Origin of the sequence: Erwinia sp. MYb416 (genome assembly GCF_037479575.1) — a bacterium.
Classification (GTDB): Bacteria; Pseudomonadota; Gammaproteobacteria; order Enterobacterales; family Enterobacteriaceae; genus Erwinia; species Erwinia rhapontici.
Genome location: NZ_JBBGYT010000349.1, coordinates 113847 through 203209, shown reverse-complemented (window position 1 = coordinate 203209; position 89363 = coordinate 113847). Strand labels below are relative to the sequence as shown.

Sequence of the window (89363 nt, the reverse complement as noted above, 5' to 3'; positions counted from 1 at the left end):
CCCCCCCCCCCCCCCCCCCCCCCCCCCCCCCCCCCCCCCCCCCCCCCCCCCCCCCCCCCCCCCCCCCCCCCCCCCCCCCCCCCCCCCCCCCCCCCCCCCCCCCCCCCCCCCCCCCCCCCCCCCCCCCCCCCCCCCCCCCCCCCCCCCCCCAACTCAGAATTCAGTAAACGGGAGGCAGGAAAGGTGTTGTCCGGAGAGCGTATTGTTCTCAATGGCAATCCCTGCCTCCTGGTTACTGCCCGGCACGCCAGGCAGAACCCGTGGCGACAGTGCCACCACGGAGGGTATTACATGATGTTCGCAACGGACTTCGCCAGCTGCGCTTCCAGCACCGGCTGCGCCTCTTCAAACTTGAGGTTAACCTTGTTGGCGTTGGACACGACGCGGGTCTGGTACTTCAGACGGTTGCCTTCTTCGCTGCTGGTCTGCAGCTTGATACCGGAGGTGCCCTGACGCAGCGCCGCCACGTTATCGGTGGTCACGGTTGCCTTGCTGCGCTCGCTGATTTGCAGATCGGTCACCATTGCATAGTTCACGTCCTCAACCATTGCATCGGCAGCCATTCCGGCCAGCCCGGCTGCCAGTCCCACGCCCAGGATTGCTCCACCGGACGTGCTGTTATAGGCAGTAATGCCCGCACCGAGTGCCGCACCGGTGGCTGCACCTTCAAAGCCCGTACCCAGCAGGCCCTGAGCAGTGCGCAGGTCCATTTTTTCAGCCTTCAGTACGTTAGCCTGGATCCAGTAATAGGCTGCATCCGGTGATGATGTCACCGTGTAGCCTTTATTACGCAGTTCCTGAGCAAGCAGAGGAGACAGGCCGCTCATGTCTTTATCTGAGGTATTTCGGACCTGAATATAAACAGTTTTTTCAGAGGACGGTTCAAGCCATACGGTCTGACTCATCTGCGTTTTGACGTCAAGATTACGCTTCTTAATGGCAGTTCCCATCGCGCTGCAGCCGGACAGGACGAGACATGAAGCGGCGACGGCCGCCACAAAAGTATTGCGGAATTGCATGTGTTTTTTTCCTTGTCGGTAGATAACGGGCAGGCGTACCCGGGGCTCAGAAGGCCCTTAGTTCGATCGGTGTGGGGTGAAAAGACCCCCTCCGACGGAGTGACGGAGGGGTTATCGGCAGAGGGTACAGAAACTTAAATTTTTGAAATCAATTTATTGATTTTCTCGACAGCTATACCAGCACCAAGTCGATTGATTTCAGCTACAACGACTAGGTTAATAATGAACAACAAGGCGAATAAGAGTCCAGAAACTGCAAATGCAAACCATGTTGAATAACCTGATAATAAAGTAGAAATCATCATTAAGAGCACAAAAAATCCAGCAATGCGCTTTGCGACCTTCTTAAGGTGCTGTACGACTAGGGAACGTTTTCGAAAACTTTGTGGTATTGCTAAGTACAAAAGAAGATTGCTATAAGCCATAAACGTAAACAATAATCCAACAACTAACGTTGGCGCGATAAAAATCCAACCATCAGTCAGAAAATAATCTACGAATGCGTTTAAAGTTAACACCGGATTGTAGCCAGTGAAATAAACTACTGATGCACTTATAAAACTCATAAACAAAGCGGTCAAAGGGATTACCGCACTTAATTTAAATGAATCTGAAGCTGATGGAACAATCCTGTTCTGCATGCTGAAACCTTCCATTAGCATGGTTAAATCAGCGCTTACCTCTGAGGCCAACAAACCTTTCATGTCCCATCCTCCATCAAACCATAATTAAGAAGCTTTGCTATGATCCTCTCTCAACTTTTCGAGTTTCTCTTTGTAAGAATCATATTTCCCGCTTTCAGTACCAAATCTAGACTGTTTTAAGTCTTCTTCAGTACGACCAATATCATGACTTCTAACTGCTCCATGATGTTCTCCTTTTAATATATCACTGGATGCCTGAACAGTGGTTTTATTTTCTCCAGTTTTTGCACCATTTTCTCTTATGTTATCGGCATTTTCAGATCTTTGTGCTGCCACTCGTTGACCGACGTCATTTCTGATGCCGGTTCCTTCTGACTGCTGTGCAACCCGTGCCTTTCCATCGGCAAAATCTGACGTCACGTCCTGTCCCAGCACGCGGCCACCTCCGGCACGCACGTGGAACGGCTCTCCTGCCCCTGGAGGTGTTCCATATCCTCCATTGTTACGTTCCGGAGTACCTTCACGCACATGGAATGGATCTCCTGCACTACCAGACCCTCCATAGCCCCCATTGTTTTGTACCGGCCCACCTTCACGCTGTGGACGATTGTTACCGGACTCGTACGCCGGGACTGGCGCGCGAACCCCGGCCCCCGTTACCGCCCCTCCTGCTGACGTCATATTCGCAAGTTCAGACGGTAAGGTCTCAGATGGCCGCAGCGGCGCAGAAGCGGTCAGCGCCTGTGCATTACCGTAGTTACTCATAATTTCCGGCTTCAGTCGCTCCTCAACGAACTCGGTGGCGGCGGTTCGCGCGGAGTTGACGTTGGTCAGGATACCCTCCGCATCGTGACCATATTTGGCCGTCGTCCAGTCCACAAACTCCTGGTTGTAGTTGGCATCGAGGCTGGCGCTCTGGTTCTGCGACAGCGTGGCCATACGGCTGAACTCCTGGCTGCGGGTGCTGCTGTCGGTATACTGATGATACTGGCTTTTCGCATCGTTCAGCGTCGCCGCAAACTGCTCAACCTTCGAGGTTGACTGGTTGTCAGTATGGTTTCCTGAGTCACTGACGCGCGTGCTGCCCACCATATCCATGCCCTGCCGGAAGTCTTTTACCGCCTGGCTGTTTTCATCATGACGGAAGTCCCTTGACTGCGAGCTACTGTCCTGAGTGCCATGTGAACTGCCGGACGAATGTTTCCAGTCTGAGTTCAGATGCCCTTCTCCGTTCACGCTGACGCCGGTTGCCCATGCCCCAACTTTTCCTGCGATCTGGTCGCCGGAATCCCATTTCACCTGAGTGGAACCGCCCGCGCCCGCAGACCCCTGATTGCTGATATCCATCAGCCTGTTGTAAGCCTCCTGTGTCGAGATATTGTGCGCCTTACCGTAACTTTCAGCGGACGACATCATCATGCTGGCCCCGCGCGTGGCGTTACTCGCCAGGCTGCTGTCGCTGCCCTGCGTCATACTGTCACTGTTACCCGACTGTCTCGACAGCTGAGAAAGCTGCTGGAACCCGCTGGTTACGCTATGGTTATAGCCATCCAGTGAGGTCTGCGCCTGCTGCTGCGCCTGACGTGCCTGCTCGCTGAATCCGCTACTGGCCAGCGAACTGAGCTTCATGCTGACCGGGAGGTTCGAGATGGCCCCGCTGGTGTCATAAACGTTGTGCCCGTCTGACGTCTGGGTGCGCATGCTCCCCCCTTCCAGCTGATGGCTCTGCTGGCCCATCCGCTGACTCAGGTTGGTGTCAAACTTGTTCGCATTGACGTTATCCATCGACATGTTGTTAAACGACCAGTTACCGTCAGCCGTGGTGGACGCCTGTCCACCGGTGGCGAACGCCGCCGAACTCATGATACCGCCCACCGCCTGTGAGGCCACTGACGCCGCCCCCTTGGTCAGGAAGAACGACAGTACCGGTATCGACATACTCAGGTAGCCCGCGATGTTGGCCACGTCTGAGTGCTGAAGTGCCACCCTGTCCGCGTTGGCCAGCACAAGGTCCGTGCTCCCCGTTTTCGTCTGCAGGTAAAAGTTCGCCAGTGAATTCAGGATGGCGAACATCACCGGCCACATCTGGAAGTACAGGAAACCGCCCACATATATCTTCAGCGTGTTCAGTCCGAAGATGGTGTGATTGACCAGCGCCAGCGCAATCACCAGCGGGAACAGGCCAATCAGGATAAGCATCATCAGGGACTGGAACATCGGCAGGGTGCGGGTCGCAATTGTGCCACCGGCAGCCCAGCTCAGACGCTGTTTGGTCATGCTCGATTCAGTGGCCAGATTGAGCAGGTTCGCCGTGTCCGACGACCGCGCCGCAAACCCCTTCCATCCGTCCCGAACAGCCGCGTTGGTCACGTTATTACGCATGATCTGCGCCGCACTCTGGCCGCCCTTGTAAAAGAAACCATAACTTTCATCCATTGCACTCCCCAGCAATGCATCGGCATTAACCCTGCTGCCAAAAACACGCGTGGCCATGTCGTGCCAGCTGATGCCGCCGATACGAATGTCCTGTCCCATCAGCGTTTTGATGGTGGTTGCCGCCTGCAGACAGGTCACGAACTCGCGCCCGGCGGCGGAGGTCTGGTAGATACCGCGCAGCGGGCTCGGGTTATTGGTGATAAGCGTCAGCGGGTCGGTGCTGTTGAGCAGTTCGTTAATACTGTATTTCTGGTTCAGCAGGATGTCCCCGATCACACAGTTTTCCACGTAGTCGGTCAGCATCTGCGACAGCTGCGGGTTCTGCGTACGGAAATCGGAGGTCTGCGCCACGATTTGCGAACCGAACAGCATCCCGCTTTTGGTGTACGTCAGCGAGTCAGGGCGCGCAAGTGTGTACTCGTACAGCTGCGCCACCCCGTATCCGGCACCGGTGGCAAGACCGGCAATCATCGCCAGCCCCAGCGGGACGTTATCGACCTCATACACGGCGGCCTGGTCGGTGATGTCAATGATCTGCACGCTGCGCTTGGGAACCAGCAGCGCGGAGGTAATTATCATGAACACCGCCAGCCAGTGCAGGAACACCATCGGATTACGGGATTTGATAAACGACACCACCACGCCCAGCACGCCGAAGGTGCTGACAATGCGCAGCAGCGTGTCAAAGGTTGAAGATCCGATGATGGTGACCACGCCGTTTAGGACCTGACGCCACATGTCACCACCAAAGATTGTGTAGACCTCAGTCATTGCTGAACCCCCAGCGGTAGTTACCCTGATATGAGGTGGAGATAATGGTGGAGACCTGCTGCTGCAGGTACTGCATGTTGCGGTCAATGCCGTCCAGCGCGTTCTGGTCTGCCGCCGACTGCAGCTTCATATCGGCGAGCAGCCCCTGCGCGTGCTGAATGTTTTCACGCAGATCGCGCGCAGCCTGCTCCGGGAAGTTCTTGCCCGCCAGCGACTGGCTGGCCTGCTTCACCAGCTCCTGAAGGTACTGGATCATCAGGTCCTGCGCGATGTAATCGGCAACCTGAACGAGATAGGTTGGCGCCATGCCCATGCTCTGCGAGTTGGTCAGGTACTTGAGCACCGGTACGGAGGTGGTGTTGAGGAACCCCTTCTCCTTTTCGGTCAGTCCGGTGTCGTCGGTGAGCTTGGCGTTCATCGACATCATGATGTTGCGCACCTGAATGACCAGGGCATTATCGGCGCTGATGGTCACGTTACTGACTGTCGGACCGAGACACAGATCCGCATCATCACAGCCGTAGATTTTGGCGGTGCCCCCGCGCATCAGGATGGTAATGATGTCGCGGTTGTCGATCATCGGGGTGAGGATGGTGACCTGCCCGTCCTTGTTGAAGATGATGGAGCCGACGATGCTCATCACCAGTTGCTTGAGTTCGCGATTGCCGTCGAACAGGCGGTTGCGGCCGAGCGCATCCCAGATAAGATTTTTGTTCTTGAGAACCTGATCCTTGTCCTTGTCCGATGCCCGATTAGTGACACTGTCACCCTGCCCACCCACCGTGCAGCCCTGACGCGAAGCCGCCCAGTCGGAGAAGATGTTGTTTTCACCCGCGATGTCCTGGCAGATTTTCTGGTTAGAGACCTGTGAGACGGGCCACAGGCCACCGACGATGCCCTGCGCCGCCTGACAGGAACTCATGTTCATGGAGTTGATGTCGGAGGCAATTTTTTGCAGATAGTCTTTCACCTGCTTGAGCTGAGGTACCATCGTCTGTAGCGCCAGGTCAAACGCGTATCCGGCGGCGTTGGACATGATCTGCTTACCGAAGCGCTGAATTTCCGCGCCGCTGATGAAGGAAAATGCGCCCAGGTAGGCGTCAATGCCACCGCATCCGGAGTTCAGTGAAGGCACCTGCATCGAGATAAGCTGCACCTGCTTGACGGGGTTGCGCAGGTAGATGGAGCCACCGGTCATGTAACCTGCCGCCTGCCCCTGCCACGCCTGCGCCTTGCTGACGTTGCCGTCATAGCCCAGGCTGCCGAAGAAGCCGTTCAGGTCGCCGTTAACATCGGCCAGTGCCGGCGCGCTGATACCCAACGCCGCAACAAGGATCACCATAATTTTTCGCATTTTCATTGGCCCTGTCCTCCACTCCCATCTGTCGCATCAGCTACCGGGAGTGTCGCCCGCAGTTCTCTCCAGTAACGCTCCCTCCGTTTTCTGCTGATGAACAGCATCAGACGACTAAAAATCATTACGCACACATCGGCCAGCAGGCTGAGGGCGCATATACCTGCACCCACGGCAAAAAGGCAGAGACTCATCAGCCTGCCTATACCATCAGGAACGTGAAGTAGAAGAGACAACATCATGCGAATGGCATATTCGTGATTTTCAGGCGACGCCATCAACTCATCAAACATCGCTCCGGCAAAGTGCTGCCAGCCCATCGCGAACAGCAGAAAGGCTAACGCCGTCATCATGAAGACGATGCCGGTGTTAAAGAAGCAGTCCGTCTTTTTAAACATATTGAGAAACTCCGTTGGAATACAACGCGCGAAGCGAATGACAGCCGGCTGTTACTTCACCTGATGAAAGGTAACCGGATAGCGGGCCAGGGTGCCGTAACGAAACTCCACTATCGTTTCAAATACGTCAGGGACAAATTCATGTTTCTGGTACTGCGACGGATAGTCTCCAGAAGGCGGTTCCTGTGAGAAGATAAACAGGTTCACCCCTTTTCTGTTGAGCTCCGCAATCAATGTCTGAAATTTCACATCCACGCCCAGTGGGAAAAATCCATCAATGATGACGACCTTTTTGTCGCTGTTTAACACCCGCACGGCAATCTCATCAAAGCCAGATTTCCACTGACTCAGCGTCAGCAGTTCATAGTTGAAGTAGTCGGCCTTGAGGCGTGATGCCAGTCGGCGGGAAACAATCGATTTACCCGTTCCGGTCCAGCCGTAGATATAGCTATGGCCCTTACGGGCGCGGTACAACCTGGCGAGTTTTGCTGTGTTTATCTCAGCACTCAGCTGCAACACCTGTTCAGGAAGGGGATCGTAATAAGTAATATCGGTCATGATTTTCTCTCTGATTTACCGGAAAACAGTTGAAACTAGTCGCACTGATAAGGGCTCCTGTCTGCCATGAAGTTCTGACGACGCAGCACAATGCTGACCAGTGCGCCGCAGGCAAAGCCGCCTGCCAGCGACAGAAGAAAAATCAGCGGATAGTCCCGCAGGCCGCTCAACAGACGCCCCTCCGGGGAGTCAAAACGCAACCGCCCGGAATCAACGACCGGCCGGATGAGTTCAGCGGCAATAAAGGCGTAAAGCGCCGCACTGGCCAGCCATGAAGCGCAGACGAGCAGCAGCACCTGTTCAGTGCGCGTGAGCGCGAACGGTCTGGAATACATACGTGTTTTTCCAAAGGGTGCGGCGGTGCCGCCATGAAGGTTACTGCGGGGTCATGCCCTGACTGGACGGTACGGGACCAAACTGGTCGGCAGAGACGTGGTCAAGGTCGGCCTCAATCATCTGCGCAACCCGGCTGCTCAGCGTCGACATATCCGTATCCCCCTGAATCAGCGGATAGGCAGCGTTGGTGTTCACGTTAACCATAAAGGTTGTCGGCGTGGCAATCGGCAGTCCGTTTCCGAAGAAGGTCATGATCTCCCCGGCCAGCGGTTCGTTGGGCCCGGCCTTGCGCGGCACCAGCGGGTGCGGAAACGAGGCATCACCGTTGCCGTCCAGCGTGTAGGGATAGACCTTCATTCCGTTCTCCCCCGCCCAGCTTTTCAACTTCGGGTCGAACTTTGCGCTGTACTCGCAGTGCTGCTGCATAAACACCACCAGGGCGTAGTTGTTGAGATCAACCTGACGCCCGTCCTGCAGCATCATGGGGCGCGGCACCCGCGCCAGCGGTCCGGTCGGAAAACCCGGCAGCAGCTGCGGGGGGTTCTGTGCCTTAGCGGCCTCCAGCGCCGCAATCTCATCGGCCACGCTGGCCTGTGACAGGACGGGAAGGGCCAGCAAAATCAGTGCAAGGATCGCTTTCATCGCCCGCTCTCCCGTTTATGAGGCGCAGGGTGGCGGTCACGCCATTCGGTCACCAGGCAGGTGATCACGGCAGCAGCCAGGAAGATACCCGCCAGCAGCCCGAGGATGTTCTGGGTGCTGCTCACCGACCAGTCGAGCAGCTGGCGCAGGCAGTTGAGCACGATACCCGACAGGAACAGGATGATGACGGCGTTGATGTTTCTCATACGTTCTCCGCAAGAGGTGAATTCATGTTGTGAGGGGCTCAGAAGTTAGGTTTGAAGCCGGTGGCCACGTTCAGAAAACGCTTCGCCAGGTCATCCTGGGTCATGAAGCCGTATGCCAGCGGTCGGTAGTTACGCGACTTCGGCTCCACCAGGAACAGCGCAGGGAAGTGGTCGATGCCCATCGCCCGGCTTTGCCCGTTGTCCGGGCGACTGTCCGGTACCTGCGGTGACACCGTGCCGTCCACGCTGACCGGAATAAGCGCGATGTTGCGCGTGCGCGCAAAGTCTGCCACCACGCCCGCCATCTGTGCGTCAATCGGGTCCTGTCCACGGTAGAAGTAGAACAGTCCGTAGGCGCCTGACAGTTTCGCAATCGCCTGCACCTGCTGCTCCTGTTCTTTCGCCTGCTGAATCGGCACCGTGCTGTTGTAGTGCGGGTGCTCAAGGTTGTAGTCCAGGTCAGGATGATTCAGCTGCGCGACGGCAAATGACTGGCTGAACATCGAGGCCCGGTCGGTCCAGAACTTCTGCCAGCGCAGGAACGTCGCGGTGTTTTCACTGGTCGGATACAGGATGGCACGGTCAAGCGCCTCCTGCGTGAACCGCTTCAGAACCTTCGCCTGTTCTCCCGGGGACAGCTGGCTGAAGTCCGGTACCTTTTCAACGGATTTCGGCGGTGCGGACTTCACCGGTGGGGCTTTTTTCGGTTCGTTATACCAGTGCCAGCCGGTAAACGGTTCAGCCGGGGTGACCACCTCATGCGCCCCCGGGTCGGGGGCTTCCTCTGCCCGTGCCGGCAGCACGCAAAGCACCGCCAGCAGCATCAGTATCCGTTTCATTTACTGCTCCCCGTCGTCTGCTGGTTAACCTGTGCGGCGATACGTTCTTTTGCGATCTTCGTCATCGCTTCCGTATCAGGGATTTTCTGGTTATCCATGAGGTCACTGTAGAAGTCACTAAAGTTGATTTTGTCGAAGTTGATCGCCTGAAGTTCAGGGACCGTTATCCCTCTGCAGTCAGGGTCATCACCTTCACCAAAGCTGATGTGCAGCTGATCCCGACGGCCCTGTTCCTGAATGATGCGGGCGAGCTTGCCACCGAACACACAGTAGACCTGTTTTTTCTGGATGCAGATGCCGGCAACTTTATGATTGCAGGCTTCACCGACTAAAACCGTCACCTTCTTCGCCTTCGCCTTGCCGATGGCCATCTCCTCGCTGCTGCAGTTGGCCACCCCGGCACTGTTGCCCCAGCCGGAGTCCACGCAGCAGTTTGAGAAGCCCGCCATCGCCTTGCGGCACGCCATGCTCTGCCCGGTAAACGCTTTAATGTCGATCTGGTCTCCGTTCTTCACGTCATCGCCGGCGGAGGCCAGCCCGGCCAGTTTCGCCACGGCGAGATCAAACCCGCTGTCCCCGGCACCGTCTGTGCCGCCGCAGTCGCCGGTCTTGCAGAAGTAGTCATCCCCGCACAGCAGGCCTCCGGAAGTGTACGTCTTCTGACACTGCCAGGTTTCAGACTGGTGGGTACACACGCCGCCGTCCGTCTGCGTACAGGCTGTGCCAGAACGGGTACAGTTTTTGTCATTCATCAGCGTGCTGCATGTGCCGGTTGAAGTGGTGGGGGTAATGTACGTGTCTGAATATTCCCAGCAGTCGCTTGTCTCGGTGTAGGTTTTACCATCCTGCGTGATTGACCGCGTTCCCCCGGGGTCCACGCAGGTGGTTTCTTTCTGCGCTATTGCGGTGCTCTTATCAAACCCGCAGCTTTCACTCCAGCCAACGGACGACTTGGTCGTGTCGCGTTCGACCAGGAAGGGGACGGTGACTTTAATAACAAATCTTCCGGAATTCACGCTGCTGATAATCGTGTCCCGGTAGCTGTCTTCATGCCCGTCGGTATTGGAGCGAACGCGCACGCTGACAATGTCACCTTTTGCGACCTTAAATGTCGTAAAATTCATGCTCCCGGAGCGGTTGTAATTCAGGTTGCGTGACCCGTTTCTGAAGCTCACCGTATAGTCCAGACGGCCGCCGTGGTAATCGGAATCACTGGGATAGCCAAAGCTGGCCGTTCCCGAAGAAATCGTTCCACCTTCCTTCATGACGAAATCGTACCGGACCACCCAGTTAGCTTCCCGTACTACAGAACCCTCACGCGCATTGAGAACCAGCGTGGTTTTTTGTGTTTCCTTACTGCCCGTCAGAACGATGCCTGCCGTTCTGCCACAGGTCTGAACCACTGCCACATCACGATCGCAGCTGTAGTCCTGGAACGTCGTTTTGCTGACGACTTTTTCCGTGCATTGCGCACTGGTGCCATCAACCATCGTCCCGGCATTGGCCTCCGCGTTCTTACCCGTCTGGATATAGTCAGCATTCGGGTCAAGGGTGACGGGCGGATTTTTCGTGGCCGAATCGGTCACCGCCTTTCCGGCATCACCGTTGGTGAATTCCGCAAGCCCTTTATCGCTGATACCGCCATCTCCCCCCTGTACGCCACCGTAATACCCTGTTTGTGGCGGACTGGACGTATAACCCGGAATGAAGGAAGACGGGTCACCGCCCGACAGCGTGCCGGTGCCCTGCCCGCTATTGCTTTTTCCCGTGCTGGCCCCGTCCTTATACGCATCGCTCACCGGATCCGCGTGAACCAGCGGGCATAACAGCAACAGCAGTGAAATGACGGTTTTTTTCATTTTGCGCTCTCCAGCAGCTGACGTGCCGTGGCCCCGCATTCACCGCGTTCGGCCACGTTCTTCAGCGCTTCTGCCAGCGGCAGGCTGCCCCGGATAATGTCGAAGTGGCCGGGGCAGGTGACGACAAGAGCAGGCACGGCGCTGACGTTGTATTTCTGATAAAGGGTCGGTTCGATCTGCACGCCCAGCGTGTTGTCTTCTTTCGCGATATCAAACATGGCCGATGCGGTTTTGCGAAAGTCGTTATCAATCAACCCCCGGATGGTGGCCGGAATGCCGAACCGCCGGGCATCGGCAAGCATCGGCTTCAGCCCCTCCGGCGGGATGGAGAAGCTGACGAAGTACACGGCTGGCGGCGTGACGTCGGGTCTGTCATCACCGGACTGGCTGGCGGCGATCTGCGCCTGCAGGTCGTTAACCCTGTCCTGCTGGGCAGGCGGCAGCGTCACCGTCTGCCCCATCAGCGTGTTCTGAAACTCCTTCAGCTCTTTCTGCTGCTGCTTCATCCAGGCGACGTCGCCCGGGTTCACTGAGGGCTGCTCTGCCGCGAAGGTGGAAAACGCGCAGGCCAGCAGCGCGCTGCAGCACAGCGCGCGGGTAAGTTTTGCATTCATGACATAGCCTCAGGTGTAGACGCAGTTGCGTTTGCGCCAGATGAGATAACCGAACGATTTTTTAGTGGTCGGGGGGTTATGAACCGAGCCCCATATCTGGGTGCTGGCCCCGAAGGCGTGGCAGGAGAGTACATCAGGCACCATGTTCACCATCTGATACCGCCATCGCTCTTTCGGAATAATGGGGGACGGATAGGAGTAGCAGACCGCAAAGTCAGCGCCGACCGTGTTCTGTACCAGCCCCTCCCGGTGCAGCTTGAACGCCATGCGCTCCGTCACCTGAACCGATGCCTCCAGCGGGGAATACTCGCTGCTGACTGTACCGGTCAGCGGGTACATGGAACCCTGCGCGCCGGCGCACCAGAACAGGGGGGAGAGCGGATAACCGGCTGAACTGGAAATCGCGTCTGCCGCACAGGCGCCCTGTGCCAGCAGGTTGCCAAACAGGGCCGCCTCCGGATTGATAATCATCGAGAGCGTGTCATCGCCCCACATCGGATCGACCTCGGACAGGTAACCGATGTCCATATCACCGGTCTGCATACAGCCTTCGCTGGTGATGATGTTCAGCCAGTAAATGAGCGGGTACTTGTACCAGTGAACGTGGTAGAACCCGCCGGCAACGGGCCGGTCGCTCTGCCCGGCTGTGCCGGTACCCACCTTACCCAGGTCGATCTTGAAGCCGCCCATGTTGACCATCACGCCCGGCTCCCGGGTGACGTCGGTCATGGCCATCGGCTCCCAGTAACCGATGGCCAGCCCGATGCGATAGAAAATCCCGTAAGGGCAGATCTGGATTGGGGAAGCCGGGTTCGTGGTATCGGGCTGTGGCCCCGCCGCCAGCGGGATGCTGCCGAGCGACATCGGGAACAGACAGGTCCAGCAGACGTCGCTGATGGGGTTAACCCAGCGCCCTTCTCCGGCATTGGTGACGGCCGCACTTGCAGTATGGGACAGCAGCCCGGCGCACAGGACCGTCAGCGCCAGCAGAAATCGTTTCATGAAGCAGTATCCTCATCCGTCAGGGCACGAAGCCAGAGGCAGACGGGTCCGGCCTGCGTGTCATGAATGGATCCGACAAACCAGGCTTTACCCGGTGGCACCGGCGTCCACGCGCTGAAGTCGGTAAAGCCGTTGTCGTAGGCCGCCATCATCTCGTCGGAGACCTCGTTTTCCATCCAGCTGGCGGCTCTGCGAAGACGGTGGCTTTTCAGCCAGGCGGCAAACTCTGCTTCCAGCGCCGGTCCGCTTTCATTCTCAGGAATAAAAAAGTCCGGGTGCGTCCAGCAGCCGGAGTCATCACGCAGCACGGGCTGGGCGATAATCGCTTTTGTGATTGTCATGATCGGGTATCCGTAAGGTGCCGGGACAGGTCTGCCCGGCGGGAAAGGGGTATCTGTTACAGCGCAGCGCCGGTAGCGGTACGTTTTTTTTCTAAAGCAGCCCTGCGACGCAGCCAGATGCACACGGCGCCCTGCTGCGTATCGTGAAGGGAACCGATAAACCAGCCACTTCCCTGGGGGATTGCAGGTTGCCAGCGACTGATGTCTCCGTCGCTCAGCTGGTACGTACGCATCAGCTCAGGCGGCACTTCTTCACGCATCCACCGGATGCTGCATTCCAGCTGCTGCGCTGCCAGCCAGGCGTTGAACTCGCCCGGCCCTTCCGCGTCGCCATCAGGAATAAAATAGTGCGGATGGGTCCAGCAGCCGTCCCGGCTGCGCTGCGGCTGAACGGCTTCGATGCGTGAAACATTCACGATTGACGCCTCCTGGTCAGGTTAAAAAAGGCACCGCGTCAGGTTCGCGGCTGAGGCGGAGCGCAACGCAGTGAGCACCGAACAGCCGGGAAGATGAGGCGGAATTGACTCACCGGTTCAGTTAATTTCATTTCAATGCCACTTCATCCACTTTGAGAACACGCCCGTCCCGGCTGATACGCACCGGCGTATGGGTAAAGCCGAACTTCGTGGTCAGCACGCCCGCCTGGTCAAAATAAACCGGTTCATCCAGCGTATCGCTGGTTTCCTTGATGTTGCCGTTCACCAGGATCACCTTGAAGTTCATCTGACCGGCCACCTGTTTTTTCACCCAGGCCACTTGGTCGCGGTTATCTCCGTCGAGGAAGTACAGCACCTCGCTGAACGGCACGCGGTCAAGCGGGTTCACCTGGTCACCCTGACTGGCGATCACCCGGCCCTGCATGTCCTTAATCTTTTCCCGGACGGTGAAGGTCGGGTCAAAAGCAAAGCTGCGTGACGTGATGGCCGGAGACAGTCCGGCCACCGGTGTGGGCCGCACGGCGTGCGCTTTCACTCTCGCCTCGGTTTCCCGCTGCATTTTCGCCATTTCCCCGCTGTCCTCCATCGCCTGCAGTCGCTGTTTGATAAACGCCAGCAGGTCAGGCTCTGCGATGGTAAACAGGTGACCGGTGGTGCCGAGGTCGCGGGCGGATGCCCCGGCACTCACCAGACTGAGCAGGAGCAGAAATACCGTCCTTTTTTTCATGGCACCTCCTGCATCCGCCGGGCAATGTCGGCCTGTATCTCCGGTGTAATATCCAGCGTGGGCTGCACGACCGCGCCCGCCACCAGGATAAGGTCATTGTGCGCGGCCATGTACGCGCTCAGGCTGTCGTTCAGCGCCCGGCTGAACCGTTCCGTCATCACCCGGGCGGTGTTTTCGTCCAGGGCTTTCTGTGCGGCCTGCTGTTTGAACGCGTCAATGGTGTTTTTCATATCAAACACCACCGTCTCGCGCTGCATGTGCTGCACAACCAGCGCACTGACCCCGGCGCAGCACGCCAGCAGCAGCAGGGATGCGCCGGCGAAGGCGGCCAGCGTGCGCTGACTGAACCCCGCGCGTGGCTGACGGACCGATACGTCCGGGGCAGGTGCGTTCCCCCGCCTGTTGTGAAACCGCGACCGGCGGGGAGGCACCGTCACGCCCCTGCGGACGTCATCGCCCTCCCGCCGGGCGTTCGTTTTGTCACTCACAGTTCCACCTCCTCAGTGTCATTTTTTATCAGCCCTGCCCACAGCTGCAGCTCGTGCATTTCCTGCTGATACCTGTCCGGCTCGCAGGCCAGCAGCCAGGCGGCCTCCTCACTGGTGGCACCGTACTCTTTCTGCACGTTATCCATAAACTGGAAGTCTTCACCGCGCGTGCTGAACATGGCGCGCGTGACCGGATCAACAAACACCCGGTGAAACGAACTCGTCTCCCCGGTCGAGATCATCACCGAACTGAAGCCGGTATCCTTCGCAGGCAGGAACCCGCGTATGACCTGCGTCTCCATTTCGGAGAACTGGTCAGGGTTGGCATTCAGGTAGGTTTTAAACGCTTTGGCATCCTGAAGCAGGGTCACTTTGGTGCCGCTGCAGTCCCATGCCGCCGCCGCTGCCGGCGGTGCCGCCTGGTCTTTGGTGCCGGTGAAGTCCTTGATACCCTGAGTGATGGTAATGAAGGCACCCCTATGCCGGCGCACCGTGCGGTAGCCGGTTTCAATGAAGCGGGCGGCGTGCGGGTTTTTGCCGCTGAACAGACGCCAGGCTTCATCGATGATGGCCACCTTTTTGAGGTCACGCGGCGAGTGGTACATTTTTTCCTGAATAGCCAGGATGAGCGAGTACAGGATGGCCGACAGCAGCTGCGGCCGGCTTTCCAGGCTCAGAAGCTCCAGCACCGAGAAGCGGGTGTCGCCGTCGAGCGTCGGGCTGTCGGAGTTAAAGTATTCGCCGTTCGCCCCCGACGTACACCACGGGTCAAGCAGCAGGACCAGCTCGTTGATGCGGTTCATGATCGTCGGCTGTTCGCTGTACTGGCCCTTCACCTCTGCGGACGTCAGGTAACCCACCACATCGTCGATGCGCGCCTTGTTTGCTTTCGCCGCCCAGGCCGCCATCACGCCCTTGAGCAGGACGGCTTCGCTCACTTCATCCAGCGTGCCCTCGGGGCTTGCCAGCACGGTGAGCAGGCCGGTGATGCCTTCCGCCGACTCGTTGATGCTGGTCACGTTGGCGAACGGGTTGAAGCGCAGCGTGGCGCCGTCGAGATACACTCCGCCAGCCTGCCGGCAGAAGTTTTTGTAACTGCCTCCCATGTCGATAACCCAGCCGAAGCCGCCCGAGTTCAGTACCTGGCGCAGGATCTCCTGAATGACGAAGCTTTTACCCGCCCCGGTGGTGCCGGTCACCGCAATATTGGCGTTGGTGCTGCCGTTGCTCTCGCTGAACATGTCAAAGAAGGACAGCTGGTTGCGGTAGGTTGGCAGGGCGCTGCCGGACGGCGACATCTGGCGTTCGGCTACGACGGGCATCAGGTTCACGGCGTTAAAGCTCTTGCAGCGCAGCGTGGCCCCCATGTGCACCATGTCTTCCCACAGCCCCTCCTGCATCATAAACGGCAGGGTACTGAGCCAGTTGCGCAGCTGCTGGAAGCGCGGGGCGGAGATTTCCAGGTCGTTCTTGCGGAATACGTTGATGGCGGACAGCTCACACGCCTGCTGCTCGCTGTCGGTATCGGGCGTGAACAGCGTCAGGTTCAGGGTGACGTCGCACATGGCAATCTCATTGCTCGCCAGCCCCTGGCGCAGGTCGCGCCACTCTTCGTAAGCACGCTGCGTCCCCGGAAACAGCTTGCCGTAGGACGTTGCGGCCTTCTTGCCCAGGTCCTGCTCTTTCCTGAACGCATCGTTCTGACTTTTCACCTGGTCTTCGACGCAGACCGTCCAGCTGAGGATGTAGGGACACGGAATGCCCAGATCCGGAAAACGCATGTTCTGCAGGTTGTCAGCGCCCTGCCACAGCGCGAACTGCGCCGGGGCTTTGGTCAGCTGCATGCTTACGATGCGCGTACTGGCCACCGCCGCATCCCGCCCGTCACCGATGATGCGGTCTTCCGGCTGCCGGGCGGTGGTCATGCGAAGGTGGCCGGGATGCACCTCCAGTTCAGTACTGTGGTCGACGCACTGACGGTGCAGCTCCTGCTCCGGGTTCCAGTGGCCTGAGCTGCGGGTGACCTGCCCGGGGCGATAGTTCAGCTGCTCGCGCATCACGGAGAGGAACTCAGGCACGTCGACGCGCCGGGTGTCCATGTGCGCCGCCAGCAGCGACACGCGCAGCGTTTCCCGCAGCTGCGCAACCTTGTCCATCGAGCGGATGCCCGTTTTTCCCGGCAGCGCATACACCAGGAAAACCCGGTAGTTACGCAGGTACAGCGGGAACTCGCGTTCGTTTTTGAGCCCCATCAGCGCGGCGCGCTCCCAGTAGGCGCGGGTGATGGCGTTCAGCTTGAGGGCATGCTCGCCCTTCCACATGTCTTTGCTGAGGCCCTGCTCCAGCATCTCACCGACGCACTTACTGGCAACCAGCACGACGGAAACGGGCGTCTTGCGCGGCATTTTTTTGCGGATAAGGTCGTCCAGCGCCTGTACCACCTGCTGGTTGGCCCCGGCCAGCGGTGCCACCTCCATGATAAATCCCACGGAGCGGCTGTTAATGAAGAGGTCGCTTTTTTCATCGTACATGCGATAGGGCAGCAGGCTGGTGAGGGAGGGATAGCTGAAGTTCTGGCGCAGCATGCTGGCCGCCGCCTTCGCGCCGCCTTCATCCTTACTGCCGGCGAAGATGCCCGCCAGCTGGTTAATCAGGGAATTGCTCATAGTTACTCTCCGTCGCTGATGACGCGGAAGTCTTCATCCCAGCGTGATTTTTTCTTCACGAACTCAACCACGGCGGGCTGATGGAAACTGTCCTGTTCGTCAACCCAGGGGGCTATCCACAGGCGCTGGGTGGCGTCAGGAATGCGCAGTGCGTTAACGCGTCCGGCGCTGGCGTAATCAGTGGGTGTGATCGGTGCAGCCGCAGCTTTAACCGGGACTGACGATGTGCGGAGGGCATTACCCGGTGTTACCGCTGGCGCACTCATGACTGGACGTGGTGCCAGGGTCGCCACGCTCACCTTACGGTCTGATGATACGGCCGGGCGGCTGTTCGGGAGCGTGGCCAGCGCCTCACCGGCAGGCTTTGGGCTGGCGTCTTTCTCCACGGAAAGGTCATCGAGGCTTCTGCCCTTTGCCGCCAGCTTGCTGGCGTCAGCCATCGACAGGCACTGGTCGGTGGTGGTTTTGTTGCAGTCGAAATCCGAGTTCATACCGGCGCAGCCAGTGAGTGCGGCGCACAGCAGTGCGCCACCGAGTAGTTTGTACATGGTGTTATCTCCGGGTGCGGCCGGGCCGCGTTCAGGTGTGTAAACAGGTAAGGACAGGTTCAGGAACGGGTGTGTTTATCATCACTGATAATGTGCGAAGTGAAGGTGTACTGAAGTTTCGTCTACCGGTGGCTATTCACCAGCAGATACTATCTCTCCCATAAGGTCACAAAAGACGAACGCATCAGGATATAGGGAAAATCGGACACGAAGTATTAAGCGCCTGGCCAGGAGGCCATAAACCGGGTCACCAATTCATCAGCATGGTAAATATCATTGATGTTGCAACCCAGATAACAGTATTCACACTAAAAGCCTTTAATGCATATTTCAGGTAGCTTCCCTCTCCGGAGGGAATGCCAAACCTGACGCCAACCGTAAAGGGTGTAAGAAAGGCAAGAAATTGCCACACGCCCCAGTATTTTTCCCCGATGCCGAGATGCCTCATCAGGGTAATGATCGCAAGATTTATCATCACTGATCCAACTGCGACGCAGCCAGCAAAAATATGATGTCGCCACCGTCTGATTTCTTTCATCCCTCTGCTCCCACGTAATGGCTTCTCTCAGCGTGATGGTCTTTCATAGAATAACGTTCTCCGGGTACGTCACTTAAGTAAACGGATAATAACATGGCACAGTACTGCAAGAGCCGACGCTGTTAGCGAAATCAAGACCACGTAGACCAAAACGGCAAAGCCGAGCGCGACACCGTAATTAATGCGCCGCTCCATCCTGGATGCCTTTTTCAAACCCTTACCTCCCTCATCCGGTGCCCGGCGTCCGCAGACTGGAACATCAGCAGGTAATATTTCAAAACATCCATGAAGCTTACCGGTTTGATACCTTCTTCCCAGTTTCTTCACATAGCCTGAATATGTCAGGGTCTGTACGCCGCTGTTGCGCGTTCGTTTTATCTGCAGGCATGTTGTTGCTCAGCATAGAGAGCCTTCTAATTTTTCCAGAATCACTCGTACACTTATTACGTTCGCTATTGCAATGAAACAGATAAGGGCCCCTCCATCGGGGGTAGAGGTTAACCAGTTATAATGACTCGCGATAATACACAACCACACCACTGACAGGGGCGCGATATTTACCTTCAGACAGGACCTGACTGCAAACTCAAAAGCGCCTTTCTTCTTTGGAGGAGTGATCATGGTGAAAAGCAAAAAGAAGGATGAAACAAGAATAAGGGTTGCCAGTAACGTGTGCCTGTATTCCTTCACCGCACCAATATGCATCAGCCATGCGAGGATGAGCACACTCAGCAGAAGGGGCGCTGAGCATACAGCTCCAAAAACAAGCTTTCGGCTCAACCTTATGGTCTCTTTTACATCGTTCAAGGAATGCGCCCTCCGGGCGTTGATAAAACTTTTAATAAATAACTGACAAGAACAAGCCTAATAGAGGAAAAACGTAATGGATAATCGCATAGCCCATTGCTGCCAGGGCTGACCCCATTAGCAAAATCCCGACGACGTTGATCAAAACGTGAGTGGCGTACCCGACGCCGTAATAAATGCGCTTCTCCATCCTGGATGCCTTTTTCAAACTCTTACCTCCCTTCCCAGCACGCGAAAGCGCAGCGCATCCGGTGCCCGGCGTCCGCAGACCGGGACCCGGACTTCACGGTTCATGATGGTCAACAGCAGCATCGCGCGCTTCATGCCGTCGTTTTCCTGCCAGACCGCTTCCAGCCCTTCATAAGCGCCGGTTAGAATTTCCACGCGGTCACCGCTGACCGGGCCGTCTGGCTTCGGTGACAGGCAGTCGTGTGAGCGCAGCTTCATCACGACGTCATCCGGCAGCGGCGAGGGCAGGCCACCGAAACTGACCAGTGTCGAGATACCCCGCGTGCCCTTGATGGTGGTGGTATGAATGACCTCCGGGTCAAAGCGCACGAAAAGGTAGCCCGGAAACAGCGCCTGCGCCGTCACCGGTTTCACCGCGCCGTTCTTCAACACCTGTGCGGTGTAAAGCGGCAGGAAGCAGTCCACGCCCTGATTCTGCAGGTGCTGCTGCGCCCGTTTTTCCTGTGCAAACTGCGTCTGCGCCACGTACCACTGTTCCATGTCCCGCTCCTTAGTTTATGGTGTCACCCAGACGCAGCTGGCTCGCCTGGCGCAGCACTTCGTCCGGATTAAGGTTGCTCATTGATGCATTCACCGCGCTGACCGCCGCTTTTGCCGGTGCTTCTGCCGGGGCTGCGTTCTGCGGGTTGGCCGTGTTCGCTGCCAGCTCTTTTTCGTGGTCCGTGTCTTCAATGGTTTCCAGGCGGAAACCCTGCTGGAACACGATGGTCACCAGGTTACCGGCACCGATATCAATCACCGGGTGGTACTGCTCGGCGCGTTTTATCCAGTACTGGCTCAGCGTGTCGGCAGCCTTACTGGCGCCGCCGCCGATGCCCTGCTTCAGGACATCGCCCGCTCCGACCGATGCCGTGGCGCCGAGTCCGACGCTTGGCGTCGCCGCCGACTGGATGCCCTCACCGAAGCCTGACAGCAGGCCCGCAGCCCCGGCGTTGGCGATAATCACGCCGTTACGCATCACCGGCTTGCCGCGAATCCCCTGCTTGCCCGCGTAGGCGGCGTGCCCTTCAAACGGCATGTCGATGTGTTTGCCGTTTTTCAGGATGCAGCTGATGTTCTTGGTGCGCACTTCCCCGCGCTCGCTGGAGATGTCCCCCCAGATTTCCCCGGTCACGCGGCACTGGTCCATGCTGTAGGTTTTGCCGTTGGGCATGGAGACATCGCCCACCAGGGTGAACACCACGGCGTTGGTATTCTGATTACCGGTCACGCTGGCGTTGGCATCAGCCCCCTCAATCATCACCGCCTCGGAGAAGGAACCTGAGGGTATCCACGGCAGCTTCGTTTTCTTCGCCTGCAGCGAGGTATAGGTGAAGGTGGTGCTGGTCATGCCGCCAGTCCGGGTCCGTGCAGTGCCGCCACCGTTGCCCGGATAATAGCCGGCAACCTGTCCTGTCCCCTGACCGGGGTAAAACTGGCTACCCTGTCCGGGTGAAGGCCCACGGGCAGGGTCGTTAATGTTCCACTGCGCAGGTCCGGCAGGACCGGTGGCAACCGGGCCAGTCGGCGGGGTCACCGCAGCGGGGGGAGTTACGGGCGGTTTATCCGCCTGCACCTGCAGCTTGTTCAGCAGGTCATCGAGCTTGCCCAGCTTCTGCTTCATTTCATCATTCTGGCGCTGCATATCGGACTTCAACTGCGTGACGGTGTTTTCCAGCCCGGCCGTTTTGTTCTGCTGCTGGGTGAGCACCGAGCTGGCCAGTGAATCGGTAAACGTCGAGGTGACCAGGCCGGTCATGTCGGCTTTCTTTGCCGGAGGCGGTGCGTTCAGCGCGGCCTGGTGCTGTGAGTACCACCAGATGCCGCCACCCAGCGCCGCCGCGACTGCGGCGGTCACGCCGGCAATCACCCACTGCCTGCGGCGGGCGGCCGTATTAATGTTGCTCATGCTCCGCCCTCCGCGTCGGTGGAGAAGATAACCCAGACATAGCCTTCACCGCTGGCAAACAGGGACCGCGTTGAAAGCATCACGGCACGAACGCCCTTCTGCCAGAACTGCTTTTCGCTCAGCGACTGAGTGATGTAACCGTTATTCTTCATCCGGTAGCGCACCACCCGGAGGTGTGAGCCCGCGAGCTGGCGTTCTGCGGTCAGGGTGAGTGCGACGGAGGGGGTGTAAGCGGGGGCGCGACTGGCCGGCAGTTCGGTATAGCTTTCCGGCACGCCGCCGCTGACGACGGTGCGGGCCACGCTGACCAGCGTTTTCTCCCAGGGCTGACTTTCCTCCCATGCTTTCGCGTCGGGGTTCGGCTTCACCGGGCCGGAGGCGGGAATGAGGCGCAGGGTGCGGCCGTCCCCGGCTTTTGGCGTCACATCAATTGAAGCGCCGATGCCGCTGGCCGTTTCCAGAAACAGCGTGAAGCGTTCGCTGGTCACTGGCGTGACGAGCAACGCCCCGCCCTCGGTATTTTCCTGCGTGAAGGCGTTTTCCGGCCCGGTCACGCGGGTGATGAGTTCACCGTCGATAACAATTTTATTGGGACTGGTATTACTCAGCTGCGCTTTCAGGTGCGCATCGTTTTCAAACGGCGTACCCGCCGGGCCGCTGACGGCGGCGAACGCGGCAGGCGTCATCAGTGCAGACATCACAAACAGGGCGGAAAGGGTTTTCTTCATGGTGCTATCCCCGGGAGGTTTTACTGGATGCCGGCGTCCACGGAACTTCCGGGAAGGCGGTCAGGCGGATAAGGCCGTCCACATAGCCCACGCTCAGGCGGTAGGCTTTGCTGACGTCCGGCAGCGCCAGCGTCAGCGAGCCGTTGGACGTGCTGGCGGAGAGCGTGCCCCGGACGGTGATGTCGCCGGTACGGGTGTCGGTGGTCTCGTCGTCGATGCGGAACACCGTGGAGACGCCGTTCTTTTTGATGTATTCCGCTTCGGCGGCCAGCGCCTTTTTCATTTCAGGACGGTCTTCTGGCGGCACCCAGCGCAGCAGCGCGGCGTGCTGGCCGTCGACCGTTTCCGGCGTGACGCTGAGGCGCAGGTTAATGAGGGAGCGCACCATCATGCTGTTGAGCGCCGCGTCGCCTTCAGCGGAAGTGGAGGTGAAGGCGCGGTCGAACATCATGGGCGTGGTGACCGTTTTCTGCGTGCGGTAGAAGTGCCACGCCAGCGAGCCGGTGATGCAGTTTGCGGCGATGCTCAGTACAAGCAACGACGTGAGCGACATCAGCGTCACCACCATCATCCGGTTTCGCGTTTCTTTGACCTGATATTTAATATGTCCTTCCGTCAGATAAATAAAGGCGCCCCCCCGGAGGGGGCGCAGCCGCTACTGCATCCAGTGCCGGTTCGCGGAGTCAGGCACGCGCCTGAACTGCACGCGGAACAGCACCGTCGGCAGGTACCAGTAGAGAAGGTTCAGCAGCCACCATGACCCCTGCCCCTTCTTCAGGTGCCGGAGCATCAGCCAGACCACTCCGCCAGCACAGAGCATGACAATCAGCATGTCGATATAAAAACCGATGATGCCGAAGGCGAGAAGCACGAAGGCTTCTTCCGGAGGGAGGCCGATGAACCGTTTCTGCTGGTTGAGCGTTTCCGGGAACCGGTACTTTGCCGCGTCACTGTCCATGACGGTCAGCCGCCCGCCAGCGCGAACAGGGCGCGGGTGGCGAGAAGCACCATAATCATGCCGGTGAACACCATCGGGTTGCGGGACTTAATAAAGCCCACCACGGAGATGACGATTTCAGCGACGTAAAGCATGTACTCAACCGTTGAACCGTGACCGAACGTATCGGTCGTGTCGGCCTTCTGGGTTTTCAGTAAATCCTCTGCGCCGGCGAAATGCGGAAATACCACCACGGTCAGCATCAGGGCGAAATAAATAAGATTTCGCTGTGCGCCGGGTGAATTTTTCAGGGAGTGTTTAAAGCGGGGGAGTGAAAATAATTTAAAGCGGGAAAAGAGGTTGCCGATATTATTTGCCTGAATTTTATTTTCTTCAGGCAAAGCTACCGCGGCCCCCTCCTCCGTAATGGAGTCAGACAGGACTGCTTTCATTGTAAAAATCCCTCTAATTGGGTTAGGAAAATGTCAGTTGAAGTAAACGGACGTAACGCAAGCACATTTTACAATGAGTCAAAAAAAAAAAAACTGTGACACATGTCACACTTTTAAGGGTTGATTAGGATTTGTCTTAAGTGCAGACGGGGGTACGCTCTTTCCTCACATTGCGAGAAAACCCTCTGGAGTTAACCCTAATATCATGAAAGTAAAAGAGAAGCTGGGTGAGAATCGCGGCAGGCCACGTAAATACACGCCCGGGGAGGTTCGTTACCGGGTGTTGTGGGCACCTGATAATCTGCTGCTTGAGCTGCGTATTGCGGCCCGTGTGCGCGGCGTGAGCATGAATGATGAGGTGGTCGGGCGTCTGGTTAAGTCGCTGAATTTCACCCCGAAGAAGCCGCTGATACGCACCGAAGAGGGGGAAAGGCTTCTGGCACTGGCGCGCTTATTTGACGAGTTTATTCAGGCGCGGCTGGACGTTATTCGCGAGGAATATGCACGTGATAATCCTGTCACTGAGGGCGAGCGTGAGTTTATTCCCGGAAAAATGAGGAGGTTCAGCAGCAGTTTTCCGGTGAATCTCAAGAAGGATATGGAAATTAGCGCCAGATTTAACCGTCGGAGTATGAATCAGGAAATCGTGCAGAGGTTGCTTGGGACACTTAATTATTTCACAGAGCAGCAACTTCCTGAGAACGAGGAGGTTCAGCGGCTGCGCTCGCTGGCCATCCTGTTTGATGAGTTTATTGGTTCGCGTGTGGCCGTGGCGGAAAACCCGCTTGCCCGGGAGGGTGAGGCTGGTAAATAAAAAAGGTCATCCGTGATCTTATGGCCGGGCGACTTCGCCCGGTTTTTTAATTATTCCTCGCTCAGGAAATGCCGGCTTTCTGCGTTATCTTCTGCCGTACTCATGGCGGTCAGATTACCGTCAAGCATGTCTTCAAGCTGTCCGGGTTCAATACCACCCCGGGAGTTGAGATACATTTCTGTCAGCATCGCTATAACGATCGACATTCCCTCCCGCGTCCCGGAAACTTTCCGCATCAGGTCCTTGTTGAAGGCCTCTTCATCAAAAATCGATTTCTCAGCCTGGCGTTTTTTTAGCATCAGCCCGAAGCCGACAAGTTCGTTAACGGCAGATGAAAAGCTGACATCATTTTCTGAGGCCCCTTTCTGCTGCTCAAGCATGACGTATTCCCTGATTTCATTCTCAATTTTATCTTTAAAGTAGATGTTATGACGTGACATATTTATACCTTGCCAGAATTTTTTCACCACCCTTTCACTTTAGATTAATCATTAACTTAATCATCGTCAGGGCAGTGTTATTAGTTCGGTGTGTACTTCGTTGGGGGTGTTAATATTATTCACCTGAAATTACGGGTGTGTCAATCCGGCACCGTCAGGTCTGAATTTAAGGTGTGGGGATGCGGCACCTGTGGGTGAAATCAGGTGTGCTGATTCGGCACCATGCGATATTTAATTTTATAAATTGCGATACTTTAAGATTAAAAAGGTGTGTGAAAGCGGCACTAACTAAGGTGTGTGCTTGCGGCACATAACGCCTTAACCCTCTGTTATTTAACAACTACACACAAACCCCACACATCAACAGTGCTGTCAGGGGTACCGCCACCCCACACAATCCGGCACCGTCAGGTGTGTGCGTAGGGCCACTTATTGACGGATACTTGTCAAATTACACTCAAATCCAACATTAAACATATGAATTAAAAGACAAAAACAGCAAGATAAAATCTTGCGTGGGGTGTGGTTAAGTAATCATTCAAAAAGCGGCTTGTGTAAATACCCCGTCCTTTGTCATTTTCATTATTTCATCAGCGTGTTAACGCGTACCCTGAGCGCACCAGAGCGCGTCTGTATCGTTTTTTCTTGCCATACCCTTGCCGCCCGGCGTATTTTATCGCGAACGCTCCCCTGCGCTGCTGGCGCATTCTGTGAAGGTAATTAAAATGAAATGGTTCGCGCTTCTTGCGCTGGCGGCGACTTTCTCCATCCAGGCAACGCCGCAGATGTGTTTTACAACTGCCGGGAAAGACTTTGGTATTGATCCACTGCTGCTGACAGCAATATCAATACAGGAGTCAAGGCTAAATGCAAAAGCCATCAACGGGGCCAATCGTGACAAATCAGAGGATGTCTGCGGAATGCAGGTGAACAGTTCTCATTATAAAGAACTGAAGAAATTCAATATTGATCGCGAAAGGTTGTTAAACGATCCCTGTATTTGCACCTATGCTGGCGCGTGGGTACTTGCCAGGAACTTCAACTCCTACGGTCGAAACTGGGACAGCGTTGGAATATATAACGCCGGACCAAAAGAAACGAAGATGAAAGCAAGAAAATCTTATGCAGCTAAAATTAACAGCATTTACCGCGTCCTGCTGGCGCGTGAAATTATTGCTGGTAAGTATGCTATTTCACAAAATAAACTGTCGAATACAGAACCCTTTTCAACCACGCCAACATCCTCTCAAGCAGACACTAAAAAGCCGGTCAACTGACCGGCTTTAAAATATCCACTACCACGTTTCAAACGGCCACCCTTCAAGGGGTTCACCGTCGCAATCAAAGCAAAAGCTGTCCACGCCGTAAATTTCGCGACCCTCCGTCAGAAGCCGGATCGTATTTTCTGACACTCCGGCATTTCTGAGTGTCATCGCCGGAACGCTCAGAATATCATGGCGGACAATAAACCCGTAGAAAATATCCACCACCCAACGCCCGGCTACGTTATTCGAAAGCAGCCTGCATTGTTTCCTGAATACCTCCGCATCCTCACGGGTAATATTACCTGTTGAGCACATCAGCATTTTTCTAATTTCCGTTTTCTCCGTCGCGCTCTCCTTTCGGGCCGAATTCATTCCGGCCCGCATGATATTATCAGCCCTTCAGTTCTTTCATTTTCTCTGCCAGCGACCACAGGAAACGATTCGTTTTCAGGTCGCCATCGATGCTGTTTATTGCCCGTGTGCGCGCCCTTCCCCCCTTCGCATTTCGCCCTGGCTGGCCACCCCGGATCACGTTTTCCTGGGTCCGCTGGTACACCGCCCACAGGTCGTTTTTTTTATATTAACGGCGGTTGCTGCGCAGCAGCATGTCGGGACTGACCGGAACATGCTGCCCCTCATAGCGATAGTCGAGAACGGTTTCGGCAAACGCGCGGCGTTCTGCCTCATTCAACGGAATGCACTTCATTTCCTCGCGTGACTCCTCAACGGCTTCAAATCGCTTCACCACCTCGTAAGCACCCTCGATGACCTGCCCGACCACGTCACCCTTGTGTGGAACACGAATTTCGCCAAACGTCTCGCCGCAGACCATGCCGTTCGCACAGACGAAACGGAACTGACCCGGGATCATCTGGTAGCTGCTGCTCCCGTCATGGCTGTTAAGCAGAATGATTTCTGACACTTCATCACGGGAAATTTCATTGTGACGGCGCAGGCGCAGCATGTGCTTGGCATGACCCGTGCGGCCCTCATCACGCACGCGCTGCTGACAGGCAAAGAACGGCTCGAAACCTTCACCGCGCAGGCGGTCTAACAGGTTGATAGTGGGGATCCAGGTATAGCGATCGCTGCGTGATTCGTGCTTATCTTCGGAGAAGATGCTCGGCACATGAAGGCGCAGCTCATCATCAGTCAGTGGACGATTTTTGCGGATGACGTTCGCAGCGCGGAACGCGGAGGCCAGACGGGTCATGTGAATTCCTCTTTACTGGCGGAGCCTGACGGCCCCGCGAAAATTTATCAGGATTGTTATCAGAAAACGACTCAGTGCCTGTCAGCTCTGCACGCGCTCAAAACGCCACGGTCCAAACGGGTTGCCCCTGCATCCCGGCACCATCTGCTCCCGGCCGTAACGTTCCAGCCCGCTCATTTCCCCGTTAAAAATCGCCTTAGCGTCAGGCGTGACGATCCCCTGTGCTTTCCAGACGTTGGTTGTTTCGTATTCAGCGACGCGTGCATCAACAGACGCGTCGTCAAGGCGGTTCGCCGCGTGAACGATCCGGACAAAAAACGTCTCAGGTTCGCTTGCCACCTCCGGGTGTATGACTTCAATGCTGATTAACAGACGTTCCTCCGGTTTCGTCAGCTCAAGTGCCAGCTCACTGACGCGGGCCTGCCGGTAGCTCTGATATTCAGCGTGAATAACGTTTAGGGCGGTCAGCGTCTCAATGTGGAAACCCAGTTGTGTACGCAGGGCGACCGTGTTGATCTCCGGCAAGCCGGGCACAAATAGCGGGCGGCGCAGCGCCCGGTGTACTTTGTCGCCGTTAAACCGTGTTTCGGTAGATTCGGCAGCGGCGGTGTTGACGTTCTGTGTGTTCATGCTGGTTCTCCTTTCTGAGGTCATTACCCTGTTTCGGTGAGTTCGTTGCGGCGAAGGGCAAAGGAGCGACGCCGAAGAGAGTGCATAAAGGGGCGACGACGAAAAGTTTTTGCGGCCCCAGGCAAAAAGTTTTTGGTCGGCGTGCATTTCACCCCTTTCTGCGCGAACCGGCGGTGCTACGACCAGCCCTCCGCAAAGAACCGGCGGAACAGGCTGTACCGGTAGAGAGATGAGCAGGAACGCACCCGGCACGGCGGGTCGCCGCCAGGCGAAACGTCGGGGCGTCCTTAGCGGCCGCAGCGCGGCCAGTGAGAGCGGCGGCGTGAGCCGGCTGCGGGGGTTGACCTGGCCGTTGCCATCAGACCCTAGCCGTCAGGCACGAAACGCCGCTTCTGGCGGTTCGGCGGAGCTTACCGGCTTGCCGGTTAGCGGAGTAGGGCTTGACGACCCGGCCGGAACGGACGGGGAGCCGAAGGGGGCCAGACTGTTTTGCATTCACGCCATGCAGCTGCACAGCAGGAAAATTCCGGGGATGAAAAGCAGCAAAACGGAGAGGAACAGAGACACTGGCAGCAGCAGGAGAAACAGGAACTGGCAGTACACCGGGTAAATCAGAAACCCCAGAAGACAGAGGCTGAATTCTATGAGGACGAGCGGTGCGTCAGCACCGCCCTTTCCTCAGCCTTCTCCGCCGTTCAGCTCCGCCTCAAAGTGCATCGATGCCGTATTGATAAGCCTGGAAAACTCAGCGTCATCAATACCCACGTGGCGGGCCAGGTGCATCAGGTCAGCCAGCAGATCAGAAATTGCGGTGGTGGTTTCCTCACCCGACTCCGTCAGCCCCTTCTGTAGCGAGAAATAGAGCAGGGTATCGATAACCGTGATCAGACGCTCTGAATGCGTCTGCGTCATTTCATCACCACTGTTCATTACCTCATGCACCACGTCCATCAGGCCGTCGACCAGGCGGCCGGGATGGGCGCTTTCAGGCTCCGTGCTGCCGCACACATTTTTATCGTTCATCCTGTATTCCTTACTGACAGTCTCATGGTTCGGGCAGGGTATCCCCTGCCCGTCCTTTCAGCCCCGGTTGAGCGTCACGTTATAAACCACGGACCAGTCGGCACCGTGTGGGTGTTCGCTCACTGGCTCAATCCGGGCTACGTTTCTGGCCTGGTGGTTCATCACCATCACCCGCTCAACGGCTGCGTGCAGGCTTTCACCCTCATTACGCGGAAACCACAGGTCGCTGTTGCTGCCACTCAGCACCGGATGACCGCAGAAGTGAAAGCCCCTGCCACTTCCCAGCGCGCATTCCAGTACAGTCACCCTCGCCCGGGCGTCGAGCGTGCCTGCCGCACTGTTCAGGCGTCCGGTGATGTCACTCCAGCACCATTCCCCGGCGGGAACCGGGAGTTCCAGGCGTTTCAGCGGCAGCCCCATCGCGCTGGCCGTCAGTCGCGCCACGTCAAACAGCGCAGGCGTCTCAGCCTGTTCGCTGATGTAATCACCGTTGATAAACAGCGCCTGCTCATCGTTATCCAGCACAAGCAGACAGACGCCGGACAGCGCGGCACAGACGGGGGTTTGGCGGGATGTTAAGTTTTGCATGTTCATTCTCCTGACCGCCCCCCCGGGGGGGGCGGCGTTCCGTGGTTCAGGCCAGCGCCCGGGTTAATTCGAGGGTGCGCAGAAACTGCCCCCATTCTCTGCCGCGCATCGCGGGGACGCGTACTGACCGGCGTTTCTGCGAACAGCGGGCAACGTGGCGGCCTCTGGCGCGGATTTCCGGTTTGATATCCTTCGCGGCGATGCTGTCGTGCATCACCCGGACGTGTGGCGCGGACACGTCTGTCTTTACATATCCCGCCGTTGGTGCAATGATTGTGGCTTCAGCAATGTTCATGGTTTCATCCCAATTATGTTGTTGATAATGGCCAGCTGTTAGCGCAGCTGACCGTAATGAGGCAGGGCTTTCGCTCTGCCTTTTTTACGCCTGCTCCAGGTCAAACACCTCTTTCTGAATACGCGCCACGATGTCCTGATGTGACAGCGTGCAGCGGTCGCGAAACTCAAAAAAACGCCCCTGAACGTTGACAAAAATGTCCGTCACATCACCGTGATAATGCTCTGAGGATTTGAACGACTGCCCCTGCCCCTTGCCCGGATACTGCCAGTCCTCCGGAGGCAGCACCTCCAGCTGGTCGGTAAAACGATCTTCGTTGATTTCTTTCACGGGCGTGCAGTGACGCGCGTCAGACAGCGCCTGATATTCACTGAGTTCGACCAGCTGCATGTCCGGCCATGTGCGGCGCAGGTCATGCAGCGTTCTGCCGTCAGATTTGGTGCGCCATTTGCCGCTGACGCGCTCTGCGTGCCAGCCAATGAACAACGACGGACTGAAAAAAACCTTCTCAGGGCGGGTTTCTGCTGCGGTCTGGTTCTGTGTCATGCTGCGTTCCTTCTGTTTCTGGCCCACCGGAGACGGGCCGGGTTCGTGGGTTTACGGTTCACTAGAAGTCATAAACATAAGAGGCATAACCCATCGCCAGGCAGTCAGCGAGATTCCTGCTGGCAGCTTTCCACGCTTCCGGGCCTGATTCCCCGTACAGTGTCAGGGTTATCTCCCGTGCTCTGGCCCAGGCCTGCACGGATGACAGCGGCAAGACCGGACGCGGTATCGTCCAGTCAGTTACGGTATTGCAAATATCCTCGGAAATATTTTTCAGCGTCCCGAACAGCAGTTCCTCGCGGTCCCTTGCCAACATGCGTTCCTCACTCCAGATTTTGAGATACTTCAGATGTTCAGCCAGGGCCGGGCTGATGCCCTTGATTTCAGGCCGTTCAACCCATCTTTCGGAAGATTCAGAAGCGGCGGTTTTGATGTTCTGTGTGTTCATGCTTTTTCTCCAGTTGTCGGTGGCTTAAGCCATCTCTCGGTGAGTTCATCGCGGCAAAGGGCAAAGGAGCAACGACGAAGAGAGTGCATAAAGGGGCGACGACGAAAAGTTTTTGCGGCACCAGGCAAAAAGTTTTAGGCGGCGTGCATTTAACCCCTTTCTGCGCGAACCGGCGGTGCTACGACCAGCCCTCCGCGAAGAACCGCCGGGAGTGGGGGCACGGATGTTGAGATGAGCACGAACACACCCGACACGGCGGAACGGCGTGGCGCCCTCAGCGGCCGCAGCGCGGCCAGTGAAATGCGCCGGCGCCAGCCGGCTGCGGGTGTTGACCTGGCCGTTGCCATCAGACCCTAGCCGTCAGGCACGAAACGCCGCTTCTGGCGGTTCGGCGGAGCTTACCGTGCGCAACGCGCCCGGTTAGCGCAGTAGGGCTCGACTACCCGGCCGAACGGACGGGAAGCCGAAGGGGGCCATGCTGTTTTGAAATCACGTCATGCAGCAACTGCACAGCCAGAAAGAGATAATGAATAAGAACCGGAGTGACAGGCAGCATGGCCACCGGATAACAGGGAAGAAGCTAACGCAACTGGGGAGGGAGGAAGCCGGTGCGTCAGCACCGGGTTACGCGGTCCGGGCCTCAGCGGCCGCAGCGCGGCCAGTGAGAGCGGTGGCATCAGCTGGCTGCGTGGGTTGCGTCATGCGATGGAGACCCGTCGGCCCGGAACGGGCCAGGGCAGTGACGCCGCGCGGCTCTGTGCGCAGCATGACAGAGTGGTGTCCCTCAGGGACAGACGCCCGGGGTATTAAGCTTTTTTTCAGGCTGTTAATAATGAGGAAGAGTGGGGGCAGGCTACCACACAGCTAAAATCCAATCTGACTGCACTGTGCCAACAGCGGACGTAACGAATAACTGTTTGTGTGGAGCAATGGGGAGCAGGTCAGTGATATGAATTTTGAGGAATAAAAAACCCGCAGAAGCGGGTTAGTAGATGCTCATGGCTCAGGGGATAAAGCCAATTCTGAGGCAGGTTCCTCGGGATATAATCAGCACGATAAATTTTTGAACTGTAGTTTGGAGCTGATTAGGGTCCCATTGGGAGGTGTCAAATAAGCGACCTCGGTTCCAGGGCAGGAAGCCGTTATGCCTACCAATACCTTTCTCGCCAAGCACATCTTCGAATGAACCGCCATTCTCATTATAGATTCGCACTTCACCAGCACGAATCATCGGGCCAGACCAAATGCGCGCACCAGGTATCGTCTGCATATCATCACAAACTAAATGCTCATACCAGTTCAGCATGAAAACATATGTCCTGCTCATGATGCCTTTACGATGGCTCGTAGGCTGGATATAAGCTCCAGCGACCTGGAAACAATCTATGTCCTGGCCATCTTCAACGAAGCTATAGTTACGAAGCCCAACCCGTCCAGCGGTGACGTTATTAGCCTCATCAACGACGGCAGATCGGAGAAGTTCCTGAATAATGTCCTGCTCGTTTAGCCCGTCATCTTCGTAGTCTAAAATCATGTTGCTCAGTTCAACATCGGGGATGTTCGCACCTACACGCTCAATGAGAACGTAGCGAACGACATCATCCTCTGGTTCGATGATTTCGTGTTCTGAGATTTTGAAAAGTGACTTGGAGGCAAGGAGGAAGCCGAAACGAACAGAACGAGTGTCCCCTGTGTGAGGCCACTCGCTCAGATCTTTTCTGTAGGATTCTATTAGTGTAGGAGCCATTTCTCAGCAGAACCATTAGCTTTAATATTGCTCATGATTCTACCATTAGTAACAAAGAAACGACGAATAGAATGTTCAATAACCTCAACGAGATCGGCCATTGATCGAGCCATCTCAGGGTACTGTTTCGCAGGTTTAACAATGAAACGAATGCGATCACCAAGCAGGACTACTTCTGCCAACGGCTTAACCGTAGCATCAGCATTGTCCACGTCATCTTTGAAGGTGACAATGAAGTGAAAATCTTCAGGCGCAGTCATCCCTTCATTGTCAAGTGTGCGCACCTGAAGCATATGCTGCTTAAAAGTGTGCGTGGCAATGATGCTGGTATGATCACGAATTGTCTGAATAGAACGTTTTTCGTTCATTACGTCGTGCATGTGTCCACCTTAGCTGTGGGCCGCATTGGCCTCTCCAGCGAAAACCGCGAAAGCATTACTTATGCGGTCAACTAAGCCGTGGGCCACATTGGCCTCTCCGGCGTTCTCCATCAAGGGAGAAAAGGCTACGAGTATGCGTAGGTCTACATTAACAACTGACGCATTCGTCAGTTGTTGACTAAATCTACGTCATTACTCAAAAATGATCAAGCCGCTGGTTGTCAGTTACCCAGCAAACAAAGGGGGGTTGCTGGGTTGTCATTGCTTTTTTGTAGCTAATAAGACAGCCTTCGCCTTCCCCGCCATTTTTCCACATGGCAATATCATCATCGAGTCGGCTGAGATGCTCATTAAGAGACGCTAAAAGCCGCTCAGTTTCCGTTTCCTGCGGGCTGTTTTCAGTTCAGTGATATAGTGCCCCCTGCTCATGCCAGCACCTTATTCGTCAGCTTGTTCGGCACCATCCAGCGCTCCAGCTCACGCACCGACACGGGAGCTTCTTTTGAAAGAAAACCCGCTTCGACTCCCAGCTGCCACAGCGGCAGGCCCGCCATCGCCCATCTGTCCAGCTGCTTCACCGAGGGGAAACGCTCGCTCCAGCGGTAAAACATGGCTTCCAGTTCATAATGACCCACGGATGAATCAGACCAGCGCGACACCCAGCTGCTGACCGTCTCCGGGGTGTGGAACGCCAGGTCAATTTCGGCCTGTCCCTTTGCCGCCTGGCAGGCACGCTCGCGTTGCTGCGCCCTCCTGTCCCTTTGCCGGGAATACTTTTCACTCCGCAGCTCCAGCTTTCTGCGTTGTCGTTCCGTCTCATGAAAGCGCCATTCGGGAAAGAGTTCCCGGACGGCGCTGCTGCTCAAAGGATACGGGCAGAACTCACCCGCACTGGAGATCAGCATGTCTATCGCGCGAAGCCAGTTCTGTTTATTCCCGCGAAAATCAGCGTCAGGAAGGCAGGGCTGGAAAAAACGGATCTCTTTGAGCGTTACCCGCTTACTGCCTTTTAACACCCGGAAAAATGCCCTGGCATAGGGATAATCTGCGCAGTACAGATTACGGTCGCGTTTTTTTTCCACCTGTGCGATAGCCTCCAGCGCTGCGCGCCGGGCGGATGACAGCGGAACCAGCGATCTGTTCACCGGGATCATACGCTGACCTCCTCTGCAAGATATTCCGCCATGCCGCTGGCGCTGTAGTCCAGCAGGGATGCCTGTCCCGCTGCCGCTAACAGGGCGCTGATGCGCGACGGGTCGAACGGCACGAGCCGGAGCACGTCGCGCACGCAAACGCCATCCGCCGACATGAATACAATCAGCCACTCACCGGACACGTCACCCGGACTGCATACGCAGAGGCTGAACAGCGCACCGGGCGGTTCGAAGCGTAACTGCACGGGGAAGAACCCGCCGAACTCAGTACGGTATTCGCCGTTAACCGTCCAGTTCTCAGGCGCGGTCAGCAGCCGCGCAACGGCGCTGGTCAGAACGTAGCGTTCGTGCTCCCCCTTCTCCCGCCACTCTTCAAACTCACAGGGATGCATTGCAGTCAGTTCTTTCAGGTCAGGTGCTGTAGTCTTGTTCATCAGATCCTCCATGCGGCCCCGAAGGGCCGCGCTCCGTATCAGGCCGCGTTAGCGGAATTGTGAATGTCACTGTCGCAATCGGCCGCCACGTCAGTCGGCTTTTTCTGCGGTGCCGTCATCCAGGCGGGCACCCAGCGCGTGTCACGCATCCTTTCTTCGGCCAGCTCTGCGGCATCGCCCTTTTTCATTTTCGCTGCATCAACCGCCGCGCCCGAAAAGCCTGCTTCGTTCAGGGCATCAATGATCTGCGCCTGTTTCAGGTCGGTGAAGAAGTTCGCTCTGGTAGGTTGCCACCAGTCGCGCATGTGGAATCCGATGGCCGTTTCCAGCGCATCCAGTTTGCTGTCGGTGGTGCGCTGACACTCACGGGTCTGCACTCCGTCAACAGAACAGGAAACGCAGAAAACCATGAGTGCAGAGAGCGTTTCGCTGCTCAGATCAAAGAAGGTCGTGAAGTCTTTCTTCCAGCCAGGCGGCAGCAGGGCTTCAAGTCTGGCTTTTTCCTTCAGCAGCGTGACGTACGCCAGACCTTTCTCGCCAGAGGGCGCATTTGCCGTCAGCGAGTAATGAGATGCGGAAACCCGGATACAGAACGGATCCAGGTAAGGCGAATCGAAGCCAAATACGTGAGTGCAAAGCTGCCATACCAGCAGGGATACGGCTTTCTCCGGCTGCGACAGCAGCGCGGCCTGTACCGCCAGGGTGCGCTCGGAAGACATTTTGGTCAGCTGCGGCAGTGTGATCCCTTCAGCCGCATCGGGCTTTTTCATCGTCAGGATCGCGCGATCTACTGTCGGGGAAACCGGGGGTTCCTGTCCTGATTCGCTGCTGTCTTCTGATGGCAAGTCGGCAATACGCACCACGCCACGCTGTACACAGAGCAATCCGTATTTGTCGAACCCGACCACCACGCCCGAGACTTCGCGGACTTCCGGTGTCCAGGCACGGTTTTCTGCGGCCTGTTCTATGGCGCTTATGGCATCACAGGTCGCGCTGTAGGCTTCGTCGTCGTCGTTAGCCTCAAATTCGAGAGACTTTGCATACAGTTCGTCACGCAGTGTTTCTTCATCACCGATATATACCGCTTCAGGCGCATCGGTCAGCTGATACTCATGACCATCCCTGTGTGGGTAAAGGGAACTTCTCTGACCGAGGCTCCACTTCCATCCCTCCGTAGAGCAGATCTCCTGCGCCATTGCTTCAAGCTTTTGCACGGTCAGCGTTTCCAGCAGAACCATATCAGCCGTACCCTCTCCTTCCTGCTGGCTGAACAGATCTTCGCGCACCATACCGCCAGCGGCCTCATAGGCATCGCGTCCGACGAAAAGGAAGCGTTTATCAGTGATGCTGATTTCTTTGTCTGTGATCTGCTTTTTCAGGACGTTGACGGGCAGATCGGGCCAGATTGCTTTGACCTCTTCACAGACACGCACCTGACGGGCCTGGTCGTCTTCAAGACAAAGCACCTGGCACTGTTCGAGTGTGAGCTGATCGTCTGCCAGCAGCTTCAGCAGCGAGGGTGCCAGGTTAGCCAGCTTCAGCATTCGCTGGACGTGGCGTGTGCTGTAGCCCGTTTCTGCGCCAATCTGCTCAGGGCTTTTCCCCTGCCCGGAAAGGACGCCGAAGGAGGCAATCTGTTCAGCCGGGTGCATATCGCTTCGCTGGTCGTTCTCGATGAATGAAACCAGGGCGGCAATATCTTCCGGTACGCGCTTGAACGGCACCAGATACTCACCTGTAAGGCGTTGCTGACTGAGCAGCAACTGCATGGCCGTGAGGCGTTTACCGCCAGCGGCCACGGCGATGGTTCCGTCAGACAGTTCGTGACAGACCAGATTTTGCAGGAGTCCGACCGCGACGATACTGTCGGCCATGTTGCTGACACTTTCCGCTGAATAGGGAACCGTGCGCACATTCAGCGCAGAGATCGCAAGAGCCGACAGCGGAGAATATTCCATCGGCGCGGCATCGAGTGCCGCTTTCACCGCCGCTTCCTGTGCTGCGGATGTTTTACGGGCGCTGGTTTTTTTCGGTGTTTTTGACTTAATATCTGCTACTGACATCGTTAGTACCTCGCTTAATTAATGACTGTCACGCCCTGCGGAGTTACCGCTCCGTCAGGGCACCTTTCACTTCGGGCGTTTCTTTTTCGCCTTTCCACCCTCACCCGTTGAGTTGTCGGGGCCGCGGTTTTGACGTTTTGCGGGGAACTGCTGATTGCTCCCCAGGTTGTAACCTTCACCCGCTTGAGAGCCGTTCGCCGCAAAGGGCGAAACGAGCACGGGCCGGTGAAGATGTCCGGGAGCGAACGGAAAAATTTTTGGCGCAAAAAATTTTCTGTGAGAGGCGAAGCCGTCCCTGGACAGCAAGGCGGGTTGTGCTTGTCTCAGCCCCGGCGAAAGGACTCAGGCGAGTGGAAACAACCGGCAGCAGGAACCCGCCGCAACGGCGTAAAGCGCGGGCGCGAAACGGCGTTGCTCCTTACATCCCGTCAGCTTTTAGACGGGATGCAAGAAGCGCCGGTGACGGCGAGACTGAGCGGCGCAGCCGGGGCGGCTGCTGCAAGCGGGCATTGCGTCCGTGATGGAAACCCGCTGACCCGTTCAAGAACGGGTCCGGGCAGAGACGGCCTGCCGGCTCTGTGCGAAGCATGACAGCGCGATAAGACGCCCGGAGTGAAAGAAATATTGCGGGAATTAAGAAAAACCGAAGTGCTTTAAAAACATCAACCCGAAAGAATAACAATATAAAACAGTAACCTGATACTGTAAGGCGTATGCAAAAACACACTGTCAGCCGGATTACCTGTCGCAAAATTCCTGAGATCGTTCACCAGATATTGATGATTATCAGAGCACATTCCCGGCTTTACGGCCGCACACGCGGAGGGGCCGCAGGCCCGTCCGCTGTTGTGGCCACCGCAGGTGGCAGACTTTTACGCGCGGGCTGACAGGGAGCGGGCCTCCCTGCCCGGCTGATTACTTCCCGCAAATCTTTCTCATTTCTTCAAATGCTTTGACTTCGAAAAGGTAGTTTCTTTCAGAGAACCCTTCGCCGCCCTCGATGTCTTCACGGTCGATAAAGCTACCTGCCAGCTTCATGACCTGTTCCAGCATTCTGGCGGGTACCTGGATTTCCTCCCTATCGCGAACGGCTTCCCTTATGTTATCCAGCATTGCACCCATCGTGTCCTGAGAGACACCATACACATGCACTTCATCCAGCAGGCAGATATCAGCGGTTATTGAGGCCGCTTCTTCCGGGGTAACGTCATGCTCGCTGAGGCAGTCCATAACATCTTCATCCGTCCAGACAATCAGCGATATTCTGGCATCAGCCGCATATTCCTTCAGGATTTTCACAGCAAGTTCAGAAGGTGTGCCGTACATTTTTCATCCTTAAGGGGCGGCCTGTGCCGCCCCGGTTTTGTCAGTTCAGGGCGCTGAAAATAGCATCGTACTCAGGGTGTGAAGAGGCGTAGTCCGTCAGCTGGCGAAAGCGCTGGCAGTAGAACTCGCACAGGTCAGGTTCGTCGTGGCGGTCATGGAACCAGCTGCGGTGGTTCAGCACCAGACCAGTGATAACGACCCCTGCCGCCTCAGCCGACAGACTCAGCGCCCTGCCATTATCCGGATTGCTGAAATGCCATGAGTCCCCTTCCGGCTGCATGAATCCCCCGCCGTTTTGAAGGACAACAAAACGCCACTCACAGCCGTCATAGCCCTGAAGAAAACGGCTGGCGTAGAGGAAAACGTTGTGTTCGGCGCGCACGTAGTCGTGAGCAAACAGCATCGGCAAAAAGCGCATCTTCACGAAGCGATCGACCTGGACGGCGGCGGGGGTCTGTGTGTTCATAGCATCTCCGGTGTTGGCATGTGATACGGCGCGGGCTTGCGCCGTGACCACACCAGAGACGGGCGACAAGCGGAGAGCGCAGGAGCGCCACCGGAAGCCGCAGCGCAAGGCCGTTGCGGGCTGAATGCCCGTAACGGGCGCGAACGGGTGAGGAGGCGGCGAAGCGAACTCTTGCGATCGCAGCGGCCCGGCTAAGGTTCGGGCACGGCGTAAGCCCTCACAACACGACGGTTTCATGGCGCACTGTTTCACCCCGTAGGCAGGCTCAGCCTGCGACCTTTGCGGCCCCGGCGCAGCCGGGAATTGCCGCGTGGCGTTGGGGTACGGGCGGGGGTTCGATGCCCCCGATCGTACCCGGCGAACCGCCGCCGGCGCCCGCCGTACCCCTGCAAAAAAAAACCGGAAACGACGGGTTTCGTCGCCTCCGGCATTTCATCCCCCTTTCAGGCTCAGGCGGTCAGCATCGTCAGCACGCGCGCCACATCGTCCAGGCCCTCGCGGATGGCAGGTGTGCAATCCTTACCCGCATCCCATGCAGCACCCTCGGCCGACAGGAGCGCATTCCGGGCTGTGAGGGTGATTTTTTTCAGCAGCTCCGCATCCACCATGATCGTGCGGGTTTCCGCTCTGTGCAACGACAGCCATTCACTCAGGGTGTGCCGCGAAACGCCGTCCGCCGCGTGGCCGTAGAAGGCAACCGCACCGATACGGGACATCAGGTGACCGACCTCGGCGTCGGTCAGCTCTTCATCGAAAACGTCCGTCACCGTTTCCCGGGACCAGACGAGGACCGCCAGCGGTTCGTCGTTGGTGAAGGCACGTTTCAGCTTGTCGTTAATTTCTTTTCGGGTTCCGTACATCAGTATTCTCCGTTCATCGTTTTCTGGCCGGGCGATCCCGGCCGTTTCAGTCAGTCTTTAAAGCAGGCGTCCAGGGCAAGCGCCTCGCGGTACGCCTCCATGTACAGCTCTCTGATGCGGCAGAACGCATTCCGGGCAAGCCTCTCCGCGAGCGTTTCTTCGTCCAGGCACTTTTGCAGCTCCAGGGCTTTCAGCTTTGAAAGCAGCTCGTATATGTCGTTTGCCAGCGCTGCCACGTCTTCGCGCAGGGGTTCCAGCCCGGCGTAATTCGTCATGCGGCCTCCGGCAGCCAGTCGCCGTTAGCGGCGGGCTTCATCATCGCGCGCTGCACCGCAGCCAGGCGCTGTTGTCCTGCGCGGTGGTACTGCTCCAGCAGCTCGATGCCGATATAGCGACGGCCAGACTGGAGCGCGGCGACGCAGGTCGATCCGGATCCGGCAAACGGGTCGAGAATGATGGCGCCCGGATGCGTGAAGGACTCAATCAGGGGTTGCAGGCTGGTGACGGGCTTCTCCGTCGGGTGATGCCGGTTGCCCGTGTACTTCCAGCCCTGCACGTCAGGCAGCGGGTTTTCCGGCAGGCGCGGGCGCCCTTTGGCCAGAACGTAGGCGCATTCGTGCGTGTAGCCGACGTAAGCGGATTTTGACGCGTAGGTCTTGGCGAAAACGAAATGCCCGACGATGCGAAAGCCGGCGGCAGTCCAGGCGCTGATAAAGCGGTCAGCCCGGTTCCAGCCGTAAAAGCTGACCATCAGGGAATCGTTTTTGAGTACGCGGAACATCTCATGACAGGCGGGCTGTAGCCACTCGTCCGTTTGATCCCCGGCAATGGTGCGGCCCGCGCGGTCGCGGAAGCCGACGAGGTACGGCGGATCGGTGAGGATGAAATCCACGGCCTTATCGGGAAAGCCGGACATAATCTGGATGCAGTTACCCTGAATGAAACGTGACATGCGCTGACTCCTTATCTGATGGGAGCACCCTCTGGTGCCGTGACCTCCACAAAGACGGGCGACAAGCGGAGCAGACAGGGGCGGACGCGCAAGCCGCACGCGCCGCCGGAGCGGACTGAATGTCCGCGCACGGTGGGGAACGGGTGAGCAGTTGTGTTTGATGTCAACCAGAAAGGGGGTCAAAGACGCCCAGTGACTACAGGTGATTAATGTCCGTTGTGAGCGAGGAGCAGACATCTATGCCTATAACAGATAGCACGCTTTAACATCCATTGGTCATCCATAGCATTTTGGCTAGATCATCTAATCAGTTTGGAAGATGTTACCTATACCAGTTGAGATATGAAGGAAATGCTGTTTTTTACAGTTCATCAAGCAGCACAATAACTTCAGTACTTAACCCACATGCTAGAGGCCATTTAAAGGAGAATGGTATGATCCTGCGTGATGCTTACACCACCATCAACCCGACAACGACTGATATTTTTGAATAAAAATATCTAAAGAGCGATATGGACCTGCCGATAACCAAGTAATTATAATGTCTATTGCCTGAAATTGGATATATACCTCATGAATGAGAAAAATGTTGTCGGAACAACCGCTGGTATAATTGGCAGCTCAGAAAATTACGCAGACAATGTAATCCTGCGGGCTGTCAGAGGTCATGGGTTTGCTGCTGAAAAAGCGAATCACCTTAAGGATCTGATATCTGGAAAGGATGCAAAGATTGTTGGCGGTGACAATGTCAAGAATGGTGCTGACAGACTGGTGGATGGCATTCACATACAAACAAAATACTGTAATTCAGGCTCAAAATGCATCAGTGAATGTTTTGAAGATGGAACTTTCCGCTACTTAAACGCTGATGGTACCCCTATGCAAATAGAAGTGCCATCAGATAAATATGATGCTGCGGTGCAGGCAATGGAGAATAGAATAAAAAAAGGTCAGGTGCCAGGTATAACAGACCCAGATTCAGCGAAAGATATTGTCAGGAAAGGTTCATTCACATATGAACAAGTAAGGAATATTGCTAAGTTTGGTACTGTTGAAAGCTTAACTTATGATGCAATAAACGGCATTAAGTTGGCTGGTACAGCAATGGGAATCTCTGCGGCTGTTTCATTCGCTGTCGCTCTATGGAATGGCGAAGACTGGGAGAAAGCTCTTGAATCATCCTGCTATACTGGATTAAAAGTGGGTGGTGTAGCCTGGGTTAGTAGCATCATTACTGCTCAACTTGGCAGAACAGGTATAGAACAAAGTTTGCGTGGTGCCACAGATTGGATCGTTCAGCAAATGGGGCCTAAAGCTGCCGCATGGATTGCAAATGGTTTACGATCAGGTAATGCGATATATGGTGCCGCCGCGATGAACCACGTTAGCAAACTTTTGCGCGGGAATATCGTAACAGGCGTTGTCACCACTCTGGTTATATCCTCCGTAGATTTTGTTCGAATGTTTCAAGGCCGATGCTCAGGCGCTCAATTATTCAAGAATGTTACTACTACTGCATCTGGAGTTGCTGGCGGAACAGGTGGCTGGATGGCAGGTGCTGCTGGAGGAGCTGCATTGGGTTCACTTATTCCTTTCGTTGGCACGGCTGCAGGCGGAATCATCGGAGGTTTATTAGGTGCGTTTGCCGGTGGTACGGCTGCAAATGCTGCTGTTTCAGCTATTCTCGATGAGTTTATTGAGGACGATGCTAAAGAAATGCTTAAAATAGTTGAAGAGGTATTTGGTGAACTTGCTTTTAATTATCTTTTAAGTGAGCAAGAGGCAAAGTCAGTTATTGATGATTTTAAAGGGAGGGACGTACCAGATTTTTTGCGAGATATGTATTCCTCTTCTGACCGCCAGTTGTTTGCAAAAAATGAATTTGAACCAATGATTATACATCTTGCTAAGAATAGGAATATTATTTCTCTACCTACTGATGCTCAACTATTACAGAAAACCGCAAGAATCATAGATACCCTCGTAGCAGCTTAATTATCCAGTGTGTATTAGCTCAGGCATGAGCTAATACACCATATTACATCCACATCATTCCCAAATAGAATATCAATCTGTTTCATAGTAATAAAAATTTTGTGCCTCATTAGGTGACCTGCTCCCTGTTGATTAACATAGGCTGAAACTAACAACATCTGATCTGACCCTTACCCCGAATATGATCCATTCATAATCAGGAATAACCGGATCCTGGCACACAGCAGACATCAGCCACTGACCTCGGCATCAGATACAACTACCCGTTTATAGCATCATTTTTTAATGAAGCAATGATGCTACGTAAAGATCGCCTGCCCTGAGATCTTTTTTTTCTCACCATCCCGGATTATTGCATTTATGATGGTTATCAGTTTCCGCATGCAAGCTGTCATGGCTACTTTGAAAACCTTACCTCTGGCAGTCAGATTTTCATAAAACGCTTTAATTTCGGGGTTGTAGCGTACAGCCGAAAGTACAGCCATATACAACATTGAACGGATATCAGATCGACCGCCCCATATCATTCTACGCCCGCTGAAACTCCCACTATCCCTGGAGTAGGGGCATAGCCCAATAAGTGCACTTATCTTACGTCGATCAAGTTTTCCTAATTCAGGCAACTGAGTAAGCAATGCCGCCATCACAACTGGCCCTACCCCTTTAACGTCCCTGAGCAATTCCACTTTCTCTTTCAGTACGGGGATTTTCCCAATCCTTTCAGCGAGAACTTCGTCGATGCGCTTTATTTCGGATGTCAGCCACTGGATGTGGCGACGTATGTCGGTCTTAATCTCCTGTTCTGTTTGTGCTTCGAGTCGGTTTGTTTCCATTGTGCGATTAGCGACAAGTTGACGCCGACGGCTGACCATTGCTTTAAGCTTAAACAGCTCCTTATCATGCTTCTCTCTGACCGGCGGCTCCATACGCATGCCATACTCACAGATTAGTCTGGCATCCTGCACGTCAGTTTTTGACCGAAGTCCCAATGCACGACTGAAGTTCTTTATCAAACGGGGATTGACGACAGCAATGTCGAAACCATGCATTTCCAGTGCATCTACCAGTGCTCTATGGTAATTACCTGTTGCTTCAACCACGAATAAACTGATTTCATGTTTGCTGACTAATTCCAGCAACTCCTTAAAACCTTTGGCAGAATTTTCAAAATGATATGTGACAGAACGTCCACTGACGCACACGTCAAAACTGTTCTTGGCTATATCTACACCCACAACGACTTTCATGTTCATTTCAGTTCTCCCAATCTTGCAAAATTCGGGCTGGAATTAACCGCCCAGGCAGTTGTTCGGGCTGGTGCTGAAAAAATGCTGCGCTATTCAGCTCACCCTCGGGCTTGTAAACCCAGCAGGCCGGTCGTGCAGCAGCATTGCCAGTTTAATGAGGCTTGCTCAACATACAAGCAGTCCGGCGAAGCTTCCCTTGTCTGCGCAGCGGCCCGGCTACAGTGAGGGCACGGCACTCCATGCCCGCCGGCTTACGACCAGAGGGCGTACGACAGCTCAGAAGCGGAGCGGAGCGACTTCCTTGTATAATCAGCCACACAGAACAGACTTGTTCTGTAAGTTAAAACCGGGGCAAGGCAGGCCGGCGACTTCCTTTGGCCAGTGAGCCAGTGAAAAAGATAATTGCCGCGTTGCCTCTCTTTTCAGTGTATGACCGAAGGGTATCTGTGGCCCCGCACACCGGTGAGCCTGAATTTACAAGGTAGGTCAGCTGAACTTAACGAGGAAAAGCTATGACTGTGTATCTTGGAATTGATATTGCCAGTAAGAAGTTTGATGCAGCTGAACTCTGTGACGGGGGTTACAGGTGTAAGGCATTTGAAAACACCCCTGCTGGATTTACAGCACTATATAAGTGGCTTAATGCGGACAGCATTCCGGACATTCATGTATGTCTTGAAGCAACCGGTAACTATGGTACTGCGCTTGCGACTTTTCTGTATGAAAACAACCTGAAAGTCAGTGTTGTTAATCCGTCAAGAATCAAAGGATTCGCGGCTTCTGAACTTTCCAGAACTAAGACAGATAAAGCAGACTCCAGACTGATAGCACGTTTCTGTAAAGCTGCGGAGCCAGACCTGTGGAGGCCCGTACCCACACCCGTCAAAAAACTTCAGGCTCTTGTGAGACGGATCGGTGCGCTGAATAGCATGCTCAGAATGGAATGCAACCGTCGTGAGATTGCAGATATTGACGCTCAGGAATCTGTTGAACGCATGATCAACCATTTAAAGATTGAGATTGAATCGGTGCGGCGGGCAATAAAAGACCACATCAGCAATAATCCTGAGCTAAAAAGGCAGGACGACCTCCTGCAGTCTGTTCCGGGTATCGGTGCTGTTTCAGCCAGCTTGATATTGTCCTTTATGGCAGGTAAAAAGTTCGCAAAAGCTAAGGAAGTGACCGCTTTTCTGGGACTGAATCCCCGTCATCGCCAGTCCGGAACGTCAGTCCGGGGTAAGACTCGCATGTCTAAGATGGGGGATGCCAAACTCCGGTGCGCCCTTTATATGCCAGCGCTGGTCGCACTTAAATATAATCCGGATATCCGTGCGTTTGGACAACGTCTTCTGCTTGCGGGTAAGCCAAGGATGCTGGTCGTGGGAGCAGTAATGCGTAAACTCATCCATATCATTTTCGGAGTACTTAAGTCGGGAACAGCTTTCAGTTCTCGCATAGAGTTGAAGCCTGCTGTCAGTTAGTGATTTAGAACAGCTGAGAGATATGTATCAGGCAAGGTCTGATTAACTCCAGTTGGTTAACGGGCTGCTGTGTGCCAGAAGCGGACAGTTTGAAAAATAACTGTGCTACCTAGCAACAGGTACATAGTAGTTTCTGTTTTTATAAATTTTACAGCCCTGCAATGATTCTATGGACAAAAGTAGGTTAGACACAAACCATCCAAAATGGATATGATTACTGTGTTAGCAAAAACTCATGGTTATCACGGAGGGCTATTAAGTGCTTGATTATTTATCAAAGCTTCCTTTACCGGCTGAGCAAATACCTCAGGGTTTAAAGGATCTATTATTTGTTGAAGACAATTCTAACCCCCAGCGAGAAGTTACTGTAACCCATCGGTACGAAAGAAATAAATATCAAGATGATTATGATTACACTCATATGATCATGGCCGTAGTTCCTGAGGATGATGTCGCAAATCTAAGTGTGTTACGTGAATCCTGTGAAGGTGTCGTCACATTTTCCACGCAGGACTGCACAGAGAAAGGTGGGGCTTGGGGTACAGATGTATCTATCTCCGGTTATGGGTATATTGTAGCTTCTTGGGGATCAAGTCTTCACTACTCCTTTTTTTTGGCCGAAGATGTCTGGATGAAACTGGGATTGAAACCAAGGCTCATAGGGGATGATGAACAAAAAGTAATTTTTGATGAGGTTTCTTCTCCATCATATGGAGTCGCACAAGGAGATGTCTCAAGCGAATATTATTTCAAAAGCAACAAAGATGTTAAATGGACGATGAGGAATGATTACCTCAGAAAATATTTATGGATGAAAGGTTGTATTGGAGTAAAAGTTTTCTTCTTCGAAGCCTATATCGAACGAACTAAAGAGGTACTCGAACTCTTATCAGGTTCTAATCACTTTAGAATCGAACTTCCTTGGATTGAATTTGAAATAGTTGATCATACAGATAGGATATTGCTTCAAGCATGGGGAACTGTTCAATCTGTTCAGCCAGAGCTTTGCTTTGAATTAGACGTCAACACATTAGTATGGCCCGGTCACAAGTCACCGATGACAATGTCACGAGCTACCGATTATCGTAGTGGCGAATACGTATATGTTGATGATGCTTTTCTTACTAAATATGAGAAAGATAAGACATACGAAGCCATTCCATTTTTTGATGGTAATCAATATCATGCAGACCCTAGCTATGGCGGGCAATGGGCATTTAGAGACTGTGTCAGAGTCGGTAGAAACTTAGTGAAAATACCTTTTTATGAGCTTTACCGAGGAGTTCCAGAAAAGGAAATATATCATGCGTTTGATTATGCGAAAGACCAAAGCCTTATTGATACTAATTCATTAGATGATGAGCATATTGTTTCTAAGACTTTTAGATTTGCTAGAGAATTAGCTGAGCTTAATGAAAACCTAGTATCTCTAGGTAGAGTTTTAGATGTTCCCCTGTCGAGTTCTGATATTTTTGAATATAACAGAGATGAACTTGATGATGAAGGCATTAGAAACTATCCTGTACTGCAAAAGCTTGCTCATGTAGCCTCAATCGATATGCAAGAGCAAGATTTCCTGGCTAGATGCAAGACTATAAACGAGATCATTAATAAGATTAAAACTGGTTCATTAAAGAAATTAAGTATTGCTATGGGTGTAAAGGCTAAGGATATTGAAAGATTGCAAACGCTAAAATTATTGCAAGGAATATTAAACCTTACACGGATTGTTAATGAACAAAATGAAGAGCAATCCGCGCTAAAACATGCCAATGAACTTGCAAATTATAATTCATCCAATCATACGTTAGCAGCTCTATTTATAAATAATGACTTGAGGAACGCTGAAGCTCATGAAGCAGTCAATAAATCCATTGAACATTTAGCTAGTCTTGGTTTTGATAGTGCAACTTTGGCATCAGGTTATAGCCATGCTTTAGATTTTATATTTGATCAAGTCATTGAGAGCTTGAAGAATTTTAATGCAACTTTAAATGAAGTCCTGCATTAATGTTAAAGTGCAACATAAGCTTTAGATTATATTCTAAAGATTTTTATTGAGTTAATATTTAAACAAGTAATTTTTATGTCTTCTGGAATCTTTGTGCAGATAAAAGGGTCGTTAGTAATACATTCAATAGTTGCGGGCTAATTGCCAATGTCCGCTTCTCGCTCAAAGCAGACCTTCACTTTACCTATACCTCGAAAGTGCCCTTTTTAATCCTGATCTCCGCTTGCAGGTTAAGAGGGTATCTTTTACCAGACAGGCCAGATGGTTGTTGGTTAAGCAGACTGGAGATGCGCCAGCAGGCGCAGTTTAAGAGGAGCAACGCGACGTCATTTAACAGATGCGGTGGTACCTGACCACTCTGAACATGCCTGAAAATGCGACATGTGTATTCATCCAGTGTTTTGTAATCATGATCCTGATGGTAATTTCAGGCAGTCCATCAACGCGAGGTATCCAGTGAAAATCAATGCAGAAAGAGTCCGGGAAATCTATATCGCAGCCGGCGCACCATTTACCGGGGAAGATATTAAAGATGTTGTTCAGGCCAGCAACGCCAACGCGGCTGAAGGAATGGACGGGCTTACCGCTGAAGGATGGGCCAACCGGTTCGCGGAAGAAGATGCCTATGATGCCCGGCACCCGCGTCCTGTTTTGATTTATTAACGCACCGGCTCCCCCCCCCTTATCGGTCGGGCCTGTAAAGAACCGGAGATCACTGTGTCCTGCCGGACGGGCAGGCACGGAACCTCCAGCGAAAGAATTTCACCGGAAATTCCGTACCGTGGAGGCAAGGAAGGATGCTGATATAATTACTAATTCAGTAAAAAAAATTATTACCCCAACGCTCGCCACAGCTCAGGCTGAGGCGTACCGCAGCGCAGCGAGGAACGAACAGTCGGGGCGAGGAAGCATCAGTTAACCAGAGTCACAGGGAGCACGGTCACTCTTCTTCCTCCCTCTTTCAGTCAGGCTTTTGTTTCTTCCCGTTGTACGTCAGTAAAAAACCGGCAGCAATCATCAGAGCCCACACCAGCTGCAGCACCACTTTTACGACGATGCCCGGATCACGAAGAAACAGTAGCGGCACAATCATGATGCTGCTCCCCAATAGCAGGAACTCCCCGATATTCTTTCGTCGGGCCGGGGTGAGTTTATCGGCCCCTGTAATACGAAAAAATCGTGTTTTAAGGCTCTGCAACATCTGTCAGCCTCCTTATCCCAGCAATTTGTTAAGATTTTTCCGTGCGAGGGCCATGTCCCCTGCCCCTTCACCGGGTTCCGCCGACACCAGGGGTGTGGCATGGCCTGGGGTGCCGGAAATCAGCGCCGCCACTACTTCCTTGATTTCCGCCTCATCCGGTTTCCATCCCGTTGTCTGACGGATCATTGCCACAAGTTGTCCTGCTGTCATATTCCCATCAAACAGCGTTGCTATCAGCAGGGGAAGCCGCTTGTCTACCTGCTGCAATGCGCATCCGGCGATCACCGCGTTGCGAAGGAAATCTCCCCGGGTTCGCTGCGAGACAGATTCGATAACGTCCATAGCCAGACTGTCTGCCTGCTCTTCAGGGTGCATGTAGAGCGTAAATTTCCTTCTTTCGGACACGTGTACTCCTTAATTTTTAAAATGGGCCATTTCTCTTGCCAGCGCTGTCTGCGGATCGTGAATAACCATGATGCGTTCGGGGGCAAGGTTCCATGCGTTTCTGATGGCAGGCTCAATAAGCAATGCCCCACCGCCGACCAGAAACACGCGGTTAACGTTACGCCAGCGGGCAAGGTCGCTCACGACCCGGGCGCTAAGGCTGGCGATCTCCGCTTCAATAGCTGTCACTACGCTATCGACCTTAGTGGCATCGTTGATGACCTGGTTAAGAAATACGCGGTCAGTGCGCTGCCGTACGACAGTATCCGCCACAAACGGGCTGGTTTCACTTCCTGCCGAACGCAGCGCGTTCATGGCGGCCCTGGTCACCATCGATACCCCGATACCGGGATTTCCGTGTATAGCACTCACGTCTTCAAACTGCCCGACCAACACGCCTGCATCAAGCGTGGTGCCTCCGAGGTCCACAACCAGTGAAGTTTCAAGCGGCCCGACCTTCAGCATGGCCAGCTGGCTAAAAACTGCCGGTAGCGACTCCGGCATCACGCTTACAGAAGAGACAGTAAAGGTTTTACCACGGTTGAGTACCAGCGGTCGCAGCAGGTTCTCTTTCTTACGACGGATGTTGTCTTCATTCCTCTGGCAGTCTCCATCGTAGAACTCACTGACCGGCAGCGTCACCGTCAGGCTGACCTCCTGCGGTGTGAGTCTGGAGTTAAGCAGCGCATGATGAACAGCAAGCAGGTTCATATCGCCGTACTGATACTCGACGTTCGTGGTGCTGATCGCCTCATGGCTGACGTTGTCAGCCGTGTACTTCATGCCGTTGACCTGGTAGTTGAACGCCGGAACTGCGCCCATACCTTCGACTTTCCAGCCAGCACGGAAGGAGTTTGCCGAGACCGTGGTGTTCAACATCTCATCATCAAACCAGGCAAGCTTTACATTAGTAGAACCGTCGTCGCAACAGATATGTTTCATGGCAAACCTTATAAAGACTCAAAATGAGTATATATAGTAACGCAAATATTGCAACGAGCAACTATAATTACTCAATTTGAGTATATAAAAAGACTCAAAACGACACACCAAGTTAATCTGTCGCTTTTGCCCATGCAATGACCGTCAGGATTTGAACAATATTTTTCTCTGCAATCTTCGCTAGGTAAGGCGGTTTTGAAGATTAGGCACGGAGAATGGTCTGGCTCTTTCTGGATTAATTGGAACCAGTAATATACTGTATATGAATACAGCATGATGAGTATACAACATGAAATCACTACACTTCTTTACTCCAGAATCCGGCCAATCACCTATGCCGATTCCTCTTTTTTCCGAAAAATACCCAGCCGGTTTCCCAAGCTCCGCCCAGGACTATGTTGATGATATGCTGGCCAAGCTGCGCAACGTGTATGGAGATTTGTGATATGCCTTTACAGAGAGAACTGTGGAATCCAAGGGGACTGGATGCAGCGGTTGAAAGCGCGCCTGATGACCGATACGGATTTAATAATATTGCCGACAATGTCTCACGTTCCATTCTTTCACTTCCTCAGGATTCCTCCAATGTGATTGGCATTGAGGGGGCATGGGGATCGGGTAAAACAAGTCTCCTGAACCTGATACTGAAAAGCCTTAATCAGAAAAAAGATGACCACACACATGTTCTTCATATTTCCCCCTGGCTAAGCGGCGGCGGCCCGGTCGCAGGGCTGTTTCTTCCGGTTGCAACAATCATCCAGCAGGAAACGGAAAAACAACATCCCCCGACGGGCTTCAAAAAACTCTGCCGTAAATATCTGCTGTCACCAGAAGCTCAGAAAGTGATTGAGTATGCTCAGGCTACCTCATCCCGCGTACTCCCGCTGGTTGAGTATATTGGCCAGTTTTCCCGCCTCGTTAATGGAATAGCCGGAGGGCTTAAAGCGCTTTCAGAGAGTCGTCTGTCGGTGGATCAGAAAACGAGCACAAAACTTAGGGAAGACATAGCGAGACAGCTGATTAGTCTTGATCTTAAATTTATCGTCGTAATGGATGACCTGGATCGTCTCGAACCTTCCCAAGTAGCTGAAGTTTTCAGGCTAGTTCGCGCTGTAGCCGATCTTCCACACTTCACTCATATTCTCTGCTATGACAGAAACATCATCACTCATGCAGTAGAAAATGCCCTGAAAATCGAAGATGGAAACCACTATCTTCAGAAGATTATTCAGCTCAACTTCAAGATACCTCGCCCCGAATCTTTTGATTTACGGTATGAATTCCGCCAGCGGGCTGAGGCTTTGTATCAAAAAATTAATAATCAACCGCCAGATTCAGTAATGGCAAGAGCTCTCGCTGCGGTTACTGATACCTATGGTGCTGCACTTTCGACACCAAGAGAGATCCATCAGGCCATTAACTCCCTTATTTTTCTTTATCCCGGTATGCGGGATTTTGTCTATTTTCCGGATTTGTGCCTGCTTCAGCTTATCCGGGTCACGAACCCTGGTCTCTATGACTGGACAGAGCACTACCTGACTGAACGGGCAATCGTTGAAACCGGCCAGGGGGCGCTAGCCGAAGGAGAAGAGGAAGTTTTTCGGCAGGAACTGAAAGCCCTGATGAAAATGTTCAGGGCGTCTAGTGCAAGTTCATTCACTGCACTCGCAGAGTGGATACCGGGTATCAGTGGATACGATGATGAACACATCAATCTCTTCGGGTGCGTAAGTGAAGATTTCAGTCATGTCAGGACGACCGATAAACGGCTAAGCAGTCTGACACACTGGCGATATTATTTTGCATTTTCGTCGCCTCAGAATGTGCTGCCGCCGGAGTTTTTCGATCAACTTTTTGCGCTGGCTGGCATACCAGGAAAACAGCAACAACTTTCTGAAGAACTTTTGTCAAAAATTAACAGTGTTGGTAGCGTTACAGGTACATGGTTCGAGCATGTTTTGAGCAGGCTGACACCCAGCTTAATCCAGGAAAGAAATTTTGAAGAATGTGCTGGGCTCGTAAGTTTCTTTTTCAATTATACCGATGCCGTCAGTGCACGATTTCGGGCCCGTAACACATGGTTTTCCTTGCAGGAAACGGGCATTAATCAGGTTGTCAGGCACATACTGAGGCGTATGCTGGATATTGATGAAGCCAGAGCGATTGCAACACTGGATACGCTAGTTACCAATGGCGCTTCACCCTTCTGGGTAGCTGCTTTTATCCGGGATCTTATCTGGGAACATGGTCTTGCGCAGAATGCCGCATCTCCCCTTTCAGAAAGATTGATGAGTCGTGATAACACGGAAGAGTTGCGTGACAGATTTGCAGACCGGATGAATCAACAAGAAATGCGGAGCCAACTGCTCTCGCACCAGTCACTTCTGGGGTATCTGTACGCGTGGAAAGAAATGAGTTCGATGGAAACAGTGAAAGAGTGGGTCAGGGAGGTTTCTTCCAGTGAACAGGAACTTTTTGACCTGTTAATGCGATTAAGAACCACAGTTTTCAGCTCTGACAGAGGGGCATATCGTCGGATTGACCGCGAGCAAGTAAGTCCGTTCTTTGATGACTGGCAATCAGTAGAACAAAAAATCAGGTTTAAACTTTCTGGGAGCGAGCTGACGCCTGAAATGGAGGAACTGAAAAGCGCTATGGATAATAAAGACTGATCTCATATAAAAGGCCTAAAAGCGGCCTTTCTCTTATAGATAAAGCAGAATCAGGCGCTAAATGCTTTTTCCTTGTCAAGCGGAACCCCAGCATATGCCAGTTCGTTCAGCAATTTTCGCTTCCAGCCCCCGTATTCATCAAGCTCGGTATACAGCACGCCGGCAAGATCGGAAGGTATTTCAACGTTACCCTTCTTGAGCACCAGTACTTTTCCGCGGCCGAGCTTTCCGGCGAAGTACCCCAGCTCATACAGGACGTTCTGACGCGCACGGAGCCGCATATTTTCAGATGCTACCGCACTACCTGCATCATCGGGCGTCATCAGCACAATTGCGAAACTGGCATCTCCTGACTCAGATTCAAATTTCTCAATAACTGTTCTTGACCCATCAGGACGTTCAGAAAGGATGATTTCCTCGAGGCCTATCCGGGATATAAAACGCGCAACAGACTGAAGAGCATCGTTATCATGACCATGAACAATGAAAATTTTACGCGAAACCGGGCGTAACACTAAAGGTACAGGATCGGCTTCATTTTCTACATATTGCTGATAATCACGGACGAAAGGGACTAATAATGATGAGGTAAATTTACGGACTGACTCAATAATCCTACGATCGTAGAAAAATGTGTGACAAAAATTAAAGGAAAAATTGTTATCGGCAGCCATTTTATCGATCAACAGAAGCTTCAGGCCCAAAATATCGCCTGGCTCTTCCGGCCACTGAAGTACTGCAGAACCAGCCATGCTGGATTCACTTTCACTACTTTTGGAAATAAAAGTTTCAAGATCAATTTTTTTTGTAAGACGCTTATTTACTTCTTGCAATGCATCGGATTTCAGCAGGCGGGACAGTTGTTTAAGTGGCTGCGGGTAGTTCTGAATATCAGCACGCTGTAAATCGAATACGCAATTTTTAAGTGACTGAAAGATATCAATCGTCATATTGTTCGCTCTCCTGCCTTAGCTGTTCGGCACTATCCAGAATATGCTGACGCAGATTTTCTTTCATGCTCTCAATTATTGAAGTAACCATGGGATTGTTTACGTAGCGCGAAGAACGTTCGTCCACCATGCTGTTGGCTTCCTGAATCGCGTTTTCGATGCTGGCAGGATCGTTAGCATCGAAATGGACATCATAACTACCGTTTAATGCTTCAGTAGCATCCTCAACTTCTTTTAACTGCTTCTGTAACTTGTCTATGCCTGTAATTTTAACACTCATAACTACCTCCCAAATAGCGAGATACCTGAACCGCTATTGATAGCATATTGAGGGACTAGGTACGTCGATAGCCGCCAAAAAAACACTAAATAATTAAGTTCTGCTTATGTACTTTTCCGGATGTTCAGGACGAAAGAAACAAAGGATATGTACATAATAGTGGATTACTGGGAAAAATAATGATGGGATGACTCTTGGGTTCTGCTACGCCTGAGAGGAATTTTACGAGATGGATAAAAAGGTTTGGGACAGCTGAATTTGATGCAGATTATCCTAACGGCCATAATTAGCAAAGGTCGGAGCCCACGTTTAGAAAACTAAAAATTCAATAATAAGATCATACAACCTGCCTATGGCCCCCAAAATAAACGGTGTATTATAAGTCAACTCCAGCGCGTTTTTCTTTCGAGTTGCATCCATCGACTGAGCTAGAAGTTAAAATTTTTTTAATACCACAATGATGGGCATTCTAGCTACTAATACGCAGCTAGAATGCAACATTACGTTACCGCTGCCGGAGCTAGTGCCTGAGGAATGGCTGTGATTGCTTATGAGTCATCCCTCTTAAGTTTTTCTATCTCAACTAACTCTCTTGGATGGGATCGGGAAAATTGGCACCAATCAGCATTCGAATCCGTGAAAGGCGCTTCTCTGAGCGTTTAAGGATCAGGCCCTGGAGGATAAACACATGAATGACCGCCGCATATATCAGCATTTGCAGCAGCAGATATAGCACATCACCACTCACTGCAGTAGTTATGTTATTCCGCAAGCTATTTTCAAACCACAATTCTAGCAACTGCCATTCGGTATACGCCAAGAGTGCGAGAAAAAAAACAGTGAATAAAATACATCCTAACATTGTATTCCGGCGTCGTGCTGAGCTACTGAACGCAGCAGCGTACTGCACAACCGGACGCTTATCCTCCACCGAAATGTCAAACACATTCAGTATCCTCCGTCCGGATGAAACCAGCTGGATGATTTCCAGTGAATGGCTGCACGGGAGTACCACCTGCAGAAATGCCCAGGAAATTGGGCGGATGCTGTGAAGGCGTGCCACACATGACTCCACCAGATAGGCACAAGGTTCCTCTTTTCCCAATTCACGGGACAGCGTATCCATCAGCACTAACTTATTCTTATCTCCATTTTGGCGATAAGTCAGGATAGGAATGATATTAGCAGCAATCAACGTGATAACAGAGATCGGCAACAACAGCATCACTTTTAGAATAATATCCCACACGAAAAATACTCCGCTCAATCATCGAATATTATTCATATCAGAAATTGCAGTACCTTGCAGCAGCCAGTAGCTCATGCTCAAAATGAGTAGTTGCACGATCAGTGAAGGATTAGCCAAGGAGAACCATTCAGACAGATTAAGTTGGAGTAATCGTTAAGGTGAGGGAGAACAGAATATACAACCCAAACGACTAAAATATATGATGAACAGCCCCTCTATTGTGGGATCCCTCAGATTACACACTCAGCTATGCATTTCTACTTTTGAGCAGAAAAAGGGGACAACTGACAGAATGAAAGCCGCCATATGCGACCTTCCTAAGAAAGCACCCTTTGTTAAAGGTACTCAGTGCCGGCATATTGTCATTGCAGTCGCACTGAAGCACGAAGTGATTCTCTTTCATTTCACTGATAAGGCTCAGAGCGATATCTTTCTCTTTATCAGTAAAGTGCCTGAGCCGACCAAATACGTTAAATACAGCATCGCACTCTTCGCTACTCAGCAGTCGTTCATACTGAACTTTTGATGACTTCTTTGTTATTAATTTCATTGAGCGTTCTATCGTTCACCGGCGGGGAGATTTCAATGTGAAATTCTATAATAAAACTGTTTAAAAACATGAGGATGACCATGAAACATACCTGGAGAAGAAAACCTTTCGCCATGCTAATGATCTTAGATTTTGGTCAAAAATGAGATTAAGCCCGGAGATTTCACATTGAAATCCCCGTGGAAAAAATCAGTAAATCAGTGAGTTAGGAATGAAATTTTGCTGGAGAACTTTTATTTATTCAGGTGATCTGTCAGTACTTTTCCAATAGCTTCATCCAGCGCGCTCTGAACGTCAGGCGCCAGACGGTTAAATTCATAACTGAACGTTCGCCCTTTTGTCTTCTTGCGTGCAAATCGGTTTTTATCACTAAACTGCCATAATGTCGTGGTAACCGTCTTATCCCTGGATGAAGGTGTGCCCATAACCAGTGCTTCTTTACGGATTTCCGCAATCAGTTTGTTTTTAACTTCATCATCAGCAAGTGACTCATCGGTACGGATCTCTTTCAGCACATCAGCGAGGTTTGAAAGAAGCTCTGCCTGACCGACTCCTTTACCCGCGAGGAGTTCTTCTGTAGCCAGAAGCGTTTTATAGTCGGAAAATGACAAAGCCGCCTGTACCGGAAACACGGACAGGAGATCGGTTGAAACGCTCGCCGCCTGGAGCGCACGGGTCACCGTAGCCTGGGAAAGGTTTTCAGATTCTGCAATTTCTTTCTGAGACAACCCGGAGGACTTCAGAGTTTGTAAACGAAGACCCACCTCACGAATATTATGCTCACGTGCAGTCTGAATGTCCTTCGCCAGTGCGCGTGCCTCTGCCGGAGTCAGGGTATCGTCAGTAACAAGGACATCCAGACCACACCTGATAATCAACGCAGATGCACGGCGGCGTGAGCCATCCAGAATCTCAATTCCCTGTTCATTACGAGTGCCAATGGCCGGGAAAAATTGCTGTAGTCCAAGAGTTCGTGTGATGTCCTTCAGTGATTCCGGTGTCAGAGCAGACTGGTCACGTCCGTTGTTTTCCTGCACCACGTATGTTGTCGCTTCAACGTCGGATGCGGATACTGTTGTTCGGGTAAAGAGGACTTTTCTGCCAGAGGACAGGGTGAAAATCTGCTGAAACTCTTCGGCTGATTCTTCGCTTCTCAGGACAGGTGCACTGAACGTTCGTCCAATCGTGTGGCGTGGTTTACTCATCTTAAACCTCAGTTAATCCGTAAAAATTCAAGTCGGTCAAACGCTGCTTTGGCAAAGTCTTCAGCTGCTGAACGAGCGTTTTTAAGCGCCTCACTACTGCCTACATAGGTGGAGGGGTTAGCAGAAATTACCGTATCAAAGGACTCTCCACACCGTTCAAAACCATCAAGACGCGGAAGAGCTGCATCAAGCATGTCACCGCCAAATATCTCTTTAGCCAGGCTGTGGCACATTTTGTGATCCGCCTTATTGGACAGCTTTGACATGAAGCCAATGTTAGCCCGCAGGCGACATTCACACCCTGACGACTCGATAATGCTCACAAGCTCAGGTAACCTGGTCAGGTATTTGAGAGTGGAGTGAAAGTCAACCTGGGCAGGGGGAATTGGCGTCATCAACACATCGGCTGCGGCAATCGCATTATTCAGGAACGCATCAAGATGAGGACCGCTGTCGATAAAGATCAGGTCATAGTCGGTCTTCAGTTTGTTGATGATGTTGTCGCGCAGAACAGCGTGCGGATTCTGGCCCGGGAGATGTTCGCGGCACAGCGATTCCCATCCTGATGCGATAAATGCATCGTCGATTGAGGCAGGGATAACATCAACACCGGGTACAACGGACTGCACTACAAACTCATTCAGAAGCTCTTCACGGGACACGTTCTGAAGCATTGCCTGTGCGGAGGTTGTCTCCACCATGCCCACGGCTCTGGTGTGATTAAGAAACATCGTTGCCGAAGACTGCGGGTCAAGATCCACAACCAGAATGCGCAGATCCTCAAAAAGAAGATGTGGATGAGCACGCATACCATGAGCCAGGGACACGGTTGAAACGGTCTTCGATACACCCCCTTTGAGATTCCCGACAAATACCGTTAACGCTTCAGAATGCCTGTCACGGTATTTTGAAACCCCCCGGTGATGGTATATATCAATGATGTTCTGGATATTCATGGCATATTTTGTTGAGGAGCCTGCTGAGCGTTTATCAAAGATATAGCCTTTTTCCTCCATTTCACTGACCGCGTAGTCGACGTTAGCACGTGTCAGCTTAGGGAGCTTTGACAGGGCTGCTTTTGCGTAAACCTGGAAGTAAACGTCTTCGTGCAGTTCCTGTTTCTGTACCTGGATCTGCTCTGTCAGGGCGGTCAGCATTTTACCTGCACGAACCGCTATCTTTTCAGACTGATGTGATGCAGAACTCATAAAATAAACCTTTTATGTAGAATATCGACATTAACTCAATAATCCTGCATGTGGAATTAAAAATCAACATAAATGTGGGAAATATGTTCACAGCGGCGTAACGGGTTGATCCGCTCGTATTATCCATCTCTGATGGTGAAGTGTTCTGAAGACTAACCTGAGAGAGGGGCATAAATTTTTTATGGCCCTTTCTCAGGTTGAACAAGCCGCAGGCGCGTTAGTTGTTGTGTCAACTGGGAAGTTATCCACATATACAGGTCTTATTTTTAAAGAGATCTTTTTATATTGTTTTTAAAACCTTTTTAGGGCCTCCTGAGGCCAGGGCTGACGCGGCCTGACAGCGTGCCCGAGTGACAAAATGCCCTGATACTGTGACACTCTGCCCTCAATTCGTGGGTTTACTGTGACAGTTAACCCTCAAACCTGTGACAAACTGCCCTGAAAAATCAGTAAAAACACAGAGTTATTGACAAGAGTTTTTTGCCGTGACAACCTGATTGCATGTCACAACTGCGGAGCATACGACACCCGATGACCTCAGAAATATTAGTCGCTGATAAACCCCGGAAAGTGGGACAGCGCATCGTACAGTCAAACGAATTGACTGAGGCTGCCTACAGCCTTTCAAGAGATCAGAAACGTATGCTCTATCTGTTTGTCGATCAGATCCGCAGGACAGAAACACCTGACAGCGAGGATTTTCATGACGGCAAGTGCGAAATTGCCGTTTCGCATTATGCGAAAACCTTCGGACTGACCTCGGCTGAGGCGAGTAAGGATATCCGAAACGCCCTGAAAAACTTCGTCGGGAAAGAGGTTGTGTTCTACAAACCAGAGGAAGATCTGGGTGATGAGAAGGGATATGAGTCTTTTCCCTGGTTCATCAAGCGCGCACACAGCCCGGCAAGGGGCGTATACAGCGTCCACCTTAATCCTTACCTTATCCCTTACTTCGTCGGATTACAGAATCGGTTCACTCAGTTCCGCCTGGGAGAAACCCGCGAGATAACCAGCCCTTATGCCATGCGCCTGTATGAATCTCTGTGTCAGTACAGAGGGAATCTGACGTATGGAACCGTTATTCTCGGGATAGAGTGGATGATTGAACGCTACCAGCTGCCACAAAGCTACACCCGTATGCCTGATTTCCGTCGTCGTTTTCTGGTACCAGTTGTGGACGAGATTAATCGTCGTACCCCGCTAAGCGTCAGTTATGTTGAAAAAAAATCAGGACGGCTGACAACGCACGTTGTTTTTTCGTTCACTGAAGTGTGACATCCGGCCCTCTGGTTTATCAGCGCTGTCGAAACCCCCTGACAGTCCGTGCACTTGCCACGGTAATTGAGATCTCATTCCCCTGACTGTTCCTCTCCGGTGCTTCCCGTTCCCAGGGCAGATTGTCACATCTGATGGAACGACAATTGCCATTACCACTTTTGATTGCCTGAAACGTTCACCCGCAGTCTGACACTCTTGTGTTCTGGTACTGAGGGCTGTTTGTCACACCCGATGACAGAATTGGCCAGTTAAAGGGCAGATTGTCACGCATGCCCATTGTTCACTGAGAAGAGGGCAAATTGTCACATAAATCTTTGTTGAGGAACGCTGAGCCGTTCTGAGCATCCTGTCTCAGTACGCTCAGTTAACCTATACGCGATGTGAAGCGTTATTCGCCATCAAGCCATTTCCTGCCCTCTGACCTGCACTGAGGGCAGATCGTCACACCATGAAGGGCGCCAGTATTCAGGGCAGATTGTCACACTTTTCGCTGACCCAATATCCGGGGCAGATTGTCACACCAGTGATTCAGTAAGTACGGCGAGAATTTATCATGCAGGCTCTGCGCTCTGAGGGTGATTTGTCACCCTTTAAAGGCATAATAAGGAGTGACGGTGTCACTCCTTATCGAGGGTGATTTGTCACGTTTACATTATCTGCACTGGTATTGATGCCTCTATAAAGATAATGAGGGCAGATTGTCACAGCCCTTAACTCGCCGATACCTGTGGTTGAGCACCGTTGAGGGCAGTCTGTCACAGATTAATCAAACCGGTTGTTGTCAGGATAGTCCCCGGATGAAAGAGAAGGGAAACGACACCGGTCATCACATCAAAAGGAAATACGGGCAATGGAACCGACGGTCATCATAACGCCTCTGGTTACGCTCGCAGGGGTATGGCTGGGTGCACGCTACACGCTGCGCAATGAAATCATAAAGAAGTCTATTGAACTACGGGCAGGCCGTATTGAGCAGCTGGCGGCAGAGTGCGAAGAATGCCTGACGGGGCTTATTAATCATGTAGGTATGCTCGCCAGTATGCTGGATTCAGAGTTCACCATAGTCCGCACGCTGAACAGCCCCAGAAAAGGCGTTGTCGCTGTCGGTGAGTTAAATGAACTGGCTACGAGGCTTGAGGGAAGCCCGTGGAAGCTGGACGCTGACAGGTTGAGTCAGTGCCGGCAGAAACTGGCCTTTCACCGTTCAGACGATCTTTATCTCTGGGCGGGAACGGTGGGTAAGGCGCTGAAAGATATCAATCAGTTTTTTATGGTTACCATGCCGGGAGAGCAGGTCAGAGACATGCGGAGCGTGGAGAGATCGAAAGAGGAGGCCCTGGCGTTCGCAGGGCAGCTGCGTCTGTACGTACGTGAAATCGATTCGTTAAGAAATACGCTGTCCGACAGCCTGGCACGGGAATACCATCAGCTGACGCGCCCCGCTGAACCCGCCACCTTACGCCGGTGCTTCCGCTCTGCTGTAAACCGCCTGCGGCACTTCTTCTCGTGAGCCGGAGAACTACGGCGCGGGGGGCAGGGAGCGCAGCACCGCCGCCGCATCAGGGCCATCGCCGGTGAACGTTACTGCCAGCGATCCGGCGAGCTCAAGTGCAAACACCCGGGTATAGACCTCAATCGAGCGCGCATCCTTGTGGCCAGCGAGTGACTGGATCACCTTCAGCGGCTGCCGGTGGTAAAGCATGTGCATGATGTACGAATGGCGGAACGTATGCGGCGTCACCGGGATGGAAAAATGTACTCCATCGGCCGCTGCCCGGCTGACCGCCGCCTTCAGCCAGTTGCGCATGGTTTCGTCGGTAGCCGACCACAGCGGCTCACGCCGTTTCGGTCGTTCGGTGGCCATCCAGCTCAGAACCTGATGCACATAGCTCCGATCGGTGAGCGGGACCAGGCGTACGGCATCCTTAGGCGGGCGCCCGCGCCGGCTCCGGACCTTTTCTGAGAGGATGCGCACAAACGGTCGCGGCCCGTCCAGCACGAACGACTCCGGCTGAAGGCTGCAGGCTTCCCCGATGCGTGCGCCGGTGTTCCACAGGGTGCTGAACAGAAAGTGGTGTTTCCGGTCGGGCATGTAGTGGAGCAGCGCGCTCACCTCCGGCGCCAGCAGGTAGAAGGGGGTCACCCCGTTTGACGTTGCCATCCGCCTCAGGGCGATAGCCATCGAAAAATCCACGCCCGGCGCAATGCTGAGGGCACTGATGCGTTCTGGTAAATTCTGCAGGGCAACGGGGTTCATTATCATAAAGTTTTCACGTAGCGCGATCTGTGAGTTTATGCGGTCATTTTCCCGCAGCCGGACGTCTGGTGCCAGCGCAATAAATCGCGCCGGGAGGATCCGGAATTTGGTTTTACCCACAGTATGGCGGGTAATCCAAAGGCGGTAAAGGATCCTTTTTCGTCCCAAAATGCCATGAACCCTTGCGCGGCGCGGCCTGAAGGGGCGATCGACATATTTGGTATAAAAGGGGTAAAGCCAGGCGTGTCGGATTACAGCCTAATTGGTCGGTTCATAATCAGGAACATCCGGCTGCTGACTCTAGCCAAAAATCAATACAGTCCAGAACTGGAAGTTTCTCATCTTTCCAGAGACTAAGAATTACTTCCGGCAGAGGCATATCATATCCACTGATATTCTTCCTTAAGATGTTTCAGGGACCTCAGAAATCTCTAAATTTCTGTAGCTAATATGTCGTAAATTTATATTTCCAAACATTTCAAAGTAAATATAATTTCTCTTCGTTAAAACAGGTTCTTTCAGTGCTGATGCACCTACCTGTTAGATAGAAGGAAGAATGGATACTTCAGTACAGCATTATAGTATTTTTAGATGAATGCTCAGGCAGTGCTAATGGGTCATCAACATCCTCACCATGATTCTCATGGTAAATAAACCGCATTAAATAAACCCTATATTTTTATAAACGATCTACATTATCATTTAACTTCTATGAAAACGCAGATTTGAAATGAAAAACAGACAGTAATTAGTTTATATTTTTGTGACTCGCTATTTTCAAAAGGAGATCATGACATCTATTAATTACCGAATGTGGATCTGACTTTCGGTTATGTTCGAGAAAACGAAGGCAGGTCAGTGCAATCGTATCTGCGGCTGGCGATGAACAAACGGAAGCAGGTATATCGTCTAACGGATAAATTCTGGGCGTTGACGATACTGACCCGGTTTCCCTCTTTACCGCGGCTACCCACTGGCTGGATGAAATCGGCATTACTAATCTTGATGTACGTGAGTCGCCTCGCCTTTCTCAGCCACTTAATTATTTCCCCGTGGTACAACGTGAGGTAAAAGTGACGCTTGCCGCGCTCAGGCAGCGACATGGACTTAAAGCGGCATCAGGATTAAGTGAAAATCAGAATGGCTGGCACACTGAAGGCAGGAAAAAGAAAATGGATACTGCGCAACTCGACTTATTCAGACGCCTGCCCGGGTTGTTGCTAAGACAACAACCATTCAGTTCGACACTTCATCGTGCATAAGAAGTGATTAGCTCATGATTGTACCGTTCAGGGATCAGGTCGCTCTGCTTATCGGCGACATCTCCAGCCTTGGCTATGCCTGCACGAAGGCACTGGCGGCTGAAATAGCTGGCATGGTGATGACTATCACTGCCAGGCGCTATCCGCCGAAGCGCTGGCCGCAAAGGTGAGGGCAGAGGGGCCGCTGTTAAGGACAGCGGTGACGTGTCAAAAGAGTCTGAAGTGGAGCGGATTTTTCCAGGACCGTTAACGAATTTGGCAAGCTGGATATCATTGTGATCAAATCCTGCCTGAAGGAAGATGCCCCTGCAGGTGAGATTGAGGCTCGCAGACTCAAATGGCGTGCTCAACATCAATCTCACAGGGCTGTTCCTGTACGCGCATACTGCTCTGCAACAATTTCGGCGGTGAGCCGAGCCCTCTGGAAGATTACTCACACGAACTTGTTGCATCAGCTCATTCCGTGGGCAGACACGTCACTTTGAGCCTTAAAAGGCGCGGGAGATATGCTGATGCACACGCAGGCACACGAGCTGGCCGAATAGCGAATACGTGTCAATACGGTGCCACTGGCGTAATTAACACCGCTATCATTCAGGAAAGCCCCCTTGGCGAAACCGGCAGAAAGTTGATGACACTAATTAAACTCCCCCCTCAATATGAAGCTGAATCTACATCCCTGTGGAATATTCCTTATGATTGCCGATAACACTTTAGTGAATGTACCTTCGTCGTCACTACCAGGAAAAAAAATGTTCCGTAAACTATTAAAACAAAAAGCTAACGTACCTCAGGCAACGCCTTTAGTCATGTTCCCTACTGAACATCAGGGACTATCTGAGCCGGAAAAGACCATTGATGACATGCTCCGTGCTGTTCCTGAACTAATCAGGGAAGGTTAATGGGTTATGGAAGGGCCAGAATTTTCTGCCACTACATCCCTTCATTTGTCGGCTAAGGCCCAGGACCTCCTGGGCCTTTCACAAGGAGTCAGTTCCCGTGAAACCACCATGACTACCTTCATGAGCGAAGAAGATAAACCAAACTTCCGCAATTTTATTCGTAACGTAGTCAGTCTCGACAGCAACGACGTTCATCTTTTCACGTGCAGACTCAGAACGGCGGATCGGCGCAGTGAGTGGTTCATCATCAGGGCAAAGTATTATCCTCAGGAGGTCCTGTCACGCATTACCGGAACGCTGGAAAATATCAGCGAAGGGGTTGAACAGGCAAACCGCTTTGACGTTGTTTCCACGCGTTTCGATTTGTCCAGGGAGATGCTGAATGACGGCCTCTGGGACCTTGATATTATGAACGGTGATCCCATGGAGCCGCGCAACGTGTTCTGGTGGTCACCACAGTTCAGAAATCTGTTGGGGTATGAGACGGTCGAGGAGTTTCCTGACGTGATGGACAGCTGGTCCTCCAGGCTACATCCGGATGATAAACAAAATGCGCTGGAATCCTTTGTCCGCCACCTGCTCGATAGGAGCGGTAAAACAGGTTTCGATATTGAATACCGGTTGAAACTTCGTAATGGGGAATACCGGTGGTTTCAGGCGCGCGGCCAAACCAGACGTGCAGCCGATGGAACTCCACTTCGCGCAGTTGGAGCTTTGATTGACATTCAGAATCGCAAAGATCGGCTGGCGCATGAGAAAAAGGAGGAGCGTCGCCTTGCGCAGACAGGAGAAACGGCTAACGAAATAGGAAAGCTGGTCGCTGAAAATGGCGACATTGCTGCCCAGATAAAACTGATCTCCCTTAATGCCAGTATTGAAGCCGCAAGAGCGGGCAGTCACGGGCGTGGGTTTTCAGTGATTGCTAGTGAAATCCGTTCGCTGGCGGAAAGGACTGCCGATATTACCGGCCAAATATCCCGTCTCCAGATGCGCATCAAAAACTCAGCTGACGAAGCCGGCGATCGCTGACGTGATGCAGGAACGTTGATGCGCTTAATACGTGAGCGGCAGGCGTCCACGATCTGAACAGCAAAGTGAACAACATTTCTGATCCAGCTCGAAGGAGAGCAGGACGCCCACCTCGCACTCCAGGAGGCAGCTTTGCATGGCGATGCCGAACGCGGCAGCAAGGTTGCGCATCGCCACCGCGGCGCCGTAGTCAAAATAGCTTACCGATTGTCGGCACGGTTTACCCACTGACGTCGCTGTGCGCATTCTGTTAAAGTTCACGGGGTAAGTTGCACATTTTTTCATTCTCCATAGTGCAGGAATGTGGAGCGTATTCTCCCGCATCTTTAAGGGAAAAAACGACCGGAATAAATCAGAAGCGACGGATCCCTGGAGGATCCTCTTTTCCGGCTTTTCTTCGGTATACGATAACCTAGCCGCTGCAAATTCAAAATTGGGTTTAGTCGGGCCTTTGTACGTCTGGAAAGCCATTAACCAACTGAAGATAAGCGGAAAGTAAGAAAAGATAGGAGGACGGCGGTATGCAAGGCTCTCTGGGATGGATACCTGGTCAGGCTGTCATATAAAGGCCAGAGCTGTTCTCCCGGCTATCACGTATCTGTCCGGGGACGGTGGGATCCTGAGGTACTGACAATATCCCGGGTACCACCAACGGGGGTCTCACAGTTATAGAAGGAGAAATATTTTTAATTTTACTAAGTGAGATCTTCAGTTTTATGATGTCAATCAGCCGAGGCCAAATATGATTATAAAACCGGTATTTCTTTCAATAGCTCAACTGATGTGGAGAACTTATCGATAAATACAATTTCATCAGGGAAGGATATTATTTAGAAGATATGATAATATATTTTCGATAAAAGAGGGGGTTCGCAAGGGTTACGTAACATAGTTTAAATATAAAAATATTAAAAAAATTACATGAAGATAGTTAATATAGAATATAGCAAACAAATCGGTTGAAAAACCACAGTACTCATATATGGCTTCCCATATTAAAACAAATGTGACGATGGTAATAGCGATTAGATCGATGATTATTTTGAAACACCAAATCCTTGGTGGGAAATAGTTTCAAATAAATGGAGCAGGGGGGAGTTTATTCAAAAGGATAAATATGAAACTAAATACCCATGCTTTTCTTAATTAAAACTTCGTTTAAGTTATTTATCAGATTGCATATAACCTTTAGAGCAATAATCATACTTTGTAAATTGTAGTATAGGTCAGGGTCGTTTTTTCTTATATACGCAAGAAAAGCCTCATCGGCTAATATTTTAGAAGCCTCAATATGTAGGTCGCGCAGATGATTGCAGTTATTTATATAAATATCCATCGATGAATAAATCTTGCCGGACATTTGGTTGAATAAAACGATCATATGTTCGAAATTAAGAATTAACAGTTCATGTTTAGTGAGATATTCCTGATTTACCACGAGCTTTGAAACCTCTTGTAAAAATTAAATCCAAAATAAATAACTTTTTAACTACAAATGAAGGATATTTTTAGTTACATCAAATGCTAGAAAAAATCAAAGAATAATAAGCTCATCGATATTGATTAACATAATTACTGGTGTCAGTATATTTTACAATAGGTAACCAAAGATTTATTTTTAGAAACCTGCCTGTTTTATGCTGAACAGGCAGTAATATAAGATTTATGTAATTATTTAGACATGCTGTCTTTAGACATATTGTCTTTTGACATATTGTCTTTTGACATGCTGTCTTTTGACATGCTGTCTTTTGACATGCTGTCTTCTTTAGACATGTCAGTATGCTTTTTAACAGGCTTTTTCATATGATCCTTCGACATTTCACCTTCCTTCGACATACTGCTATGTTCCATAGAATCCTTCGCCATTGATTCTGCAGCATTGGCATTACAGAAAGCCATCAGCATGGATGTAGCAAATAAAGCAGATACTAATTTTTTCATTTTTTTTCCTTTATCTTCATTTTGATTAAACATGGGTATTAACTTCCGCCGAACCAGTTATAGCCCTGATCTTCCCAGTAGCCACCAGTAAATTTATTCGTAATCTCTAACGAAACTATATGCTTTGGATTTTTATATCCAAGTTTAGTTGGTATTCTTAATTTTAATGGGTAGCCGTACTTGGCAGGTAGTGTATGCCCATCCCATGTGAAAGCGAGGATAGTCTGCGGATGCAAAGCAGACGCCATATCTATGCTTGTATAATAGTCATCAGCACAGCGAAAACTTATATATTTCGCACTTCTGTCAGCGCCAATACGAAGCAGGAAATTGCTTAATCTTACTCCGCCCCAGCGACCTATTGCGCTCCAGCCTTCTACACAAATATGACGAGTGATTTGCTCATGCTGCTGCAGCATATAAAGCTCGTGAAGACCCCAACTGCGTTTATCAGATGCTAATCCGTGGATTTCAAGTTTATAATCTTTTTCTTGAATGAGCGGTACACTTTCTTCACTATAAAATGCGTTGAAAGGGAATGGTCGCGTGATTTCAGACTCACTATACTCTGGCGCCAATCTTTGTCCACTAAAAAGCCAACCTTGCACACGGTCGTTTAAGCGGGAAATATTATTAAGAGAAGCATCAATATCAAAATCACTTTTATAGTCACAACCAGTTAACATAGACAATCCGCCCAGTGTAATTCCTCTTTTTAAAAAATCCCTGCGGTTTGACTGGTCGAGTTTTTGCGAAATTATTCGCTTTGCTTCATTGACAAAGTCACTATGATTTACAAGCAGGTTGTTTTTTTTATTTTTTTCCATGATTCCCCCATGTGCGACCGCGTATCATTAAAAGAAAAGTTTTTGGTACAAGTATAACCATAACCAAATGAATCACGACAAACATGCAAATAAAGGACATCGAGAAAAAATGAATATAGCGAGCAGTATCATATCCGAACAATATAGTTCGAATAAAAGGAAATTGCACCGATTTCCACATTACCAGCCCTGACATAACTAACATAACACCACTAAAAATCATTGAGAGATAGGCATACTTTTGAACCATATTATAGTTGTATATATCCGCATGCCCCAGACGTCCTTTCAATGCATTCAATGTATCATTATAAAAACCAGAAAAACTTAAAGGCCAGAACCGTTTTTTAAAGCGACCAGTAATAATGTTCATTAATATATAGATGATACCATTGATTCCGAATAGCCACATGGCGGCAAAATGCCATTGAAGTGCGCCACCAAGCCACCCGCCAATAGTGATCTGGTCAGGGAATCTGAAATTATATATAGGCGAAGCGTTAAAAATACGCCATCCACTCATTATCATCAGCACAATAGCAACTGCATTTACCCAGTGGCACAGGCGTAACCAGAGCGGATGGGCTACTACATTTTTTTCCCCAGCAGTACAAAGCATCAGATCAGCCTTATGCGGTAACTCGTTATCACTAAGTATGCAAAACAATGGTTAACATAGTCCTCACAGTTTGTTAAATAAAATGTGATAACTTTAGATGCAAAATGAGGGTAAGCTGAAAGTATAACTATTGGAGTCCTGCACATGGCAAAGAAAATTTTAATCGTTGAGGATGACTGCAATATAGCTGAACTGTTGAATATTCACCTACGTGACGAAGGGTTTGAGATTACTCACGCTTCTGATGGCGAGGTGGGGAATGCTTTACTAGAACGCGAGCATTGGGACGCTTTAATTTTCGATATTATGTTGCCTGGTGTAGATGGTCTTGAGCTCTGCCGGCGAGTAAGAAAAAGGGAAATCTACGTTCCTGTCATCATGATAAGTGCTCGCTCAACAGAAGTTCACAGAGTTTTGGGGCTGGAGCTTGGTGCCGACGATTACCTTTCAAAGCCGTTTTCAATGCTCGAGCTTGTTGCGCGCGTAAACGCTCTTTTTCGACGTCAAAACGCGATGACACAAACCCTACGTATGGAGGCTGGGCGATTGATTCGCGGGGAACTCATGATTGACCCTGCCTCACGAGAAGTTTGCCTTCACGGCAAAAGTATTGTTTTAACACCGAGAGAATTTGAGCTTCTCTACTACTTTGCAAGAAATCCTGGGAAGGTTTTTTCACGGCTAAACTTGTTAAATGTCGTATGGGGTTATCAACACAAAGGTTATGAGCACACTGTCAACACGCACATAAACCGCTTGCGTGTAAAAATTGAAGATACACCAGCCGAACCTCGCTGGATTATTACAGTTTGGGGACAGGGATATAAATTCAACGTTCCTGAAAAATGGAACGATAAGTCATGATAAAATTTTCTCTCACACAGAGACTTACTCTGGTTTTTGCGATCATGCTAATATTATGTAGCGCTTTAAGTGTTTATATTCAATATAAGAATCGCACGAAATTCAGCGAAGCCACGATACAAAACCTTTCACATGACCTCGCAAAATCAATAATTAATAGCGATGACCTTATGTATAAAGGTAAAACAGATAGAGACGCCTTGAGAAAACTTTTCAATCAAATGATGGATTATAACCCGAGTGTTGAAGTCTATCTTCTTGACGCGCAGGGAGTAATAATAGGTGATGCTGCGCCTCCTGGGCATCTTCGCAAGAAAAAAATTGATTTAGAACCATTATTACAGTTACTGAAGGGCGCACCACTTCCTATTTACGGTGATGATCCACGAAATGATCATCATAAAAAAGTTTTCAGTGTTGCCCCCATTACAGATGGTGGTAAAACGATGGGATATCTATACGTCATATTAGAGGGGGAAGACTACAACTTACTTCAAAAACATGCGCTTAATTCATGTTTTCTGCTTTCGATGCTTTGGGCTGTGTCTTTGATCTTTTTGTGTGGTTTGCTAGCTGGGAGTCTCGCTTTTTACTGGATAACATACCCGATAAGGAAGTTAACACAACTGGTTAGCGCCTCTGATGATCACAGTCAACAGATGATTGAACAACTCGCTTTGATGACGAAACCCTCAAAAAAAGACGAAGTATCTCTTTTACAGGGAGCATTCATTGATATGGCATGCAGAATAGCCGTGCAGTGGTAAAATCTTGAGATGAAGGATCAACTAAGAAGAGAATTTGTTGCAACTATTTCACACGACCTGCGTACACCCTTAATGTCAATTCAAGGATACCTCGAAACACTGGCTGTGAAAGCTGATAGCCTGACTGAATCAGAACGCCGTCGTTACATACAAATAGCACTTACTCAGAGCGAAAAAGTCGGCGGCCTAGCCCAACAATTATTTGAACTCGCAAGATTAGAGCATGGGGCTGTTACCCCGTTATACGAAAAATTTATCCTGCCTGATCTTGTTCAAGACGTTCTGCAAAAGTTTGAACTTTTATTGTTGCAAAGCGACCTAGACACCGATGTAAATATTCAAAAAAGCCTGCCCATTATTAATGCAGACATGTCCATGATTGAACGAGTACTCACAAATCTTGTAGATAATGCTATACGTCATACCCCTAAGGGCGGTCGTATTACTCTGTGTATTTGGTCAGATGAAATTAATGTTTATTTTGAAATCGAAGATACTGGATGCGGTATCTCCTCAGAGATTAGAAAGACTCTTTTCGAAACTCCGTCAACAATAGACTTCCGCAGGTTTGATAATGGTGGATTAGGACTTATTATAGTAAGGCGTATGCTTCAGTTACATGATGGAGACATTACTCTCATAGATTCTTCAGGCGCGTGCTTCAGATTCTATATACCTATTGACATTTATTAATAATGCATATGGGAAATAATTATAGCGATAGAAAAGGATAGCCATATGATCTTCTTATTTCATTCTGGTTAAGTTAACTTATTAATATAAACCAAGCCAGAATCCAAATTGATTATACAGGTCATACCTCTCACTTTGGCAAATTGCGAATAAAAGTTACAAGATTCAAATTTTATAATATTCTTTCCACTTAAGTTTTATATTTATCAACTAGACATCAGGAATAAAATGAATAATTTAAAGATTGGAACAAAACTCTGCGGGGCATTTGGATTTTTATCTGTTCTCGTTATACTAATGGTTTTGCTGGGGGTTAGTAAAATAAACTCGTTAGGTAAAACCACTGACGAAATATCAGGAAGCCTGTATTCTAAGGCGTCTTCATCGTATCTTCTAAGCTTTTACGCAGCAGATATGAGTCGTCTAGCGCGCAACGCTATACTTTTAACTGATAGTGAAAGATTAGTTAAAGTTATAAATGATTTCAATGATGAAAGAGCTAAGGTAAGTGAAATTACAAAAATCATAGACAGTCAAGTATCAACTGAAAAGGGAAGAGGCATTTTTTCGGCTGTTAAAATGAATGAATCTTTATTTTTACCTTTCATAGATGAAGTGGTTGCTTTGGCAAAAGAAAACCGCAAATCTGAAGCAACAGATTTACTTTTTGGGCCACGTTACAAATCACAAATCGATTATATGTCTTCGTTGAAGGATATGCAGCAGTATCAGGAAATGAAAATGCGTGAAGCAGCAAAACAAGCAAGAGAATCACGTGAAGATTCACTGTTATTACTAAAAATAGCGGGTGGTTTTGCGATTTTGCTTGCTTCTTTTTCAGCGTACTTCATCACCCGAAGCATAACACGTCCTTTAAAAAAAGCTGTTGATGCAGCAGAGCGCATTGCACAAGGCCAGCTGGGAGGAAACATATCTACAGGATACAAGGATGAAACGGGTAAATTATTATCTGCACTTCAACTTATGCAGGAATCACTCATTGAAACCGTACAAAATGTTAGGGTGAATGCTGAAAGTGTCGCAACTGCCACTACCCAAATAACGCAAGGAAATAACAATTTATCGCAACGTACTGATGAACAGGCCAGTGCTCTTGAACAGACTTCGGCGACAATGGCACAACTTGGTATTACTGTTAAAAATAATGCAGATAATGCAAGCGAGGCAGGGAGATTGTCTCTTGCAGTCCGTGAGGTTGCATTAAAAGGGTGTAAGGATACAAGTGCAATATCTGACACAATGAAAACGATTAGTGACAGTTCGAATCGTATTGCGGAGATAACATCGTTTATTGATAGTATTGCTTTTCAGACAAATATTCTGGCTCTGAATGCAGCTGTTGAAGCAGCACGGGCAGGAGAACATGGGAAAGGCTTCGCTGTAGTCGCGACTGAAGTGAGAGTACTTGCGCAAAGGAGTGGAAATGCGGCAGGTGAAATCCGTCAACTCATTAATGCTAATGCAGAAAGTGTGAGTTTAGGCAACGTACTGGTTCAACATGCCACGAAAACTATGTCTGATATCGATTCAGCAGTAGGAAAATTAGCTGGGACTGTTGAGGAAATCACTGTTGCGTCAATAGAACAAGCTCGTGGTGTAGAACAGGTTGGTATTGCTGTTTCAGAAATGGACAATGCTACACAACAAAATGCTTGCCTGGTTGAAGAGTCTGCATCTGCAGCGTTTAGCTTACAAAATCAGGCCGAAAAACTAGTGCAAGCAGTATCGGTATTTAATATAGACCACGATACAAATGCTCATCATTTTGTGGATGATATAACAAAAAACAATTTATTTCTCGAGAGGGAAATAAAATAATAAATATTTTACCAAGGTTTTTAATACCGCTTAATCAAATAAGTAAATCTATGCACACGTAATAAAATGCATTGCATAAATCAATAAATAACCGGAGAGGAGGGCTATACCTTCTTTCCTGCTCGTTATTAATTACATAAAAATACTCATCATAAATTATAACTATTGCGTGTAAAAATCCACAATATTTAAAAAAAATTAAACATTGAGGTAAATAAATAATGAATACAGGTTTTTTTTTAACTTTAACATTTATCATCGCGTCACTCACTGCTGTAGTGTATACATTGTATCATCCGAATGAATCTTTTTCTGTTCTAGTCAAGATCGATTTATTTATGCAGCGCGTTTTCGAAATCGAATGAGGATCACGCATTTTAAAAGGCGATCATCAGGTTTTTGTCCCTTCAACTTCCGTGTTTGCCTATACGCTTCTGATCTGGTCATTCAGTAGTGAATTACGGGTATGTCAGCTTGTGGGGCGCCAGTCCAGGCCACTCTGGAACATTACGCCTGCTGCTCCTTATGGCATCTCCTGCGTATCGATGGCCAGTCCACTTTCAGGGAATAATGACATTGGCCATTGCAAAGAATTTTTGACAGACAGTTCATTACTTACAATGTGCTCCCCACCCCATACATTTTTAACGGTGTGTGGGCTGTTGGCAACTTACCAATCTCAGTTCTTCCATGAGCCTGCCGGCCAGCCACTCTTCCAACCCGATCCCTTACTTCTATAACATGTTAGCAATACTTCTCGCCCCAGCAAGATGTTAGTTGATGTTATGCATGTCCAGAACTTGTCTACTTAATACTCACCGCGTGCCATCAGGCTTTAAAGGATGTATTAACCAATTTTTTCTAAGTGCGGCGATGAGCGCCTAAACGTGTGGATAAATGTGGCCACCGGATAACGCGCGCTGATTGAGCAGATCCCCGTTTAAATTACGCGCGGAAAATTTTTATTTTCATTGAGGCGTCTGTAGTGATCTGAGATAAGCACATTATCCATCTGAGGTATCCAAATTACGCGTTCCAGTACAGTTCTCTCATGACAACCCGTCAGCTTGAGTACGTATGGAAAATAGGTTTAACGTAAGCTATTTTCTTTCTTTGAAGTATGCCCTTTATTGACTGGTTTCTGGTCTGGAAAAGAGGAAATGACATATTTAGGATTCTGGCGTGTACAGACGAGGAGAAAACGAAAAAACCGCTCAGGAAGTACATATTTAATATTTTTATTCAATAAATTCAATATGATAATGGTGCTCTGTGCACTTTAACTCTCATTGAGAAAAACAAAATTTGCTACTGTCGAAATATCGCCTTTAGGTCTGTTTTGTGTCTGAAAAATATCCACTTCGGTCGTATATTGTCGATTTTATTATGGCCTGGATATTGCATTGATGATAACTGTCGATAATAGAAGGACACTCTTATGCCACTGCTTTACCAGAATCCTATCATCCATTCCGATTACGCGGATCCTGATGTTATTAACACCGGTGATGATTTCTGGATGGTTGCGTCTAGCTTCCATCAACTACCTGGTTTGCCACTTCTTCACTCTCGCGATCTCATTCATTGGCAGATTGTAAACCATATTGTGAGGCGTCTACCGTCGCCGGAATACGATACTCCTCAACCTGGCAAAGGTATCTGGGCACCCTGTATTCGCTACCATAAAAAACAATTTTGGGTTTTTTACTCTTTACCGGACGCTGGCATTTTTGTAACGCATACGCGCGATCCGCTAGGTGACTGGAGTGAACCGCATTGTCTGGCGACAGAGCCTGGCTGGATTGACCCTTGCCCATTCTGGGATGACGATGGTCGTGCGTGGTTGGTACACGCATTTGCTTTCAGCCGCAGCGGTATTAAAAATAAACTGCAACTGTTGGAAATGACTCCTGATGCCAGCCGTTTGATAGATGATGGCCGTATTATTTTCGATGGTACACCATCTCACCCGACCTTAGAGGGTCCAAAATTGTATAAGCGCGAGGGCGAATACTGGTTATTTGCTCCCGCGGGCGGAGTGAAACGCGGTTGGCAAGTAGTAATGCGAGCGCAGTCACTGCTTGGGCCCTGGCAATGCCGTGATGTTTTGCATCAAGGGCGTTCAGCGGTAAATGGACCACATCAGGGTGCTTGGGTGGAGCTTAAAAACGGTGAAAACTGGTTTTTCCACTTTCAGGATAAGGGTGTTTATGGACGAGTTATTCATCTTCAGCCATTGCGATGGATGGCGGATGGTTGGCCGCAGATTGGCGAACCTTTGGATAGCGACGGCAGGGGCCAGCCGGTATTGAGCCATAAATTACCTGCTCTGCCGCTTTCGCCCTGTAGTATTCAGACAAGCGATGATTTTGCTGATGGGCGCCCAGGGCTACAGTGGCAATGGCAGGCAAACCCCCACCCGTCTTGGCTAGCCGAAAATCGAAATGGATTATCGCTATCATGCTTGCCAACGGAGGAAAACACCTCGCTATACCATCTACCGCTGCTCCTTCTGCAACTGTTTCCTGCGGAACGTTTTTCCGCACGCACTACGCTGTCTCTAACCAAAGGGCAAAATGGGGATGAAGCTGGCTTGATTATATATGGACAACGTTTTGCCGCTTTGCGTGTGGTCAGGGAACAGCGCTGTTTAAAGCTTTATTTCAGCAATGGTTGGGTTGACGATCGAGGGGAGTTGCATCACGAAGCATTACCTATCGCAACACTGAAATGTGGAAAATCAGTAATTCTCGGTTTTGATGTGGGATATGACGGTATCGTTAATTTTGGCTATGGCGAAACAGGAGGAAAGTGGCTGAGTATTGCTCCGACGTTCTCATCCGGTGCAGGAAAGTGGATTGGTGCGCGAATGGGAATTTATGCCCGTGGACGCCATGGCGGTCAGAACGGGTGTGCGAAATTTTCCACGTTCAGTGTAACAACAAAACAATAAGGTGAGTCGAACATGTATAAACTTGTGGCTCTCGATCTGGATGGAACACTGCTCACCTCAGATAATAAAATTTCGGACAGAACGAAACAGGTTATTCGCCATCTTGCTTCACAGGGCGTAATTATTGCGCTAGCTTCCGGTAGAACGATGTCGGGTATCCGTGGCATTATTGATGAACTTTCTCTTAAGAGAGGAGTCTTGTACGTTATTGCTTGTAATGGTGCTCAGGTCTGGTGTGAAGCATCGCAACGTTTCATCGCCAATCAGATGCTATCTAGTGAAGACATCCGCTTTATCCGTCAGTGGGGAAGATTGATAGGAATGGCCTGTTACGCTCAACACGCGGGGGAGCTGGTAGTCGAGTGTAATCGGCACATTAAAATTAATGCCTGCTATTATAGCCGATTAGGTATTAAGGTTACCACTGATGATTTTTTATTAAATACATCAGTACCGAAACTTGCGTTTATAGATAATAAAACCTCGATAGATTACCTTACTCATAATATTCCTGATAAAATAATTGAGATGTATCAATGTGTCAGAAGTGAGCCTAATTATTTTGAGCTGATGTCGATAGGGGTAAATAAAGGTGAGGCATGCCGAATTCTTGCGGGATATTTGGGTATAGTATCTGATGAAATCCTAGCAATAGGAAATGAAATGAATGATTGTGAAATGCTTCGCTACGCCGGTAAAGGCATTGCCATGGATAATGCCGATGAGGTTGTCAAACGCTGTGCTGATGATATTACAGCCAGCAACGATGAAGATGGCGTAGCGAAAGCGATTATACGTTTCTGTCTTAATTAATAATCTATACCTGGGGCAGTTATACTGCCCCTCTGGTCCTGTGATTAATCAAGATAGTAACGAATACCTAAGCGGAAGCGGACCTGATCATCGTGATTTTGATCTTGGTCTAGCCAGGCCACCTCAGCATACGGCATCCAATGTTTATCCATGCGATAGCGGGCGATAATGCTTGGTTCCCAGTGAGTCTTCTGACCATTAGAAGCATTGAAATTGTTGGCGTTAACGAAGAATTCTGGGTTTAACTGTAACCACAGTTTATCAGTTGCTTGATAATTCAGGTATATATCAAATTGGTGACTGTCATTATAATTCATCTCCCCATTAAAATCGAGGTTTTTATGTGTCATATGATTATAACGATAACGTGAGCTAAAGCTGATACCCTTGCTAATTTTATAATCCAAGCCGACGTAAGGTGCTAATTTTGTGCCATTACTGTCGATATCCGTTAAGCCTCCAGGGATAAATGTCCAACGCTCGTTTAATGGGATCGGGTACCAACCCTCAAATTCCTGAAATGAACTTTTCATCTGATCAAAATTTTGTCCTAGGTCGTACATCGAGGAAGCCAGTACGCCAGCGCCGTTGTCAAAAATATGACCTAGTCCGACCTTGTATTGATTTTTCTCTGAAGCTGTAGTATGCGCATATCTATTATCAATCCAGGTAGATGAAGCCATCGCATTAAACGTCAGGCAAAAAAATGGTATTCCGATAGTCAATGCTACATTTTTTTTCATTTTTAGTTCCTGTAAGGATGTAAACTTCTCTTTGCCATGCTCTGTAAAAAGAGATAACACTCATAATATGATTGCAAACAGCATGCCATGATTCAAATACCATAAATTACATGTACTTACATGATGTGTATAACTTTTAAATTTATAAAATCGACAAGAAGATAGTATTTAAACCCTTCATATTGAATTTACCAACACTAATAGAGACGAGCGTCACACTTCGCACGAGATATGACACAGTAAATGATATCACGCTAATAAGTGTTGAATTTTACCTGTGAATACACTCACCTAGTAGCAGCAATCTGGAAATATGATTTTTAGTTTTCGACAGGAGGCGTCCACAAGGATTAACCGGCTTCATGCGGCTCACGTTTGTTCACATAAAACAAAGCCGATTGGGCTTGGCCGCTCTTTGAACACATCGAGAGGGCAGATTTTTTTAACTTTCGTCGACGGCCAGTAACCATAATCATCCCTTTGAAGAATGCGATGTGAAGGATAGTCATTAACTACTGCATTAACATCCCTGTTTTTAGGTGATTGGTTGCTGATGGTCCGGGTGCTGTCCGCGCATCTTCTAAATGAAGGTATGTGATTTTTTGCCGCGTGAGGACAGAATGATGTCGTTTAGGTTGATAGAATATAGTAGTTTTAATAATTACGGAGAAACACCACCAGAACGGTATTGCCTTCCCAGCACTTACTAGATTTATTCCGTTTGCGATGCAATGAGTCAAGAGGTAGTCTGTCATATTAGAGACCTAAATACCTGTTAAGTCAGGTAAACGGTACAGGTGTGTCTCATAGAAAATAAAAATGTCAAAATTGAAAATAGAAACTCACCCCAGGTCAGCATGCTGAGATGTTTTTTATTTTCAGGAGTTGTTTAATTCGCGTAAAGATTGCTTTACGAGGAGATTAAAGAATTATGAATAGGTTATTAAAAGCAATATTATTTTCACTGACCGTAATATTACGGGGCTGCATACATGGTTCTTTATCCCGTTTAATTGCGCCCTGTGTTATCAGGGCGCCAAAAATCAAACTACTCCAATGCCCGCTGCAGTGAACCCGAGTACTATGAGCATAATCAACACTCTGTTAGGACTTACTTTTTTATTCAGTAGTTTCAGGCAACCGAGCACGAGTAGCAATGGAATTAGCCCGACGCAGATTTTGTCTAGGATTTCCTGAAGTACAAACGGCTGGCCCGCGATTGTAGTTTTAAAGGAGGTGGTGAATTTTACCATGCTCGCGCTCATCGCGCCCACCATCATTAACCCCATAATCGAGGACGCTTTGGTTATACATGACAACAGTCCTGACTGTGTCGCCTCCGCAATGTACTTCGAACCCAGGCGGTAACCCATGACCCCGCCGTAGTAACGAAGCAGGTAGCTAGGAATATTGTAAATCAGCAAAAATAGCAGCGGCCCCAACAGATTCCCCTGCGAAGCAAGACCGATGGCGATCCCTGTGGCAATAATGCGCAACACGCCATAAAAGAACGAGTCGCCGACACCGGCAAAGGGCCCCATCAGCGCCACTTTAATGCCGTTGATGCTGGAGGTATCAAAGTTAGGATTCGCTGCGTTTTCTTTTTCCATCGACAGCGTAAGGCCCATGATGAAGGGGGCCAGATGCTGGTTGGTGTTGAAGAATTGGCTGTTGCGTTTCAGCGACTCTAGATAACGGTGCGGATCGCCAGCGTAAATTTTCTTCAGCATAGGCGCCAGCGCCCAGCCGTAGCTCAATCCTTCCATTCGGGTAAAGTTCATTGAACCCAGCAGCGGAAACTGGCGTATAAACAATTGGCGGAAGAGTTTTTTCTCAGCTTTTTCATCGCTATACGCGACAACATCTTTGTTTTGGATATCAGTCATTGAAGAACCCATCCTTATCGTCAACCGACACAGGCGCCGAGGCGGTTTGTTTGCTTGCTTTAAGCTGATTGAATTCGTTGAAGCACAGATAAACTGCAATAGAGGCAGCAATGATAGCAATGCCCATTATCGGCAGTTGTAGGTAGGCTGCTATTGCAAAGCCAATAAAGAAGAATGGAGCGATGTTTCGGTTCCACAGTGCTTTGAGCAGGATAGCAAAGCCCAGCGCAGGCAGAATGCCACCGACAGCCGTCATTCCACGCATAACTGTACTTGGAATGCTCTCTACCAGGCTGCGGATCACATCAGTACCATAAAGCACACCGAAAAAGGCAATGAGTGCAAAGGGTACCCCGTAGAAAAAGGTCATACCTAGTGTCAGGCCGAGCGCTGCGCGATCATGGCCTTGCTCCAATAACGCATCATACTTTTCGACCAGCGCGGTATAGACCAGCTTAAGCACCTGATATACAAATACAGCCAGCAGACTGATAGGTAGCGCAAGCGCTACAGCAACTGGCGGTTCCGCATGAGTGAGGATGGTAAAGGCGGTAGCCAGCACCGAACCCACCGCAAGATCGGCCGGTACCGAACCGCCTATGGTAATGGTGCCAAGGAATATCAGCTCCAGCGTGGCGCCAATAACAATCCCCTGTTTCACATCGCCTAGCACCAACCCAATCAACGCTCCGCAAATGAGCGGGCGTTCGATTAGCGGCTGACCCAGTGTATGGTCGGCGGTTTTGACTAAAAACATCACCAGCGCGACAAGCAGTGCAGACGTTAACATAGCAACCTCCCTCAGCTAGCAGCTTTATCCAGCATATCGATCAGGTTTTTTACCGGATGAGATGGCAGAACTTGGTATTCCACATTTACGCCACGCGCGGCGATAGCATGAAAATCAGCTACATCTTCCGGTGTGACGTATACAGTGTCGCTTATGCGCTTTTTCGCAGACAGATTGTCAGTAATGCGCCCGAAGTTAGCGACGTTCAGGGTTTTTATATCAGCAGCCTGTTCGACCAGTCGACGTGCGTCAGCGGCATTGTTGATGATCACCATAATTTTCATTGCATCGGACCGGGCGTCGTTGAGGATATCTCCCGCGTCATTAACCGCCATAATGGCGCATTTCGCGGTATCAGGTGCTGCCATACGCAGCGACATCTTCTGCACTTCGTTATTCACGATCTGATCGTTGGCGACCAATATCCGGTTGACACCGAGGTGCTTGGTCCATACTACGGCGACCTGGCCGTGAATCAGGCGATCGTCAATTCGTACTAAAGAAATCATGTGTAGCTCCAGTTAACAAAAATAGGGTTTCCAGACGCGGGTGAGGCGGACCAAGGCTTCGAAATAAAAATAATCGCCCCAGAGGTTAGGTTCATTAATACCCATGTTGCGGCCATAGTTATAAACGCCCTCACGCAGCAAGCCGTCCTGCGAGTGTGCAAAATAGTGTTCACGTAAATTGCGCATCATCAGTTCGATAGCATTGCTGTAAGCAGGGCGCAGCGGGTCCGTCAGCGGTAGCAACGTCAGCAACTCCGTGAGGCCGCAGACTGCAACCGCAGCGGCGGAGGTATCGCGCAGGGCGTTGTCCTGTGGGGTAAAGATCAGATCCCAATAGCAGACAAAATCTTCCGGCAGACGGTTGAGAAAGTAGTGAGTCAGCTTCCGCGCCAGCTCCGGCTGAGTGCTATTGCCGGTATGGCGGAACCCAACCGCAAAACCATAAATTCCCCAACCCTGGCCGCGTGCCCAGCAGGAATTGTCGCTAAATCCCTGATGAGTATCACCCCGCAGCGGCTTGCCACTGTGTACATCCATGTAGAACGTGTGGAAGCTGGAAGCATCCTCTCGAACCAGATAGCGTGCAGCCTGCGCCAGATGTCGAGTAGCAGCTTCCCGCCAAGCGACATTCCCCGTTTCGTCAGCGGCCCAGAAGAGCAGGGGGACGTTCAAATTGCAGTCGATGATCATTCTACCCTGACGCGCTGGGTCATTAAGATCACCCCATGCCTGAATCACACCTGACGTTGCGTTAAAGCGGTGGAACAGCAGTTCAGCGGCCCTCAGTGCCAGAGTGCGGGCCCGAAGGTTGCCGACAAGCTTCCATGCGTTGACGCAGGAGAGCAGGTAGAGGAAGCCTAAGTCGTGAGTATCTACTTTGATCTGGCTATCCAGACGTTCCTCAAAGCTATCAAGTAAGCTTTCCGCCACTGTGCGGTACTTTTCATCGCCGGTCACTTCCCAAGCCAGCCACAGCATCCCGGTCCAGAATCCCTCGGTCCAGTCGACCATCTCCACTTCCGGGTAGCACCCATTGATTGCGCTGGGGCCCGGGAAGGTGGTGGTAAAACGCGGCAGCATGGCATCAATTTTGGCGAGTGCATCGCGGAGTGCTTCATTAAGCCATCGTGAGTCTAGTCCCGCCTGCGGCACAAGATAGCGGGGGTCAAGAGTTTCCAGCGCAACGGTCATGTATTGGTCTCCATGGCAAAAAATTCGTCCATATCGTCGTCAACCGCTGGCTTTTCAGCCTGACGCGCCGCGATAATTTCCGGCTGGTCGTTCATGCAATGCATCGCGTTGGTGGCAGCGGTAACGGCGTCTTGGATACGTGATGGGATGTGCGTGTGTTCCGAGAGGCAGAACTCCATCAGCATGATCAAATTGGCCCCACTGATGACATAGACATGCGGATATTTCACCAGCATCTGCACTGCGGTGGTGTTGACGCTGCCACCAGGCATATCGGTAAACAACACCAGTTCCTCTCCTCGGATGGCGGCCTCCTGAGCGATGGCATCGAAGCGCATTGCCAGTTCAGCTGTGGAGCCAATTTCGCCGCAGTAAGCGCAAATAGGCGTTACGCCGTGATCGTCGCCAATCAGCAAATCAAGCGCTGAAATAATCCCCTCCGCGTAACGACCATGGGTTGCGATATACATCTCTCGCATTTCACTTTCCTTCATTTATTTTCGTCTATTTATAGCACTGCAACCACCATGCCATGTTTTTAATATGTTGAATTTGTTCGAAAATAATTTAGTGTCTATGCGTAATTAGAGTGTTAGAAATGGCAGTAAGGAGAGTGTCGAAGCATCTGCCAGTCTGCACTGGCAGAGCTTTTAGTTAAGCGGATCGGTGGCAATCCACGGTTCCATAATTTCATAAATCATTAGTACTTCGGTGAGCGGTAGCGTGATGTTGTATTTACGATTCAGCGCCTGAAAGAAAATGTCATGTACATCAACAAAGCCCTGCTGATCCAATGTTAGTTCCGTCTCCTCACGATGACGTACGCCATTGTTGACCATGACGCGTTCAATCATCAGTGCTATATGCATGAACAAGTTGATACGCAGATAGCTCTCAAAATGAATTTTGTAGAATGCCTCATACTGCTTAATCACGGCTTCCACCTCATCAATAATCACTACAGGGTTGAGAAAGTTCAGGCGGCTGGCGACGCCCTCTACCGTGAATAGCTTTACTACTTCTTCGACCATAGGCTCAAGGCCGCCGTCCTTAAGCAGGCCTTGGAAGTAGTCGCGCTTCAGCACCTGGTTTTTTTCTTTGATTAACCGTTCGATGCTAATCAGCGGGATATATCCCGCCTCCAGATCCGTAGTCGTTATGATAAGGCGCGTACCGTTCAGCGCCGGGTCAGCGCCTGCGATTTTCCACTTCAGATCGTCATATTCCATCGTGAAAACGTCGATGTCTTCCTGAGGAATGTAGCGTTGAACAATATCTTTAAGCTTATGCGAAATACCTTCGCCGGAAATGCAGGAGATGATGATTTTATTGCCTGACAGCATTCCGGCGTAGTAGCGCGTCTCCACTTCATACGCTCCTTTCGCGCCCTCGATAATCGTCTCCATTGGCAGTTTTTCCTGGATTTTTGCCGCGATATCCAGCGCCATGGCAGTACTGACGTTATTAATCACCAATAGCTCTCCATGCAAATGGAGTTTAATTTCCTCATAGATCTCCTTGAGTGACCCCATATCGACCAATATTACCAGACCGCCACCCTGCTTTAGGCGCGACAGATGAGCGATCAGCAGATTGATAATCTCGCGTGTGGAGGTGGCGTTGGGCATATCAAATGCTTTGAAGTAGTAACCGCCGGTTAACTGGTTGGCAATGCCGGCAATGCTTGAAGCAGTAGAGCGCCCGTGTGAAACAATAATGCCCTGGATTGGCGAATCCTCTCCTGCCAGTGAATGAAAGACGCAACTCAGCAAAGGGAGTAACTGCGGCAAATGCACGTTGACAACATGTTTTGCCAGCAGGCTTATACTCTCTTCTGCCAGCAGGTGCGCCTTAACAGAAACATACTCGGCGATGCTCTGAAGCTCATCGACCTGTTCAGCCTGCATCGGAGTGTGCAGAGCGTAAGTCAGGCACAGCCAGATAACCTTTCGGATTTCCTGCCCACAGAGCACGCCGGTAAGATTTTCCAGCTCATTAATAGCATGCTGAGTGTTCTGCCAGATGTAGCCGCTATACAATGACTCATGAGATACGACGCCGTACATTATAGTTAGCCGGTGCTCGATTTTCCGATTCAACAGCATGATATTGCCGCTGTGGCAAAACTCTCGAAAAATGACTTCGTCATACATTGCCTTAGGCAGCAGTGCGTGTATATCCGGTTCGGTCGTTTGCTTGCCGGCTGAAACGACCAGCATTTCTCCGCCAGGATGAATTCCGTGTAGCGTAATGAAGGCTGCTTCGCGATTATCGCTCCATGCGCTCGCACACATTACTTTGATCTGATTTTTCAGCTCACCAATATTGCCACGCACCGGTGAAGTCACAAGCTGGTGCATGAGTTGATTATCCAGATGAATATCCCGACGCAGGCTTACAGCCTCTTGGCGGAGGAACAGATTCACCTGAGCAATCCGCTCGGTCAACGGACGAGAAATAAAATTGGGTAGAGTCACCCGCACAGGAATACGGCGGCGGAAAGTATTAAGCAGTACTGTCTCTATATTTTCCGTAGTAGCAAAGATAAAACGCAGCGATGAAGGATGGCGGGTACGGTTATCCCCCAGACGATAGAAATACCCTTTATCCATAAACAGGAACAGCTTCTCTTGATTCTCCGCGGACAGGCGATGCACTTCATCCAAGAACAGAAAACCACCGTCGGCGTCATCGAAAGCACCACGTTTATCGCGGTCGGCGCCGGTGAACGCACCACGTGTATAGCCAAACAGAGTGGCGGAAAGTAGCTCAGGGTTATTGGCATAATCGGCACAATTAAGCTCCACAAAAGCTTTGTCGGCGGCGATGATGCGGCCTTCTAAGGCGTACTTGTAGATCACTGATGCCAGGTGGCTTTTACCTACGCCACTTTCTCCTGAGAGCAAAATTGGCAAACCTTCCCCTGGGTAATCTACCGCCGAACGGCATAGTGCGACGATACTGGCCAAGCTGCCCTGTGCGCCGATCAAATTCATAAAAGCATCAGTCGATTTCGACACTAACTTTGGCGGTGACAACGAGGGTGCACCATTACTATGGACGAAGAAACGTACGGGTCGGGAATTTTCCTTACTTAAGAAGCCGTCGTCGCATAGTCTGTTCAGATAATGACTAATTACACTACGGTTCACATGCATGAAGTCTGCACAGTCATGAGCAGTAAATCCAGAGGGACATTCAGCATAATTAGTCAGTATTTTTTGGAACAGCTTTTCTTTAGCTGACAGCGCCATTTTAAATCACCCAAAATATAGTAGAAAATAGCGTCGAGATAAATTAGACACTAGACACTAGTGTTAATATTAGACACTCATTACTTTCCCCGCTTCTCTATCAAAGTGAAACTCTGTTTTAGTAGGAGTGTGATCGTGATCGGAAATTATTCATATTCAGTTTGTGAGCTGAAAGAAATTGGTAGGTAATGAGGGGCTTACAATTGCATATTTAATCATTATACAGAGCTTAGATAAGGCAAACTGCAAGATTCTTTTGACCTGCTCCCAGGATTAGATTCAACGCTCAGTTAGTAATGTCGGATCCTTCACTATCAGAATTACCCTTTCTGCAACCCTCCGCAAATTCAGAAGGCATCTGATAATTCAGCGTGGAGTGCGGGCGGTAATCGTTATAATCCTGACGCCATTCACTGATAGTTTTCCTGGCATGACTGACGTTGCTGAACCAGTGTTCATCCAGGCATTCATCGCGAAAGCATCCGATAAAACTCTTAATAAATCCGTTCTGTGTCGGCTTACCGGGCTGGATAAGCCGCAGCTCCTCGCCATGATCGTAAACCCACTGGTTAAGTGCTCTGCAGGTAAACTCCGGCCCCTGGTCAGTTCTTATCGTCGCCGGATAGCCGCGAAACAGCGCAATGCTGTCCAGAATATCCGTGACCGGCACACCTGAAATCCCAAAGGCAACAGTGACCGTCAGGCATTCCTTCGTGAAGTCATCCACGCAAGTAAGGCACTTGATCCTGCGACCGGTGGCCAATGCGTCCATGTCAAAACCCATCGACCAGGTCAGATTGGATGCCACCGTGCGGAGCAGCGGCAGACTTACTGCTGCCAGCACTTTACGACATCGTCTGCGATTTACGCCCGGCCCGCTCAGATGATTAAGGGGGTACACGTGCTTGTGATTAACATGAAGCCCTTCACTGTGCAGCAGCTGGCAGATGCGCTGTAGCCAAAACGCCTGCGCTCCAGTGCCATCTCAGTTTAGCGAATGCTTCGAGGCGCGAATTTGACGATCATCCGCCGCTCTGCACCGACGACAACCTGGGCCTGATAAGTACCATTGACCTCTTTGAAGTATTAAGATTAATACTTAATGTCATTAAATATAAAAAACTCTAAACTGCAGGTTTATATATCGATTTTTTTAAATATCTTAAAGAAATCACTAAAATATTCTATATCTTAAATACTTCAACCATAATGCGAAGAGCATTCGCATTTTCAGATAGAGACTGGGAAGCTGAAGACGACTCTTCAACGAGAGCCGCATTATTTTGTGTAACGCTATCCATCTGATTTACAGCAATGCTTACTTGTGAAATATCTTGCATCTGCTCGGTAGAGGCAAGAGAAATGTTATCCATTGCAGTAGCCAATTCAGTCACCATGCTGACTATTTTTAAAATACTCTGACCTGTTCCTGCTGCGACTTGTACTCCACTGTCAACTTGACTCACGGCATTTTCGATAAGGTTCTTAATATCTCTAGCCGCTGTAGCGCTACGCTGCGCTAAAGTTCTAACCTCGCCAGCTACAACAGCGAAACCGCGCCCTTCCTCACCAGCCCGCGCAGCCTCTACTGCTGCATTTAGCGCGAGAATATTGGTTTGAAAAGCAATACTTTCTATTACAGAAGTTATATCTCTAACCCTCCCCGCACTAAGAGATATGTCATTCATAGTAACTGACATTTTTTGTACCTCTGCTTCTCCTGCACGAGCTAGTGATGCAGCTTCTCGAGCAGATTCTGCTGTCTGCCGTGCTCCTACAGTATTACTTTTTACGGTTAAGGTAAGTTGCTCCATATTGGCGGATGTTTCTTGTAGGGCTGCAGCCTGTTGTTCTGTTCGGGATGACAGTTCAGCATTTCCTTGTGAGATCTCATCAGCGGCGAGCGCCACTGAGGCCGAAGAATCTTTAATATTCGATACAAGACTACGTAGGTTTTTTTGCATACCATCCAGTGAGGCTAAAAGGCTTGTATGATCATTACGACGAAGATGAATTAAACTGGTTAAATCCCCTGCAGCAATTGCTGCGGCAAGAGATTGTGCTTCTGCCGGTTCTCCACCAAGTTGACGCATCAAAACTCTTACAATGAGAAAACATGTAATTAATGCAGAAATGACAGAGAAGCCAGCCAAGCTTAAAAAAATTAATGAAGATAAATCAGTGGTTGAACTGGTTTTTTCAACGGCTGACTGAGTGTTTTTCATTTGGATTTTAGTCATGTCATTGAGGGAGTTTAAAAGAGCTGCCTGTGACGGTTTTGAAACTAAAATCAAATGTGAAATTGCTTGTTCAGTATTATTAGAAAGCACAAGTTGACCTGCTTTTTCAAGAGCAGCCATTGCGGTATTTTCGGCCTCAATAATTCGTTTAAAAGTTGCATTACCTTCTTGCGTTGAATCAATCTTTAGGATTTTCGCTAAACTTTCCCTATTTGAGATATAAAGAGCCTTTTCATTATTCAGACGCTCCCATTCTGTTAAAACTGCACGTTTATCATTGAGAAGAGCCATATTTCGTACAGCAATGCTCATTTCTCTCATTTCACCGCGCATGTCAAGAACAAGTTGGTATTTTTTCATTTTGATGTTAACTGCATCATCCATACTATCGCTTGCCATGGTAAGGGCTTTCAACGAAACACCCGTACAAATAATAAAAAGAAAAATAATCAATCCGAAGCCAGACACTAGTCGTGTAGAAATTTTCATGTGAGATCTCGATTTTAATGGTGAAGGTAACTGCTATTTCTTATCGGCAAGACCTTCTTAAACATCATAGGCAAATTCTACTTGTAAGAATGAAATAACCCTAACTAACTGTAATTAAAAGAAAAAATTTAATAATAAAATCAAGATTATAATCTAAATTTTTTATAACAAAAGTATAAACATATTGTTATAATTAGAAGTGAAAATAATCTTGATTTTTTTTAAATAGCTGTTATTTTATTTATTAATATTCATTCGCTATTTTTTACTGCGTGCTTCATAAAACCGATGACTTATTTTATTAAAAAAAATAGTAATTGATATGCTATACTTTAAATAAATTTACCATAAATAAAATTACCACGTAGTTTAAGAGCGATCTTTTTTGAAGATTACTTATTAATCATTCATTAGTAATATGAATGATTACTACCCCGCTAAAAAATTCATTAAAAATAAAACTTCAGCGGTCAGTTTTATGATTTATTTTTTTATTTAATAATTCATTGGATTTATTCTGTTTTATAGAGGTTTTTATGGGTAATTATTGTTATGAGAAACTAAAAGGACACATACTTTCATTATCTGAATCTGATGATTTTGAAGTTGCAAAAAGAGAATGGGTTCTTAATTCCATTGAGATTTCTGAAAAAGAAGCTTACTGTCCCTGCGGGCAGAAAATCAAAGAACATTGCTTCATCACAAACAAATTAAATAACAATGCCACATGCGTTGGTAGTATTTGCATGCATAAATTCCTCGAAATCCCAACACGCACTTTGTTTTTAGGTCTCAGGAAAATAAAGAAAAACACAAGCTCTAACGCCAATCTATCACTAATAGAATATGCCAAAGAAAAAGGATTCATCTATAATAATGAATATGTTTTTTTAGTCTCCACAATAAATAAGAAAAACCTTAGTGGTAGGCAGCTAAATTGGAAAGTTAGAATTAATACACGCATACTTAATGAGACTATCGTTCTGGACAGAACTATAAAAGATTTTTAACTAAAAAGTGCCATTATCAAATGGGAGTTATATAATTTGTCTACCCGAAGTCGAAATGTCACCAGTTTTCCAATTCTAAAATGTCAATTTTACTATGATTAATTCTGAAAGAGCAGGGTAGTTAGGTTCTTATTGTTTGAGGCTGGCTCTGAACTCTTCAGGGTTGGCCAGTACCGGATTAATAGCCTTAAGTTGCTCCTGGATACTTGGCTGAGCTCGTCGTTTGGGCATACTTTTACTGCGTTCTCTTTTCCCATCCCGCTCGCGCTCATCCTGATAAACCTGGGCCAGTTTCAGTACGGCTCCCAGCCGTTTTTTTTCAACATTGGTGCCCTGGTCAACGCATGCCAGCTTGTCGAAAACCCGATAAGACAGCGTTCTGTGGCCATATTTGAACGCTAGTGTGCCGTCCGGATAGTCATAAACCATGACTTTTTCACCGGCGATTCGCGTATTTTCTTCTGTTGGCTCAAGCAAGTACAGCATCTTATCATACTGAAAAGTAAGTGATTTAGATACGTTGCGCAGTTCCTGCCAGGCAAAGATATCGTCGAGTTCCTCCGGGCATTCGCTGACGGGACGGTAAAGGTTTTTCGGGTGTTCAGCTCGCCAACGCAGGCGCGACGATAGCGCGGCTGCTGGATCCTCGGCGCACGCATTTTCCGGGGGATCCAGAGTCCGCCTCGAACCATCAGCTGAAGCACGGTCTCTTTAGCCAGCACAACGTCATGGAGTTCGGCCAGCTTCACGCAGGCGAGCGTCGGACCAAAGTCGGCGTAATTATCTCGAATGATGCCCAGAGCAAGTTGGGGTTTGAGGGCCATTGATGTAAAAAACCACGCTAAGAGCTTTCAGATTGCGGATATTTCTCCATATACCCACTTCTTATAAACCCCATTAGACATTGACCCAATTCCATTGGTAATTGGCTGGCAGGCTACTCACCCTGCCATGAAAGTGTCCTTATACTGGCATAGTCACAGGTTGCTGGCTCATCTGGATGAATAAAATCACCCGATTGAACTCTATCAGGCCTCATTACTCACTTTGTTATCTGCTCGTTAGGACGCTTTCTCAGACAGTAAGGAAGTCAGAGTCTGACACTCACTATAAGCTGATTTCAGTATCTTCAGGAGCTTCACAATAATGTTAAATATGCATCGGCAAGTCCTGATACTTGCGGGTTCTCAGGCCCTTTTTCAGTCAATATCGGTTCTGATAATGACCATCGGTGGGCTGGCCGGCGCACTATTAACGCCCAGTCTTTCGTTGATCACTGTTCCGCTCTCAATGGCGAGTCTCGGAACGGTGTTAGTCATGTTTCCTGCGTCTTTATGGATGAACCGGGCAGGTAGAAAAACAGGCTTCATCACCGGCGCTCTGTGTGGAATAGTTGCGGCAGTCATTTCCATGATCGCAATGTTCCATCATTCATTCATTCTGCTATGTCTCGGGATGTTCTTTCTGGGGATCTTTCAGGCTTTTGCGCAGTTTTATCGCTTTGCGGCGGGAGAAGTGGCACTCCCGGCATTTCGTACTAAAGCTATTTCGCTGGTACTGGCCGGCGGCGTTGTGGCAGCCCTGTTAGGACCGTTTCTGGCCAGTCGCGGCAGTGTATTGTTCAGTGTGCCCTATGTAGGC

Annotated in this window: 88 protein-coding genes and 5 pseudogenes (1 of these 93 only partly in view); 24 read left to right on the top strand and 69 right to left on the bottom strand. The window is 50.5% G+C overall.

Annotated elements, in window-relative coordinates; translation table 11 throughout:
* Positions 1-287: 287 nt before the first annotated feature.
* The 26 genes from traT to WH277_RS04980 all read right to left on the bottom strand — a co-directional run bounded on the left by traT (position 288) and on the right by WH277_RS04980 (position 23484).
* A complete protein-coding gene (gene traT, locus WH277_RS05105) occupies positions 288-1019 on the bottom strand; it encodes a complement resistance protein TraT (protein WP_339504772.1) in 732 nt (243 codons plus the stop codon).
* Positions 1020-1153: 134 nt separating this feature from the next.
* On the bottom strand, positions 1154-1723 hold the full coding sequence (locus WH277_RS05100) for a hypothetical protein (RefSeq protein WP_339504770.1): 570 nt from the start codon (positions 1721-1723) through the stop codon (positions 1154-1156).
* 24 nt (positions 1724-1747) lie between these two features.
* Positions 1748-4870 (bottom strand): conjugal transfer mating-pair stabilization protein TraG, encoded by a 3123-nt coding sequence (gene traG / locus WH277_RS05095; protein WP_339504768.1) that lies wholly within the window; start codon positions 4868-4870, stop codon positions 1748-1750.
* Positions 4863-6230, bottom strand: a complete 1368-nt coding sequence (traH, locus tag WH277_RS05090) for a conjugal transfer pilus assembly protein TraH (protein WP_339504765.1) — start codon at positions 6228-6230, stop codon at positions 4863-4865. The genes traG and traH overlap by 8 nt, the downstream gene beginning before the upstream one ends.
* Positions 6227-6622 carry a hypothetical protein gene (locus tag WH277_RS05085; RefSeq protein WP_339504763.1) on the bottom strand — a complete coding sequence of 132 codons (396 nt, stop codon included), beginning with the start codon at positions 6620-6622 and terminating at the stop codon, positions 6227-6229. Before WH277_RS05085 ends, traH begins: the two co-directional genes overlap by 4 nt.
* Positions 6623-6673: 51 nt before the next feature.
* Positions 6674-7180: an ATPase gene (locus tag WH277_RS05080; RefSeq protein ID WP_339504761.1), complete on the bottom strand. Its 507-nt coding sequence runs from the start codon at positions 7178-7180 to the stop codon at positions 6674-6676.
* 35 nt (positions 7181-7215) lie between these two features.
* Entirely contained in the window at positions 7216-7515 is a 300-nt protein-coding gene (locus WH277_RS05075) for a hypothetical protein (RefSeq protein ID WP_339504760.1), read from the bottom strand.
* A gap of 40 nt (positions 7516-7555) precedes the next feature.
* A complete protein-coding gene (gene trbB / locus WH277_RS05070) occupies positions 7556-8158 on the bottom strand; it encodes an F-type conjugal transfer protein TrbB (RefSeq protein ID WP_339504758.1) in 603 nt (200 codons plus the stop codon).
* Positions 8155-8364 (bottom strand): hypothetical protein, encoded by a 210-nt coding sequence (locus WH277_RS05065; RefSeq protein WP_118666150.1) that lies wholly within the window; start codon positions 8362-8364, stop codon positions 8155-8157. Before WH277_RS05065 ends, trbB begins: the two co-directional genes overlap by 4 nt.
* A gap of 38 nt (positions 8365-8402) precedes the next feature.
* Positions 8403-9203: a type-F conjugative transfer system pilin assembly protein TraF gene (traF, locus tag WH277_RS05060; protein WP_339504755.1), complete on the bottom strand. Its 801-nt coding sequence runs from the start codon at positions 9201-9203 to the stop codon at positions 8403-8405.
* On the bottom strand, positions 9200-11062 hold the full coding sequence (gene traN / locus WH277_RS05055; protein WP_339504753.1) for a type-F conjugative transfer system mating-pair stabilization protein TraN: 1863 nt from the start codon (positions 11060-11062) through the stop codon (positions 9200-9202). Before traN ends, traF begins: the two co-directional genes overlap by 4 nt.
* Positions 11059-11676 carry a type-F conjugative transfer system pilin assembly protein TrbC gene (gene trbC / locus WH277_RS05050; protein ID WP_339504751.1) on the bottom strand — a complete coding sequence of 206 codons (618 nt, stop codon included), beginning with the start codon at positions 11674-11676 and terminating at the stop codon, positions 11059-11061. The genes traN and trbC overlap by 4 nt, the downstream gene beginning before the upstream one ends.
* A 9-nt stretch (positions 11677-11685) precedes the next feature.
* Positions 11686-12678: a conjugal transfer pilus assembly protein TraU gene (gene traU / locus WH277_RS05045; protein ID WP_339504749.1), complete on the bottom strand. Its 993-nt coding sequence runs from the start codon at positions 12676-12678 to the stop codon at positions 11686-11688.
* The gene (locus WH277_RS05040) at positions 12675-13019 is read right to left on the bottom strand and encodes a hypothetical protein (protein ID WP_339504748.1); all 345 of its coding nucleotides are present in this window, start codon (positions 13017-13019) and stop codon (positions 12675-12677) included. Before WH277_RS05040 ends, traU begins: the two co-directional genes overlap by 4 nt.
* Positions 13020-13075: 56 nt before the next feature.
* Complete coding sequence (locus tag WH277_RS05035) at positions 13076-13435, bottom strand: hypothetical protein (protein ID WP_339504746.1); 360 nt, start codon at positions 13433-13435, stop codon at positions 13076-13078.
* Positions 13436-13562: 127 nt separating this feature from the next.
* Entirely contained in the window at positions 13563-14183 is a 621-nt protein-coding gene (gene traW, locus WH277_RS05030; protein ID WP_339504745.1) for a type-F conjugative transfer system protein TraW, read from the bottom strand.
* On the bottom strand, positions 14180-14614 hold the full coding sequence (trbI, locus tag WH277_RS05025) for a type-F conjugative transfer system protein TrbI (RefSeq protein ID WP_339504743.1): 435 nt from the start codon (positions 14612-14614) through the stop codon (positions 14180-14182). Before trbI ends, traW begins: the two co-directional genes overlap by 4 nt.
* A gap of 53 nt (positions 14615-14667) precedes the next feature.
* Positions 14668-17337 (bottom strand): type IV secretion system protein TraC, encoded by a 2670-nt coding sequence (gene traC, locus WH277_RS05020; RefSeq protein WP_339504741.1) that lies wholly within the window; start codon positions 17335-17337, stop codon positions 14668-14670.
* Between the two features lie 2 nt (positions 17338-17339).
* Positions 17340-17885 (bottom strand): type IV conjugative transfer system lipoprotein TraV, encoded by a 546-nt coding sequence (gene traV, locus WH277_RS05015; RefSeq protein WP_339504739.1) that lies wholly within the window; start codon positions 17883-17885, stop codon positions 17340-17342.
* A 247-nt stretch (positions 17886-18132) separates the two neighbouring features.
* Positions 18133-18423, bottom strand: a complete 291-nt coding sequence (locus WH277_RS05010; protein WP_339504737.1) for a hypothetical protein — start codon at positions 18421-18423, stop codon at positions 18133-18135.
* A 1011-nt stretch (positions 18424-19434) separates the two neighbouring features.
* Positions 19435-19959 (bottom strand): transcription/translation regulatory transformer protein RfaH, encoded by a 525-nt coding sequence (gene rfaH, locus WH277_RS05005; RefSeq protein WP_339504735.1) that lies wholly within the window; start codon positions 19957-19959, stop codon positions 19435-19437.
* A 10-nt stretch (positions 19960-19969) separates the two neighbouring features.
* Entirely contained in the window at positions 19970-21367 is a 1398-nt protein-coding gene (gene traB, locus WH277_RS05000) for an F-type conjugal transfer pilus assembly protein TraB (RefSeq protein ID WP_339504733.1), read from the bottom strand.
* Positions 21364-22095, bottom strand: coding sequence for a type-F conjugative transfer system secretin TraK (gene traK, locus WH277_RS04995; protein WP_339504731.1), 732 nt, complete (start codon positions 22093-22095; stop codon positions 21364-21366). Before traK ends, traB begins: the two co-directional genes overlap by 4 nt.
* A 4-nt stretch (positions 22096-22099) precedes the next feature.
* On the bottom strand, positions 22100-22699 hold the full coding sequence (locus WH277_RS04990) for a TraE/TraK family type IV conjugative transfer system protein (protein WP_339504808.1): 600 nt from the start codon (positions 22697-22699) through the stop codon (positions 22100-22102).
* Between the two features lie 51 nt (positions 22700-22750).
* The gene (traL, locus tag WH277_RS04985; RefSeq protein WP_339504729.1) at positions 22751-23053 is read right to left on the bottom strand and encodes a type IV conjugative transfer system protein TraL; all 303 of its coding nucleotides are present in this window, start codon (positions 23051-23053) and stop codon (positions 22751-22753) included.
* A gap of 5 nt (positions 23054-23058) precedes the next feature.
* Positions 23059-23484, bottom strand: coding sequence for a conjugal transfer protein (locus WH277_RS04980; protein WP_171149847.1), 426 nt, complete (start codon positions 23482-23484; stop codon positions 23059-23061).
* Positions 23485-23830: 346 nt separating this feature from the next.
* Between WH277_RS04980 and WH277_RS04975 the strand changes: the two genes are divergently transcribed.
* Positions 23831-24298: a hypothetical protein gene (locus tag WH277_RS04975; RefSeq protein ID WP_339504726.1), complete on the top strand. Its 468-nt coding sequence runs from the start codon at positions 23831-23833 to the stop codon at positions 24296-24298.
* Between the two features lie 50 nt (positions 24299-24348).
* Here WH277_RS04975 and WH277_RS04970 read toward each other — a convergent pair whose 3' ends face one another.
* Positions 24349-24765, bottom strand: coding sequence for a relaxosome protein TraM (locus WH277_RS04970; RefSeq protein ID WP_339504725.1), 417 nt, complete (start codon positions 24763-24765; stop codon positions 24349-24351).
* Positions 24766-25463: 698 nt separating this feature from the next.
* On the opposite strand from WH277_RS04970, the gene WH277_RS04965 reads away from it, so the two are divergent.
* Entirely contained in the window at positions 25464-26015 is a 552-nt protein-coding gene (locus WH277_RS04965; RefSeq protein WP_339504723.1) for a lytic transglycosylase domain-containing protein, read from the top strand.
* 18 nt (positions 26016-26033) lie between these two features.
* Here the strand turns inward: WH277_RS04965 and WH277_RS04960 are convergent, their stop codons facing one another.
* The 8 genes and pseudogenes from WH277_RS04960 to WH277_RS04925 form a co-directional block, all read right to left on the bottom strand.
* Complete coding sequence (locus tag WH277_RS04960) at positions 26034-26375, bottom strand: DUF5983 family protein (protein ID WP_339504721.1); 342 nt, start codon at positions 26373-26375, stop codon at positions 26034-26036.
* 19 nt (positions 26376-26394) lie between these two features.
* Positions 26395-27216 (bottom strand): annotated as a pseudogene (locus tag WH277_RS04955) (DUF932 domain-containing protein).
* 81 nt (positions 27217-27297) lie between these two features.
* Positions 27298-27846, bottom strand: coding sequence for a hypothetical protein (locus WH277_RS04950; protein WP_339504720.1), 549 nt, complete (start codon positions 27844-27846; stop codon positions 27298-27300).
* A gap of 678 nt (positions 27847-28524) precedes the next feature.
* Positions 28525-28869, bottom strand: a complete 345-nt coding sequence (locus WH277_RS04945; RefSeq protein WP_339504718.1) for a hypothetical protein — start codon at positions 28867-28869, stop codon at positions 28525-28527.
* A gap of 57 nt (positions 28870-28926) precedes the next feature.
* Positions 28927-29457, bottom strand: a complete 531-nt coding sequence (locus tag WH277_RS04940) for a hypothetical protein (RefSeq protein ID WP_339504717.1) — start codon at positions 29455-29457, stop codon at positions 28927-28929.
* 46 nt (positions 29458-29503) lie between these two features.
* Complete coding sequence (locus tag WH277_RS04935; protein ID WP_339504716.1) at positions 29504-29752, bottom strand: hypothetical protein; 249 nt, start codon at positions 29750-29752, stop codon at positions 29504-29506.
* Positions 29753-29836: 84 nt separating this feature from the next.
* Complete coding sequence (locus tag WH277_RS04930) at positions 29837-30298, bottom strand: hypothetical protein (protein WP_339504714.1); 462 nt, start codon at positions 30296-30298, stop codon at positions 29837-29839.
* A gap of 61 nt (positions 30299-30359) precedes the next feature.
* Positions 30360-30746 carry a hypothetical protein gene (locus tag WH277_RS04925; RefSeq protein WP_339504712.1) on the bottom strand — a complete coding sequence of 129 codons (387 nt, stop codon included), beginning with the start codon at positions 30744-30746 and terminating at the stop codon, positions 30360-30362.
* Between the two features lie 231 nt (positions 30747-30977).
* Between WH277_RS04925 and WH277_RS04920 the strand changes: the two genes are divergently transcribed.
* Positions 30978-31103 carry a hypothetical protein gene (locus WH277_RS04920; protein WP_339504710.1) on the top strand — a complete coding sequence of 42 codons (126 nt, stop codon included), beginning with the start codon at positions 30978-30980 and terminating at the stop codon, positions 31101-31103.
* Between the two features lie 646 nt (positions 31104-31749).
* Here the strand turns inward: WH277_RS04920 and WH277_RS04915 are convergent.
* The 5 genes from WH277_RS04915 to WH277_RS04895 form a co-directional block, all read right to left on the bottom strand.
* Entirely contained in the window at positions 31750-32493 is a 744-nt protein-coding gene (locus tag WH277_RS04915) for a hypothetical protein (protein ID WP_339504708.1), read from the bottom strand.
* Positions 32478-32873, bottom strand: coding sequence for a hypothetical protein (locus WH277_RS04910; protein ID WP_339504706.1), 396 nt, complete (start codon positions 32871-32873; stop codon positions 32478-32480). Before WH277_RS04910 ends, WH277_RS04915 begins: the two co-directional genes overlap by 16 nt.
* 425 nt (positions 32874-33298) lie before the next feature.
* Positions 33299-34027, bottom strand: coding sequence for a plasmid SOS inhibition protein A (locus WH277_RS04905; protein ID WP_339504704.1), 729 nt, complete (start codon positions 34025-34027; stop codon positions 33299-33301).
* Positions 34024-34461: a conjugation system SOS inhibitor PsiB gene (psiB, locus tag WH277_RS04900; protein ID WP_339504702.1), complete on the bottom strand. Its 438-nt coding sequence runs from the start codon at positions 34459-34461 to the stop codon at positions 34024-34026. The genes WH277_RS04905 and psiB overlap by 4 nt, the downstream gene beginning before the upstream one ends.
* A gap of 38 nt (positions 34462-34499) precedes the next feature.
* On the bottom strand, positions 34500-36524 hold the full coding sequence (locus tag WH277_RS04895) for a ParB/RepB/Spo0J family partition protein (RefSeq protein WP_339504701.1): 2025 nt from the start codon (positions 36522-36524) through the stop codon (positions 34500-34502).
* Between the two features lie 350 nt (positions 36525-36874).
* On the opposite strand from WH277_RS04895, the pseudogene WH277_RS28660 reads away from it, so the two are divergent.
* Positions 36875-37056 (top strand): annotated as a pseudogene (locus tag WH277_RS28660) (hypothetical protein); the annotation flags it as partial.
* A gap of 383 nt (positions 37057-37439) precedes the next feature.
* Here the strand turns inward: WH277_RS28660 and WH277_RS04890 are convergent.
* From WH277_RS04890 to WH277_RS04870, 5 genes are all read right to left on the bottom strand, one after another.
* Complete coding sequence (locus WH277_RS04890; RefSeq protein ID WP_339504699.1) at positions 37440-37850, bottom strand: hypothetical protein; 411 nt, start codon at positions 37848-37850, stop codon at positions 37440-37442.
* A gap of 40 nt (positions 37851-37890) precedes the next feature.
* Positions 37891-38316 carry an antirestriction protein gene (locus tag WH277_RS04885; RefSeq protein ID WP_339504697.1) on the bottom strand — a complete coding sequence of 142 codons (426 nt, stop codon included), beginning with the start codon at positions 38314-38316 and terminating at the stop codon, positions 37891-37893.
* 449 nt (positions 38317-38765) lie between these two features.
* The gene (locus WH277_RS04880) at positions 38766-39176 is read right to left on the bottom strand and encodes a DUF1380 family protein (RefSeq protein ID WP_339504696.1); all 411 of its coding nucleotides are present in this window, start codon (positions 39174-39176) and stop codon (positions 38766-38768) included.
* A gap of 50 nt (positions 39177-39226) precedes the next feature.
* Positions 39227-39451, bottom strand: a complete 225-nt coding sequence (locus WH277_RS04875; RefSeq protein WP_159338462.1) for a hypothetical protein — start codon at positions 39449-39451, stop codon at positions 39227-39229.
* Positions 39448-40128 (bottom strand): DNA methylase, encoded by a 681-nt coding sequence (locus WH277_RS04870; RefSeq protein WP_339504693.1) that lies wholly within the window; start codon positions 40126-40128, stop codon positions 39448-39450. The genes WH277_RS04875 and WH277_RS04870 overlap by 4 nt, the downstream gene beginning before the upstream one ends.
* Before the next feature lie 573 nt (positions 40129-40701).
* Here WH277_RS04870 and WH277_RS04865 point away from each other — a divergent pair.
* Entirely contained in the window at positions 40702-42123 is a 1422-nt protein-coding gene (locus tag WH277_RS04865; RefSeq protein WP_339504692.1) for a hypothetical protein, read from the top strand.
* A gap of 299 nt (positions 42124-42422) precedes the next feature.
* Here the strand turns inward: WH277_RS04865 and WH277_RS04860 are convergent, their stop codons facing one another.
* The gene (locus tag WH277_RS04860) at positions 42423-43376 is read right to left on the bottom strand and encodes an IS110 family transposase (RefSeq protein ID WP_339504690.1); all 954 of its coding nucleotides are present in this window, start codon (positions 43374-43376) and stop codon (positions 42423-42425) included.
* 506 nt (positions 43377-43882) lie between these two features.
* On the opposite strand from WH277_RS04860, the gene WH277_RS04855 reads away from it, so the two are divergent.
* The 3 genes from WH277_RS04855 (at position 43883) to WH277_RS04845 (ending at position 47525) form a co-directional block, all read left to right on the top strand.
* Positions 43883-44851: an IS110 family transposase gene (locus WH277_RS04855; protein WP_339504688.1), complete on the top strand. Its 969-nt coding sequence runs from the start codon at positions 43883-43885 to the stop codon at positions 44849-44851.
* A gap of 259 nt (positions 44852-45110) precedes the next feature.
* Positions 45111-46862, top strand: a complete 1752-nt coding sequence (locus WH277_RS04850; protein ID WP_339504686.1) for a hypothetical protein — start codon at positions 45111-45113, stop codon at positions 46860-46862.
* 456 nt (positions 46863-47318) lie between these two features.
* The gene (locus WH277_RS04845) at positions 47319-47525 is read left to right on the top strand and encodes a hypothetical protein (protein ID WP_339504684.1); all 207 of its coding nucleotides are present in this window, start codon (positions 47319-47321) and stop codon (positions 47523-47525) included.
* Between the two features lie 298 nt (positions 47526-47823).
* On the opposite strand, the gene WH277_RS04840 is transcribed toward WH277_RS04845, so the two are convergent.
* From WH277_RS04840 to parM, 3 genes are read right to left on the bottom strand one after another with little or no spacing between them, the layout of a single operon-like run.
* Positions 47824-48063 carry a hypothetical protein gene (locus tag WH277_RS04840; protein ID WP_339504682.1) on the bottom strand — a complete coding sequence of 80 codons (240 nt, stop codon included), beginning with the start codon at positions 48061-48063 and terminating at the stop codon, positions 47824-47826.
* Positions 48064-48075: 12 nt separating this feature from the next.
* Complete coding sequence (locus tag WH277_RS04835) at positions 48076-48468, bottom strand: plasmid partitioning/stability family protein (protein WP_339504680.1); 393 nt, start codon at positions 48466-48468, stop codon at positions 48076-48078.
* Between the two features lie 9 nt (positions 48469-48477).
* Entirely contained in the window at positions 48478-49449 is a 972-nt protein-coding gene (gene parM, locus WH277_RS04830; RefSeq protein ID WP_339504678.1) for a plasmid segregation protein ParM domain-containing protein, read from the bottom strand.
* A 289-nt stretch (positions 49450-49738) separates the two neighbouring features.
* On the opposite strand from parM, the gene WH277_RS04825 reads away from it, so the two are divergent.
* On the top strand, positions 49739-49894 hold the full coding sequence (locus tag WH277_RS04825) for a hypothetical protein (protein ID WP_339504677.1): 156 nt from the start codon (positions 49739-49741) through the stop codon (positions 49892-49894).
* 1 nt (position 49895) lies between these two features.
* Entirely contained in the window at positions 49896-52121 is a 2226-nt protein-coding gene (locus WH277_RS04820; protein WP_339504675.1) for a KAP family P-loop NTPase fold protein, read from the top strand.
* 50 nt (positions 52122-52171) lie between these two features.
* On the opposite strand, the gene WH277_RS04815 is transcribed toward WH277_RS04820, so the two are convergent.
* From WH277_RS04815 to WH277_RS04805, 3 genes are all read right to left on the bottom strand, one after another.
* Positions 52172-53071 carry a nucleotide-binding protein gene (locus WH277_RS04815; RefSeq protein WP_339504673.1) on the bottom strand — a complete coding sequence of 300 codons (900 nt, stop codon included), beginning with the start codon at positions 53069-53071 and terminating at the stop codon, positions 52172-52174.
* Positions 53061-53351, bottom strand: a complete 291-nt coding sequence (locus WH277_RS04810) for a hypothetical protein (RefSeq protein ID WP_339504671.1) — start codon at positions 53349-53351, stop codon at positions 53061-53063. Before WH277_RS04810 ends, WH277_RS04815 begins: the two co-directional genes overlap by 11 nt.
* A 583-nt stretch (positions 53352-53934) precedes the next feature.
* Complete coding sequence (locus tag WH277_RS04805) at positions 53935-54600, bottom strand: hypothetical protein (RefSeq protein ID WP_339504670.1); 666 nt, start codon at positions 54598-54600, stop codon at positions 53935-53937.
* Between the two features lie 292 nt (positions 54601-54892).
* Here WH277_RS04805 and WH277_RS04800 point away from each other — a divergent pair, with 292 nt between their 5' ends.
* A complete protein-coding gene (locus tag WH277_RS04800) occupies positions 54893-55126 on the top strand; it encodes a hypothetical protein (protein ID WP_339504668.1) in 234 nt (77 codons plus the stop codon).
* A gap of 257 nt (positions 55127-55383) precedes the next feature.
* On the opposite strand, the gene WH277_RS04795 is transcribed toward WH277_RS04800, so the two are convergent.
* Both WH277_RS04795 and WH277_RS04790 read right to left on the bottom strand, forming a co-directional pair.
* Entirely contained in the window at positions 55384-56355 is a 972-nt protein-coding gene (locus tag WH277_RS04795) for a ParB family protein (protein ID WP_339504667.1), read from the bottom strand.
* Positions 56356-56363: 8 nt separating this feature from the next.
* Complete coding sequence (locus tag WH277_RS04790) at positions 56364-57563, bottom strand: AAA family ATPase (RefSeq protein WP_339504665.1); 1200 nt, start codon at positions 57561-57563, stop codon at positions 56364-56366.
* A 531-nt stretch (positions 57564-58094) separates the two neighbouring features.
* Between WH277_RS04790 and repE the strand changes: the two genes are divergently transcribed.
* A complete protein-coding gene (gene repE, locus WH277_RS04785; RefSeq protein WP_212816189.1) occupies positions 58095-58838 on the top strand; it encodes a replication initiation protein RepE in 744 nt (247 codons plus the stop codon).
* Between the two features lie 853 nt (positions 58839-59691).
* Positions 59692-60351 carry a hypothetical protein gene (locus WH277_RS04780; RefSeq protein WP_339504662.1) on the top strand — a complete coding sequence of 220 codons (660 nt, stop codon included), beginning with the start codon at positions 59692-59694 and terminating at the stop codon, positions 60349-60351.
* A 9-nt stretch (positions 60352-60360) separates the two neighbouring features.
* On the opposite strand, the gene WH277_RS04775 is transcribed toward WH277_RS04780, so the two are convergent.
* A complete protein-coding gene (locus WH277_RS04775; RefSeq protein WP_445235310.1) occupies positions 60361-61098 on the bottom strand; it encodes a tyrosine-type recombinase/integrase in 738 nt (245 codons plus the stop codon).
* Positions 61099-62374: 1276 nt separating this feature from the next.
* Here WH277_RS04775 and WH277_RS04770 point away from each other — a divergent pair.
* From WH277_RS04770 to WH277_RS04760, 3 genes are all read left to right on the top strand, one after another.
* Positions 62375-62530: a hypothetical protein gene (locus tag WH277_RS04770; RefSeq protein ID WP_339504660.1), complete on the top strand. Its 156-nt coding sequence runs from the start codon at positions 62375-62377 to the stop codon at positions 62528-62530.
* Positions 62531-63055: 525 nt separating this feature from the next.
* On the top strand, positions 63056-63262 hold the full coding sequence (locus tag WH277_RS04765) for a hypothetical protein (RefSeq protein ID WP_339504658.1): 207 nt from the start codon (positions 63056-63058) through the stop codon (positions 63260-63262).
* A gap of 120 nt (positions 63263-63382) precedes the next feature.
* Positions 63383-64291 carry a methyl-accepting chemotaxis protein gene (locus tag WH277_RS04760; RefSeq protein ID WP_339504656.1) on the top strand — a complete coding sequence of 303 codons (909 nt, stop codon included), beginning with the start codon at positions 63383-63385 and terminating at the stop codon, positions 64289-64291.
* Between the two features lie 1671 nt (positions 64292-65962).
* Here WH277_RS04760 and WH277_RS04755 read toward each other — a convergent pair.
* From WH277_RS04755 to WH277_RS04745, 3 genes are read right to left on the bottom strand one after another with little or no spacing between them, the layout of a single operon-like run.
* Positions 65963-66235, bottom strand: coding sequence for a pentapeptide MXKDX repeat protein (locus tag WH277_RS04755; RefSeq protein WP_339504655.1), 273 nt, complete (start codon positions 66233-66235; stop codon positions 65963-65965).
* A gap of 38 nt (positions 66236-66273) precedes the next feature.
* Positions 66274-67062 (bottom strand): molybdopterin-dependent oxidoreductase, encoded by a 789-nt coding sequence (locus tag WH277_RS04750; protein ID WP_339504653.1) that lies wholly within the window; start codon positions 67060-67062, stop codon positions 66274-66276.
* On the bottom strand, positions 67049-67684 hold the full coding sequence (locus WH277_RS04745) for a cytochrome b/b6 domain-containing protein (protein ID WP_445235309.1): 636 nt from the start codon (positions 67682-67684) through the stop codon (positions 67049-67051). Before WH277_RS04745 ends, WH277_RS04750 begins: the two co-directional genes overlap by 14 nt.
* A gap of 141 nt (positions 67685-67825) precedes the next feature.
* On the opposite strand from WH277_RS04745, the gene WH277_RS04740 reads away from it, so the two are divergent.
* The 6 genes from WH277_RS04740 (at position 67826) to WH277_RS04710 (ending at position 75610) form a co-directional block, all read left to right on the top strand.
* Positions 67826-68545, top strand: a complete 720-nt coding sequence (locus tag WH277_RS04740; RefSeq protein WP_445235308.1) for a response regulator transcription factor — start codon at positions 67826-67828, stop codon at positions 68543-68545.
* Positions 68542-69312: a hypothetical protein gene (locus WH277_RS04735; RefSeq protein ID WP_339504649.1), complete on the top strand. Its 771-nt coding sequence runs from the start codon at positions 68542-68544 to the stop codon at positions 69310-69312. The genes WH277_RS04740 and WH277_RS04735 overlap by 4 nt, the downstream gene beginning before the upstream one ends.
* A gap of 9 nt (positions 69313-69321) precedes the next feature.
* Positions 69322-70005, top strand: a complete 684-nt coding sequence (locus WH277_RS04730; protein WP_339504647.1) for a sensor histidine kinase — start codon at positions 69322-69324, stop codon at positions 70003-70005.
* A gap of 228 nt (positions 70006-70233) precedes the next feature.
* Positions 70234-71844, top strand: coding sequence for a methyl-accepting chemotaxis protein (locus tag WH277_RS04725; protein WP_339504645.1), 1611 nt, complete (start codon positions 70234-70236; stop codon positions 71842-71844).
* Between the two features lie 1438 nt (positions 71845-73282).
* Positions 73283-74797 carry a glycoside hydrolase family 43 protein gene (locus WH277_RS04715; RefSeq protein ID WP_339504643.1) on the top strand — a complete coding sequence of 505 codons (1515 nt, stop codon included), beginning with the start codon at positions 73283-73285 and terminating at the stop codon, positions 74795-74797.
* Positions 74798-74809: 12 nt separating this feature from the next.
* Positions 74810-75610, top strand: coding sequence for a Cof-type HAD-IIB family hydrolase (locus WH277_RS04710; protein ID WP_339504641.1), 801 nt, complete (start codon positions 74810-74812; stop codon positions 75608-75610).
* Positions 75611-75654: 44 nt separating this feature from the next.
* Here WH277_RS04710 and WH277_RS04705 read toward each other — a convergent pair whose 3' ends face one another.
* The 9 genes and pseudogenes from WH277_RS04705 to WH277_RS04665 all read right to left on the bottom strand — a co-directional run bounded on the left by WH277_RS04705 (position 75655) and on the right by WH277_RS04665 (position 86712).
* Positions 75655-76353, bottom strand: a complete 699-nt coding sequence (locus WH277_RS04705; protein ID WP_339504639.1) for an oligogalacturonate-specific porin KdgM family protein — start codon at positions 76351-76353, stop codon at positions 75655-75657.
* Positions 76354-77396: 1043 nt separating this feature from the next.
* Positions 77397-78239, bottom strand: a complete 843-nt coding sequence (locus WH277_RS04700; protein WP_339504637.1) for a PTS system mannose/fructose/sorbose family transporter subunit IID — start codon at positions 78237-78239, stop codon at positions 77397-77399.
* Positions 78232-79029 carry a PTS mannose/fructose/sorbose/N-acetylgalactosamine transporter subunit IIC gene (locus WH277_RS04695; protein WP_339504635.1) on the bottom strand — a complete coding sequence of 266 codons (798 nt, stop codon included), beginning with the start codon at positions 79027-79029 and terminating at the stop codon, positions 78232-78234. Before WH277_RS04695 ends, WH277_RS04700 begins: the two co-directional genes overlap by 8 nt.
* Positions 79030-79040: 11 nt before the next feature.
* The gene (locus WH277_RS04690) at positions 79041-79538 is read right to left on the bottom strand and encodes a PTS system mannose/fructose/N-acetylgalactosamine-transporter subunit IIB (RefSeq protein ID WP_339504634.1); all 498 of its coding nucleotides are present in this window, start codon (positions 79536-79538) and stop codon (positions 79041-79043) included.
* 12 nt (positions 79539-79550) lie between these two features.
* The gene (locus tag WH277_RS04685) at positions 79551-80729 is read right to left on the bottom strand and encodes a glycoside hydrolase family 88 protein (protein WP_339504632.1); all 1179 of its coding nucleotides are present in this window, start codon (positions 80727-80729) and stop codon (positions 79551-79553) included.
* Positions 80726-81208 (bottom strand): PTS sugar transporter subunit IIA, encoded by a 483-nt coding sequence (locus WH277_RS04680; RefSeq protein WP_339504802.1) that lies wholly within the window; start codon positions 81206-81208, stop codon positions 80726-80728. The genes WH277_RS04685 and WH277_RS04680 overlap by 4 nt, the downstream gene beginning before the upstream one ends.
* 171 nt (positions 81209-81379) lie before the next feature.
* Positions 81380-83983: a sigma 54-interacting transcriptional regulator gene (locus tag WH277_RS04675; RefSeq protein WP_339504630.1), complete on the bottom strand. Its 2604-nt coding sequence runs from the start codon at positions 83981-83983 to the stop codon at positions 81380-81382.
* 286 nt (positions 83984-84269) lie between these two features.
* A pseudogene (locus WH277_RS04670) lies at positions 84270-84973 on the bottom strand (integrase core domain-containing protein); the annotation flags it as partial.
* Between the two features lie 194 nt (positions 84974-85167).
* The gene (locus WH277_RS04665; RefSeq protein ID WP_339504628.1) at positions 85168-86712 is read right to left on the bottom strand and encodes a methyl-accepting chemotaxis protein; all 1545 of its coding nucleotides are present in this window, start codon (positions 86710-86712) and stop codon (positions 85168-85170) included.
* Between the two features lie 536 nt (positions 86713-87248).
* On the opposite strand from WH277_RS04665, the gene WH277_RS04660 reads away from it, so the two are divergent.
* Entirely contained in the window at positions 87249-87722 is a 474-nt protein-coding gene (locus WH277_RS04660; protein WP_339504627.1) for a hypothetical protein, read from the top strand.
* Positions 87723-87851: 129 nt separating this feature from the next.
* On the opposite strand, the pseudogene WH277_RS04655 reads toward WH277_RS04660, so the two are convergent.
* Positions 87852-88358 (bottom strand): annotated as a pseudogene (locus WH277_RS04655) (ISNCY family transposase); the annotation flags it as partial.
* Positions 88325-88525, bottom strand: a pseudogene (locus WH277_RS28655) (ISNCY family transposase); the annotation flags it as partial. The pseudogenes WH277_RS28655 and WH277_RS04655, both read right to left, overlap by 34 nt.
* A gap of 343 nt (positions 88526-88868) precedes the next feature.
* Here WH277_RS28655 and WH277_RS04650 point away from each other — a divergent pair.
* On the top strand, positions 88869-89363 hold the start of the coding sequence (locus WH277_RS04650) for an MFS transporter (protein WP_339504625.1). It continues 714 nt past the right edge of the window; only the first 495 of its 1209 coding nucleotides appear in the window; it begins with the start codon at positions 88869-88871; the stop codon falls past the right edge of the window.

Coding starts and splice junctions, on each gene's coding strand:
- traT (WP_339504772.1), bottom strand. CDS start 1,019: ATGCAATTCCGCAATACTTTTGTGGCGGCCGTCGCCGCTTCATGTCTC.
- WH277_RS05100 (WP_339504770.1), bottom strand. CDS start 1,723: ATGAAAGGTTTGTTGGCCTCAGAGGTAAGCGCTGATTTAACCATGCTA.
- traG (WP_339504768.1), bottom strand. CDS start 4,870: ATGACTGAGGTCTACACAATCTTTGGTGGTGACATGTGGCGTCAGGTC.
- traH (WP_339504765.1), bottom strand. CDS start 6,230: ATGAAAATGCGAAAAATTATGGTGATCCTTGTTGCGGCGTTGGGTATC.
- WH277_RS05085 (WP_339504763.1), bottom strand. CDS start 6,622: ATGTTTAAAAAGACGGACTGCTTCTTTAACACCGGCATCGTCTTCATG.
- WH277_RS05080 (WP_339504761.1), bottom strand. CDS start 7,180: ATGACCGATATTACTTATTACGATCCCCTTCCTGAACAGGTGTTGCAG.
- WH277_RS05075 (WP_339504760.1), bottom strand. CDS start 7,515: ATGTATTCCAGACCGTTCGCGCTCACGCGCACTGAACAGGTGCTGCTG.
- trbB (WP_339504758.1), bottom strand. CDS start 8,158: ATGAAAGCGATCCTTGCACTGATTTTGCTGGCCCTTCCCGTCCTGTCA.
- WH277_RS05065 (WP_118666150.1), bottom strand. CDS start 8,364: ATGAGAAACATCAACGCCGTCATCATCCTGTTCCTGTCGGGTATCGTG.
- traF (WP_339504755.1), bottom strand. CDS start 9,203: ATGAAACGGATACTGATGCTGCTGGCGGTGCTTTGCGTGCTGCCGGCA.
- traN (WP_339504753.1), bottom strand. CDS start 11,062: ATGAAAAAAACCGTCATTTCACTGCTGTTGCTGTTATGCCCGCTGGTT.
- trbC (WP_339504751.1), bottom strand. CDS start 11,676: ATGAATGCAAAACTTACCCGCGCGCTGTGCTGCAGCGCGCTGCTGGCC.
- traU (WP_339504749.1), bottom strand. CDS start 12,678: ATGAAACGATTTCTGCTGGCGCTGACGGTCCTGTGCGCCGGGCTGCTG.
- WH277_RS05040 (WP_339504748.1), bottom strand. CDS start 13,019: ATGACAATCACAAAAGCGATTATCGCCCAGCCCGTGCTGCGTGATGAC.
- traW (WP_339504745.1), bottom strand. CDS start 14,183: ATGAAAAAAAGGACGGTATTTCTGCTCCTGCTCAGTCTGGTGAGTGCC.
- traC (WP_339504741.1), bottom strand. CDS start 17,337: ATGAGCAATTCCCTGATTAACCAGCTGGCGGGCATCTTCGCCGGCAGT.
- traV (WP_339504739.1), bottom strand. CDS start 17,885: ATGTACAAACTACTCGGTGGCGCACTGCTGTGCGCCGCACTCACTGGC.
- WH277_RS05010 (WP_339504737.1), bottom strand. CDS start 18,423: ATGAAAGAAATCAGACGGTGGCGACATCATATTTTTGCTGGCTGCGTC.
- rfaH (WP_339504735.1), bottom strand. CDS start 19,959: ATGGAACAGTGGTACGTGGCGCAGACGCAGTTTGCACAGGAAAAACGG.
- traB (WP_339504733.1), bottom strand. CDS start 21,367: ATGAGCAACATTAATACGGCCGCCCGCCGCAGGCAGTGGGTGATTGCC.
- traK (WP_339504731.1), bottom strand. CDS start 22,095: ATGAAGAAAACCCTTTCCGCCCTGTTTGTGATGTCTGCACTGATGACG.
- traL (WP_339504729.1), bottom strand. CDS start 23,053: ATGGACAGTGACGCGGCAAAGTACCGGTTCCCGGAAACGCTCAACCAG.
- WH277_RS04980 (WP_171149847.1), bottom strand. CDS start 23,484: ATGAAAGCAGTCCTGTCTGACTCCATTACGGAGGAGGGGGCCGCGGTA.
- WH277_RS04975 (WP_339504726.1), top strand. CDS start 23,831: ATGAATGATGAGGTGGTCGGGCGTCTGGTTAAGTCGCTGAATTTCACC.
- WH277_RS04965 (WP_339504723.1), top strand. CDS start 25,464: ATGAAATGGTTCGCGCTTCTTGCGCTGGCGGCGACTTTCTCCATCCAG.
- WH277_RS04960 (WP_339504721.1), bottom strand. CDS start 26,375: ATGAATTCGGCCCGAAAGGAGAGCGCGACGGAGAAAACGGAAATTAGA.
- WH277_RS04950 (WP_339504720.1), bottom strand. CDS start 27,846: ATGAACACACAGAACGTCAACACCGCCGCTGCCGAATCTACCGAAACA.
- WH277_RS04945 (WP_339504718.1), bottom strand. CDS start 28,869: ATGAACGATAAAAATGTGTGCGGCAGCACGGAGCCTGAAAGCGCCCAT.
- WH277_RS04940 (WP_339504717.1), bottom strand. CDS start 29,457: ATGCAAAACTTAACATCCCGCCAAACCCCCGTCTGTGCCGCGCTGTCC.
- WH277_RS04935 (WP_339504716.1), bottom strand. CDS start 29,752: ATGAACATTGCTGAAGCCACAATCATTGCACCAACGGCGGGATATGTA.
- WH277_RS04930 (WP_339504714.1), bottom strand. CDS start 30,298: ATGACACAGAACCAGACCGCAGCAGAAACCCGCCCTGAGAAGGTTTTT.
- WH277_RS04925 (WP_339504712.1), bottom strand. CDS start 30,746: ATGAACACACAGAACATCAAAACCGCCGCTTCTGAATCTTCCGAAAGA.
- WH277_RS04920 (WP_339504710.1), top strand. CDS start 30,978: ATGAGCACGAACACACCCGACACGGCGGAACGGCGTGGCGCCCTCAGC.
- WH277_RS04915 (WP_339504708.1), bottom strand. CDS start 32,493: ATGGCTCCTACACTAATAGAATCCTACAGAAAAGATCTGAGCGAGTGG.
- WH277_RS04910 (WP_339504706.1), bottom strand. CDS start 32,873: ATGCACGACGTAATGAACGAAAAACGTTCTATTCAGACAATTCGTGAT.
- WH277_RS04905 (WP_339504704.1), bottom strand. CDS start 34,027: ATGATCCCGGTGAACAGATCGCTGGTTCCGCTGTCATCCGCCCGGCGC.
- psiB (WP_339504702.1), bottom strand. CDS start 34,461: ATGAACAAGACTACAGCACCTGACCTGAAAGAACTGACTGCAATGCAT.
- WH277_RS04895 (WP_339504701.1), bottom strand. CDS start 36,524: ATGTCAGTAGCAGATATTAAGTCAAAAACACCGAAAAAAACCAGCGCC.
- WH277_RS04890 (WP_339504699.1), bottom strand. CDS start 37,850: ATGTACGGCACACCTTCTGAACTTGCTGTGAAAATCCTGAAGGAATAT.
- WH277_RS04885 (WP_339504697.1), bottom strand. CDS start 38,316: ATGAACACACAGACCCCCGCCGCCGTCCAGGTCGATCGCTTCGTGAAG.
- WH277_RS04880 (WP_339504696.1), bottom strand. CDS start 39,176: ATGTACGGAACCCGAAAAGAAATTAACGACAAGCTGAAACGTGCCTTC.
- WH277_RS04875 (WP_159338462.1), bottom strand. CDS start 39,451: ATGACGAATTACGCCGGGCTGGAACCCCTGCGCGAAGACGTGGCAGCG.
- WH277_RS04870 (WP_339504693.1), bottom strand. CDS start 40,128: ATGTCACGTTTCATTCAGGGTAACTGCATCCAGATTATGTCCGGCTTT.
- WH277_RS04865 (WP_339504692.1), top strand. CDS start 40,702: ATGAATGAGAAAAATGTTGTCGGAACAACCGCTGGTATAATTGGCAGC.
- WH277_RS04860 (WP_339504690.1), bottom strand. CDS start 43,376: ATGAACATGAAAGTCGTTGTGGGTGTAGATATAGCCAAGAACAGTTTT.
- WH277_RS04855 (WP_339504688.1), top strand. CDS start 43,883: ATGACTGTGTATCTTGGAATTGATATTGCCAGTAAGAAGTTTGATGCA.
- WH277_RS04840 (WP_339504682.1), bottom strand. CDS start 48,063: ATGTTGCAGAGCCTTAAAACACGATTTTTTCGTATTACAGGGGCCGAT.
- parM (WP_339504678.1), bottom strand. CDS start 49,449: ATGAAACATATCTGTTGCGACGACGGTTCTACTAATGTAAAGCTTGCC.
- WH277_RS04825 (WP_339504677.1), top strand. CDS start 49,739: ATGAAATCACTACACTTCTTTACTCCAGAATCCGGCCAATCACCTATG.
- WH277_RS04820 (WP_339504675.1), top strand. CDS start 49,896: ATGCCTTTACAGAGAGAACTGTGGAATCCAAGGGGACTGGATGCAGCG.
- WH277_RS04815 (WP_339504673.1), bottom strand. CDS start 53,071: ATGACGATTGATATCTTTCAGTCACTTAAAAATTGCGTATTCGATTTA.
- WH277_RS04810 (WP_339504671.1), bottom strand. CDS start 53,351: ATGAGTGTTAAAATTACAGGCATAGACAAGTTACAGAAGCAGTTAAAA.
- WH277_RS04800 (WP_339504668.1), top strand. CDS start 54,893: ATGAAAGCCGCCATATGCGACCTTCCTAAGAAAGCACCCTTTGTTAAA.
- WH277_RS04795 (WP_339504667.1), bottom strand. CDS start 56,355: ATGAGTAAACCACGCCACACGATTGGACGAACGTTCAGTGCACCTGTC.
- WH277_RS04790 (WP_339504665.1), bottom strand. CDS start 57,563: ATGAGTTCTGCATCACATCAGTCTGAAAAGATAGCGGTTCGTGCAGGT.
- repE (WP_212816189.1), top strand. CDS start 58,095: ATGACCTCAGAAATATTAGTCGCTGATAAACCCCGGAAAGTGGGACAG.
- WH277_RS04780 (WP_339504662.1), top strand. CDS start 59,692: ATGGAACCGACGGTCATCATAACGCCTCTGGTTACGCTCGCAGGGGTA.
- WH277_RS04775 (WP_445235310.1), bottom strand. CDS start 61,098: ATGAACCCCGTTGCCCTGCAGAATTTACCAGAACGCATCAGTGCCCTC.
- WH277_RS04770 (WP_339504660.1), top strand. CDS start 62,375: ATGATTGTACCGTTCAGGGATCAGGTCGCTCTGCTTATCGGCGACATC.
- WH277_RS04765 (WP_339504658.1), top strand. CDS start 63,056: ATGATTGCCGATAACACTTTAGTGAATGTACCTTCGTCGTCACTACCA.
- WH277_RS04760 (WP_339504656.1), top strand. CDS start 63,383: ATGAGCGAAGAAGATAAACCAAACTTCCGCAATTTTATTCGTAACGTA.
- WH277_RS04755 (WP_339504655.1), bottom strand. CDS start 66,235: ATGAAAAAATTAGTATCTGCTTTATTTGCTACATCCATGCTGATGGCT.
- WH277_RS04750 (WP_339504653.1), bottom strand. CDS start 67,062: ATGGAAAAAAATAAAAAAAACAACCTGCTTGTAAATCATAGTGACTTT.
- WH277_RS04740 (WP_445235308.1), top strand. CDS start 67,826: ATGGCAAAGAAAATTTTAATCGTTGAGGATGACTGCAATATAGCTGAA.
- WH277_RS04735 (WP_339504649.1), top strand. CDS start 68,542: ATGATAAAATTTTCTCTCACACAGAGACTTACTCTGGTTTTTGCGATC.
- WH277_RS04730 (WP_339504647.1), top strand. CDS start 69,322: ATGAAGGATCAACTAAGAAGAGAATTTGTTGCAACTATTTCACACGAC.
- WH277_RS04725 (WP_339504645.1), top strand. CDS start 70,234: ATGAATAATTTAAAGATTGGAACAAAACTCTGCGGGGCATTTGGATTT.
- WH277_RS04715 (WP_339504643.1), top strand. CDS start 73,283: ATGCCACTGCTTTACCAGAATCCTATCATCCATTCCGATTACGCGGAT.
- WH277_RS04710 (WP_339504641.1), top strand. CDS start 74,810: ATGTATAAACTTGTGGCTCTCGATCTGGATGGAACACTGCTCACCTCA.
- WH277_RS04705 (WP_339504639.1), bottom strand. CDS start 76,353: ATGAAAAAAAATGTAGCATTGACTATCGGAATACCATTTTTTTGCCTG.
- WH277_RS04700 (WP_339504637.1), bottom strand. CDS start 78,239: ATGACTGATATCCAAAACAAAGATGTTGTCGCGTATAGCGATGAAAAA.
- WH277_RS04695 (WP_339504635.1), bottom strand. CDS start 79,029: ATGTTAACGTCTGCACTGCTTGTCGCGCTGGTGATGTTTTTAGTCAAA.
- WH277_RS04690 (WP_339504634.1), bottom strand. CDS start 79,538: ATGATTTCTTTAGTACGAATTGACGATCGCCTGATTCACGGCCAGGTC.
- WH277_RS04685 (WP_339504632.1), bottom strand. CDS start 80,729: ATGACCGTTGCGCTGGAAACTCTTGACCCCCGCTATCTTGTGCCGCAG.
- WH277_RS04680 (WP_339504802.1), bottom strand. CDS start 81,208: ATGCGAGAGATGTATATCGCAACCCATGGTCGTTACGCGGAGGGGATT.
- WH277_RS04675 (WP_339504630.1), bottom strand. CDS start 83,983: ATGGCGCTGTCAGCTAAAGAAAAGCTGTTCCAAAAAATACTGACTAAT.
- WH277_RS04665 (WP_339504628.1), bottom strand. CDS start 86,712: ATGAAAATTTCTACACGACTAGTGTCTGGCTTCGGATTGATTATTTTT.
- WH277_RS04660 (WP_339504627.1), top strand. CDS start 87,249: ATGGGTAATTATTGTTATGAGAAACTAAAAGGACACATACTTTCATTA.